Source organism: Haloarchaeobius amylolyticus (assembly GCF_026616195.1).
Classification (GTDB): domain Archaea; phylum Halobacteriota; class Halobacteria; order Halobacteriales; family Natrialbaceae; genus Haloarchaeobius; species Haloarchaeobius amylolyticus.
The window spans coordinates 1-112851 of sequence record NZ_JANHDH010000004.1; the positions used below are offsets into that span (position 1 = coordinate 1).

Consider the following 112851-nt stretch of genomic DNA (forward strand, 5'->3'; position numbering starts at 1 on the left):
CAGCGAAAGAACTGGAATTCGATGATGAAGACTCGGATGACGAGGAGTCGCGTGCGAAATGACAGGTGACGGGATTCCACCGAATCCGAGCGTCCTGAACACGACTGTCCTCTCGAATTTTGCGTATCTCGACCAGCTGTGGGTGGTTGCAGGACTCTCTGGAATCTGCGCAGTTCCAGTTGTCCGCGAGGAACTCGAAAATGGCGTTGCTGCTCATCCATATCTTCAGTCAGCGCTCGATACACTCGACGACGAAATCCCAGTCGCGACGATTTCGGATACGGTCGCAAACAGGGAGGCGGTTGTTAGTGGCCATCTCGACCCTGGTGAAGCACAGGCGTTCGCTCTCGCGGACGCACACGACGGCCGGTTGCTGACTGACGACGGAGATGCTCGGTCGTTTGCGAAAGACCAAGGCGTGACTGTCGTCGGGTCGGTTGGCGTTCTGTTGGCTGCAATCGATGCTGGGAAGATCGATGAAGCCACTGCTGACGAGTGGCTCTCGACGTGGATCGATGAGATCGGCTATTACGTTCCATACCGAACGATCTCAGAGTATCGATGACCATTTTTGTCGAAGTTCAAAACAACTGAAGAGCGGCAGCGCTGGGCTGATTCCTTTAAATAATCAGTTCGAGTTGGACGACTAACTGGAATAGGTGTCTCGACCCGAGTTTGAAGCGGGTCGAGTTCGTTGGTTCGGCTGAAATCGTGCATCCTGGCGGTCCTTTAGCCCGTGTAGTCTCAACTTCCCAGGCCCGAGATTTTGTATAGCGATATACAATATACATTCTACTGTAATGCGGAGTTCCGACGCTAAGAGACTCTAGACCCCCGAATTCTCCCGATGGCTCAAGTACAACAAGTGGTCCTGATTATGCCAATAATCACGACCACTTTGAAGTACCCCGACGCCGTCCGGTAAGCACGAATAATGCAATCGGCTCAGAACGGCGCTTCCCCCAGGGTAGAGCCGCCGAGACCGGTTTTCAAGTTTTTGTGGTTCCGCTCAGCTCCGTCGAAGAACAAGCGGAACCCAGCAGTTCGATATAGAACGAATGCCCTCAATCTATATGGAGATAGAGTGTGAACGGTACCATATGACCGAAGACGAATCGAACGCCAAGGGGCTGATGGAGCGCCAGACCACGGGTGAAGATCGAGTGCGGATGGCCGCCCGGCAGCTGTCGGAGCCGCGGACGGCAAACTGGATCGCCTCCGAAGCGGGCTGGTCACACGAGCCGACCAAGCGCGTCCTCGAACGACTCGTCGACGATGGTATCCTCCACCGTGACGAGAGCGGAACGCACACGACGTACTACCCTGATTACCGCCGCCAGGCGATGCAGGAAGCGATGCGCCTCCGGGATAGCGGGCACACTGTCGAGGAACTCACGGACCGGCTCGCCGATATGAAGGCGCAGATCCGCGACTGGGAGGACGAATTCGACGTCGAGTCACCGAACCAGCTTCGCGGAACGCTCGCCGAGGAGGGGCTCGACGCCGACGAAGAAGACCGCCGGCGTGAGATCGCCCGCGAGTGGGAACACCTCCAGCGTCGCATCGACATCGTCGGCTTCGCCATCCGCGAGTGGGACTTCCTCACTCCAACAAACGAGCCTGCCGAGGCCAGTAGCTGACGGATGTCGGTCCCGCATCCCGGTGGCGACCCGAACGCAAACCTCTACGCCCAGCTGAAGCGGGATGTTCTCGACCGCGTGCCACAGATCACGACGGTCGAGTTCGTTCCTGATGATATCGAGGCCAAGCAGTTGCGGGCCCGTTTTGATCCAGCCCGCCTTGCCCCTTCGACAGGGCCTGAGTCGCCGGAACTGTCCATCAAGTGGTATCGACAGGACCCACACGATTGGTTCCGTATCAACTACACCGACCCGAACACGGGATTTCACGCTGGCTGGCACCAGGACGAAGACCATCCAGATCTCGGACGAACGCATTTCCAGTACTCAGCCGACGATGAGGAAGATCGCTGGGGAATCACGTTCGAACACGAGACCCCTCGCTGGTCCTCTGGGAGATCATCGAAGCGCTCCTCGAGGATGTCCGTCCGACCTACCAGTACGGGAACGAGGACTCATGACACCACGAGAACGCACTGATCGGTCGCTTGCGAGCTCCTTTGAACGGTATCTCCAGGACAAGGGCAAGGGTCGTGGTGGCGACGGCGGGAACTATCGACGAAACGCTGCACGCGAGCTGGAGCGGTTTGCTGAGTGGGCCGCCGGCGAGCGCGGCGACGACGACTGGACCGGGATTGTTCCCGACGATGTCGACCGGGAGCCCGCTTTCGAGGACCTCGACGAACGCGTCTTCCGGGAGTACGCCCGGCATCTCAGTGGAGATCGCGGACTCAAGCAGAATACCGTACAAACCTATTATCGCTATATCTCCGCGTGGTGCGGCTGGTGCGTCAACGAGGGGTATCTCGAAGCGCACTACGCACAGCGGGCGAGTGCGATGGCGCCGCTCCCTGAAGACGACGGTCGCAAGCCCGGCGACCAGCAGGCCTGGACGTCCGAACAGCGCCACGCACTCACCCGTCACGTCGACGAGCGAGCCCGTGACGCTATCGAGACGTACACGACACTCCCGGAGGACACTGACCCCCTCGACAAGCAGCGAACGCACTACGCGGCGCTGAAGGTGACTCGCGACCGTGCTCTGGTGTTCGTCCTTGCGTACACCGCCGTTCGCGTCGGTGAGCTTCTCCGTGACCCGAACGACCCGCGCCGGCGCGGCGTCCGCTGGGAGGACCTCTCCCTTGACGACGGGAGTATGGACGTCTATCGGAAGAAACAGCAGTGGGACGCCGCTAGTCTCCCTGACCCGGTGATCTCGCCGCTGCGGAGCTATCGCAAGCTGATGGACCCACCGACGGAGCGCTGGCCGGTATTTCCGACTTTCGACCAACGGACGCTCGCAGGACTCGTCCAGGATGAACTCGCCGACCGAGGGAAACGTCCAGAGGAAATCACTGACCGTCGTGAGGCGTACGCTCGTGACCTCCTGCTGGCGCTCGATGAGGATATTCAGCCGCCGTCGATCACGACGGACGGCGCACGGTCGATTCTCCAGCGACTCTCTGAGGACGGAGAGATCGACATTGACCATCCGAAACACGACTATCTCGCGCCCCACGGTGGCCGGCGCGGGATGGGTGAGGTCCTTGTCAGAGCCTTTGGATATACCGTCGCTGCTCGATATCTGGATAACTCCGAAGAGATGGTTCGCGAGCGGTACTCTCACATTGAGGCCGGGGAACTCGGAGATGTGGCGACTGAGGCACTCGACGAAGTTGATTCAATTTCCAGAGAGGGCGACAATGTTTAGCAGGGTGTATACTACTTCAGGACATCCTTAGACAGAATCACAAAGGCGGTTTACGGCAGGACACTCCGTGTTTGGCAGGTAGCTTGAAGGTGACCCCCTCAGACATGTAGTGGTATGGCGCTTGATCACGAAAAACTATCTAATCTGAAATCAAACTTGGAAGAGATTGTAGATAAGGTGCCTGCAAGTGATAAAAACAGTGAGAAAATTGTAAATGAAGTCATGGACCGGCTCGGGTTCGTTGAGGAGATCGAAGAGTCTCGTCCGCCCCGACTCTATGTTTTCGGCAGATCTGGTGCTGGAAAATAGTCTCTGATCAATGCCTTAGCCAATCAGACTGTGACCGATGTTGGGGATATTAAGCCGACGACAGTGGAGTCTGAAATTTATGATATTTCATTCCCAGAACGATATGCTGACTGGCAGGTTGTCGACTCAAGAGGGCTATTTGAAAGCGTTAGTCCGGATGGAGACGTCCCCGCAGATACTGTGTCGATGATGGAACGAGATTTACGCGAATATCGACCTGATGTTCTGCTTCATGTTATTACTCCAGATCAGGCAAGAGCAGGAAAAGATGATTTCGAAGCTGTTGAGAAATTACGGAATCAATTGGGCCCACTTTTCCCGCCAGTTATCTATTGTGTGAATAAGGTGGACACGCACATGTCGCCGGGAGGTGACTGGCCGCCGGAGGATAATCTTTCGTTACAAGAGGATATCTACAGCACCCTGAATTTCGTGGCTGATGATCTTCTCGAAGAGCACGAGAAGGAGCCGTTTGATAGGGATAAGCCGTATCTGGGGTATCAGTTCAATTCGGAGACGCATATTGGAGCGGTTCCGGTCTGTCTCAAGGAGGGTTCGTATTGGAATGTCGATAACATCTCATGGCTGATCGGCGATTTTTTGCCAGCTGAAGCCAAGCTCCAGTTCTTTCAAGCACAACAGAGGGATGAACTGATGCGGCGGTGGGCACGCAGTAGAACCTGGGAGACGTCTGTTGGGGCAGCCGGAGTTGGTGCAGCGCCGATGCCCGTCGCCGACTTTGCGATTCTGACCGGGATTCAACTTCTTCTGGTCGCGTTCCTCGGTGCGGCATCGTGCCGTGACTTGGAGTGGTCAACGGTCTCCGACTATCTGAGTGCGATGGGAGCGTCAAGTGTAGCTGGCGTCGGTGCACGTGGATTGGCGAGAACCATGATTCAGGTAATTCCAGTTGGTGGAACCGCTATCTCTGCAGCTGTAGCATTCGGGACAACGTGGGCCATTGGCCGATCCGCCGAGGAGTATTTTTTCAATGACAACGTCGTCAAGCCTTCCGAATTTATGTCCGACGGAAAGGAACTCTTCCGGGAGCAATTCTCGAGAGAGAACTGAGTCAGAGTCCGTGTCTCTCCAGTTTCTTTCTGTATAGTCGGGATGTTTTTGAGAGGACGCTCAGCAAAGTCTCAGTACCTATAGCTCGAATCCCAGAGTATGCCCTACTGCCCGAATTGCGGGAGCCGGGTCAAAGCGGTTCATCATTACTGTGGCTCTTGTGGACAGGCATTATCGGAGATCGCTGAATCGGAGAGCGATCCACCGATGGCAGTCGATAGAGACGGATTCCTGTCAGTGCGTTCGCTTTCGTACGTCAATGAGCTACTGAACGGGGAACGAGAACTCGACCGTGATTCAGTCTCGTACACGCAGCTATCTCGAGAGGTGAGTGCTGCCTTTGCAGACTTCGCTCGACTCGCGATGGTCAACGACCTCGACCTTCTCCTTCTCTGGGCGGCGGGCTCAAACACAGGTGCATTGAGTATGTCCGTCGACGAAATGAACAGCAATCAGTTCCGAGACTGGCTCGCTGCGATTGGACTTGGGCGTACTCTTCGAATGTACGATGACGCGCTCCACACTGAGTTCGAGGACGAGTTCAACGACCGACTGCAGAAACTGATCGAGTTCGCCAACGAAGAACTGGACGACGAAGAGATCTCCAAGTAAGAGGCTTACAGTTGACTCGCTGGCCCGTATTCCTCGGACAACGCTGTTTTCAAATCGAAGTCATCCCCTTCTGAGATTTCCTCGATGACATCGTACACGAACTGGAGAGCCTGTCTCTCTGCATCCAGATGAGCGAGCTCCTTCTCTCGACACTGGATCTTCGAGAGAAGATGTGATTTGAATCGCACCCCGGAGTCCCTGAGTACGGGTTCAGATTGTCTACCGTCACTTCGCTGCGGAAGGCGTCCATCTGGACGCGGAATACGACCACCATCTAATTCTAACTCAACCCGCCTGACGTGCTTGCATGGGCTCGGAGTAGACGGGTTTTCCCCGTCGGGACAGTTGCACTGTCTGTCCAGGAGGTCGACTTCGTATCGCGCGCCTGATTCCGACTGGACTTCGTAGAGGCCACCCTGCCGGAGCAGCGCTACGTCCATATGTTCTTCACGAGCCCGCCGATCGCGGTCGTCGACTATCGGACTCTGTTCGCCTTCTTGGATTGAGGATGAGTCTGTGACTGCCATGTGGAGTGAGGTGGGAGAACGAATGCAACCGTTCGCTCCTCCACGCTCTTCAGAGCGATAAAATTCAGAGCCGGCGATATCGACAACAGCAGCAACGGTAGAACCATTAATAACGTTAGAAATCCCGAATAGAGAACATGGCCATCAATTCATGGAGAGGATTCCAAATATATCGAAACTTAGAAACTTTCTGGGTAACCGCTCACCAGTGCATCATCGAACGCACAGAGGTCGGCCTCATCTACGGCACAGTCGCCTAGTTTGTCAGGATCTGTCGAATAGTTTTGCTGTGACTTCACCCTCCATTCAGAGCCATCTGTGGTTGCGACGATGTTACCATGTACAGCAGTCCAAAACACTTCACAACCGTACCTCTTAGCATCATTCAAGAATTTCCTACTTGGGTGGTCATACCTCTTATCGTGGTACTCGTGTGCGCTAGAGACAAATATATAGTCGGGATCACAGTGTTCGAGCAGCGATGAATAATCCACTGTACCACTCCCATGATGAGGTGCGACCAGACAATCGATTCCTTTTGTTCTTGTATCGCTTGTGACCCAATCTACACCACGTTCTTCAATATCTCCAGGGAATAGGATCGTCTTCTCCTCATATGAAAATATGAGGCAGAGGCTGTTGTCATTTTTATTCACCGGTGAGGATGGGTTGGAAGGTGGAGAAACGGCGTACATCTTCGCATTGCTGTCTGGTAGTAAGTCCTCTGAATATGTGTTGGACAGCTTTCGAGGGCTGTAACCCGCAGCCATTACCTCGTCGAGCGTGTCAGCAATCCCTCGGCTAACTTGGTTCTTTGTTCTTATTTGGGTCGGAAAATATACGGACTGGATCGGTAGTTGCTCCAAAAGTTCGGTATGACCGAAATGGTCGATATCAGAGTGTGTCCCAAAGAGTTTCGGGATCTCAGTGCTAGCAGAGTTTATTTTGACAACTTCAGTTATATATTTCTTTAAATACTGCGTAGCTGATCTGGATATCCGTTTGCCTAGAGATCCTCCTTCAATATCAATTACTCCAACGTCGCCGTCAGGGCAAACAAATAGATTACTACTACCTAGTCCCACATTCAAAATATGCGCCTCAATTGTTTCACTCATTATTGACACCCCATTCTTGTGGTTCAAGAAAAATTTCCTCAAACTGAACCATCGTCTCATTTATCATTTGTTGAACTTCCTCTTTGCGTCCTGGATTAGTAATGAGGAGAACAGTTTCATCAGGCCCCAATACGAGATCAAACGTCTCGTTTAATCGAACGTTCCCCAATTCCTCTGCGGTAGTTCCACTCATTGATATTTCATCGACCGCCGATCCATCATCATACACGATCAGTCTGGGTGTTGGCTCATCAACTTCTTCGACTGTGGCCTCAAGATGGTAATTTGGTGTTCCCTCTTTTATTGTGGGGTATTCGTAGAATAGCGTAGCTCGGACAATAGAACGAGGGATGTTTGGGGATTGTTGAGAAATTACTTTTTCAGCTGCGACATCGGCCATTTGATACACTGAGGGGTCGCCTGAGATGGCGAAAATGTCTGACCCTACGGCTTCGTTGACTTGTGTTACAATCTCCCTTAGATTGGTGAAATCTATTTCCTCTACTAAAGAGAGTTGACGGTTATTCCTCTTCAAAGCATTTCGCGTCATTTCTCGAAGTCCGGAGAGATCTCCTGCAGGGACTGCAGTTGATTCATCGCCTCCGTAATCGATAATCAACACCCTTTGACCCCCTTGATGGATTTTCTCCAGATAGTTTTCTTCGACAAGTGCATTAAGAAGGTTGGTATATTGTAAAGAAGTATATAATTTTTCTGAATTACCTACGTACGCTCCGATATTGTGTGAATCTTGCGCCACTTCTTCTAATTTACTTCTCTTGAATTCGCTTGTCCCAATTAGGAACGCGATAGCTGCCGCGACTCGTTTCCTTCCTTCTGTGAGCTGTTCCCACTCTGTAGGCGTAGTATCTGAAGACATCTAATCAAATAACATTCATCAACCAGTGCTGTTGTTGAAGTACAAAGCTATTCAGATTAATACGGTATATTCTATAGACACTTTAGTGTATAGGTCACGTATATCATGATGAACTCCGTTTTAGGGACATAGGTGGCTTTCCAATGGGTAGGGATGTTCGGATTGATTCATCCGTGGTTAATATATCCCCTTCTTTTTTTGAGTTCTTGACTAATTCGAATAATCCTGTATGGGCCGGTATTCAATTTCAAAGCTCAGTCAGATCCCGCGAGCAACTTCTCACGGGAAGCGTTGATATTCGACCGGACTGCATCTCCGGTCACACCTCGGATTTCGGCCCACTGGGCGACAGTGAACCGCTCTGCTTCCTCGACGACGACGACCCAGTCGACAGCCTCGTGAAGCGAGAGTTCCCCGGCGATTAGTTCCGTGACTCGTTCGAGGAAGTCCTGGTCGTCCCAAGCGAGATTGACTTCTTCGAACAGGTGGTTCTCAGAGTCGTACGAGGCGACCATCTGGATGGCACCGTGCTGTTCGAGTTCTGCTCGAACGTGAGCAGGCAGGGAATCCAGTGCAGTCTCTGGTAACGGGTACGCTGGGACATCGTGGAGTGAGGCAACATCGAAGGGTGTGAGACTGCGGTGTGACTCGTCTCCGAATTTCATAGAGATTGCGAGGCGGATACCCCGACCCTTGAGGTCAGGGAGGAAGCCAACACTCGATGACACAACCCACGCACGATAGCATGGCCGACTCCCCACCATTCCTAATAAATACTTTCAAGTATATTCAACAGTACTAATGAAGCATGGAGGTCGTCCGCAACATCCAAGTAAAGCTCGACGTTCCCGAGGACGCCCATAGCGTTCTCGATGAGACGTTCGAGCAGTTCCGACAAGCGGCTCAGTACGTCGCAAACACTGGATGGAGCGACGACCCTACCCAGATCGAGGACACAAAGAACACGCTCCACGGCCAAACCTACGCTGACGTTCGGGAGCAAACCAGTCTGCAAGCCAGTCTCGTCCAATCCGCCCGCAACCTCGCCGCAGACGCACTCGGCAACTGCAAAGACCGTATTCTCGAGGACGGCAAGAAAGCCAGCAAGCCTGAGTTTCGTGGAAGCGTCGTCGTGTACAACGGGCGTACCATCACTTACCACGACGACCACGTCACCCTCGCCACCGTGGACGACCGCGTGACGGCCGAGTTCGTCATGCCCGAAGACGACGAGGGCACACCGTTCGCGGAGTATTGGACGCCAGAGTGGGAACGCAAGGAATCCACGCTCCACGAACGGGACGGCACGTACTACCTCCACGTCGCAGTCGAGAAAGAAGTCGAACCTTCGTCTGCTGATTCTGGCGACGAGCAGACCGAGAACGGAGTGGTTCTCGGCGTCGATTTAAACGTGGACGGCTACCTCGCTGTCACCAGTACGGGAGCATTCTATGGCAACGCAGACCACCTTAACCACAAGCGCGACGAGTACGAGCGTCGGCGCGGTAACCTGCAACAGACGGGCACTCGCTCCGCACACCTCACTATCAAGGGCATCGGCTCGCGGTTCGCACGGTGGAGCGCCGACTACCTCCACCGCGTGTCGAAGGCTATCGTCCGTGAAGCCGTAGAGAACGATTGCACTGCAATCGGGTTCGAGAACCTGAAACATATCCGCGAGCGTATCTCGAACGCCAGCAAGTTCCAGCAGTGGGCGTTCCGCGAACTCCAACAACACGTCGAATACAAAGCCGAAGAAGAAGGCATCGATGTGGATGACGTTTCGCCTGCCTATACGAGTCAGCGATGCAGTCACGGTAAGTGCGGATTCACGCACGAAGCCAACCGCGACGGTGATGAGTTCGAGTGTCTGAAGTGTGGGAAAGAACTGCACGCCGACTACAACGCCGCCCGGAATATCGGGTGGCGTCTTGTCCAGCACTGGCTCAAGTCTGGTGCTGGACGGGCCACCAGTCAACTGGCTCTGAAGTCAGGGACGCTGAACGCGAACGGTCGATTCCGACCTACTGCCCTTCGCAGTTAGAGCGAGAGTCCACTGACAAGCCTCAGGGCTTGACCCCGAGGCGGTTGACTAGGTAGCTCGTTTCCGTGGTAAGCTGATTCCGGCCATCGAGAAGTAGATCTGTGAGTTCGGGATACTCGCTTCGATCGACTGAGCCAGTTTTGAAGATTGTGACGAAGTCGCGACCACTGCCAGTTCCAGGTTGAGCTGCCATTGATATCCTCCGTTGTACGACTCAGATTCGTCGGGAACGAATATCAGTCTGCCTACAATCTCATCCCTTGGGCTCTATGTCCGTTTCCAACTCACGTAGCGTAGCTGCTCGCTCTGCGAGCATTCTGAGGACCCAGCGTCGTCTTTCATGCTGATTCTCGTAGGCCACGTACTGCTGGACGGTTGGGATATCGTGCATACAGGCGATTCCGCCTCGCATCAGTCGTTGCTGGTTGGTGCCCAGGAGCTTCTCCGGAGGCAGCGCATCTGTGATTCGCGTAGGTGCCAGTTGGCTCATTGGCCTCTCTCGCTGAGGTCGTGACAGTAACTGATGTCGAAAGGAACTCCCCCAAAGAAAGTTACCCCACGAATCGCATTCCGCCGACTTTGTGGGGTAACTATGACGTGCATCGAAGAGATGTGCGACGACCTCATGCAGACTATTCTCCGTCACCGCCTGTAGTGGACGAGCCGAAAAGCGGCTGAATTGCCGCTAGCCGTCCGTCCAGTGTACGCTGATCACGGCTTGTCGTTGCGAAGAGGGCCGTCTGATTACCCTCGGTGACGTTGCTACTGTTCTCTATTGGTCTCTCATCGACGAAGCCTCGGCAGCGAGGCATATCAATACGGCTTGACCGAGACGGTGCGAGTTCGATTCCGTGATCCGAGAGGGTTGATTCGACCGGGCTTTCGTCGACGGCGATTCCACTATTATCGAACACTGCCTGCCGAGAGACTGTTCGCTTCAGTGTCGATCGCCTGTCCGCTCGAACTGATTCGTTCTGAGTTTCTTTTTTGATTGCCATGACTTCGTGGAGAAGCCAGATTCTGTCCGACTCCTCCACTCTGTTTGGATCGATAAACCAGCGCGGATGCAAGCCTTGATCCAGTGATCTGATCTCCTGTTGAATCAGAATTCCTGGCGGGTATAGGCACCACCACGAGGTCCATCGCCTCGTATGAATTGTCCTTCGAGATGGACCTCCAGCGCGTCAGGACGTCCACCGTCGAAGCGGCCTGTGACCGAGAATGGTGCGAGCCACGGACCTCGTCCAGCTTTGTTCTCGTTCGTGTGGCAAGCATCGTTCGCGACGGGTTCGAGGTAGATCTCTCCCACCCGGCCGTTCATGAAGACGTGTTTAAGGCCGAATGTATCGCACTCCCACTCGAGATGGGCATTTCCTTCGACAGTGAATTGATCGCCAGCTACTGTCAGTGCTAATACGTCGTCCTCAACTTGGAGGTAATCACGAATCCATTCTGAGCCCATGTGTATAGTGACGTCGGCCAGCCGGAGAGCATCCTCGGGGTCCTCTATCCAGGGATGCTCATTCGTTGCCGGACTATCGATGGGTCCATCAACAATTTCATCCCCAAGAGTTGCGTCCGGTGACCCAGATGGACCACCGCTCCCTGACTCGGACTGAGGTCCTACCCCATCATCTCCTGAGATCGATGTCTCGTCTCTCCCTGGATCTCGATTCGAGGACGTACCCGTTTCTCGGTCAGTGGATGCATCCTGCCCAGATGGGTTGATGAAGTTGAGACAGCCGGAGAGAGCCGAAAGCACAGTGACTGTGCCAGCAGAGAGAACTCGACGCCGGCGCCAACTACCTATCTGATGAGATTCATCATCTTGAGACCAACTATCGAGGCCTGGCATAGCGATAATCGGAGGAAGGAACGTTAGCGGACAGGAAGTGACATCCTCCCCGCCGTGAACGGCGCGGCTTCCCGTACTGCAGTTGGGATATTTACCGGTCTACGACACGACTTGCTCTCTCGTGCAAAACGTCCCGCTCTCGCGGTCGAACAAGTGGGTCGATGGCTGTGCCACACAGCCGTTACTCCTATCCTCACCGTGAGGACTCGGAGTTATCTTCTGGCGCATATTCTCCGCCCCGTTACAATCCGCGTTCCCGACCAACCCGCATGACGAGCAGACGTACAGCCCACGTTCGACACGGTTCGACTTTGTGGCGTCACCACACCGCGAGCACGTTTTCGAGGTGTTCCACTCGTTTTCCTTCAGCACATCGACTCCTCGAATCTCGCCTTTGTATTCGAGGTACTGGTAGATGCGGTCGAACGCCCACGAGTGCAGTTTCTTGTTGCCGGTCTTGCCCCAATCGGATTCCCGTACGTCTTCAGGCCAACTCACCGCGAGCGTGCCGACACCACGTTCGATACACTCGGTGATGATGGTGTCCGTGAGAGTGTGGTAGAAGTGCGTCTCGCGGTCAGCGAGTTTCTGACGTGCCCACATCGACTTCTCTGATGGGCCGTTCTCACCTTCAGTGTCGTACTCGGCCTGCTTGAAGTAGTGCTTGTCTTGCTTGAGCGAGTTGCCCGGATACAGCACGTATTCATCAGGGAACGCGACCGTGGCGATGTTCTTGATGCCAAGGTCGATGCCTGCAACTTCGTCGCCTGCTGAAGCGTTCGTCTCGAGCTTGACTTTGCAGACGAAGTGCAGTTCCCACTCGTCACCGTTCCAGACGGCACGAACATTCTGTACGCTGTTGACTTCCGAAAGGTCAATATCAGGGCGGGTCTGGTACTCGCAGAGCAGAAAGTCTGACCAATACTCTTTGAGGTTCTTTCCCTTGCTGAGTCGGACGCGGTTGTTCTCAGGGTCGTGTTTGAATCCGTCTTCTTTGAACGTGACCGTACTACGTGGTCGTTGGTCACCGTGTTTGCGGTAGCCGGGCGGATTCGCCTCTGGGTCTCTCTGTCGCAGGTCGAACCACGACTGGAAAGCGTCAGAGAGTTCTTCAATGACTTTCTGACTAGATTGCGCGTTCAAGTCTTTCCAGCACGAATGGTTTTTCATATACGATTTCAGCACACCTTCGTTTGGGATTTCGCTGGTTGCATCCCAAATTCGGTCTGCTGTCCATCGTGCGACGTTCCAGATCTTCGAGGCGGAGTCTCCGAGCGAATCGAGGCCATCGCAGACCTGCCGGTGGTTCCGAATAGAACCAACATAAGTTCGAGTGACCTCAATCGCCATACATAGTCTGTGTAGACAAACCTACTTAATGATCAGGAGTAGCCTGAGATATCCAGCCTGTCATAGGCGGTGGTCTGTATAGGAGTTGTCGTATCCTCTCTCGAAGATTGATAGATTCAGTAGTTGCGGGATACGCAACTGTGCGGAGTCATTCACCGAATATCAAGACGCTGTCGCACTTTCGCTCGCACAGACTGCAGAAGTCGTCTGGTTCGTATGTCCAAGCGTTGGGGTTTAGGCGTTCGTGAATTCTGCGAGTGAGTGATTCAAGCTGCTACTGTTCCACTTGCCGATCTGAACGAGCTCGAACGTATCGAGGCGAGCGTCAAGTGCAGTGGCGAGCTGATCCCGAACTGCGGTAGGGAGACTGTCGACACGGATCGCAGTGAGGGCGTGCTGGGTGAGGAAGTAACTCGTTGCGAGGCTCGTCGGAGCGACGACGATGACGTGGGATCCATCGACATCGTCGAGCGCTAGTTGGGCATCTCGGTACTGGAGTACCGTCGCATCCAGTTCATCGACGGGGAAGAGACAGCCAGCAGCACCGTACTCGATACTCGCCCCTGCCGACTCAAAATGCCCTTTGAGCATAATCGAGTACAAATATATGTCTAATGGGCATTAACTTTGTGGTGCATGAGTGGCTAGATTCGCCACTATCGGGTCGTGCGCTCTCCCCCATTTTGACTATCTCTGCCTCCCCACCACCCAACATGCCCCGGGACCTCTACAACTGCACTGCGGCCGAACTCGCAACCCACTCTGTTGAACACCTTGATCAGGACACGCCACCAAGCGACGCCGCCGCGTGGCTTGATGAGAACGGCTACGACGCCGCTCCAGTCTACGCTGACGACGATCCAGTCGGATTCCTTCACGAAGACGACGTCACGACCGATGACGGCGGTGACAGCCTGGAGAATCAACTCACCCCGCTGACCATCGATTACATGATCAGCGGCGACACATCGTTCACAGACGTTCTTTCCGCACTCATCGAGCAACCCGTCTACTTCCTCGGCGGCCACAACCACGTCACCGGAATCCTCACCCGCGCCGATCTCAACACCGCCCCCGCACGCATCTACCTCTTCGACCGGATCACCTACCTCGAAGAACACCTCCGCGAACTCATCCTGGACAAGAAACCGGACTGGAAAAACACACCAGTCACTGCAGACGAACTCGACGACATCGAAGATCGGTACGAAGACGCACAAGCTGCCAACGTCGCCTTAGACGAACTCCACTACGCTCAATTCTCCACGATCGAAACGATCGCCACCAGCGTCGACACCTGCTGGCAAACCTGTGGCTTCTCCACGAAAGGCGGTGCAGACTCTCGACTCCACGAAGTCACTGAACTGCGCAACGACGTCGCACATGCTAATCTCCTAGTCGAGAACACGGACAGTAACGAGTTCCTTAGCAGTGGCCGTACCACAGAAAATCTCCACAATACTCTCGAGACCATCCACGACGTTCTCTCGAACCTCCAGGACGCAGGGTACGACCCAGGGAACGACAAAAGCAAGTAAACCAGACACTCTAACTACGATCACAATTTTGGCTGATCTATCAACCCTCTCAGCTAGTCTCTTGTCTCGACGAGGAAAATCTTGGACTCACGAACCGTCGAGCCCGATGCGGGACATCGAGTCCTCTATTTACTGGTAGAAAGATGGAGTCCTGGTCGCCGGCGACGACTGCTGCAAGCAATTCGTGCTTGCAGAGGACTCTCCAGGGTTGATCGTGCTTGTATGGACACGAACAGACAAGGCCATCTGACCAGGGGATGAACGGATACCGTCCCCCAGTCGTATACTCTCCCACGAGCAGTGGTGCCGGGAGTTCGATTCCGAACTCGCTTGGGCGTGCTGCCGCAGAGCTCTCACTGCAGGACAGGTCTGCTTCTCGAATGACGTCCTTCGCTGGGAGGTTGTGGGATCGGGCATACTTGGAAGGTGTTTGATCGTCATCTCCGAGGACAACCATCCCGACAAGTGTGTTCTGCCTGGTAAGGGCCTCAGCGTTTGGCTGTGCCCCGAGGACACCCTCTAAGAGCGTCCCGTACGACGATTCTTTCAGAACTTGGTACAGATTGAGCCAGGGAATCAGCTTCCTGTACCAGTTCGCACGGCGCTTGCGTTCAGAGTGAAGCGCTTTTCCCGGATCTGTCGCTGACCGACACTGCCGCAAGCGGTGAGTGAGAAACGCAGGTGCCTCACTGAGTGCTTGATCATCCTCGAAGAGATCGTAGTATCGCTCTTCTTCGTTGAACGTCCGACGGCACGTCTCTTCGGCGTATTTCAGACCGACTGGTTTCGTCTTCCCTGACTGTTTCCAGGGATCTGCGTTCTCAGGACTGCCCTTCCAAGAGTTGTAGTTCTCCAGTAATTGATCGCGGCGGATTGGACCGCCAGCCATGAAATCGAGCCGAATACGGTGTTCGACTGGTTCAACTGCCGGAGGATCAATTTCAACATCGTAGTCGTGTAGAGCGTCGGTTCCACTCATTGACCCTGGTGGTAGTCGAAGGGGCGGTAGCGTCGATGACGCGGCATGGATGTTTCTTCGTTGCATTCGTCTCACGGGCTGAACTGGACGCCGCCCTGTACCCCATTCGGGTGGATAAACCGAGGTGAGCGTGGAGTTCAGAAGCCGACGAGGAGGCTGGCGAACTGATCGAGTCGGTTGTCTAACTGGTCCCCATCGTAGATCGTCGCTTCCCGCTCGTAATATGCGGCGAGTTCTGAGGCATCAGCCGATAGCTTTCCTGTCTGAGTGTCAGTGGCGATCGTGAGAGCACAGATCGGTGCAGGAGAGGCGCGGATCTGTTCGATGACGTCGTCGACGCTACTGGGCTCTCCGTCGGTCACGGCCACAATAAGCGGTTCGTCGCGGTGGTCCTCGACGAGCTGACTTGCAAGTTTGAGTGCGTCTGCCAACGGCGTGCCCCCGCCACAGTCTGTGTCCAGTAGCGTCGCCTGGATGTGTCGCGTCTCGACTGAGAACGGCTTTACGAGCCGGGCTTGGCTGTCGATGAAATCGACGATCGCGACATCGATCCCCAGCCCTTCGGCGGCGACGGCGAACCGCGCTAGTGCCTTCGTTGCGACCTCGATCTTCGGGGGGTCGCCGTTCCGCATTGAGCCAGACCGGTCGAGAACCAACACTAGTGCATATCGTTTCTCACGCCCCGGCGTGTCGACCTTGCAGACCCGAGGGTCACCAATCAAAAGCCGATGTCCTGCAGTGGTATCGTAGCTGCCGGCGGTCAAGCCTCGCCGGACACCACGTTGACGGTCGAGACGGAGCTGTTTCTCGAGCGTGCCAGCAACCTGGGCAGCGCCGTCTTCGATGTCGGCCCATACCCCTGGAGATGCCGGGTCGTCATTGACTGGGACGATCTCCAATTCGTCGAGCTGGCCTGGGCCCCCAGCAGTGCCGCCGGCTGCTTGATCGTCTGAATTATCTCGGTCGAGTCGTCGGGCGAGGCCTTCCAGTTCGCGCTCTAGGGCGTCAGTGTCGATACCCTCTCGATCTGCTTCGTCGTGAGCCGCCCTCCGGTCCGCTTCGAGTGCCCCTTCGTAGGCGTCTTCCTCGTCAGCGGAATTCCGGTCGAGTGCCTCCGCGTGCGCTGGGACGGGATCGGCTGCCGAGTCTATCTCCTCGTGGGGTGAGGGACTCGTAACCGGTAGCTCTCTTCCGTTATGATCCTGTTCCAGACCTTCTCGAGAGTCGGTTGTCTCTCTCGTTTCGCGGTCGTTCTGAGAAGCGTCGGCAGCGTCGAAGTCTCCGATGGTCGACTGACGTGCAGCAATAGAATCGTCATCCCTCTTCTCCTCCGCTGGGGACTGTCCACGTTGCGGGGAATCGAGGTGTGATCCAGGTTGCTCAATGGTGCGAGCGAGTGCCCGCGCTCTCGTGTCTGTGGGGTTCGAGGTCTGCGACGGCTGGTCTTCATCGCCGTCGGTCGGGCTTGGTGTCTCGTCGGGGCCGGTAGCTGACGTATCGGTGCCATGAGAACCAGGGGCCTGAGGAGACGGTGGTGCTTGGAGCTCCTCGTCGAATGAATCCGGAGTAATCGAGGGCTGGCTGAGGACGTCCTGGAATGGATCGTCAGTTGCGCTCCTGTCGAGTTGCGGGTATTCGTCGGTTCCGGAAGATTCAGATTCTGAGGAGGGATTGGAGTCTACATCAGATTCCTCAGACTCGCCCTGATCTGGGGACTGTGTTGATCCTTCGGAGCGCTCCTCTAGGAGTGGGAAAATTGCTGACTGCCACGTCTCGACGACCAATTGGGCTCGCCGTACAGATGCCGTCTTGTCGTGGCTGTGGGTGATATCGTCTGGTTCTGCACTCCGGATTGCGAGGGCATCCCGCGCTAACGTTTGGAGTGACTCCTGAACAGTGTCGAATCCCGAGGCATCCGTCTCCGACGCGAAGAGTATACGCTCATCATCTTCGTCGAGAAGAACCTCTGTGATACCCGTCGGAAAGATTGCCCACTCGTAGAGGGCGCTCGTCACTGCATCCCAGAACGAGAAGAGGACTTGCTCGTCGGCAGGGATATCATCGGGAACCTGCGAGTGGATTCTACGGGTGAGTTCGAGGCGTATCTCGGCGTTGTCGCTGAAGTTTGCTCCCTCGATCGCTTCCTGTTCGATGGCACCGTCCTCGATGATATTGACGAGGTCGTGAACCTGCTGGCGATAGTCGGAATCAATCTCGGATTCGAGGAGTTCTGCGATGGGGGCGATGGCTGTTTTGAGAATATGGAGTAGTTCGTGAAAGGCGAGACCGAACTGGTGGGCGTGGTCGGCTGTCAGCTGATCGTTCACCGGAATTCGGTCTATCGGTGCTGGTTCCGTCGTCACTAGAATGAGGAATTCAGCGTCGACACTTTCGAGTAACTGTGCGGCCTGCTGCCGTTCAAAATCGGTCGCATCACTTCTTGCGAGCGCATCGGGTTCTGCAGGGAGGACCGCCGCGGTCTTGACGGCTGGCGTAAGAACGACTTCTACGTCGACACCTGAAGGCAGATGCCCGCAGATGAACGCCCGGAGCCTGTCGGCCCTACTAGCCGAGGTGCGAACGCGAGAGGCGGTATCGGGTGTGAGCCTCTCTAATTGAAGTATTGTATCGGCTGAATGAGTATCGGACATACGAATGCACGAGATGTTGTGCTCTCCTCAATCTCTTATGCGAGATAAACTGCTATAGAGAGTAGGTGCCTCAGAATTCACCGACCTGAAAGACTGAGAAATTAACGGGTCTGCTCTTCATCGAGTATCGGAGAGAGGGCTGTCAACCGTTTTAGATGAGGCACTTGTCGTGGGGTGAACCCGTGTTCTATCGTAGAAGGCAACAATCATCAATTCTGACTAAGCGAGTTCCTTTCGATTCTGTCCTGCCGGGAGGTCGAATTCGATGGTTTTGGCGGGCCTAGAAGACTGAATTCAAATTCACTTCCTCGCCACTTTTATACGGGTGGATACTCTATGACTCTCTGTTCCCCGATAGAAAACGACCCGGGAACCACGAGGTCGATCAATGAGTTCGTATTCGACGCCCCCGAGCACTTGTAGAGGCCAGCAAACACTGCACGATGTCGCTACTTCTCACCTGATCCGTCAGTTCCCTGCCGGTGTTATCCTACGTTACGAGGCCGACAATGACCGTCTGGAGGAGTTTATTCTCAGGAACACGCTCATCACCTACGTGATGTTCAACTTCTGTGACGCGATGGAACTTATCGGAGAGCATGGATCTCTGCACGCTTACCTTTCCGACTGGCAGATCCCCATAGTCACCGCGACCGAGAAGGACGAGATCCTCAAGAACCGAACGCGGGACGATATCCGCCATCTTCTAAAGCGAATCCAGCCTGCGGTCTACGTCCCGGACGCTGGGAAGGTCTACGGCAACGATCTGGAGTACAAGCAGCGTGGCGGCCTACAAGAATACCGAGTCCGAGTTGACTGGGTCGTCAACGAGATTGAACGGCAGGGGTGGGAAATCGAAGTTCTACCCCTCGCCAAGGCGATGGAGCCGTGGCAGTTCAAGGAGATGCTCCCATGGTATCGGGAGCATGATTTCCAGAACTTCGCCTTCTACGCACGACAGTACTACACTCACGGGAATCGATTCAACGCCCTTAGGAAGCACACGAACAATCTCGTGGACATCGTTGATCCCGAGAACGTCTTCATGATTGCTCTCCACGGCAAAACCCACTTGCGGAAGCTCCCGTCTCGGGTCAACGGTGCGAGTGGTCTCAAGCAGTTCATCGACAACTGCGACTACGACAACGAACAGTTCGAGCAGTGGCGGACTGACCTCGAAGCGAATTCCCTGAACGCAGGCGACGACCTCCTGGAGTATTAACAATGGGTAAGGGTCCTACTGGAACGAGCGAGAGCACCGACAACGAACCAGAAGAGGAAGAACCCAAGGTCCACCCGGACCAGACGGACTTCGACGAACACGACACTCTCGAGAACGACGATCCCGACCAAGAGGAAACCCCAACGCCGCCCGCTGGAGGCGGCGGTGGTAGAGGTGGTGCAGGTGGTGGAGGAGGGCCTGGTGCCGCTCCTGTTACCCCCGGCGGTGAGGAGGCTCCTGAAACAGACGAACCCGAAGATGAGCCAGAAAAGAAGTCGCCCGAAGCGGACGAGCCGCCAGAGCCACCCGAGGAGACGGAGCAGTCCGAGGAGACGGATGACACCGAAGACGAAGAAGAGGACGAGGAGCCAGAGGAAAAGGAGGCGGAGATAATCGTCTACACCGACCCCTGGGACATCACGGGCTGGGGCAACGAACCGGATCTCCGTCGCCTGCAGGAGACGTTCGGAGACAAACTCACGATCGAGTACGACGTCCTCCCAGCTCGTACGATTGAAGAGTGGAAGGGCGACACCGAGATGCCCACCGTCGACGGCCCGGACCTTCCCGAATCCACGGCGGATTCATACCGGGCGCTCACCGCTGCTCAGGAGCAGGGTCTCGCCCGCGAGTACCTCCGACGACTCCGGATCGCAGCGTTATCTGAGGGCCGTGACATCGAGAGCGAGGACATCCTTGTCGAGCTCGCCGCAGAGGTCGGACTCGACGCCGGCCAACTCCGAGAGGATATGGCGAACGTCGATATCGAGGTCCCAGAACCCGTCGAGGAGACGCCCCATATGGAGGTCACGATTGCCGACATCCCGCACTTCTGGACTGAGAACATCGAATTCGGTCGGATCTTCGGACGAATGGTTGGTGAGGGTGTTCAGCCACAGCCGACGGGACGGATGATTCCTCAGTTCGTTGCCGAGTACGAACCGGTCACTACCGCCGAGGTGGCGGAGACCTTTGAGCTGGACCAAGTCCAAGCAGCCGAGGAACTCCGGCAGCGGGAGAACGTCGTGTCCCGCGACTTCGGATCCGGAACATTCTGGTTCCCAATCTAAGGACACCTGCACAGTATATGGCGAAGACTGATAGGGACACTCCGAGCTGAGTACTTACCAATAATTAGCCGGTTAGCGCACTTGTCTGGAGGGGGTAATCGATCGGTCGGATAATCGGTTTACTGCTGGGGCTCATCGCGATCTCGAGTGAACTCCATCGTTCCATACGTCGTTTTCTGGCTGCCGTCCTGCTCGGAGGCACGGGCAGGTCCAGTGTAGTAGTAGCCTGCCAGTCGGTCTATCGACTCGCGGTATGTGAGCCGCGCCGTCCCGTCGTATGGTCCTTCATCTTCTGACTGCTCGTCCACGTCTGCACCCTCGTTCTCGTACAGATAGGAGACCTTCGTGTGCAGCGTTCCCTCGGTCTGGAAGCTGGCTCCCGTGCTCACCGAGGGCGACCGTTCAGTCTCAAAGTGCACGATAATCTTGCTCCACGTCTGCTCGATATCCAGTGTGGCCGGCATCGGTTGGTAGCCGCCATCAGCGAGGTAGTCGTCTGGAATCTCGCCTTCGTAGTTGGATTTTATTTCTCCTTCCCAGTGTCCGGTGAGGTCGGGGACGGCTACTATGAAATTGGGCATCCAGGGCTTGTTCCACAGTCGACGATCGAACACTCGATGGATCAGGCCGAACACGACCCCGAACGCCAGACCAGGAATCAACAGTGGTGGCATCTCGAACGGGATTTGCTGGTAGAGCCACGGGAAAACGTAGACGTTCAGCACAAACACGATGACGAACGCGATGACGCCCAAGATTGCCAGCAACGTCGATCGGAACTCGTTATCGCTGGAATAGACGTGCATTCATCTGGTTGGACTCGGCGTTCTCCCAGTACGTTTCCAGGGCATCGACAAACAGCTTGGCGTGCCAGGTGTCCCACTTCGTAGACCCACTGCCGAAAAGGTCCGTTACTTTATTCTGGCACTTCCAATCGGAGTAGTCAGTTTCCTGCAAATAGTCCACGATCTTGACGAACCGCTCCTGAAGGTCATCGGTGTACCGGCCCGGTGGGACATTGTAGAGGAGACACTCGATGAAATAGGACGCGACGATGTCGTCGGTGATGTAGTCGTCCTCGACGACCTCCTTGCGAGTGTTCTTGAACATCCGCACGGTCTCCTTGAACCGATCATCGGTCTCGTCCTGCTTGTCTGCGCCGTGATTTCGGTGGCGCGTTGGGTAATTCACAACTGAGGAGTTCGATCCCGTAGGCCAGAAGATAATCCCCTCGTAGTAGCCCTGCGGGAAGTTGTAGTAGTGCTTGTACTTGACGCACACCACAACGTCAGCGTCGAGCGGGAGACCTGGAGCCGAGATCTCGATAGCATTCCCAGATGGATCGAAGGTACCCTCCGGGTAGGTGTTCTGGAGGACGCTCAGGACGTCGTCGCGGAACTCGTCGTACCCGTAGTCGAAGTCCTCGTCGTCGATATCTTCCTGGTCTTCCGGATCGAGGTCGTGGAGATTGAAGTACTCGAACTCGTCGAGGCGAACGACGATATCAACGTCACTCGAGTCGCGGATGATTGTGTTGTTCGCGTACGACCCTTGCAGAAAATCGTGGAATTCGACATCATCGAGTGTGCCGCTATCGTTGAGTGCGTTCCGGATCTTCGTATGTGTGTCCTGCGCGGACTGGAGGGCAGCCCGTTTTGGGTCGGTCCAGCTTTCGAGCGTGTCCTCATCGATCGCCATAGCAGCCTCCAAAAGAAACTGACATCGTTTCGAGGTTAGGCGCGATAATCACGACTCAAGATGCCTTCTACTGCTCCTTAACCGTTCGCAGAGCAAGGTGAAAGTGGAACCGGGAAGATTTTGACGTTTGGTCAGGAAGGGTCTGTAACTCCCTCTCCATGGCGATAGACTCAGGGACATTGGAATCGTGGGCGCAGTACGATAGCGGCCCTATTGATTCCGCAAAGCGCACCCACAACCGAATCCAGAACGAGCTGCAGGCCAGCGACACGCTCGCCGACGCGAATTTCGAGACGTATCTGCAGGGGTCGTACGCGAACTACACCATCGTCCGGGCGAGCAGCGATGTCGACATTGTGGTCCAGCTCAAAGATGTGTACTACGTCGACCTCTCCGGTCTCACGTCAGATGAACGGGACAAATGGCGGCGGCACTCCGGCGACCCGGATTACAGCTGGCAAGCGTTCCGAACCGATGTCGCCGACTTTCTGGAGTCTCGCTTCGGATCCCCGGCTGTCGACCCGGTCGGGAAAGCCATCGAGGTCGATACAAGCAAACTACCGCTCAACGCCGACGTGCTCGTCTGTGCGGATCACCGAGACTACTACAACTACCCGAACGGCTACCACTCGGGTATCGCGTTCTTCGACCTCACCAACACAAAAATAGTCAATTATCCGAAACAGCACATCAGTAAGGGGAGCACCAAGCAGTCGAGCACGAACGACCGGTTCAAGGAGACCGTCCGCATCTTCAAACGAGCACGGAACTATCTCGTTGACAACAATGCGCTAAATAAGGAGAACGTACCGTCGTACTTCATCGAGAACCTGCTTTACAACGTCCCGGACGGTCGATATACTTACGACAAGCAGGACCGCGTCAAGAAAATCCTTCGCTATCTCAATACGACAGACTACAGCGATTGGACGTGCCAAAACGGCATCACCGACATGTTTGGGTCGGGAACCGCTGAGTGGAACACGCGGTACGCGGACCAGTACGTCAACGCGATGGTCAAACTCTGCGACAACTGGTAACCCATGCACACATACTCTACAGACAACGACCTCCGGCCGAAAGTCTACGGTGTTCTGGCACTGCTCGCCTACGGGATTACGGTCCTCGTCGAGTTGGTGACCACGGCGCTTTCGACGGTCCTCCCATTTGCGGCAGGGTTCGTTGTCTCGTGGGGACTTGCATTCGCCATCATCTGGAAAATCCACGATCGATGGTTCTGGAAGACCCGTATTGCACGAGCACTCGGGTTCACTCGCGTCCCGAACCTCAACGGCAAATGGGAGGGATGGATCGTCACCTCGTACGAGGGAGACATAGACGACCAGGCGCTCCATCCGGATAACGATCCTACTGAGGACGGCCAGAAAATGAAAGCGTGGCTCGATATCGACCAGACGTGGCGGAAGATCAACGTCCACTTCGAGACTATCCAGACGCCGTCGGACAGTAACGGTGCAACGATGCTAACTGAGGAAGGGAAGTGGCCCAGCCTCAGCTACCAATACGAAAACCCAGGCTCTCCACTTGTTGAGGGGTTGGATATGCACTTCGGGACTGCGTCTCTGGAGTACCGCGACGATGGCAACAGGGAGACGCTTGAAGGGCTCTACTACACTGGCCCAGGACGCGATAACAATGGTCTGATGTACTTCGAGCAGGTCGATTGACCGGAACATCTTTGCGTTCCTGACAGCTAACGTGAGCTATGACCGAGACGAAGAAGTGCCCTACCTGTGATGGAAGTGGTGCTACAGCTGATCCGCAGACGGGATTTGGAAACTGTCCGAAGTGCGACGGGACTGGAACGGTTTCCCGAGGAATGCACGAAAATCTCACTCAGGGTCAGCGACAGGCTCTCGGGACCGGTGGTGGGGCTATTGCTGGCTTCGCAGCTGGCGGACCGGTAGGCGCAATAATTGGCGGAGGCCTCGGACTGATTTTCTCGACGGACGACGACGATGACGGTATTGGCGGCGCATGATTGAGAATTGATCTATTAGCTAACTGCCTCCGAATCGAGACCAACTAACATAGGAGCTGACAAGGGGACAATCCACGGGGGTCCCACCGCTGTACATCTTGGATACTTTCGGCACGACATGCTTGAATTCTCGCCCGGTCACTCCTTACAGATAGTCATTCAGTGTCTCGTAGGTGTCCTCCGGATACTGATTCGGCTCGGCGACCGCCCACACCTCGTTCTTGACCGCCGCCTTCGGTGAAGCACCGTCCTCAATGTGCTCACAGAGAATCGTCAGATTCCGAGTCGAGAGAGTTGGCCAGCTCTCGTTCTGCCGGCTCTGATGAGCGAACTGGACGATCTTCCTGAGCGTCCCGCGATCCACAACTTCGTGACTGGTATTCACCTGTGCATCCAGCGTGACGACCTCTTCCTCGACGTCCTGAATGTAGGGCTGCTCCAGCGCTCGGAACCGGCCACGAGTGGCCGAGTTCATCGGCTCGGAATCACGGTACTCCCTGGTCGGTGGGTTCATCGTAATCACAATTCGCGCAGACGGATGAGGTTCGACCAACTCACCGTGGGCCTTCACGAGGAGTTTCCCCTCATTGAGCAGGCGGTGTAGAGACATCGCGGCGCCGGCTCGCATCACTGGAAACTCATTGAGCACCAGCACCGACCCGTTCAGAAGCGCTTGCTTTGCGGGACCGTTCCGCGGTGCAATTAGCCCGTCCTCGGTGGGGGTGAGCGGTCCGAAGAGATCCTCCGTGTGGGTTGCCTCGTCACAGTCTACCGAGACGTAGCCCCGATTCGTCCGGTGACACAGGTACTTGACCAGATAGTTCTTCCCGGAGCCTCGAGGGCCAACAACCCGAACTGGAACCAGCCCACGAGCGAGTTTCTTCGCGAGGAGTTCGTCCAGCGGAAGTTGAAGCCGTGGTTCGGTCGGAGCTGCTGGCGGGACGACGTCGCCCGCTTCGTCGACTGGGAGGGCGTCATCACCGGCGTCAGGATGTGTCGCTGCCTTCGGTACGTCAGGATGGTCAGGGTTATCGAGGATGTGGAGGCCTGTTGGGACAGGATCCTGTGCATTCCGCCCGATATCGGACACATACTGTGCGTCGACGGCATCAGGCGATAAGCCATCCGTGCGGTAGCGGGGTTCCCCCACGGCCTCGTTGGCAGTCGTAATGTCGAGGACCTGAGCGACACCATGCTGCCCAGTTTCATCGAGTCGTCGAGAGTATCGGGCGTCAGCAACTCGCGCAAGCCACACACCGACCGGAACGTGCCGGGGAGCGGCCTGAAGAATCGCCTCTGCTCGGCTCTCTGTTAGCGTGCCAGTCAGATTCGCGAGGTCAGCAACTTCCGCGTCGACTAGCTCGGTGAACGTCGTGTAGCCTGCGTTTCTGAGTGCAGTCGCAATGCTTTCGGTGACGACATCGAGAATTTCGAAATCGTCACCCGCAGACGCGCCAGCGGGACCACCGAACGCTTCCGTAATCACGGGCGGTTCTGGACCCTGTGGAGAGACGCCGACGATTGTCGTGCTCCCACCAGACCCCCGGTCGAGCGTGAACGTCCCATCCGCTGCTCCAGCATCGAGGAGATCGGCGGCCTCTTGCTCACCGATATCGACGTAATCACAGACTCGAAGCGTAACGCGTTCGACCGGGACCGTCCCGCCCTCGCGCTTGAGGAGGCGATGCACCAGGTGCGAAAGGACGACGAGCGGTTCTGGCGAGTCGATCGTCGAGTCGGGTTCTGATGAAGACATAGTGCGTATGCGAGACTCTGTTAGGAGCCCCGTCGCCCGCTTTCGGGCTGATAAATACCAGCCTCAAGACGAGCCTTCGATGTCGTCGAGGCGGTGCTGAACCCGGTCGTGGAGTCGTTGGGCGGCCCCGTCAGTGAGATTCGCTTCAGTATCTACCTCGATGCCAGGAATATCGATGACGTCTTCGAGCGCGTCGCTGAGCGTCTGCTGACTGGCTGGCAGAACACGCTCTTCGGGTTCGTCGGTTTGCCGGTCGTGTTCTTTCATCGCCAGTTGAATCATCATCGCTGGTTTTCGAAGCAGTTCGCCAGCGACCTCGAGATACTCTTGATGGGTATTCGATGCCCAGGACCCCTCGTACTCATCGAGGAGTGCGATCAACAGGGAGAGCTGGAGATTGTACACGGTTGGTCGCGACGATGGAGACGCCAGCGTCGTGGCTCGGTCCGCAGCGGCCTCGGCGTACCTGTTGGCGACGCCCCAGTAGCGGTAGCAGGTAGCCGCATCGAACGGAAGGTCGTCGAAGTCGTAGGCGATGGCCCGCGTTCTTCGGATCGCCAAATCGACTCTCACCAGGCGGTCGGCGATGTCGTCATAGATCGCCTTCCACCACTCGTTGATCGGAACTCTGTCGTTCGCCCGTTCGTGGTCGGCGTCGGTGGCCCGACCGTAGTGACGGCGAGTGTACCGCTTGCCCGTGTCGGGGACGATAGTCCCGGTCTCGGGGAAGTAGAGGATCGGTTTCGCCCACAGCGTCTGTGTCCCCCGGAAATCGTAGCCGGTCTCGAATCCCCCATAGACGACGAGATCTGGCTCGGTTGCCCCAGAGACGCTGGTGACACCGTCGATATCCTCCTCTACCTCAGGCTCTTCACTTGCCGTGACGGTGTGTTCGAGACTGGGACAGACGACGAACATCTTGAGGAGTCCACCCCAGTCGCGGTAGCTTGCCCAGCCGAATGCCTCAGTCTCACCGCGCTGCTGGAGTGCTCCCACGATTGGAAGGTACGCCTCTTGCGGATTGATGATAGAGTATCGATCCGAGGCGATCTGCCAGCGGAACTTGACATCGAAGCCCAGCGCACACAGCGCCTTGCGGCGTTCGTCGACGATATCCTTGTGATCTCGGACACGAACCAACGGGTCGGACGACGAGTCTGTGGCGATCTCCGAGAGGGACTGACCGGTCGCCGTCTCCAGCGTATCGATATCCAGACCCTCGACATTGCGGAGAGCTTCGATGTTGATGGTCCCGTCGACGCCGACGAACTCGTTTGTGGCCCAGAGTTCTCCCGAACTCGCTTGTGGGAGGACGTTGAGAACGTCTTTCAGGGAACGAGGGTTCGGATCGAGACACCCCGTTTCTGGTGAAACGCCGTCTGGATACTCCGCGTCGTCTGCCGGCGTCAACCCTGCAAACGCGTGCGTTGCTTCCTGTTCTAGGAGGTCGAGGACCGAAATGGATGCAGCAACTGATTGGTGGTTATCCTCGCCTGAACGGGAGTTCGACGTGGAGTTCTCTCGCTCACGGCTCGCTTCTGACTGTGTATGTGTCGACATGGCGAATCAGATGGGAAACAGTCGAGGCCAGCCGTAGTGGACACTCGACGAGTCTTCCCCTCAACCCATTGAGGAGGGTAAAATGGGGCGGCGCTGTCTCATACAGCACTACCCCGAAACGGATGCCGATGAGTCTCCTGTCGCGCCTGTTTGCTCTTCATCATCGCTGGCATGCGCGTCATTCGGCGTAACTCAGATTGAGCTGAGATAGCGCAGATTGGCAAGCTGGCGAAAGCTATATTCGTGTAGGTCCCAGATTTAGATATAGGTAGAATGGTGCTGGAAGACATCCCTTCGATTGAGGAGCTGGCTGAGATTACTGGCCAGACCGAAGAGCAGCTCCAGAAAGATCGGGAAGCATCTACCCGGATGGCCCGGTCGAGTTCTGAGGAGCCTCGGCACCACGCAGACGACTAAATCCTTCTTCAATGAGCGGCTCTGGGTCTACAAACACTATTGACCAACTACTGGGTCATACAGATGGACCCTCGTCAGAAATCACAGACAGAGACTTGGTCCGTGCGCGGTCCTCAGCGTACATCGTCCACGGGAATTTCCGTGACTTGGCCGAGATGTGTGATGACATCGCGACCACAGGGCTGGTGAAAACCTCGAAAGAAGCCGACAATACTGATGTGGAAAATGAGGTGTATCGGAGAGTCCATAATTATGTCTCATCTCTCTATTCGTACAATGAACACATTCGAGAGATTCTCAATAGGCGTCTTGGCCAACACATAGGGAAGCGATATTTTCTGCCGGGAAAAGACAACAGGGCAGCTCCAGACTATACCAAACGGGGTGCGTTTCTGTGGGGACTACGAAACGATTTCCAACACGGTGACTACTGGTGCCTGTCTGTAGAGAAGGCGAATCAGGACCAAGACTACGCGTTCTACCATTTGCGCTTCGAAAAGCAGGATTTCAATGCGACACCAAAGGGAGGGATCGAAGACGCAGGTGGATATGTCGCTCATGCCCCGGATGGTGAATACGAGTATCCACTTCCGTATATCGCTCATTTCCATCGCAATCTGTTTAATGACTTTGAGAGTGACTTCGAATCCTGGTGCGATCAATGAGTTCTGAGGCGGTCGTGGTTTTCTAGACTGGTATGCCCATCGCAACAGCTAACGAGGCAATTATGACCTCAACCACCCATCTCGGCAGTCATGACTCGCGATACGCTCTGGGAGCCCGATGCATCCACAGATAGGACATTGCATTAGTGGAGTCGGCGGGAGCCTTTCCCACTCACAAAGAGCTGCGCGGATGTGTTCACGAGTATCCGGAGAATCCGACCGAGTAAGCGCCTGCACAAGGTGCATCCGAAGTCGCTCACGGGCCGTCATTCAACATCCAGTCGACGCACTCCCCACAAGTGTGGTCGGCATTGTCGAAGGAATTGCAGATATCTTCTTGAGGCTGCCTTGCCTGAGAGGTAGCTTTTCGCTTCATCGCAGGGCCGTCTGAAGCGGTATTGTACTTAAAGTCGTAGAAGAATAGCTCGCTCTGCTGTTCAATGTATATTTTTCGTCTAACCGCTCACCAGCATCTCCTGCTCATCGTCGTAGCGTGGGATGTACTCCTCACCGCCGAACCAGCGAATGAGAGTTGACCGAAGACTTCGAATTCTCTCCTCGGTCGACTCGCCAACGTGATCGACGGTTCTGAGCGTCGTGGCGTAGCAGGCCCAAGCCGCGAACTCGCCCATCGTCTCGAACTCCTCAGCGATGGCCCGCTTGGCGGCAGCGGACGTCAGTCGGCCATGTGTCGAAAGCCACTGCTCCGGCAGTGATTCGGCAGCAGGATCACGGTTCCCCAGTCGGATTTCCTGAAGTCGATGCAGGTTTCCCCTGGTGTTTCCCTTCTTCCAGAGGACTGCGTCGTATCGACGGACCAGGGCAAGTTCATCAGCGTAAGTGATCGAATCCAAGTCGATCGTTTCGATGTCGACGTCGTCCGGTTGGGGTGCGGTGTTCTCGGGATAGTCCCTATGGAGGTACTGTTCACGGAAGCTCAAATCTCGGAAGTCTTGCAGCCGTATCGACCACTCAGTACCGCTCAGTTCGCGTTTGACGAAGTTCTCTGCGAACAGATGATAGTCATCGATTGCGACTTCAACCCCGAAAGCGGAAGCAAGCAGGGCAATAGCGAGTTGGCAAGCGCGTTCTGGTGACGCGTCCGGCCCCCAATCGAACCCGCCCGGCGACACAGTATGCACCATCAGGTGTTTGTCAAGGAGATCGTCGCCAGCGTAGACGAGACAGCCCCCAAGTGTGCGTTCTCCGCGATACCGCCGCGCTCGGTACTTTGACTGTGAGTAGCTCGTTTTCATAGATCCTCAATCAATTATTTCAGATAAATGGCTCTGTTGAAGAGCTACGCCGCTGATACCTTTTTCAGGCCGTGCTGGATACAGGGGGCGCGTATCTCGCACCAGTGGGACGGATTAGGCCACCTCTTCGAGTATAGACACGCCACTGCCATCTTCTAACTCCCATTCTCACTCGTCTTCGACACGAACGCGGATGTCCTCGAACAGTTCTACGGTGCCCACCGAAAGCCCGATGGCAGTTTCTGCCTTCGACTGTGAGTTCCAGCGCCAGTGATTTTATCGCTTGGACTCCCACGGAGAGTATATAAACAAGCCTTTCAGGGTGAGGCAGCGCTGATAGGGGACCTCCACCCGGACTATGACCGATGACCAGTACGACGAAGTCTACGGCAGATCTCGACCGCGGCCACGCACGGGCACTCGCTACCCGACTTCGAGCAGTTCCTACCCTCGCATGGATTGCCGCGGCAGTCGGCGGCTTCATCGGGAGCATCCCGCTCGGCCTGATGATGCAGTACGGGAACCCCGAACCCTTGATCGCGCTCGCTCTGCCGATGATGTACGGCCTCTCCGGACCAGACCTGCTCGCTGGATGGACGATTCACCAGTTTCACGGCGTCGCACTCGCAGTGATGTACGTTGCCGCCGTCCAGTGGGAACCACTCACCGAGCGCGCCAAGACGCTCCGGGGGGCCGCTGTCCTCGCCGTTATCGTCGGCGTCGTCTCGACGGCGCTACTGTCGGTGCTGTTGATGCCGCTCTGGCTCGGTGCGGTCGGCTACCCGTTCACGCCACCGTTCCCCGACCTCACGATGCCCGAGAAGCTATGGAGTGTCCTCGGTCACGTCATCTACGCGCTCCCGGTGACGATCGGGTACGCGCTCGTGATGAGGCGGTGACGCTACTGTGGTTGCTGAGGACATCACCCTTGGCCTCCACATCCTCACCGAATTTGCGGCGCTGTTCACTGGGAAAAGCCTCTAGTTAGCTCCTTGACTGATGTGTGGCTCTCGGGTGCCTGGATTGGTCAGTGGAACTTTCGAAAATACGGTCATCTGATAAGTGCAGAGAAAACACGTTGTTCGATTTTCCGGAGATGCTCGCTCACAGTCGTGGTTGCGACACCGATCTGAGTCGCAATCTTCTCGTGAGTGGTTCCTCTCGGTGTTTCGTAGTATCCATCCTCAACTGCCAGGGTGAGTACCTCCACCTGTCGCTCAGTCAGTAGTGAGATGATCTCACTCTCCCCTGGCTTGCGCTCTCCCTTTCTGAGGAGTGTGAGTTCAATATCTGACGGGATTTCCGAGATGACACGATGAAGCGTTTGTTCATCTCCGCTCATCGTGATTTTGAGTCCGTCATCGGTATGTGTTATGGGTGTCTCGAACACGACTCCGTGTGACCGGCCAAGAGAGAAAAATTCACGAATCGGCTCAATTGGGCGACCATGGATGTACACGAGCCCACTTTCGTTCTCTGGCACATCACAGGAGATGACCTCTTCGTGGTCCGTGAGGTACGTTCTTACCTGGGTGAGGTCGCCTCGAAGATGGTAGAGCAGAACAATCGTCCCATCTTCGAGAATAGTAACGTGGTGAAGCGATTCACGGATTATCGACGGATCCGCTGCGAGTAATTGATTCGCCGGATGGAACCCGCCTTCGACCGTAATTTCCAGCGTAATCGACTTCATGATACTACTCCTATTGCCTTAGATATATAAATGAGCCTGTCTGAGTGAGGCAGCGCCGATATGCAAATTCCAGTCTAACGATAATTTGCCTCATGAAAAGACAAATCCTTGTTTGGAATCAGTTGCATACCGGACAGTTACGGAGAGCAGTATCCGTTCCCTTTGTAAGTAACAGTACAAGCGGGGGGATTTGAGATGGGTGTTCGAATCAACGATTTCGGGGGTATTCCCGCCACGTTACGTAGCCGCGACGCAATTCTCCCGGGGGTGATGACGCTGATTTTGGTTGCGACCTTTACGTATCTCTCCCCAGGGTTATCACTGATTGTCACGTTCGTTCCCGCGATTATTCTTGCGTATGTGTGCTATCTACTGACGAGCTATCAACGAATGCCCGACCCAAGTCGGGTGCTCCCCGTCTATCTGGTCGCATTTGCTGTTCAGTTCCTGCACTTCGCCGAGGAATTCTCGACTGAGTTCTACACTCGCTGGCCGGTCGAGGTCTTCAACGCCGCTCCGTTCGAGCTCACGACGTTCGTTCAGATCAATATGGTCTCGTACGCTGCGTTCGCTCTCGGTGCGGTCGCCATCTACCGTGGTATCAAGGGTCCGATGCTCATCGTCTGGTTCTTCACGCTCATGGGAGTCATCGGAAACGGCGTTCTCCATCCCGTTTATCCGATCCTCGCGACCGGTGAGTTCGGCTACTTCTCCGGACTTTACACGTCCGTCCTCTATCTGATCCTCGGCCCAATCCTGTTTTCCCGTCTGTGGGAGGTTCGAAGCGATAGAGGCAGTGCTGTGAACCATGAGGTCGAGACGAACAGCAAAACGGGGAGCAGTCAATGAGGGTCAACAGATGGGTGGCGGCTGGCATCGCAGGAAGTATCGGTATCTTCGTTGCAAATCTCGTCAGTCAGGTCCTGTTCTTCCAGCTAGGCGAGGAAATACTATTCCATTCCGACCAGCAGAGTGACAAACTGATCGCCGTCATGACGCAGATGGAACCGCTGCCAGTGATGGAAACGAATCCGGCGGTGTACATGACCATCTCGTTGTTCATCGGTGCACTTCACGGCGGTATTTTCGCGTACATTCGCGATTCGCTTCCGGAGAACACCATCAAGAGCGGACTGGCTTATGGCGGGATCCTCTGGGCGCTGATGGCCCTCTACTTCGAGTTTCATGCACCCTTCAACATGTTCGGTGAACCTCTCCCACTTCTGGGACTGGAACTGTTCTTCTGGGTCATCGTCGTTAGCGTGGAGGGTGTGATTATCAGTACACTCCATAATCGCTTTGGCAATTCGGGGATGCTCGACCGATGAGAGTCGAACTGGACCTGGCGTACCGGATCGGAGGCGACAGTGAGTGTGAACATACGAAACTGTCATACCTCGGTCAGATGGGCCTGACAGAGATGTATAAGTGCAACCGTTGTAGTGGCGTCCTTACGACCCGTGGATAGCAACGGAAATCAGCTGAAGAAAGTGATGATACGCATGTCGAAACATCCGATGACTATCAGTGAGAGAGACACCGTAGCGACGGTAAAACGTGATACAATAAAACGCCAAGAGGGTTAATGTTAGATGTCGAATGAGATAGACAATATGAACTTCGTTGATCTGAGTCACACGTTCGAGGATGGGATGCCCGGGTTCCGTCACGAGAACGATGACGGGACGCACACGGAGTATACTGCGGAAGTGTCTCCGTTCTTCTCCCACGAGGAGTCACGAGAGAAGTACGACGGCAAAGCCGCGTTCGAGGTCACCGAAATGCAGTTCCAGACCTCTATCGGGACGTACCTCGATTCACCGTACCATCGGCATCCGGAAGGGCGCGACATCGGTGAACTGGAAATAGGCGAACTGATACACCCAGGAACGGTGGTCGATGCCCGAGAACTTGATAGCGACAAGGAACTAACCATCGACGCACTTCCCAGCGAAGCCGACCTCGCAGGGACCGCCGTCCTGTTCAATTTTGGATGGGACAAATACTGGGGCTCAGAGCAGTACCGATCCTACCCATACATCTCTGAGGCCGTCATTGAGAGACTGATTGACGCAGACGTTTCTCTGGTCGGAGTGGACACGTTGAACGCCGACGACCACCATAATCCCGCCCGCCCGGCTCACACCCGTCTCCTCAAAGAGGAAATCTTCATCGTCGAGAATCTCCGCAACCTTGATTCTCTTGTCGGTGAGTCATTCCGATTCTTCGCTGTGCCGATCAAAGCCAAAGACACTGCTGCAATGCCCATTCGTGCGTTTGCCGAAGTCGATCAGTGAGGCAAGAAGACGGTATTCGCAATGTGTGGCAGGATCTAAGGTCTGTATCTCGCACGACATCTCTATTAGTTTCTAAGGATTTCAACAGAGGCTCATAAATCAAAGTTAGTAGTCGAATACAGGACCGTGCTAGCTTATTTATTCTCAAAGATTTTGACGCAACCTTCACATTGCTAATTCCTAACAAAGCGTGCTAATGACTTTACGACCAGACGAGATATTAGGTGAAAATGACGACCTACATTCCTTCGTATCTTCGAGCGTTGAGCCAAATACGCACGGGTACTCACTCTGGGGTTGACCAGAAGACGGATGACGTGGAGGCCGTCAGTTGCCCCAATATCGAGGCGTTAGAGTTTGAACAGCAGGAGACGGTCAATCTCTGGGTCAATAAGCAGGCCTACCACGGGAAGCAAGTGGTTACAAGCGATAGACAAACTCGTGTCGACAAAACGGTTGATCATCCGGAACGTCACTGGTGGATCATCGCCCACGGTCTATTAGAAAACACCGACCCCCCTCTCCGGGACCACGCAGATATCTTTGATTTTCTGATTGCTCTCAACCTAAGCACAGAGGATCCAGTATTCTTCTCCCAGAACCCCGGTCAAGTGACTGGAGGCGCATATTCTTACAATAGAGGAGCACTAGACTACCGAGACGACCTCTCGCCAGGAAACATCGCTACGGCATTACTCGGGTTGAACGAGATACCAGATAAAATCAAGATTACGGGCGACGTGATATCGGTCTACGAAGACGTGAGAGAATACAGGTCAAAGCAAATTGAGACAGATGCCGAGATGGATCTTCGTGTTGCCCTCCACATGTACGACGACGCACTATCCTCTGATATTTGGACAGCTATGACAAATTTGTATTTCGTCTGTGAGAACCTACTCTCCTCTGGGAGACGTGGCGATAAAGATCAGCGCATCGCGGACAGCACAATCCTGAGCGTGGATGACGCTGAGGCTTGGCGTGAAATGGTGAACAGAATCAAGCATCCCGACAAGGGAGAGAAAATTGAGGGACTACTTAACCAAGACGATCTGGAGGTTCCCACTTTGAGAAGAATGAGAACCGCTACAAATACCGTTCTTAAGGAATCCATGAACGAGACTACTACATAGATGCTATTTTCGATGGAACAACAGGACGGACATTGTCATCACTCCGTATCTCAATGCTAAAGGCTTGGAGGTGGTTTGGATTTTCGTCTGTCATAAGCGGACGATCTTCTTCATTTGACATCCTCCCAGTCCAAGCGACTGGGATTCCCCAAAGGGGAGTTTGAAGTTGCACGTTTCCTCGGACCACAGGTACGCTTTCGCGTGGGCCGTCGTTGGTTGCCACCGAATTGTGACCGACGGTGTGCGTTCCAGTGCGTACAGCCGTGTCAATACGGCCTTCCTCTCTGCATCCAGCAGACAATTGAGGCGGGGTTTTCAGCCCGCGAGGTAGCACGAATTTCGTCAGCTGAACTGTTACGTCGTGCATGGTTCTCCCTTTCTGCTCGCAATGTTCTCTGCGGCGTTCAAATCGGCGTGCCGACCACGACCACAGTTTGGACAGGAGAAATGGTCAGCGGACCGATTCCCAGTAGCTCCACACGCCGAACATCGTTGGCTGGTATACGATGGATCAACTTTCTCGACAGGGATTCCCTCCACTGCGGCTTTGTAGATGATGAACCGCTGGAGTTGGCCGAAGGGCCACGAATGAACTCCGGGCCACGGACACCGTTCTTGGATTCCGTCTAGGTTCTCAATTCGGAGTACTGGATCTTCGAATTGAGCCGTGAACTCAACGAGGCGTCGAGAGAGCGTGTGGTTCAAAGTCGTCATCCGACGATGTTCTTTCTTACCTACACGGTTGAGTGCGCGAAGCGCACCCGCTTCCTGCAGCGACTCGCGTAGGGAACGATACTTACGTCGAAGATATTTCGCCTCGCGACCAGAGACAAGGAGAGATTCATCCTCTGTGGGGGCGACAGCAGCGAGAATATGCCGCTCGCCGATATCGACCCCAACAGGAGTTTTCCCCTCCAATGGCTTCTCCTGAGTGACAGTGAATGAACAGTACCACTCGCTACCCCGGCGGTAGACCTGAAGAAGTGATTTCTTTAGTTCACCGGCTAGTAGCTGCTGGAGGACATCTTCGATTTCGTCATAGACAGCGATCGGCGTGTACCACCACCGCGAGATACACGGGAAACCGATTACGACGGTCCCATTCTCAGTCTGGTCAACTTCCCAGTTTTGGTTGTTAATCCCAAATGGAATGCTATTGTTGTACTGGACAGCACCATCCTTCGAATACTCCGATTTCGCTTCGCGGATCGCCTGAGACTGGATTACTGCATACAGACCATTCTCGATGCCAGCCGAAGTGATCGACTGTACCAACTCACCGCTTTCCCAGCCATCAATCAGCCACTGCTTGGTTTCTGCATAGAGGTGACTGGCTCGCTGCCATCCCCGGCGGCGGGCCCACGAAGGATTGTGAAATTTCGTCGTGATAGTCGATGTCGTCATCAAATCACTTCCTCCAGATGCGGTAGACCACTGATGTTTGACTCTTTCAGATGTGACCTCTGGTGGTACGGGGCCGCATAGAGCGAAATCATATATAAACCTGTGTTCAGGAAGGTCAGTAGAGGATTGGGGCCCCTGAAAGCTCCAACTACTCCGTCACGTTTCGATACGTGGAGCAAACATCCGGGTCATCAACCCTGCACCATCATTGAGGTCGTACGAGAGAACGATGGGGAACTCACTCCCAAACTCCATCGTCACACAGGCTCCCCTCGGAATAGTTCGCACAATCCGTTTCATGTAGTCGAGGCTGAACAGCGACGACGCATCGGCGAACCTGACCTGGTCGAGTTCCTCTTCATCAAGCTGGAAGTCGACAGCGTCAGTATCGCCTTCTGCTTCGATTGTGAGGACCTCATTGTCGGCATCCATCCGGAATCCGACGTGGTCGGCAACGAGGTCAGCGGCTTTGACCCCTTGCTGAAGGACGTCGCGGTCGAGCGTAGCGCTCGCTGGGAGTTTCAGCTCAGGGAGCTTCGGCTCTGCTCTGATGGTCGCTGGATCGAGGCAAGCCATTCGGAACTCGATGCCGTCGACGAAAACAACCAGCTTGCGTGTCTCTCTATCGAGACTGAACTGGACCAGATCGTCTTTCTTTGCGAGGTTCACGGGATCAGCGAAGCGGTCCAAGTCAAGACCAAGGACACCCGGACTAGCATCGTACGACTCGAATGCTGAGGCATTCAGAGTGAGATCGTCCATCGCGACGTTGGCGGGATCGACTGCACGGACGCGAATTCCGGATTCGTCGATCTTGAATCGGGCTTCGTCGACGTTCGCCCGAAGTGCTTTGAGGATAGCCTTTAGAGGACTTGCCTGGATGGTTGCTCGGAACGTCGACGGTGGCTCTGAAGCAATCTCATCCGTTGCTTCCTCCCCATCAGTATCGACATCTGCTTTTGATTCTGCCTCTGTCTTGGGTTCGAGCTCTCGGGCTTGCTCCAGCCAGTCTACAGCCTGTTCCACGCTGACGTTTGCAAACTCCGCGATTGTCTCGGAGTCAGCGGCTTCGAGAGCCTCGATCGTTTTGATTCCCTGTTCGCGCAGACGGGTCGCTTGTTCCGTGTCGAGACCAGAGATGTCGACGAAATCTGCTAGTTGTTCGGAGGGTTCCGCGACAGTCTCTGGCTGTGCGGACGCATCTGAACGGCTGTTTTCAGTCTGTTCTTCGTCAGAACGGTCTGTGGATGTTTCTATACTCATAGCGTTCTATGGTGCGATAGAGCGAAAGCACGAGTCCGACGGGCAATCGTTGAGTCAACTCGCCTTCCCCTCAGTCTCTTGAGGGAAGATAAATCTCGACTCGGGAATGCTAGCCGAGATATGGCACAGGACGCAGCAAAACCAGCAATCTGGTATTACTGGCTTCAGACAGTAGTCGCGTTGAGCTACAGAATCCTTGGTTCACTTACGAGACACCGTACTGCTCTTTGAGGGCAGTAAATTCTGATTCACTCGGGAGGACCACTGGGAGGTCGTCAGCAACCCCGAACTCTCCGTGAAGGGGTCGGTACATCGCGGCCACTGCGGTCTCCAAGTCGTACCACGTTGCCGTGTCTGTGAGGGTATCTTGGTCGATGTCCAGCTTCTCGATCAACAGCATCGAGTAACTGACGCGGCGAGAGCCACTATCGAGGACGAGGGTGTGACACACCACCTCCGATGGTGTGAGATCCTCGTCGGGGGCGTACCAGAATGCGGGTTCGCCAGCGAGGAAGAACTGCAGGCCGTACTCCTGGAATCGTGCGAGTCCAGTCACCCGCCAGTCAGCGGCCGACTCTAGTGCGGACGTATCCTCCGACGTTTGGACGCGAATGAGCGTCCGCTTCGGGTCGCACCATTCGACAGTCGCACTCGGAGCGAGTTCTCGAGCCCGGGAGCGATGTTCATGGGTAACGACTTCTCGTGCGAACGTTAGCAGTGGTGAGAGGTCTTCAACCAACGCATATTCGGGCCCAAATGGCGACAGCATCGCTCGGTGCTTGAGCGGTGACAACGCGTTGTAGACGCCCTGCCGGGTGATGTCAAGTCGATCTGCGATCTCAGTCACCCGGCGTGGTTCATCCAGAAACCAGCACACCTGTAGCGTAGCTGGCGAAAGGATCTCAATCCAGTCGACGTGGCCGAGCTTCGAACGGAGGTTTCGATACGACTCAACGACTGGATGGTTAGTCACTCGGACGAGACGTCGGTTCTTCGAACCACGGGTTTCGGTGAGCAAGCCGTCCTCGAGCAACTCATCGAGGACGTGGTAGATATGACCCTGAGAATATTCGGTTTCAGTCGCGAGTTCATCTGGCGTTGACTCACGGCCAGCGCTAAGCTCGTCTAGCAGTGCAAGGCCGGCCTTCGTCAGCATTTCTGTAAATAATAGAATCAGTTCGTATAAATGTGTTTTTGGGTTTCTGTTTACAGACTGCCTGTGTAACGTCTGCCCACCTGCGGACGAAGTCCTGCTACATCGAAACCGGTGGAAGCCAGTCACAGGACGGACAGAACGCTTCGTATACAGCCAGTGTTTCGTCGAACTCCCAACTCCCATCGTCACGGAAGAGTACGCCTGCTCGAACGATGGCGTGAACCGCCCCGTGACCACAGTTAGGGCATTCGTCACCAGGAGCCCATCCCGCCCGCTCGAAATCAATCGTCCACTCCGCGTCAGTGACCGGCGGCGACGACCGTTCACCGCAAGAAGTCATCCGTGTACCTCCATTCCTGAGTCCGCTGGGTGTTCGAGCATCGATTGGAGTTTCTTCCATTGCTCACGGAGCGTCATAGCGGAGACACTCGCGAGCTCGGCGAGACTCGTTTGGGTGACGTTCTCGTCAGCCTCACGAGCAGCCTCGTAGATGCAGGCAGCGGCAACGCCGGTTGGTCGACAGCCGTTCCCGAGACCGACTTCGGACGCTTCTCGGGCCAACTCCAGGGCGCGTTGGCGCACTTCTCGTGAGAGATCGAGGTCCGATGCGAATCGTGGGACATACTGAACGGGAGCCATCGGAACTGCCGGGAGATTCAGTTCGTGATTCAACACGCTGTACGCGTTGCTGACCCGCTCTCTGGAGACAGTCGACACCTCTCCGACCTCGTCGATTGTCCGAGGGAGTCCCGAACATCGACAGGCTGCATACACGCCGGCAGCCGCCATTGCTTCGATCGAGCGACCACGGATGAGGTCCTCGTTCGCAGCAGTCCGATAGAGGGCGCATGCCTGCGTACAGATGCTCTCGGGGAGATCAAGTGCACCGACGATCCGCCGGATTTCCGAGAGTCCATGCGCGAGGTTCTGCTCAGCTTTCCCTTCGAACCGAGCTTGGCGGTCCCATCGCCGAAGCCGGTGCAGTTTCCGACGTTTCGCGGCCGGAAGCTGTTGCCCTCGTGCATCCCGATATCGGCCGATCTCTGCAGAGATGCCCCAGTCGTGCCGGGCGTTCGTCACTGGCCCACCAACGCGACGTCGATCTTCGGCGTCGTATGGCGTCCATTCAGGTCCGTAGTCGATACAGTCCTCGTCGACGACGAGCCCACACTCAGGACAGTACCTCTCAGTACCGTCTCGTCTGAGCTTGACCGCAGAGCACTCAGGGGCACTGGTCGGTCGTAGAGAGTCGTTCGTGAGTCTCAACACCGTTCCTCTCGGGCTGTTCAGTGTGCTTCGTCGCGACGCTGGTTGAGTCTGTAGACATGGTTGATCGAAGGAAGGGCTCTGGGAGCGGATTACTCGGAGTCTGGGCCAGTCAGGTTGGGCGGAAGTTCCGGATTGAATTCGCGGTGGAATGCGCGGAGAACTTGATTCTGCCACGCTGCGTATTCGCCAGGAGTTGAGGCTTCGAACCGTGTCACACCGAGGTCGTATTTTCGCGCAAACGCTTCGAGATCGACTGCTTCGATACTCGTAATCGCGTCTGTCGTGGGATCTGGAGCAGCGGCTGCAGGAAGTGGTCGTTCCACCCACGCATCGAAGCACCCATCCACGGAGCTGATCACGAGGACGCCGTCGGTTGCTCCGACGAACAGGCTGGTCGAAATCCGAGCGAGATTTCGGTACAGATCCGACGGAACAACCAGGAGCAGGTTCTCGGCATCCACTGAGGATAGGTGGCTGTGTCCTCCAGACCGACCGTCGGTTCTCCACCGGTTCTCCGTGTCGAGCCAGCCTCCATGTCGTAACTTGTCGAGTGCGGCATCGAGGAACGTCTGGCTTCGGTACTGAATGTACCCGACTACGGTCGCATAGAAGCTCATCGATCCTCCACGGAGAACTCCGGAGTCAGTGGGGCCAAAGTACACGACCAACACCGATTCATCGAAGATAAAATCCGGATAGAAGGCTCAGTAGTGGACATCAGCAGGAACCACCCAGAACTCGTCATCACTGTTGTGTTCGAGATGCTGTTCGACCGCTGACCGAGAGCGAAGACCGGCGCCGTGTTGGTCGTAGATCCAGACGGACGGCCCGGCAAACTGGCCGAGTCGATAACAATCGAACCGAGTAAGATCGACGTCGTCCATCACGGACTTACAATCGAGAGACTCGAGTTTCATTCGCAGCTTGTCGAGTGTCTCACGGAACCACGCTTCTTGTGCCTCGACGGCGTCTTCGAGGAGTTGTCTCCCCGTCTCTGACTGCAGGGGTAGCGCTGGATCGAGGCCATCGTAGCGGGGATGGTCTCGATACCGAGCCGTCGATTCATCTAGGGTTTTGTAGTAGTCGAACGCCGTCGACGCTCCGTCACCGATTCCAATCAATCGGTCGAGTGCGTACCGAGCCGTACTAACTGCCTCTGAGCTATCGACCGCCGGAACGAGAACTCTGATAAGCATGTGCATTTCCTATTCCTCACCCCTTTCGGGGTCGATAAACTCGGGTGTCGAAGACGAAATCAATGTACGACAGGGAAAATTGCGAAACAAGGAGGGATATCGAGGATGAACTCCTTCCTGAGTGATCCGCCTTCGAGGAATTGACGGAGGAACGACGACGTACCTCTCTGGTAAGATCCACAATGCCGATAACTCAATCCGACATCCGAGATCTCTGTACCGACGCGGTGTTCGACCGCGGGCAGAACTACTACGCCGAGGGGCACATTCACGAGCAACGACGTGTCGACGACATCATCACCGCGACAGTCGAAGGATCGAAGCTGTACGACGTGACGCTCTCACTCGCCGAGCCCGATTTCGAGCCATCCTGTACGTGTCCATACGATGGGCCCGGGGAGTGCAAACACGTCGTTGCCGTACTCTTGTCGCTGAGCGACGATCTACCGGAAGATGAGGGAGAGCGTCTCGACGCCGTCTTCGAAGATATCGACACCACCGAGTTACAGGCATTTGTACGCGAGGAACTCGCTCGTGACGATGCGATGCTGGATCGGTTCTTCGCAACGTTCGATGCAACGTCAGGAAAATCTCACGAAGCGTATCGGGACGACGTCACCCAACTGTTCGAAGAACACACCAGAGAGTACCCTGTCGTCATCGATGCAATCGATTTCAGCCAACTCACGGATCTCGGGGAACGATACCAATATCGAGGCCGTTATCGCCAGGCAGCAGCGGTCTATCGTGGACTCGTGGCTGGAATCGACGACAACATCGAAATCGTCGATGGAGCCTACGACCACTATGCAAGGGTTTTCCGTGAGAGCTTAGACGCCTACGTCGACTGCGTCACAGCAGCTGACCTCTCCTCGACTGAGTACGACGCGTACGAACAGTTCATAGTCGAGAGAATCGAGTCTGGGTCACATATCCATCGCGAACAGTTCGAGCGAACGCTATCGACTCTGCAAGCCGCAATCGAAGAGTGAGGCACGGTTGGTGTTTCAGCCAACACGGGCGTAGGGGGAAGGCATAAGAGGAGCGATTAGAGTTCCTTCACCCACCCAATTTCCCCTGAACGCTTTTCGAATCCTTCTGTCTCTAAGATATGCTCCATAGCTGGGTGCGTAGCATTGTTCGTCGACACTTCACTACACCCCTCTGTCCGACTCAACTCAAGGAATTCATTGAGGGCTGCCCGGCCCACACCCTTGTCCTCCCAGTGTAGCTCCACAGTGAGATACTCTAACTCACCGGGGACACCTTCGATTGCACCCGCGTACTCACCGTCGACAAGAATATCGTATCCCAGCATCGCCTCGGTGAGCGAGAGAGCTTCTGGGTCAACGGTATTGACATCGTCCGCGGCAGTCATCGTATTCGATTAGTGAATAATCACTCTTCAATCTTGGAGCTTCGCAGCCATTCGGCCAGCCTCTTCGGCTTCCTCGCTCCGGGACAAATCGTATCTGGCGAGCGCTTCTTCGACCGCCTCATCGAGCTTCATTCGTACTCCTACGGCGCTGCAGCCGCTGTGTCTCCAGTTCCGGTTTGGAACGAGAGGGTGATGACGAGTTTATCGAACCAGACGACAGGACGCTTGCTCTGGCCGACTTCCTCGAAGAAGATGATTCCCAGCTGTGCAAGTCGCCTGAGTTCCTCGTGGACATTTGTGACGTCACGGTCCACAACTCGGGCAGTTTCGTTGATGCTGGAGGGGGCCTCCTGACGAACAGCCTCGAGGAGTTCGAGCGTACGCGGCGGCAGCGTCTCCATGAGATCGTCGTAGCTTGTGAACGAGAGCGTCGGTGTCGTATCCACTGAATCGCCGTGTTCCAGTGACTCGATGTCGTCAGTGACGTCGTCGTGGAACTCGTCGGACGATTTGACCGTCACAACGAGGGTCGACGCAGCCCGAAGCTGTTCGCGTTCCATCGGATGCAGCGGTGGCGTTAATTCAGCCATTGCGCTCACTCGGGTCTCCGATAGGGGAGCGTCGTCACGTCGAAAGCGTCGTAATGTCGGTCGTACGTGAGGATGTGGTCGATCTCTAACTCGGCCATGTGTGACGCGACGATGAAATCAGTCAGGGATGCATCGAGGTCGGTCCACTCAATAAACGTGTCCGTTGCATCACTGAAGACCTCCGGAGTAACTGATTCGAGTTGATAGAGATCACTCTTATCGAGCGTCGTCAGAAACGTCGCGGCGTTTCGCATCGACGCCTGTTTTTTGAGGCGGGTCGCAGCCTCGTCGACGATATGGTCGTTCACGACCAGTCGTCGATAGGGGAGATCGCCGTCGCGGACAAAATCCATGAATGCACGTGAGACGGGATGCATCTGATCCTGCGGATTAAACAGCGCATAGAGGAACTTCGGGCCACAGACGACTTGGTGACGAATCGAACCCGGTCGAAAGTGTTCAGCGGTCACCGTGCCAATCGGTGTCTCAACTGATTCTGCCATCAGAGTTAGGAGTTCGAGGAGGGGTCCTCAGCGAGAACGAACGATTCATCGTTGCCGTGCCACTCCTCAACGAGATCGTCTTCTTCTCTGGCGTCTGTCTGTGCTGTCCGTGGAAGCGACGAATCATCGAGTTCATCGAGAACTGTAAAGGCTGCATCGTTCGGATCGGCCTGTTGCTGGCGTTCGACCCACTCGATCAACGCCTCGTGACTGGCTTCTTTAAGCGATAGTCCGTGTTCCTCAGCGAACTCTCGAAATCGCTCGTACTCCTCCTCGTTCAACTCAGTTTGGACGTGTTTGGTATCGTGGCTACTCATGTTGACCCTCCTGAGGTTGTGTGGATGTAGCGTCTCATGAAGCATAAGATGTTCGCATGTAGTAGTTCATGAAATAGGGCTCGACCAGGGCCCTTCACACCTTGAAAACGGTATCGAGAGCAGTCGAAAACCGAGCGTCGAAGTTAGAGGCGGCGTAGCCGTCGATCAACACATACTGGAGAGCGATCTCGGGGGGCTCATCCAAGAATTCGATTAATGCGATACGTCGGCGATTGGAACCATCTGGCTCTGTTGGGATCCTTAGCCGCTGACAGCTTATTGAGGCCGTGCTAAATACAGAGACTGTATGCAGGACAGTATCCTCGTTTCTTGCAGACATACCCTTCTGAATCAGGTGCTCATGAGATGTGCAACTCCTCATCAGCAACCACAACCGGCACTACCCCCAAGAGAACCTTTATCCATCAGCCAACCACAAGGAAGGACAATAGCCGACCGTGACACATCACAAGAGAGGGATACGGATATGGAGATAGAGCAGGGTAGTTACACGCTTGAGCAACTCTGTCAGGAGGTCATAGACCACACTGAAAGCGCGTTTGAGCAGTACCACGTCAAGCATCTCAAGTTCTACTTCTACATCGCAGACGAGGACTGGAATTCGAACTTCCCAGACAGGTACGAAACACAGGATTACGGGGAGATGACGAAGGTTTCTGCCGAGTATACGAATCGGTTCGGAGCGGAAGATCGCGCGGACTTCTTCATCGGCCCATACGGCGACGAGAGCGAGATCATCACAATCCTGACTGCAGAGACGCAGGAGGCTATCGATCAAGCTCTCCTCCCCATGCTAGGCCGGAGGGACGACATCTCTCTCATGCCAATCATGCTGGAAGACTTCCAGCGCATGAACGAACTCGTTCTGGAGCACAACGATGTCCGAATTACCGAATTCAAGTCCAAGCGAGTTCCCGACCTGGCGGAGGCCGAGATCCGACCTAGCGTACAGCGCTCTATTGAGTACAAAGGTCGGGATGGGAAGGAAGCAATTGAGGAACTCCGAAGCGGGTACGGTGTCGTACCCGTCCGAATCCAGTACGAGCATCAGAACCTCTCCCTGAAAATCGACTCCCGTGGGAAGTTCACGCTGAAGAAAATAAACTCGAAAAACTTTGATCTCCTCTTTGAGCTTGTCGAAGAAGTCATCGAGAACGTTCTGGAACTGAAGGACATCACTCAAGAGATCCGATTTACCGAGGAGGAGGTGGAATCGGGAAATTTGTCGATTACGGTGCCCAAAGTTGAAGCGGGTGAAGTCACCTTCGACCGTGAATTCACTCGCGTACTAGCGGAGGATTTTGTCGAGGGCACCAGAAATCGCGACCGGGTCGACTTCAGTTTCACAGATGTGACAATGCAGGCCGGTTCACTCGACTTCTCCGCTCAGGTAGTCGACGAGAATCGGAACTCGTTCTTCAACATCAGCGCCACTGCGGACGAGATGCGGATCGTCCCCGAGACGAACTGCTCGTTTCCTTCCCTGATCGAGTTCTACTTCTGTGTGTTGCAGCTCGTCGACGGGAACGCCGAGCTGGACCTGCACAATTCTCAGACTGCTTCATAGATGGTCAATATCGAGCCTCCCTCCGACCTACCGGACCATCACACGAGTGAATTCAGAAGTGCATATCGAGAGTGCATAATACCCAAGAACAGGGATTTCGACCGCGAAGGCTACAAGGATGACCTTGAGAACTTCATCGACCAGGAGCGAGAGCACAGGAGACTGATTAATTTCTGTGTCTTCCCGTTCGTGCAGTCTGCACCGGAGGGGTACCAATTCGTCCGTGCCGATCCACTAGAGGAGTGTGGAGTCAAGAATTTCGACTTCCTCCTGCACGACTTAGAGGGGAAGGTCATCTTTGGAGAAGCAAAGGCCAGCCTCCCAACAAATGTTGGCAGTGAGATTAACGATCTCCTTGAGCAGCGAGAGACGGTCGAGGCGTGGCAAGACTATATCGAGGAGAACTACCTCGGACAAGAGATGGTGTTCGCAGAGTATGTGCTAGCGACGTACGATAACTACGCAACTACCGCATCTCGGAAAATGTTGGCGAGAGGCGAGGATGTGAAGGTCTGGGGCGTGAACAGAACGGAGAAAGAACTCAATCTCAAGAAGAGTCTGCCAGACGAAACCCCTGATAATCTCCCGGGTGACGACCCCATCGCCGAACTCTCTAAGCTAGCCAAACACTCCATTGGTCCACTCAACTCGGTACTAGAGAATTGTAGGACTGCGACGGGAGCAGTTAGCGTTCTACCCGAATCGGCAGACATTGACCAGCTCCGGGTGATCACTCGCGCCTATTCCTCAAGAGGGAGAGACACGTTCATCGATCGCACAGACATCAGACGTGAGATCAAGGCGGGTGCGCGGAATTATGGATCTGAGCGGATTGATGAGATCACCAACCAATTGATCGAATTGGGACAGGAGGTCGGCCTACTCAAGGACTGGAGAGACGGTCCTGCGGATTACCGAGTTGTCTCTCAGTACACTTCCAGAAAGGGTATCGAGAAGACGCTGAAGAAGAAGTGGAAAGAACACAAAGTCAAAGAGAGGTACAGCAAGATGCAGGAGGCATGCCGAGAGTACGCTCGGGAAGAGGTAGGTAAGCAGACGCAGCTGAGTGAGTTCTGAGACTCTTCAACTACTCTACCCTCCTGCTCTCCCTCGCTTGTGCCTTCACAATCAACTCGCCGCGGTAGTGGTTTAGGAACGTATCGACTCTTGGGCTTCGTCGACGCGCTCAACCACGGAGAAATGAGCACCGCGGGATTTGTACTGACCGATCTGATTCGGTGAGGCCGTGTGCCGAGTGACTGACCGATACGTGCTCTGGCTCTCGTACGACAATCATGTCAGAATCACATTCCTTTAACAGGACTATTAATCCAGTCTATGTTATCTACCTACTCGTCGCTAGACTTGAATTCGACACGGTCGCGTGAAAGCAGCGGATCTTCACCATTCCGAAGCGGCGGCTCACCGAGCGTTTCTGGGTCGATACCAGACCCATCCAGGAACGCTTCAAGCGAACTCATAGAAGTATCTTCGTCGCCAGTCATCGAATATACCTCGTGCCATCTCGTAGTGGCTGGTTCCATATTAATGAATTTGTTCTGGGGACTCGGTTCTAATCTCGGAGAGTGTTACCCCACATATTACGACAACAAGTGGTTTGTGGGGTAACATCAGTATCAATTCGAGGACACAGATCCGCTGTGGAAACGAGAACGAGAGTGTGGGGAAACTGTGGGGGTTTCCTGGAAAAACACCGATACTGGCCGCTCAGTCGGCGATATACCTATGCTCCGCTACGCAGTGTAGAGTGTGAGGCTGACTAGAGCCTCACGAACGGAATTGGTGTATTCCAATGAACAGTAGCAACACTGAGGATAAGAACCTATCGGCGACGATAGAGGCGACGAAGCAGACGAACGAACGACATGGGACCGCAACGACGCGGACTGAAGACGGTCGCTCGCCCTACTTCCGGACCTACCGGGAGGACCAGGAGCAGCGCCGCTCCACCACTGAGCCAACGACGAGAACTCGGCTGGTCGCAAGACTGGCAGGACTCCTCTGGACGCTCATGGACGCCCCATCCGACGCTGACTCCCGAAACGACCCCGAGGTCACGACGGACCAGCACGAAGACGGTGACGCCTACACGGAGCGGACCGCAGCGAAGACCGACTTCGGGACGCGTGCAGAACCCGTCGATGGACTGTACGGGTACACGTCTGATGGCTACCCCATCGTCCCAGAACGAGGACAGCTCATGAGAGCCCGAACGAACGCGAACGGCCAGCCCGCTGACGCGCTCATCGAGCCCGATTCAGCAGGCGATCTCGCATCGTGGCACCCTGGTAACGCCAGCTCAAAATTCGTCGATCCGACCGGCGAACAAGTCGTTGGTGTCGCCAGTGGCCTCGACGAATCCGCCGGCCGCACGACTGCACACACGCCGTCGACGCCCACTTCGAAGGCTGTCGACCACCGAGTGACGACCACTAGCCGCCACTCGAGCTCGGCTCCACTCGGCTCAGCCGAAAGCCGACTGCAAGCGTACGACCGACCGGACGACGCAGAGACCCACGACCACGCTGAGCGGACGGAGACAACCACGGGACTCGAGACCGCCGACCTGGAGGTCTTGCTCCCCGATGGCGAATACGTCCGTCTCGGTGACCTGGTCACCGAGCCCGAGCAGTTCGCAGGCAGCTCTCTGGAGTCCATCGAGCGATCACTCGCATTGGAGGCCGAGAAACGGAAAGTCACGGATGGCATCTGCCACCCTGGCGAGCTGAGCGACGACGTCGAGCTAGTCGGTCACGCGAAGTGGCTGAACAACCGATTCGACGAACTCGCAGCGACCCGGCCCACTGCGGCTGAACTCGCCGAGGCCCGAGAGAAACGAGCGAAGCAGGCCCACAAGGACCGCCTTCGTCCGTTGCTCGAGCTGGACCCTGACGAACACGAGGAAGTCTGTGCGATGGCGCACCGACTCCTGAGTGACGACTTCGAGAAGGTCTACGAGGTGCGCAAGAGTCCGCTGACGCTCGCACTCGCGCTCGCGAAGCGTGTCAACCGCGACGTCGAGCCGACGAATGCGCTGCTCAGACAGGCCGAAGACGAAGCGAACGATCCCCAGAACGTCCAGAAGATCGGCAACGTCCGATATATGTCGACTGCACAGACGAAGGGGAGGTTCTCCACGCAGGGTCGTGTTTCGATCCTCTTCGAGAACACTCACCCCGGAATCAAGCAGGCCGGCGTGCTTCAGGACGAGACCGGGACGATCCGTTTTGCAATTTGGGCGAAAAGCGAGTGGGATGAGACGCGACCAACGCCGGATCCAACGGATTTCGGCGGTCGAACGCTCATCCGATCACACCGCTTCCCTGAACTGCAGGTCGGAGACGTTGTCCGTGTTGATAATGTCGTGAAAGGATGGTACGGCAACGAAGCCACCTTCGAGACTCGTCGGGACAGCGAACTCACAATTCTGGAACGTACCAGTGACGAATCAAAGCGTGACGTACCTACGTCCGATGCTGTGACGACTCAGAAGTCGAGACAGCACAGACATCGTCAGCGAACTGGCCCTAAGACGATTGGCAAACCAGTGCCGAAGAATCCCATTGCGTACTGGCGGGGTTCTGAGAGCTGGGTGTTCCCGGTGACGGACTGGACACCTGACTGGTGGCTCGCACAGGAAAACGTTGAGAGCGTTGGAACGTCTGATGCGGAGACGATGACTGGCAGGAAGGTAACCACTGAACCGTAACGAACTGTAGCAACCAGAGTCCCCTACGGACTCAGAAATCTAACCCCTCTTTCCGAACACCTGAACGGGAGCAATTGTAGACAAGCAGTTACCCCACCTAAACAGATACACTGCAATTTGTGGGGTAACGGTTGAGTTGGTAGCACGCTTTCCTGTCTTATCTAGATGGACTCCTCAGGGACGAGCGTGACATCCTCCTCGCCGTAAACGGAGAGGCTTCCCGTACGCAGTTGGGATATTTGCTGGTCTACGACATGAATTGCTCTCTCGTACGAAACGTCCCGCTCTCGCGGTCGAACAACTGTGTCGATGGCTGTGCCACACAGCCGTTACTCCTATCCTCGCCGTGAGGACTCGGAGTTATCTTCTGGCGCATATTCTCCGCCCCGTTACAATCCGCGTTCCCGACCAATTCGCACGACGAGCAGACGTACAAGCCACGTTCTACACGGTTTGATTTCGTATCGTCACCGCATCGTGAGCACGTCTTACTGGTATCCCACTCGTTCTCCTTCAGCACCGCAACACCACGAATCTCCCCCTTGTACGCGAGGTACTGGTAGATGCGGTCGAACGCCCACGAGTGCAGTTTCTTGTTGCCGGTCTTACCCCAATCCGACTCTCGCACATCTTCTGGCCAACTCACCGCGAGCGTGCCTACACCGCGTTCGACACACTCCGTGATGATGGTGTCTGTGAGAACGTGGTAGAAGTGCCTCTCACGCTCTGTGAGTTTCTTGCGTGCCCACATCGACTTCTCTGACGGGCCATTCTCACCCTCTGTATCGTACTCGGCTCGCTTGAAGTAGTGCTTGTCTTGCTTGAGCGAGTTGCCGGGATACAGGACGTATTCGTCGGGAAATGCGACTGTAGCGATGTTCTTGATGCCAAGGTCGATGCCTGCAACTTCGTCGCCTGGTGAGTCGTTCGTTTCGAGTTCGACTTTACAGACGAAGTGCAGCTCCCATTCGTCGCCGTTCCAGACTGCTCGGACGTTCTGCACCGAGTTGACTTCTGAGAGGTCAACATCCGGGCGAGTCTGGTACTCACAGAGCAGGAAGTCCGAGAAGTGATCTTTCAGATTCGAGCCTTTCGAGAGGCGAACGCGGTTGTTCTCGGTATCGTGTTTGAATCCGTCTTCTTTGAATGTGACCGTGCTCCGTGGTCGTTTGTCACCGTGTTTGCGGTAACCGGGCGGATTCGCCGCGTCGTCTTTCTGTCGCAGGCCGAACCATGACTGAAAAGCGTCGGAAAGTTCTTCGATGACTTTCTGACTGGATTGTGCGTTCAAATCTTTCCAGCACGCCTGGTTCTTCATATACGATTTCAGCACGCCCTCATCTGGTATTTCGCCAGTTGCATTCCAAATTTGGTCGGCTGTCCATCGTGCGACGTTCCAAATTTTGGAGGCGGAATCTCCGAGCGAATCGAGGCCGCCACAGACCTGCCGGTGGTTCTGGATAGAACCAACATAGGTTCGAGTGGCCTCAATCGCCATACATAGCCTATGTCGGTAATATTACTTAATGACTCGCATTACCGGTGAATATCCGGGCTGATATCAACGGTAGTTGGCGTCAAGGTTGTCGGATTCACTCCCGTGGTAAACGTCGGATTTTTCTGCTCGAAAAAAGATAGACTGAGTTTGTAAAGAGCATCATATAGCTGAGGGGGAGGAGAAGTAACAGATTCTGAACGACTGCGACTATTCTTCGCTGTCGTGAGAGTTGCCTTCCGCAATAGCGACGACAGCCTCTCGGAGATCATCGAGGCTTGCACCGTATTCGTCCTGTGCCTGAGCACCGAACGGGGCCTCCTCAGCCTCGAATGCCTCGATTCGGTCACTGGTCTGAGCCGCCGCTTCAGCAACCCACGCTTCTCGAGTCGACTCATCGACCTCGGTGATCGACTCTGACACGAATTGAAACCCAACGGCCAAACCTATACGGGGATAGCAAAGAGAATGATTGTCAATGATCCCTGACCCGGTTCTTTTCTCCATCGTATACGACTCAGGAACGGAGATTTTCAGCAGGTTCCGAAAAGGAAGAACATTTCGCAAGGCCGTTGCTGACGCAGCGGAGGCGACTGCGGCTGATACCCCCGGAATCTCTTCAGACGATCTTCTCGATATTTTTCAGGCTGAACTTGACGAAGAAGCGACGGCTTCTGCAGATACTGATGAGATACTCTCAGACCTTGCTTATGCGCTAAAGGTGCGAGCGAATACGACCGAAGATGTCGATTTCGAGGCGACAATCGAACGGTTCCTTGTTCATCTCGAAGAAAACCTCGTTGCTGGGGGACAGACCCACGAGATCTACCAAATCCTCTACGAATACGTCCGCCACACAAACACCCTCACAGAAACGCTGGTCGAAGAGATTGAGCAACGCCATGAGCGATACTACGATGATCTCGACGCGTTGTCACGGTGGAGCAATCGAATGGCCCCGTCCGAGACGGCGTACCAAATTCCAGAAATCGACCAACACGTCGCGGTTTCAGGCGTTTCGACAGTTGAGTCTGAACTATCTGCTGGAGAAAACGTTATTCTTACCGGGCCTGCAGGTGTCGGGAAAACGGGTGTGCTGGCAGAGCAATACGCCACACTGGCGGACGAGCATCCGGTCTACTTCATTGATGCACGTGAATTCGGTCAGTTCGAGGCAATCTCCGATGTCGAAGCGGAGTTCGGCATCACGAACAGCCTCCGAGATCTGTTTCAGGAGGTCGCTGACCGGAACGGTCGTTGTACGGTGGTGGTTGATCAGCTCGATAACATCCGAATAGAAACTGCAGCCACCGTATTCCAACATCTACTCCTCGACTTGAGCGAGATGGACCAGGTTGGCGTCCTCTGTGCATGCCGGACATGGGATCTGGAACAACCGGAATATCAGCGTTTGAATGAGGCGTCTCAGTTCACCCAGATTGAGCTTGAACCCCTGGACGAGGCCAAGGTGTCATCGCTACTGTCAGAACTCGGTGTGGACTCTGAGGAGCAACCACCGGCACTACTTGACCTGTGTCAGCGACTACTGAACCTGACGCTACTCGCTGACGTGATAGCAGCCGACGCTGCCATCGATCCTAGTTCGCTTACTACGGAAACCGCACTGTGGGACGCATACCGGGAGTCGCTTGACACTGAGGGGAGCGGCCCGTCGGGTACCATCCCAACGAGCTGGGAGGACAGCCCGGTCGACCGCTGTGTATACCACGCACGGTCTTCCCTCCGTGATCGGACGACCACGTTCGAAATCGAAGAACGAAATCCCGGTGACGGACGGCTGCGAAGCAGGGGGACGATCGTCAATGACTGGCGCCGCCGATATCGGTTCAAACACGACCAATTACAATCGTATTTCTACGCGTGGGACGCGGTTTGTGGGGATTTCTCCGTTGAAAACGTTCTTGAGGACGGCATCGATGAACGCGTCGCAGCGGATGTCTTCGACTGGATGTTTCGTATGTATCTAGCGGACGCCAGCAGGAGTACCTCATTCATTAGGGATGGGCTCGGTTCAGATTCCGATCTCGGGTTCTACGCAAAGTCGATCCTCGCGGAATCAGCACGGGACCTCGGTCCGAAACAGTTGCCAGACGAAACTTCCCGGGCACTCCTAGACTCCTTGAACACAGACCAGAACCTCACACGAGAGTTCTATCGAAATCTCTCGTCGCCTGCATGGGCGAGATACTTGGTCGACAATGAACGAGTCTCGGAATTTGGTAGCCATTCCGCAGCGTATGTCTCCGAACTCGCCGGGACACACCCAGAACTCGTGATTGATGCACTAGCGACGTATGACACGCCCGATCGTTCTCAGTTACACCCCTACCTCTCCGTCGTCGATTCCTTGCCACCCACCCAACTTACCGGACTGACGTCTCTGATAGTGAAATACCTCGCCGATTTGGATCGAGAGACATCGAAGCGAATGCATTCGAATCTTTCGACACTGGTAGGTGCGTTAATCCGCGAGAGCCAAGCAGACGCCACGCTGGAGTTGCTTTCCGCTCTCCTTGAATCGGCAGTAAGCGAGACAACCGAGGTTGAACGAGGGGAATATTCAGGAACGAGGACAGAGGTTCACTGTCGGCTCCGGCCGAGGTCGGTCCAATCGTTGTTCGACGAGTACGGTGACGAGTTAGTCGCAACCTGTGGGATGGACCTTCTCGACGTCCTTGACGAACAATTCCGGAGCTGTCTGGACCGGGTTGTCTCGCAGTCAGCAGATGAGCTTCCGCCGGAACGCCTCCTCCGTCGTCGGTTAGTTGCCAACCGACTCAATCCCACGAAGATAGAGGTAGTCTTCGTCCAAGTGATCGAAGACGTTCTGGGATCGCTGCTCGTTCACGACGCGTCAGCTGGGTCTGCATGGGTGCGTCGCTACTTAGAGGACGACGGAATCTTCAAGCAAATGGCGATAAGCGTCCTCGCGCGGCATCCCGAACGAGCGCCGGAACTCGTTAGCGAGGTTCTGACAACCGCTAAAAACGTTGTCGACCACGAGATCTCAACGGAATACATCTCCCTGCTGGATAGCGGGTTCGGTGTCATTTCAGAGGTGGATCAAAAGACCGTCCTCAAGCACATCGACGAGGCACCCGACGAAGAGGACATTCGCGAGCGGTTGTCCGATCGGCGCGAGTTCGATTCCACGGACGAACTCGACCGGATGGTCGACGCTCAGATCGATCGTTGGAAACTGAAACGGCTATATCACGTTCGTGATGCAGTGTCGAACTCACGGCAGACAGACATTCAGTCGTTAATTGATGAGTATGGTGAGATCGAATACCAAGCCGGGACCGGCTACCACTTTCCATTCCAATGGGGAGACGACGATGACGGCACCCCATTCGATCCTTCCGAATTAGACGCTGATGCGTTCATCTCTGCTTGTAGGGAGCACGCGGTCCCGCATCATTTTGAAGAAGAGTCAAAAGAGGACACGGATGAACTCCGCGCACTACTCAACGAGGAGCTCCATGACCGTCTCCGCAATGACCCGGCGACGTATCTTCCACACCTTCCCGAAATAGTCCGTGCGGGTGACGACGAGTTCGTCAATACAGCCTTCGAGGCAGTAAAGTCTCTGATCACGAATACCGACTACCGTGACACCACGATCGAAGCGTGGGGTTCGATCCTCGAAGCACTTGCTATGGTCACTGACATCGGGACCGACGAGCGACTGTGGCCCCGGGATACGCGACGGACCGCTGCAGAACTTGTTCAGACGATCATCTCACATACACGGAGCTCGCTCCCGGTCGCCGAATACGAGGAGGTTCTGTCGGAAGTCCTCATGCGGCAGCTCCAAGATCCAGACCCTGAGCGAACAGACGCGGGGTGGAATCAGTCGATTGCGCCACAGAATCCCATCTTCGTCAAAGGGGTTCGGCCGACTGGCGTCGTTGCAACGACATACTTCTTCGCCTCGCTAAACACTGATACCTCGGGAACTCACCAAGACTTGTGGGACCGGATAATAGCGCTGTTTGAAGACTCTGCACGACCAGTCCGTTTTGCCCTCGGAATGCGACTACCGCTACTATTCTACCTCAACGACTCGTTAGTTCGAGCACATATGGATGCGCTCTTTCCCGAAGACAGCTCTCCCGAGGCAATTCGACGCTTTACTTCGGCTTGGGAGGGATATCTCACAATTACTCGTCTATCACAAGACCTGTTCGCCGATCTGCGTTCAAAGTATGAACGAGCGATTGATTTCTATACAGCTGACAGGCCGGACGCTGTCAAGGAAGATGAAAACGGCATTAGCGCATATTTGGTCGACAACACTGCCGATACCTACGATGAGCGGACGTACGAACGAGTGTGCTCGCACCTCGCAAGTGCATATGCACAAGAATTCATTGAGGCTTCTGACCCACTCATTGAGAGGGCATTTGCTTTACGCGTCGCTGAATTAGATGGTGAAAACATCAAGTCAGCCGATCTCGCATTCGCCCGGACGTTCACTGACCTACTGAACAATACAGATAACCGTGAGTTTGAGACGATGTGTTGGGAGCGGGCAATCGAGTTCTGGGAGATACGGCTTGAATACCACGATACACCAGCGTGCGAAGGATTTCGGGGGTACGCCGAACTGTTAGAGCATGCCCCGCCATCGGCGAGCGTAACAGAAATCACAGACCACCTCGTTCGGAGCGCCCCTTGTCTATCCTCATCGTTCCCGTTCCAGCAGGTAATCGAATTCTTGGCAAACGAGGTGAATTCCAGTCCGACCTCCGCAGCTATAGACGATGCAACCAGTGTACTCGTCGCGCTCGTTGACCAATGGGATACTTCGTTCACCTATCCAGCGAGCGACGACCGTTGGACTATCGTGAAAGTAGCAGCGGCAAACGGCAATGATCAAGCAATAAAGCTCGCCGAGCGTTTCTATGAATCTGGCGAGTCAGAGTATCGCCGAATAATCGACCAGCACAAGACAGCCGACTCAGAAACTTCGTGATCTTAGGGTCTGACGCAAGCCCCAGAATATACACATCTGGTACTGGCCAGCGTAGACGTGACATCTATCCCACCTAATCGTGGGATCCCCTCGCGCGAGGATTGACCGTATTCGATCCTCCGGAGGTGGCGTTCCCCTCACAGGTACTCCAGTTCGTGCGCTCCTCGTTGGGGTTTGTCTGCCGTAGCGGCGGGGCGGGTGTGATAGGCCGCCATTCGTGATTGTCCCACGTAAGTCGCACGGGCCGTGCCATCGGCCGTGTGATGTCGGTTTGTTGTTTCAGAAACGATTCAGAGGCGCTCAGATCCGCGTGGCCCTCAAATCCACACGTGCAGGTGATTGTATCCTCGTGACGCATGGTACGTTCGGTAGACCCACAGGCCGGACAGATCTGACTCGTCCACGCCTCCGAGCGTTCCTCGATCTCGATACCGTATTCCTCTGCAGCGCAACTGAGCCGATCGGTAAACGTCCGAAACGCCCAGAAGCTGTGTGTCTTCGTGTTCACCTCCACCGACCAGTGGGCTTCGAGGATATCAGTGAGGTCACCCACATAGATTTTAGCAACACCTTGTTCGTAGAGACGTTCCACGAGATCCCTAATGAGGGTCCGCTGAGCGTGATCGCGTTGGCGTGTCCGTCGGCGATATAGCCGACGAATCCGTTTACTACTGTGCTGGTCGTCAGCTAACAGTGATTGTAATCGGCCGATTTCTTCCGTGGTCGCCCGGTACCGTTCGAAGAGCGCCCGTCCCCCGTACAGATATCGCTGCCCGGTGGTCGTCGTACAGGCGACAAGCGTGTTCGCACCGATGTCCAGTGCCGCTGATTCGTCTCCCATCGGTGTGTCCAAGTACGTCTCGTCGACAGTGACTGACTGATAGGCTCTAAAGCGGGCCTTCACTTCATCGTACTCAAGAACCAATCGGCCCTGCTTATTGTAGTCGGTCCACCGCGGAGCGCCACGGATTTCGAGTCGGAACCGGTCACGGCGATCAAGTCCGTACTCCGATTTCAGCTCCTGGCCGACCAGTACGTCTAGCCGGGATCGGTCACCCCACTCAATGGTGTACGAATCGGTACGAATGGTCGTCCGAAGTTCTCGGCCGTCCTCCCGGTTTCCCCAGAACCCAGGCTTGCTAGGGGCTTCGCCCTTCTTTCTGAGCGCGAAGTACGACCGCCACGCCATCGCGTTCTGTCGCTCTATTTGTTGGACGGTCGCTGCACCAAGAACACCGGCGTAGCGCTCGCCGTAGTTACTAAGATCCCAGATGTCGCGATCGGGGTCGGCGTAGCGGTGGCGGCGTTCGTAGTTGATTTCGTTCCAGAGTGCAGCAGAGGCGTCCAACAGCCGGAACAAGAGTTCCTCGTCGGCATCGGACATTGGGACGACATCGAACGTGTTGGTCCGCCTCATCGGAGGTTACTCTCCTCGTTTTCTGTTATAAAGGTGTGTATGAGACCACAGAGAAACCGAATTTGTGGTACGGTCCGGACAACCGTGTAAGCGACGTTCATCGCTCATGCAACCTGGGTGAACAGAGATGGTCACAAATCCGTTCAGGAAGGCCAACGCGTCCACAATTCGGACACTCCATCAGCGGAGTTCCCGGAAGCTTTCTACACTCTTCTAGAGCCGCTTCGAGATGGCGTCGTACATCGGTTGACTCCGCGCGAGTCAAGGCTTGTGCGAGATGCATTGCGAGACGTTCTCGGGCGGTCGTACCGTCAGTGGGGCCTCTATTCTCAGTCATCTCTCCACCCAATTAGCTTCGATAAACTTCACACGGTCCCAGACACCGACGAGGAGGAGAATCGTGGGTCGCTACTTGTCTCCATGGTCGTCAAGCGAACTGACGACCTCGACGAGTTCGTCTACGTTATCATCGTATGCCTCCTCTGCCTCATCGGTGAACGGCGACTCACCCACCTCATAAGCGTCGAGTCGGGCGCGAGTGTGTGCGACCGCCTCATCGAGCCACGCGTCTCGCGTCTCCGCATCGACGGAAATGATGTGTTCAGGTTCAACTGCGACATTCGTTCGGTCACCGGACTCGTACGCCCGGTGCTTGCCAATGACGGCGACGTACGATGGCGTCTCTGCGTTCCGTAGCGTGTCCATCGCGTCTGGTTGATATTGCCCCGCGTAGACGAATACAGGCTCGGAGCCAGCGTAGACACGTCCTTGCCAGTACTCACTGTCCGACCCGACATCCCGAACTTCAGTGAGCGTCCCAACAATCAACACACGGTTGAGCGCCGCACCCATCGGAGAGAGTCCGAAGACTGGCGCTCGCTCGTCATCCGACTCCTGAAACGTCTGTGTCGAAGCGTTCAATTCCTGTGCGAGGACTCGGCGAGCAGGCTGTCGAGCAGTCAGGGCAGGCTCAAGTACGTCGTCACTGAGGTCGCTCTCGTCGGAACATCGCTCCGCGTTGTCCACGAGGAAGTACGTCCCGAAGACGCTGCCAGTAAGGCGGAACCGGCGACCCAGAAGCTGGTCGCTGATCTCGTCGGCGACGACATCGGTCGAGAGTGCGTCCATCGCCATCGTCGTCGCATCATCCAACGAGATGCCGGTGACCGCTTCCGTCGCTTCCTCGTTGAACAGCACGCTGACCGACCGCTCACCGTCGTCGAGGATCGCCTTGATTCGGAGGTCGAAGTCGCCGTCTCGCTGCCCGTGTTCGGCACACCGGCCGTTCCGGAGAACGCGAGTGCAGTCGTCCTGTCCACAGCGCTTGATGAGGCCCGATCCTTCCTGAACGTCGACGATGCTCCCGACGACTTCGATCGTGCCGTCGCTGACCTCGACGGACTGGTCTGTCTCGCTGATCGAGGTAGCGGAGTTGCAACTCACCGAGAACCGGCCCTGGTACTCGTCGGTGACGACGCTCTCGAATTCGTAGGTGCCACCCTCTTCGAGTTCGGGCAGGTCGGCGCTGGCCCATACGACGAACTTGAGTCGGCCGGACTCGTCGCCCAGCAGTCCGACTTGGGCTATCTTCTCGCTCCGGGGCTCCCACAGTTCGACGACTTCGGCGACGACGTCGACCCACTTGTCGGCTTCATCGATGCTGTTGAGCATCGTTCGAGTGGCTTTCTGGGGACGTCCGCCGTAGCCCGCCAGTTTGGCGAGGTCATCAGTGAGATCGTCTCGGTCGAGGTCGGCATCGGTGCAGGCCTTCCGAACGATGGTTCGAACAGCCTCGTCCATCGGAACTCGGTAGGCGCACATCCGCTCCAGTTGGTCCTCTATATCGAGCTGGTCGAGGGCGAACGTCGGGTCGCTTCCGCCGGCAACTCGGGATTCGTCGAACGCCGCGAATGCGTCGCTGATGGTCTGGATACGATCCTGCAGGTCTGGGGCAACAGTGCTGGACATCGTTGTTCTCCGAGGAGGCATTGGAGAGAGCATTCGAGACACACCGATTCGCTATCAGGGTGTGTTTTCGTCGCTCACTCTCTGATTCTCCTCATCCCCTTGGGTATGATAAATCCCAGAATCAGTCGCCAGCAGGCCATGAAGTCTGAGAGCAGCCAGAGAGAAGTAGTCCTGCGGAAGCACGCGGAAAGTGACAATACAGTCGTGCGAGATACAGAGGATGAGTTCAGCACGATAGCAGCGAGATACGAGTTGATTTTACCTCTTAGCTGCCAGCAGTTTCAACAGCAACAGCACAAGGATAATTTCTGCAACTGCCGCTCCAATTCCAGCCAGGTCAATATTGAGTTGTGCAGACCCGGTGATGGCGGGAAGGCTCACAATCCTAGTAGTGATCCAAACTGTAACGATCAGGGCATTGAGTAAGATACCGATACCTAGAGTCCATTTACCTGGTCTAAACAGTAGGCTCACTCCGAGCAGTCCCTGGCTCATCCCTACAAAGAGGAAGAACAAGCCGGGCAAGAGTGTCACTACAAATGCTTCTGGGAGTATCCACAAGTGTATTGCTTGGGACGTGAACGCGAGCCCTGCTGCGAGGTAGCGAACAGTTGTGATTTTAGCCGATGCTGATTGATCATGGCGGTTCCGATTTACGATGCCCATTCAGACCACCTCGAAATTTGCCATCATCATCATGTCCTCGTGTTCCAGGTTGTGGCAGTGGAAGACGTACTTGCCGCGATAGGGGGTGAACTTGGCGACCACCCGTACGTTGCCGCCGTCCAGGAAGACAGTATCTTTCCACCCGGCATCGTAGGGACCGGGTGGGCCGCCATCACGGGATATGACCTTGAAGTGAACGAGATGCATGTGGATTGGGTGAGCTGGGTCGGCGTCAAACTCCCAGATTTCAGTGGAACCGAGGCGAGGGTTTGCATCAATTCTCTCTGGGTCGTACCCGTTGCCGTTGATTGTTGACATCCCGCCAAGCACACCTGCGAGGAAAAAGAATCGTCGGGTCACTTCCGCATCCTCGGGACTTGGGAACTCGAGTTCTGGCGCGAGTTGAGCTGGAATTTCGCTCTCCTCCTTCTCTTCACGGACGACTTCAAACCGCATTACATCGGACACCCGCCCAGTTCCACGTCGGTTAACGAGAGTCACCTCCGATCCCACCGAGTATTGTGAGAAGTCGACGACGACATCGAACCGTTCTGCGGGGGAGATGAGGAGTTTGTCATGGCGGATCGGTTCCGAGAGCAGGCCGCCGTCACTGCCTACTTGGACGAAGGAGTTCCCTTCCGACGGTGAGGGTTCAATGGCGAGTTCGTACGTTCGCGCGTTCGACGCGTTCAGAATGCGGAAGCGGTACTTCGTGTTAGAAACCTCCATCCGCGGCCACGGCGCACCGTTGACGAGAATCGTATCCCCGAAGACTCCGGTGTGGGGCCCGAAACTCGTTGAGGCGAGTACGCCATGCTCGCCCATGAGTGACGGATCAACCGATGGATAGTACATCTCTCCGTCGTCGGTGAACGTCCGATCTGCGATCATAAGCGGTACCTCCTTCTCCCCGTCGGGAAGCGGAAGCTCATCCTCGATGCCGTCGCGGATGATATAGAAGCCTGCCAACCCTTTGTAGACCTGTGGCCCGGTGAAATCCATCCGGTGGTCGTGATACCACAGCGTCGCTGCCCGTTGCTGGTTCGGATATGTGTACTCCTTGGAACCGTGTGAAATGCCGGCGACGGTGCCGGAGATATGCCCTGGGAGGTCTTCCACTGAGAGATCGGGCGGGAGGATGAGATCCGTAGGGAACCCGTCACTTTCTGGGGGTGTTACCCCACCATGCAAGTGCGTAGAAACAGGGACGGGGAGTTCGTTCCGGTGCTCGATTACTACTTCCCGGCCGCTTCTCGCCTCGATGGTCGGGCCCGGGAAGAGACCATTGTATCCCCAAACCGTGGTTTCGTATCCTGGGAGGATTTCGACTGTCCCCTCTTGTTGTGTGATTTCGTAGTAGTCCGTCGTCTCGTCGGTTCGACTCGGTTCAAGAACTGGAGGCACAGGAAGTGGGGCCTCGAACTGTTCTACACGAGGACTCGTCACAGTGGCGGATTCAACGAGACGGCCAACAGGTCCTGCAGTCCTTCCAAGAGGGATTCCAAGTCCCACACCGGCCATCAGACCTAGTTTCGAGAACTTTCTTCGGCTGAACTTCATTTCTCAGCCCAAGGAAAGGCCCGATCAGCGGTCAAGCTTCACGTAAACATGTTGCCCTCGATGCCTCCACCTCTACCCATACACGGTGGGGAACACCAGGTGAAGACTGAGTTTTCGATAATGAGAAGGTGAACATGTGTACGTCAAGCCTGATTCATCGACACGGACTCTTCCTATGTGATGACGTCAGTAACTGACCTACAGTGGAAACAGATCGTCGTTGGTGGCATCGCACCCTACGTTATCTCGACAGGGTTGCTCATTGCAGGAATCGTCGTATACACGTTCGTCGTTGCGTTCGGAACGGGAGGAGAGCCCGCCCCTAATGCATTACAGCAGTTCAACACAGTTTCGGGTACGATACTCTTCCCCATCGCGACGATCTTACTGACTGTCGTCGCATCGGGCTGGGTTGCTCGTCAAGCAGACCCTGATGCAGTAACGTCCCACGGCATTGCAGTAGGTATCCTTGCGGGGATCGTGGGCCTAGCCTTTGGAGCCCTCGATCCGATGATGTTCTTGCGCTTCGTCGTCATCGTTGGTGCGGGATTACTCGGGGCGAGGCTATTTTCTGCCTCTTAGGATTGGTAACTCAGCTATGAATAATTCGATCGACTCCCTTAATGAGGACATCGGATTCGTCCTGGTTCATGGGGCAGGGTTTGATGTGTGGATCTGGGAGAACGTAGCTCCGCTTATCGAGGCCCCAACGCTATCGGCTTCGTTCCCTGCCCGGAAGGCAGACCAATCTGCGCGAGACAGTCTTCGATTGGTCGGTTACACGGGTGCGATCCTTGAACAAGTAGATGAGTGGGACGTTCGACGCGTTGTTCTCGTCGGACATTCTGTTGGTGGGACGGTTTGCGTTGAGCTCGCCGACTGCCTCTCTGAACGAGTTGTAGGTCTTGTCGGTGTGTGTGCGGGAATCCCAGCTCCCGGCCAGTCTTTCCTCTCCAGTTTCCCGTTGCATCAACGAATCGTTCAGAAGTTCATACTACGCTTTAGCGGAACGAGGCCTCCGGAAAGTGTCATCCGACTCTCACTCTGTGCAGAATTGAGCGACACACAAACAGACTACATCGTCTCTGAATTCATCCCGGAATCACGTCATCTCTTTACCGATGCGGTGAAAGGAGAAATCCCAGAGATACCAACCAGATACATTCGAACGCGCTCCGATAAGTCGATCTCCGCTAACCAGCAGGACAAGATAGTTGATGCTATGGGTGCTGACGATGTTGTCACGCTTGACACGGGCCACCTGCCGATGCTGAGCAGTCCTGCCGAGTTGGCGTCTGCGCTTACTGACTTCGCAGATCAAATTCGGTGACAATAAAATCTGCTACGAGGGTTCGCTAAACGAGCCTCCACAGGCTTCGCCTAGCGGCTCAGGATACTCTTCTATTGTTACCTGGGAAAGAAATAATTTCACATTGACGTTTACAGATGCTCGTAAGACGAGACAGTTACTCTTGGACCCACACCGGATCATCTTCGTAAACATGTTCATCTGAATACTGATGCAAAAACGCGTACAGATATCTGCTGATGAGCTGCTTAACGAAACTCAAGAGAGACGCTGTGAGACACGGTTCCAGATCGGGAACCCAACTACCCAAGCTTGTCATCAGCGGGGGACTACAATGAGCCAATCTGGACCGAATCAAAAGGCTTTGATCATCGGCTGCGGGGTCGCCGGACCGGTCCTCGCGCTGTACCTCCAGCGAATCGGGATCACGCCAGTGATATACGAAGGACGACCAGAGCCACAAGACGACGCGGGATTCTTCCTCAACCTCGCTGAGAACGGAACGGATGTTCTGGAGACGCTCGGAATCAGGGAGGAAGTCCTCAGCGAGGGCCACGAATCGAACCGACTAGTCTTCCAGAACCACAAGCAAAACGAGCTCGGTGAAAATCACTCTGAGACGGTGCTGATCAAGCGAGGACTCCTGACCAAAGGTCTCCGCGAAGCGGCGACAGATCAGGGTATCACTGTGAAGTTTGGCAAGCGTCTCACGGACGTCCAGATTCCACACAATGACATGGTTATCGCGTATTTCGACGATGGCACAGAAGTCCACGGAGATCTCCTCATCGGCTGTGATGGAATTCATTCACAAACTCGGCGCTCCATTCTCCCCAACGCACCCGATCCCGAATATACGGGAATCATAGACTCCGGGGCGTTCACCAGAAATGACTCGATTCCACCGTCGGATGGAGTGATGAAGATGACGTTTGGTGTGGACGGGTTCTTCGGCTATCAGAAGGTTCCGACGGGCGAAATCTACTGGTTCGAGAATCACGAACGCGAGAAGGCTCCAGATCGGGCGGAACTGGACGCGATTTCGCAATCGGAGTGGAGAGAGAAGCTACTCCGACTCCACGAGGACGACCACGACGAAGTAACTGAAATCATTCGCTCAACTGACAGTGAAATCGGCAAGTGGCCAGTGTACGATCTGCCGTCGCTCCCGACCTGGCACAAAAAGACGGTTTGTCTGATCGGCGACGCCGCTCACGCGACTTCTCCGCACGTCGGTCAGGGAGCTTCACTTGCTATGGAGGACGCCGTCGTCTTGGCAAAGTGCCTGCGAGACGTTGAAGAGGTCCCGCAAGCATTCGAGACGTTCGAGTCCCTGCGACGGGACCGCGTCGAGGAGATCGTTGAGATATCTCGGGAGACTGGGAACCAGAAGGCACCATCCAATCTTGTCACTCGAAAAATTCGAGACCTCGTGCTCCCGTTCTTCCTGAAGCGAGGAGTAGAGAAGTTCGAAAAAATCTACTCGTACAGAGTAGACTGGAGCGAACCAGTATGAGAGACATCATTGAGGATGAATGTGTACAGACGGGTCACCAATTCAATACTCAATATGGTAGTCGGACGAAATCGAAACAGTATCCGACGAACCTCTCGGTCGCCCTTGGCGGAGCGAGTCTCGTATGTTTGGGAGTTGCCTCTCTCGCCAGTACATTGGTCGCATACACGAACCCCGTGAATCCGCTCGGCCTACTGCTACTTGCTACCGCTTTCTTCGTCTCTGCAGGCCTTCTTGGCGCACTCAGTCTCGTGTGGTATCTCGCACGAAGGGTGGCGTCGCGTGTGACAACGGTAATCAGAAAAGGCCGGTGTCAGCTCGCCACGTGGCTTGAGCGACGCGAAGCGAGATATGTGGTGCTTCGGGTCATATGCCTCTCATCGTTGATCGCCCCGGCCGATAAGAGAACTCCGGAGGAGCGGCTGACCGAGTCGCTCACAGAGGTCCGAACCCGATACGTGGACGGACGACTAACCGAGCGTGAGTTTGAAGAAGAACTGTCGAGGCTGCTCGAAGTGGAACAGAAGATGTAGTCGTAGATGATCGATATAGCGTCGTTCTGTGGAAACGCCGTAAGCTGGAATTCTGAGGATCTGAACTACCGACGGACAGATGTGGGCTATTCCGGAACGAGGAAGCGTTTGATGTCGTCGATTTCTGCCCGTAGCGCACCTTCGAATGCAGTGGGGATGTTATCGAATGGAGTAACGTCGACGTGAGCGTGCGTTCTCGTGGTGTCGAGTTTCCATGTTCCGATTACTGTGCCGTCAGCAACTACGGTTGGTCGGATGATTCCCCCACCAGGCCATACGTGCGCTTCGTTCACGGCTGAGATGGCGAATTCACGGGTTTCGTATCCAAGTAAGTACGACTCGAACGCGGGCAGTAAACGGAGATAGTGATCGATCTCACTGGGGCAGTCCTCTTCGAAGACGCGTAACGGTTTTTGACTCTCGCTGACGGCCGTCGTTTCGTCTTCGATTGCCGCCCAGCCAGCGCACATCAATCATCGGCAACTTAGACCACGAGGCGAAGTCATCAATCGTAGCGGGTTGGTATGCGGAGAGATATCGTCGATCAAGGATTTCAAGGCTGGGCCCTCGATCCGGGAAGTCGTCGATACCTACCCACTCTTCGAGTAGTCCGTACGCCTCTCGACCATCTTTTGGGGAAACTTCACAGAAGACACCTCTCAAGGCGCCCTGGCGGATGAGGTGATGCGGTGCCTGTCCGTCTGGATCGAACTCGAGGTCCGCATTCTGGAGAACATCAACGATCTCGAAGCGAGTTAGGTGACCGTATTCGTGTATGGCATTTTTGATGACCTCGATTGCCTCCTCACATGTTGCGGCGTTGAATCCAAGATCATCGAGCCGAGACCGACTCCGAGCGGAGAATACTGGACCGAAGGCAGATAGCATCCACGGCACATCATTGGTGGAAACGAGATGCATTGTACCCCGCACACACCATGTTCGTAGGACGGTTCGTTCCTCAATACGTGCTCTCTCGACCGCAGTTAGTGTCAGTCCCGAACTTCGCGCTCTCACACCCAGAGCGGCGGACAATGGCTGTTGTGCCTGGAGACCACAAACGTTCTCGGTAACTTGTTCCACGCGCTGTGCAGCAGCCTCTGGAACGAGCGACTGTGAGCGAAGACGCGCACGTCTGACTTCGGCAGGCGAATAGTTGTATTGCATAGTGTTTGTTGACGACCCGACTTCACTTCGTGCAAATACCTACCGTAGGATACTGACCGATGCTACCAGTCGACTTTGACGTATGGATTCGTATCAGGGCGACCACTAGAGAGAAACAACTCAAAACTATCTAATTCAACTGTCCACGACCAAATCGTCTCGATGTCTGTCAATCCACCAGTATCCGAACAGACACAGACACCTGTGTCAGGGTCTGATAGCATTTCCTGCAGTTCGTCGAGTGAGAACTGAGGCAAGACTGCGTCTATCCGGTTGTGAATGGCTGCCAGCCGCGACTGGCTTTCTGTATGGCCGTCGTCTTCGGGTTGGTGTCGGGCCATGCACGACGATTGGAAGTGATTCGTCGCCACCCCGACTGTCTCAGGATACCAGCTAGTCACTTCTTCGGGACTCGCCTCAACGACGGCTATCGACCCAGTGCGATCGGCCAGTAAGAAATTCGTGTTCCGTGAATGCGGGACTCCCTCTAAGAATTGTACCCCCTCGAAGACGGTCTTACATGTTTCCAACACGGCTCGTGTTGCGAGCGTGAACATCAATCCTGGCCTGAGCCCACGGTGAGGGACGAAGCTGTGGCCCACCGCGAGCCCGACTTCGTTGATACCGTCGTGACGACCAGTCCAGTGGTCCGAACATCCCACATGGGAAAGTCCTTCAGAAGGCCGTGTTCGGTACAACGTAGCAAAGTCGGCGAATTCCGTCGAAAAATCGTAATTCCTCCCGAATAGGGGGCTGCCGCCGTTGACATCACCTGCGAATGCGACGACTGAACATCCGGCATCCAACCCGAGTGCAATCGGAATTGCTGCAATGCTGTCGAAATCCCATTCTCCTATCTCGGCGATACTGCGAAGTTCGTCAATAACCGCAGGGAAGGCTTCCTCAATTATAGGGAGACTATTGTTTACGAATTGTCGCTGGGCAGGAGAGGCTGACGGGGGCGTGAATCCGGCCTTTTCAAGCATCTGTCCGTACTGTCGGCCCATCTCGGTGGGCGTTCCTGAAAGCGTGACTACCTCCATTACAGGTCTACCAGAAGAGGACGTCTAAGAGTAGAATGAATATGCGGGTGAAGATGTTCACTACGTTCTCATGTTTATTTACTCAGCGGCTGCCTCTTCGAACAGAAGAATTTCGTTTCCTTCCGAATCGACGAAAATGGCTTCGATTCCACGATCTGATTCCTCTGGTTCGGTCGTGAAATGGACACCACGGTCCAAGAGCGTTTGGTAGATCCCCTTACAATCACTGACCTCAAGGCCGAGCATGGGGTTGTGACCGATCAGCTCCGAATACCGTTCCTGATCGATGCCACCGAACCAATCTGGTGATCGAAGAATCAGTTGCGTCTGGTATTCTCCGGGTGGGGCGACCGTCAACCACCGATCTTCTCCCATCGGGACATCTTCAGTTTTCACGAAACCCAGAGTCTCTGTGTAGAATCGGAGAGCCTCCTCTTGATCCGCTACAATCAACGAGCAGTGACTTATCATAGAGATACAACTCTCATCTGTTGGGTCCATTGGCTGTGTTCACCGACTCATATGACTCAGGGGGAAGAGAAAGCAGTTCAGGTGAACATGTTTCTATGCCAATTTACTGTAGAAGAGACGGGCTCTGGATTAGTGACGGGGAGACAGAGACTGCTTCCTACGAAGTGACGAACAGAGTACATCAGAAGCAGAGAAACAGATGACCAAAAAAAAAACTGCAAGGGGATCACCAAACCAACTCGTGCGTTACTCGCTCACAGCGATTGCTCCTTTCATTCCCGCCGACCGGTGGGGCTCACAGACGTATGTGTAGACACCGCCGTCGTCGAAGGTGTGTTCAAACGTATAACCGCTTGAAGACGAGAATTCTGACTGAAACTCGCCGCTCTGTGCGACGACGTTGTGGGTACCTCCACTTCCGGTCCATTCCCAAACGATGGTTGTGCCAGACGAAACCATTATCGCAGGGGGGTCGAAGGCCAGTCCCTGGCTCCCCGCACCGACACGTATAGTTACGCTCTCCTGGCCTCGCCTGTCCACGGTTCCGCTGTAGTTGCTTACATCGTTGAACCAACCATCGTAGTCAGGACCTGGTTCAACGTACGTCTCGTCAGGATTCCTTGCTGCATCAGCATCCTCATCTGAATCACCCAAACATCCCGCAAAGGCTGCAGAGAAGCCTGTCACACCGAGTATTCGAATGACGTTACGACGGGAGTATATGTTGAATTTTTCACTCATAATTTTCGTTGGGACTGCTGTCGATCCGAGGTCTGGTCGATACATCAGATTCGAACAGGCGATACCAGGGATTGGCTTTCCACCGTTCAAGCTCTGGTTTTTGTTGATTTGACATCTTTTTGTGCATGGTATGTAGTCTCCTCAAGAGTGGCTCCTAGACGTGACTTCTTCCCACGCGTGTCGGATAGTGACCGTCGAGAGCCAGAATATCACAACCGCATTGACGGGATGAACAGCTCCTACGAGCGACCCAAAGCGATGGGCAGTGCTGAACTGTACGAAGTACAAGAGAAAGATGACGACTGGAAGTACTTTGTGAATACGAGACAGTCGTCCGATGAACGCGAGTACAACCAACAACAGGAGGAAGACCGGTAGGACGTTACCGAACGAGACGTGGGTACTCCATCGGGCCGAGTCGACGAACACTGCCATACCGGCAATGTAGACCTGAATGAGGATGCTTGCTGTGAGGAGTACGGCTGCTCCGAGGTAACTGTATGTAGCCCATCGGATACGCGGCGAAGCGTCGGTTTTCTTGTCGAAGTTCTCAATCAGTGCTGAGTATGTCACAGTAAGGGACTTCGCGCTAAATTGGATGAAAATTCTCGTGAACATGTTGTCCTGAGAGTGGTGTCAGACCTTTCGTGACTCATTGAATGAAAGCCCAGAACCCAGCACAGAGAAGAAAAGTAAACATGTTCACCTCCATCTCCATTACCTCACGAAGCCAAGCAAGACCATGCCACGTGTACGTCTTAAAGTCGGGCCGATGCCGGATATGAGAGCTGTTGCCCGAGAATTTCCAGACACAGTCATTCGATTTCTGGCGAATTACCCGACTAAGATAGGCGTCTGTAGTGTCTTGGAAATCCGAACTGGCGATCCAGACCGTTTTATTCGAGAAGCACTGGAACATTGGGAGGCGGATACCATCGAAATACTACACCAGGATGAGGACACAATCGTTCTAACCTTTGAAGGCCAACCACCTGAGGGATACTTTGTTTCCAAAGATATCGGGTACCATCCGACGACTCCCGTTGTCGCCCGTGACGGCTACCTCTTCATCGAATTCGTGATGCCAGAGTCAAAGATGGCAGATTTGTGGGAGGCGCTTGACGAGCGCGACATCGAATATGAGGTTCTTTCAATCACCGATGGATACAACGTCCTCGATTCGCTTACTGCTCGGCAACGAGAGATCCTCACAGTCGCCATCAAACGTGGCTACTATGATAACCCTCGTGAGTGTTCGTTGACTGATCTTGCTGAAGAACTTGGGGTGAACAAATCGGCTGTTAGTGGTATTCTACATAGAGCTGAAGGTGTAATCATTAAAGATGCTATCGGAGATTTGCATGATGAACAGTGAAGTAAAGCGTTGGGTGATGTGAAAAAATAATTCACTGTGAAATACGCGCGCTCTACTCACCACGGCCGCAGGAAGTTACCAACAGTAAAACTGCTTTTTGAGAAGCCCAATGAATCACCTCTCACCCAAGCGTGAAAGCAGTTCGTCGGTCCTGTCTTTGGCCTCGTCACGAGAGACGCCTTCGTCGGCGTAGCGCTCAATGACGCGAGCACGGATCTGACCCTGGTCCAGCGTATCACGAGGTTCGATGTACCCGTTCTCTTCGAGGTACGTTTCCAGCTTGTCCGCTTTCCCGCTACGGAAACGGTTTACCTCGCCATTGTGCAGAGCTCCGACGATCTGTCTTCCATCCCCATTGACCGATTTGGCAAGGGCAGAGACCTCGTCGATGAAGTTACCGCTCACAGCGCCAGAGGCTTCGAGAACCTCTCGATCAACGGGCTCGCCACGACCAACCTTCCAAGCGTCGACGAACTCGCTCAGCGCCGCAGCATTCTCCTCTACTATCGTTATCTGGTCGGAACCAACGGAGGAGAGGTCTCCGTTGCCCCACTGGAGCAGGTTGTTCAGCTGTCCCCAGTGCCCGATTCCGAGCTCCAGGAGTTGATGGAGGGTTTCGACATCGTCGACCACGTACCACAGGTGCGCTGTCCCGACGCCTCGGTGCGGATTGAACGAGTCCACCGCGAGTTCGTCCCCATACGAGGCGTGGTCGTGACTGTCGGGACTGGGTGCCTTCGGAGTGAACGATTCAACAGATTCCAGTTCGGGAATGTGGACCGAATCGTCGACATCGCGAACCGTTGCAAGGTCGATGATTTCGTGGGTGACGCCGTTCGTGCGCTCCAGTGCAGCAGTCCACTTCGCCACTTCGTCGCCCTGTGCGGTGAAATAGAAGACCTGCCGACCGTTCCGAGCGAGTTCGATCGTCGACTCGATGATGGTCTTCGCCCTGCGGTCGTCGGTGTTTGCGAGTGTCTCGTCGAGGAGGAGCGGAATCCGAACGCCCTGTTCCTGCTGTTCGACGAAAGCTATTCGGACGGCGAGCAAGACCTGGACCCGCGTCCCGCTTGAAAGCTCGTCGAGCGCGAGTCCCTTCTGTTTGGATTCGTCGAACGCACGGAACTCGGCTTCGTTCTCGTCGAAGTCCAATCGATATCGGCCGCGAGTGATCGTCGTCAGGATTTCACGAGCACGCTCGAAGACGTCAGGGCGGCTCGTCTCCATCGTCGCCTCCTGAACGTGATCCACCAGGACGTCGCCAACCATCGCAGCACAGTCGTCCTCGAGTTGGTCTTTCAGTTCATCGAGCGCCCGGTCACGCTCCGCGAGCGCCGTTTCAACTTGGTCGTCTGACTTCGCCTGCCTGATCTCTGCCTTGATATCGGCAATCCGTGACTGCAGGTCGTCGAAATCCTCGGCAGTTCGTTCCGCCTCACGGACCTCTTCTCTGAGGTCAGCAATCTCCTGCTCCTTGAGGTCCGGTTCGAATTCTGGGTAGCTTTCGAGTTCTTCGGCCTCCGTGTTCGCCCTGATTTCGGCCTCTCGTACAGCCTCCGCAGCCGAGTCGTATGCTTCGACCTGCTCACAGAGTTCCTCCAACTGATCGTGGTCATCGGAGTTGAGCTCCAGATCTGCAAAGATTTCGTCGCGTTCGTCCTCCAGCCCATCTATCTTCTCGGTCGCTTCCTGAATCGTCTCAGTAGCCTGGTCGAGGTCCCGCTGTGCGGTTTCGCGTTGCTGTTCGCGGTTCTCGAGGTTCCGGATTGCCTCGGTCGCCTCGCCGGAACTCTGGACGTCGTCGTAGCCGTAGGGGTCGAGCTTCGCTTGGAAGTCTTCACGGGCGGTCTCGATCTGCTCGTCGACGGTTCCGATGCGCTCTTGAATTCCTTCAACTTCGTCGTGGGGGCACTGTCTAGATAAGCCAGTTTGAGAAGCGAGCAAGTCCTAGAGTTAGTGATTCATGCTACTCTCAGACTTGCTCAAACAGAGTTTAGACACGGCTACGCTTGAATGTTGGCAGCGAGAGAGGACGGCAACGCCCGTCAGGGCGTTCGCCGTCCGACTCCACTCAGCAGGACTTTCACTCAGAGAAACACAAGCAGTTCTTCGATTAATCGGTGTAGAACGGTCGTTTCAGGCTATATTTCAGTGGGTGCATCGACTTTCTGATAGCCTTTCAGACCCGCCGAAGGCGAAGCCGAGGCGGGTCGCAGTCGACGAGACCGCTATCAAAATCAATGGTGAATGGTCTTGGCTGTATGCTGCAATAGACCTCGACACAAAATTGATTCTTGACGCTACGTTGTTCAAGCGTCACGGCACGAATCCAGCAGCTGCATTCCTGTTTGGGCTCGCTGAGAAACACGATCTCTCAGACGCTGTGTTTCTAGTCGACCAGTTCGGCTATCGGACTGCCCTTGCTCGGTTAGGACTGAACGGTCGGGTCGACTACACCGACCGAAACCTCATCGAAAAGTGGTTTCAGACACTGAAGATACGAGTTGACCGTTTCCACAACTCATGGGTGGGCAGTCGGCTGAGCGTTCGCCGATGGATTGCGATGTTCGTACATTACTATAACGTTCAGCGACCGCATCAGTCGCTCGATGGACGAACGCCAGCTCAGGAAATTAACTAGACGGTGCCCCATAGAGAAATATATCTTAATTTTGATAATTGGTCGGGCCACTTGCAAAATCGATGTTGAGTGTTCCACCGAGAGATGGAACTAATTCTGGGTCAGTTCTGGAGATTCGGAACAATATGAGATGTTATATCAAATCCACTTTTGTGGTTCTCTTGTCAGATTCTTCGTTTTGGTGCCTTCTGCTTGCGGGCGCGCTCTGGAGAAGCCGCCTGGGATCGAGTGTCGTATCCTGCCACTGCCGAGTTGCAGAGTCACGGGCAAGATCCGCATTCTGATTAGGAGTAGATGAGAGTACTCTCATCTCACGAACCGACAGCGGAACGCTGGGAAACTTCCTGCCAACGATTCCGGAAGTGTACTCTGTTTGTTCGTCTGGACGTAACACACAGCCTCAGGGTGAGACGAGACGCCCCCCGATGACCCCGGCATATATGTCAGCCCGCCCGCTTGACGTACTCGACTATGGACATCGAGGAGGGAGATATCCTGACGTACGAGCGAACCTTCACCGAGGAGGACATCAGACAGTTCGCCGATGTGTCCGGGGATATGGGTGCACACCACGTCGAACGTGACGACGAGGGTCGATTGATGGCCCAGGGTTTGCTCACCGCGACGCTCCCGACAAAAATCGGTGGCGAGCTGAACTACGTCGCGCGGACGCTCGACTTCGAGTTCGTCAAGCCAGTCTATGCAGGCGACACCGTGACCTGCGACGTGGAGATCACTCGCCTGGAGCCCGGAGAGAAGCGGACGAGGCTCGCGTCGAAGTACGTCTGCCGGAACGGAGATGGCGACGCTGTGCTCAGGGGTGAATCGGATGGGATGATACCGGGGAAAGCTGCCGACTGACGGGCTGGCGCAGACTGCTCAGCTGTCCTCGGCTCCGAGTGTCGACGACACGGCCGCGCGTTCGGCCCGCCGGAGCACGTCGCTGACCGTCGACGGCGTCACGTCGAAATCCGCTGCGAGATCCGCCAGCGAGCACTCTCGGGGAGAGTTGTAGTAGCCACGGTCGTAGGCAGCAGCCAACAGCTCGCGCTGACGGTCGGTCAGCCCGGGTCGACCTTTGCTCTCTGTCCGCAGGGTCAAAATCTCGACGCTTCCACCCGCCTTCTCAAGCTCAGCACAGAGCGCACCAAGTGATTCCTTCGCTGTAGTGAGTTCGATGTGTGCCAGCCCATCCCGAATCTCGATGGGGTACAGCGGTGGGACGCCGGCACGTTCCGCGGCACTGTATAGACGCGACCGGATTCTGTAGGAGACGAGCAGCCGCGTCGGCGTCTCGACAACCTCATCGAAGGCTGTGACCTCGGGGTCGGTTCGGCCTGCCTCACGGACATCGTCTGCAGCGATACCTTCGATTTCGAGTAGTGTGACGACGTCCGATTTGGCCGCGACCATCGACAGCACCGTGACCGTTGCGTCCCCATACCGGCGAGAAAGCCGGGCGACCCATAGCGTGTTGGGAAGGTCGACCCGGAGCCGTGCATAGGCCATACCGTCGGATGAGCGGGAGGAGTGAAGATCGTTTCGGGGTCACGGCTCCGGCAATGACGCGACGAACGCGGTGAACGCTTCGCCATCGTACAGCGGTGAACCATGCCCGAACAGCACGGTATCCGGTTCGAGAGCGGCAACCTTGCGGGCTGAATCGCGATTCATCACGGGATCGCTGGTGAAGAGTCCCGGTGGTTCGTGAAGCCCCTGACGAGTCGTCAGAAGGTGCATGTTCACGAGCACATCCCCGAGGACCAACGTGCCGTCGCGCTCACGCCAGAAGGAGACGTGGCCATCGCTATGGCCCGGAGTCTCGACTACCTCGAAGCCAGCAACAATGTCACCCTCGACGAGGGCACGGTCGACAGAGTGGCCAGGGCCGACCCAGAGATGCTGTTGGAGCCAGCCAATCGGACTGGCCGGCATTCGAGAGTAGACCGCGCCGCTCTCTGCGGTCTCGACCTCGGGCTCAGGAACCAAGAATGGGATGTCGAAGGCACGGCATACAGCTGCTGACGCCCCCTGATGATCAGGGTGGACATGGGTGAGTGCATGGGCAGTCACTTCATGATTGGAAAGTGCCCGAATGAGTGTGCGTTCCGCCCACTTCGTCCGGGCATCTACGAGGACATCGTCGACGAGATATGCGTTGATGCCGTCTCTCACACCTCCGAGAGAGTAGACACCCTCAGCGACTTCTTTCATCGAAGACTCACTGGGAAGCGAGCGTGATGGGTTCTCATGGCTATAGCGTCGGAACTGTTCATATTCCCGCAGACGTCCGTCGTGTATCTCAACGTTCTGCGCTACACGTTCGATTGCTTAAGTACTGGTCGCGAGAGAACGGTATCGGTCTCACTGCAGAAGTGCGCTTGGACGCGCTCGTGCGACCAACATGGTGGTGAAACACCTACATCCATCTCAGACGAACGAAGGTCGAACGCTGCTGCAGCCAATGTCAGCCGGTCCGGGAATTGCCGGTTCGGGACATCATTCGAAGTAGACTACATGAACAGCAACCACGTATCTGATGACCGAGAATGACAGGACGACGGAGGATTATCGGTAACCGGTTTACTCTGGTGGCAGCCCTGGCAGTTTGCTGTACCACCATTTCCGCAGTCCTACTCACACCGACGCTCCCAAATCAAGTAGCAATCCACCTGTCGGCGGACGGAACACCCGGGAACACGGTACCTCGTTCCGTCGCCGTGGCGTTAATCCCGGTTACAATGCTCGGCACCTGGGGCGTCCTCCGCGGCGTCGAACGACTCGACCCACCTGACAACCCACGTACCATGGACGTCATCATCTGTAGCACGATGCTCCTCTTTAGCGGTATTCACATCGTGATATTAGCGGTCAACCTGGGCTACGCCGTCCCGATGGCGCTGGTATTCCTCGGGATCGGTTTCTGGGCCAGTTTCGTGGTCGGCTACACGATCATCCACGAGGAGGGAGATTGATTATCGTCGACACTGATTCGGGCGAGAAGCATAGGGAAAGACCCAGAAAAGGTCTCCTTGAGCCCAGTTTCCAACGTCTCCGAAACAGCTATAATGTGTAAAGCTACTTTTACAGTAAAGCACGCTTTACATCTGGCGTGCCAGATACCGATGCAACACCACCAACCCAGCTACAAATTGAACCCGCGCATGACTCATCCGTCACCTCAAATCCACCCTGTCCACACTTTGGCTCACAGCAGTCAACGCACATCTTTCAGATCCGAACTCACCGAAAGGATTCGACTACAGCAATCACCGACTGGGGAATGTGCCCAATGACGGGTCGGATGTCGGTGACCACTGTCTATCTGGAAGCCATGCACAGGCACGCTGAAACAGCGACCGGCAAGAGGGAGGGAGCATGAGCAACGAATCCACCCCGGGGGCGAATGCAACGAAGACTGACTCTAGTCACTCTCATGGCCGACCAGCACCGGTCAATTCGCTGCCTCGAAGCACCCCCTGGACCCGGCAAGCGCGTGCGTTCGCGACGCGAACACTACGGGAACTGTTCCGAAACCGGGCCGCCCTCGTCTGGGGGTTGGCTGCACCGGTGTTCTTTTTCCTTGTCTTCGGTGTCGCACTGGGTGACCCAGGGATCCAGCGCGGTACGAACGCAGTCGTCTTCGGTGTATTCGGGTCGTTCAGTGTCTCGCTCGTTATCTTTGCCACTGCTCTTACAGCCGACCTGAAGGCAAAACGGTACCGTAAGCTCCGTTCGCTGCCAATCTCCCCATCCGCAGATGTGGTTGGCCGATTCCTCGGTGGGCTTTCTCTTTCAATCGTCTCATTCGTTGTCGTCCTTCTCGTTGGAGTCGCCACTGGTGGCACGCTCTCAATCCAATCTGCGATCTCTGTCCCAGTCGTACTACTGAGCCTGCTCCTGTTCTGTTTACTTGCGATGGGAGCAGCTGTCGTGGTGGCGTCGTTCCTCGACGACGGCGAATACGTCGTCGGCGTCACGAACATGTTGACGCTGGCGCTGTTCTTCTTGACCGGGTACAACGGTCTACTGCCAGGAATGGCACCGGGACCGATAGGCGATTTCGTCAACGTACTCCCCAATTCCCTGGCTTCACGGCTCGCTGTGTACCATCTCGTTCCAGTCGGTAGTGGCATGGAAACGCCGCTTGTCCCACCTGCACTGCCAACTGGATGGGTTCCAGTCCTCATTCTCGTTGGCTATGCAGTGCTTGGGGTAGCCGCTGGCTCTCTCGCGATGCGTCGTCGAATCTACGAAGGAGAGGGAGGTGAGTGATATGCCAGAAGAATCTGTTCAACGAGCGGGGAAAAAAGCTGAGACACCTATTGTTACTGCCAGTGACCTCGGGAAACGGTTCGAAAGCAGTGATTGGATATTCGAGAATCTGGATATCGAAATCCACCCTGGCGAGACAACAATTCTCATGGGGACGAACGGTGTCGGGAAGAGTATACTGCTCTCATGCCTTGCTGGCGGACTTCTCCCGACAACAGGTTCAGTCACTGTCTTTGGCAAACAGCCAGCTGAGGCACAATCGCAGCTGACTCTGCTCCTCCAGGATGGCCTCGCTGTCGAAGAACTCTCGGGGCGAGAGAACGCTGAGTTTTACTCGAAGCTGCATCCCGCGGCGACGGACGCATGGAGAGAGATCGCTGACCAACTGGAGTTAGAGGGGATGGACCGGCGAGTCAGGGAGTATTCTGGTGGAATGGCACAGAAGCTTGAGTTGGCCCTTACCCTCTCTGTCGACGTGCCACTGTACTTCCTCGACGAGCCGACGTCTGAACTGGACCCCACGGCTGTCGAGCGGTTCCACGGACTGCTCGAAGAGCTAGTTACGGAGGGAAAGACCGTTGTTCTATCCAGCCACTCACCTCGTGACCTCAGGGCCGCCGACAGGGTTATTTTCGTCTCAAGCACCGGTATTGTTGCCGATGGAGACCCATCATGGCTTCACGAAGCTGTCCCTCCCGTCGTGGTTGTCGAGGGACATACTGAGCAACTAGAGGAGGTCCTCCGTGGTGGTCGATTGTTCGACACCGATGCAGGTCGTCGAGGATTCCTTGCCGATGATGTCGACCCTGAAGAAGTCACGGACAGGGAATCGGTTGTTGGAGTTGAATCACCGAAATCGCCGGACATGTTCAACTATTACGCACACATCCACTGAGAACGGCCAACCGACTTTCGCCTCCTAGTGAGAGAGGCACCCGTCGACGAATCTGGTTCGTGTTGTCGGCTCTGGTCCTGGTTTTGAAATTTCGAGCGTTTCAGATGGTCAGGAGGGGTGACGAGGTAAGAATTAAGTAGCCGTGAAATTACGTAACCATATGGTTACGAATACGCCAGACCAACTCTTCACACACATCGACCTCATCAGTATCATCGTTCCGGACCAGGACGAAGCTCTGGAATGGTTCACTGAAACGCTCGATTTCGAACTCCGGCAGGACAATCCGATGCCTGAGGGGGGACGGTGGGTAATGATCGGAGTGCCAGGGCAAGAGAACCTAAACGTCGTGCTCCAGCCACCCGAATGGGGACCAGGTGGAGATGACCCCGAAGACCGTGCGGCACTAATCGGGACTGATATGCTCACGATGCACACCAATGACATCGAAAGCACTGTGGCCACCCTCCGAGAACGTGGGGTCAACATTACGAGCGAACCAGCGGAGGTCCCTTGGGGGACCTATGCGCTCTTCGAAGACCCGTTCGGAAACACCCATCAGGTCATCGAGCCTCCTGCGTAACCGATGGCTATCGACCTCGACATCTTCGAGTCACAAATCGAACACGAGACGGTGTACGAGCACCCGCCCGAAAGAGTCTGGCAAGCGCTGACTGAGAGCGATCTTCTCGCAGCGTGGCTTATGGAGAATGATCTGGACGAGATGGTCGAAGGCGAAACCTTCCAGTTCGAAGACGACCCCGTACCGCTCCTCTGGGACGGTACTGTCGAATGCGAGGTACTGGAGGTGACTCCACCTGAGCGATTGAAAATTTCGTGGGATGGGGGTGGCATGAACCCGGAGACCACTGTTACGTGGGAGCTGGAATCGGTCGATGGGGGAACGCGTCTCAGGCTAGCACATGAAGGACTCGATGGACTCCGGGGGCTCATCATGAAGACGGGACTCCGCGGTGGCTGGCAATCGATGCACGAGAAGCATCTGCCTGAATTGTTAGATAGAGTCGCTGCAGGCGAGACGCCCGGAAAAACGAACGATTGTAGTAGCCACCGCACCTCTCGTGACTGATGACGGCGGATTCGACGAGTCCGGAAGCGATCAGAGACGACGTATTCCACGCGCTTGCCGCAGAGCCACGCCGCCGACTCCTGCTCCTGCTCGCCACCGACGAGGCCGCCGTGGGCGAACTCGCCGCGGAATTCGATATTAGCCGCCCTGCAATCTCGGAACATCTGGCAGTGCTGAAGCGGGCGGGTCTCGTCTCCGCCAGGAAGGAAGGCAGACGACGAATCTACAGCCTCGAGGCAGACTCGTTGGCAGCAGCACTCTCCTGGTTTGTCGAACTGGATGAGTTCTGGGCAGGGCATCTTGAAGAGGTCGGTTCCAACCTCAACGGCGAACAGTGAGTACCGACGATGGTTACATAGCCATCACTTTCGAGGGCAGAGATGGTACTCTACATGCAATTCCAATCAAATGTGTAGAATTTCAACAGAGCCACTGTAACCGATTACAGGAACGACTTTTCATCCTCCTCCACCTCCTCTCGGTATGAACACTCACACCCTCCGGAGGGCAGATATCGCCTCTCTTGGTGTTATTATGCTTTCGCTCATTGGCGGGTCCCTCGCACTTCCTGCACTCCCAGGTGAGGTTACTGTCCAGTGGTCGGTCAACGGGTCCCCGAACACCGTCCTCCCCGCACTACCGGCAGTTCTATTACTACCCACCATCGCTCTACTCGCATTCGCATATCTCCGCGGTGGTGTACTCCTATCGGGCCGACGTACCGAGATTGGACCCAGAACCGGCTTCGCGGTTTTCATCGGTCTGGCCTACCTGCAGGGGGCACTCATCGCGCTCAACCTCGGTGTGTCGGTGAATCCGGTAGCTGCCGTTGCTCCAGCAGTGCTTGTCATCCTCGTAGCGACGTACGCTGAACGTGCGGGCTTCGTCCAGGGAGCATGACGGACGAATCCATCAGAGGTGCCAGTGATGAGTGAAGATCCTGAACCCGGCCAGTCACTCAATGCCGGCGTCACCGAGGCGGCGGTCGAACTACTCGCGAACCCGACCAGACTCCGTATCGTGGACGCTCTCGGGAAGCAACAGACGACCCGTCGTGAGTCGCAAGCAGTCGGGTTCGCCGAACTTCAACGATTGGCCGGTGCAGAGGATTCTGGAAACTTTGCGTACCACTTGAACAGACTCAGTGGGGCCCTCGTCGTCCAGACGGATGCGGGCTATCGACTCAGTGATGCCGGGTCACAGGTTTCGAGCATTCTCCACTCGCCACTCCTGCAGTCGGAAGATTCCGTGGAGGTAGAGACTGATTACGAGTGTGGGGTCTGCGGTGCCACAATCGTTGCGCGGACCACCGACGGTTGTATCGAGTTCCACTGCGGATCCGGCCATGGCTTCCGAACAGAGAGTGTCCCCGGCCCTGTGCTAGAAGAGAGCGTGGAGAGGGCCCTCAAACTGGCGCTCGGGCAAATATACACCGACCTCGAAACCATGACTCGAGGGCACTGTCCACGCTGTAATAACCAGATGAGATGGGGGACCGAGGCGATCAGTACCGAACTCGGTTCTCACCTTATCTCGGCAGAATGTAGCGCCTGTGCGATGGTCTGTGGGAGCCCCGTTACCACGTGGGCACTCGTCGACTGGGACATCCGGTCACGGCTCCATCTCGCAGGAATCGATCTCCTCGAGACACCTCTCTGGGACATCCGGGACCTGCCAGTCGAGGGACCGACCCGAGTCGGTGGTGACGAGGACACACCACCAGAGGAGACTCGCTTCAGACTCCGTTTCGAGGTCGGGGACGCAACGTTTACAGTCGAGATAGACGGGACCGCAACCGTTCTGTCTCTCAGAGACGAATAGGTCAAGGAGCGAGGCTCATCTGGTGACGACCCATGCGTTCAGATTGTCGATGACTCGCTCGTCGGCATGCTCCTTGCTCGGATATTCAGCGGACGGGCACTGTCTCTCACTGGGGCAGAAGAGAGGGTTCAGTGACGGACCCTGGAGGAGTTCCGCGAGGCTGTACGCTATCCGGGGAGCGGTTCATCCGACACAGCACCGACCCGTTCGTCGAGGGTAGTCAGAACCACGGAGTCGAGTCGGAATTCTTCGCCGGGGCTGAGGTCACCATACCGTTTCTTACCCTTCATCTGGAAATCATCGGGATCAGCCGAGACGCGGCTGGTAACGCCTCCATCATCGAAACCTCCTCACGCGGCTCGTTGCCGATCGAGACGACAACAGGAATCTGCTCTCCGTGAAATCGTACTCGCAATCTAGGGGCACCAACTGAAAATACAAAACAGAAATATTTTTGCTGTTTGGAAATGCACCTACTGGCAGGAGAGACGACCGAAAATGAACGTAGAGAAGACACTCGCGAAGCTGTTTGGCCTCGAGGGCGACAACTGGCTCCATCACGCAAACCCGAAGAGCGTATACTCTCGGTTTCCGGTCCTCGCTATGATCGCTGCGTCCGTCTGGAGTCGCATCTGGATAGGCGAGTACTTCCTCGTCCCACTGGCTCTGACGTTCGTCTGGACATTTCTCAACCCACACCTGTTCGACCGCCCTGCGTCGCTGGAAAGTTGGGCTGCACGTGGAGTGTTAGGTGAACGGATCTGGAAAGACCGGGCTGAATACGAAATTCCCGACGGGTTCCCGGTGAAGATACAGACCCTGAACGCCCTCAATTTTGTCGGCATGGTACCGTACCTCTACGGACTGTACGTGCTAGATTTCTGGATGATGGTTGCGGGCTTTTCGGTGGCGTTTCTGAGCAAGCTCTGGTTCTTCGACCGGATGGTGTGGCTTTACGAGGAGCTGCGCCACCTCGAAGAGGTCCGTGAATGGACCGCATAGCGTGAAGTAAGAACCGGGATACTCCTGTCTGGGTTAGCGAACCCGTCAACGTTGGCTCCACGAAAGTTGCTGGACCTGCTCGACCTCAGCCCAGAGTCATTCGGTGAGCTAATGCGCGGGGTCAGTTCGACCAGATAGATGTGGCCCAGTCGTCGAGATCCGCGACTACCTCTTCGGCGACGTGACCGAGGGTCTGGTACTCCGCTGGTGATCCTGGTCCTTCACCGGGCATGAACAGGTGGTTCAACCCGTCGTATCGTTCGAATTGGACGTTTTCTTGTCCCGATAACTCCTGCTCCCACCGGTCGATATCAGCCGCAGTTACCTGATAGTCGCGAGTCCCCCAAGCGACCAGGATGGGGACCGAGAGCGACCGGGCGGTTTCAAACGCGTCGTAGGCAGCGAGACTCTCCCAGTAGGCACGGCCTCCACCGAGAACTATCTCGTCGTCGCCGATATCGAGCTTGCGGATGCGGTTTACGGCTGCCGCGACGGCGTCCAACTGCGCCTGTTCATCCTCGGTGACCGTGCCGTCAAGTTCGACGAGATAGCGGGTCTGTTCGAGGACGAGCTCGGCGAGCGGGCGCCCCGGCGGGGCCAACATGATGACTCCTGCGGCACCTTCGATACGGTCGGCCACACGGGGGGCGAGTTTTGCGCCCAGGCTGTGCCCGACGATGATAGTGCGCTCGTTATCGAACCCTGGCATCGAACGAGTACGTTCGACTGCCGCGAGTGCGTCCGTAGTGTACTCGTCGTCGATTGTGAACGCTGTCGGGTCGACCTCACAGACGGCGGTTCGTTTGGTGAACCGAAGCGAGGACGTAGATTTGGTCGCAAGCCCGTATGCAAGGTCACGGTATGGTCGGTTCGGGCCAATCGAGCCGTCGAGGTCTGTCGGTCCGGACCCACCAAGGAACACCGCACTCGGCGGGGGCGTTGCACCCGGCTCTTCGAGCGCTTTCTCGGGGACAGTTGTTTCGGCAGGAAGGGTACAGCTGGCACCATTGTCGACGCTCAACTCAGAGGTCACGATAGCTTGGGCATCGACGTAGGTAGGCGGGCTCCAGGTCGCGTCACCGACAGGGACGAGCCGGAAGCCGAGGACGCGTGCCTGTTCGTCGAATATAACGAGCAGGCCCTGCTGGCCCTGTGCGAACCTTGAGGTGATGAGCACCGCAGTTCGTGACTGGACTGTCGTCCGGTTGCTCCCTTCGATACCAACGAATGCACCCTGCTGACGGATGAGTTCGGCCCAGATGGATTCGAGTTGGGCGGCGTCCACCTGGCTCGCCACATCCGGTGCGAACAGCTCGACCGCTCCTTCGTACTCGCCTGATGCGAGTCGGCTCACGAGTGTGCGAGCGACCTCGGCGAATGGCGGTTCTGTAGTGGTCGTCTTCGTCGTTGGCTCGGTTGTTGGCTGGGTCGTAGCGGCACCCGTCGTCGCAGTCTGATTCGGTGTCGAATCGTCGTTGCCGTCGGTACAACCTGCGAGGCCGATGACGGCACCCATTGCGATGCCACCGAGGAACTGTCGTCGCGTTCGAGCCCGGGTTGACGATCGGGAGGACTCAGTTCGAGGCATCTCCCTCGTAATAGATTGTCGCTGTCGGTCGGGAGTTGCTGTCGATTGCAAGGGACCAGTGTTTCAGTCCGGGTGAGCGGGACACCATACGCCAGCGTGGTCGTGACGACCCTAAGCCGTTTCCTGTAATCGGGGACACCTACGTTTGTTGCCAATTTTTCGAAAACGAGTCGTCTGTGATTACCGCAACGAGTTACAGTAATGCAGTCGACTGAAGTATATTTCTCCTGATATTTATCGTCTCGAGACTGCAACCGTGTTCTATGCGACAGTTACTCTCCAATCGAACCTTCGTCCGGCTGTTCGCTGGACGACTCGTCACGAACGCCGGCGACAGCCTTGCGGCGGTCGCAACGATGTGGCTCATCCACGAACTCGGCGGCTCGCCAGCGCTGACAGGGATCGCTGGTGCCTTGACCCTCGCTCCGAGCACCATCCAATTCGTCTTCGGGCCGCTGGTCGACCGGCTCCCCCTCCGTCGCGTCCTGTTATCGACACAGATCGCCCAATTAGTCGTGGTGCTCACGGTCCCAGTCGCATGGTCCCTGGGCGTCCTCTCGGTCTGGCTGGTTATGGCTATCGGCCCGCTCACAGCGCTGCTCAACCAGCCGGTGTACCCGGCGCAGAGCGCGGCACTTCCCCGCATCGTCGAGGCGGAGGACCTCACCGATGCGAACTCGGCGTTCGCATTCGCGCTCCAGGGATCAGATTCCGTACTGAATGCTATTGCGGGTGTTATTATCGCCGCTGTCGGTGGTATCGCAATCTTCGTCGTCGACGCAGTAACCTTCGCAATCGCCGCATTACTTTTCGCCAGACTCACGCTAGACGGAACAGTAGCCGATGCCGACCCGGACGGTACAGCAGCCACGGCTGTCAGCACCGACGGCGGGGCGGATGAGCAAACCGACGACTCGGCTCTCGACACTGATGGAGCCGAAGGGACCGATGAGGGGTCCCTAACCGCGTCAGTGTCTTCCTACTGGTCAGATCTTATCGAGGGGTTTTCGTTCGTACGGGGTACTGTCCTTCTCCACCTCGCATTCATCCCGACAATCGTCAACTTCCACGGAGGAATGAGCCTCGCGCTCATGCCCGCCTTCGCTGACACGCTCGGCGGTGCCACCGCCTATGGGACGTTGCTCGCTGTGATGGCCGGCGGCGGGCTGGTCGGGTCGCTCATCGCGAGCCCCGTTGATGGGGTTCGGTACGGGCTACTTGCCCCGACAGCACTTGCTATCAGTGGACTCGCGCTGCTTTGTGCGATACTCGTCCCGGGGCTGGTGCCGACTGCGGTGCTATTCTGTGTTGGAGTTCTGCCCATCGGCGTGCTGAATGTCCTGTCAAGTGCACTCATCCAGTCCGCGGTTCCCGAGGGGATGGTCGGCCGTGTTACCGCGCTCATGGTCTCCACCTCATCGATGGCAGCCCCGCTTGGTGCCGTCATCGGCGGGTCTCTCGCTGGGGTCTTCGGCGTAATCCCAGTCTTTGCCGCCGGGTCGCTCACGTTCTTCTTGGCCGCGCTGCACCACCTGATCGTTCCGTCCGTCCGAAAACTCCCCCCGGTTGCTGAGACACCGCGCATCACGAAGGAGTGACAGTTCGCTTACTGCAATGGGTTTCGGCGAGCGCTTTTCCCCTGCCACGCCGTTCGAACGGTATGGCTGTAGAAGACGACGGCACCGCTCGGGACGACCACACCACAGAAACGACACCTGAGATGGCCCCCGAGGAGGCGTTTGCCCTCGTGGGGCACGAGATGCGCTTTGCCATCCTTCGGGCGCTCTGGGACGCAGGCGAGGAGAGCCTCTCCTTCTCTGAACTCCGAACTGCCGTCGGGAACCCTGACGCTGGGAATTTCAACTATCACCTCCGCAAGCTACTTGGCCCGTTCGTGCAGAAACTTGAGAGCGAGGATGGCGGCTACGAACTCACCGTCGCCGCTGGATACGTCATGGGCGCCATCGAATCCGGAGGCTACCATCGGAGCGAGTCCGTCGGGCCCGTCCGGGTGGACGCTACATGCCCCGAGTGCGAAGGTGTCGTTGAGGCCCAGTACGAGGATGACAAGGGCCGTGTGGCGTGTGTCGACTGTGACCACCGGATGTTCAACGCGCCGATGCCACCAGGTGCGGTCGCACCCACCGACGCTGACGGCCTTGCGGAACTGTTCAACCGCTGGATCAGGGCCGTCGTCAGGCGCGTCAGTGCCCACATCTGCCCGGTGTGTGCGGGGCGGGTTAACGGCAGACTCGTCCTCGACGACGAGAACCCAGTCGGAGAGTTCCGCTGTGAGCAGTGTGATCGAACGGTGACCGCCGGTATCGCGGCGTGGCTCATCGAACACCCTGCACTCGTCCAGTTCTCGATGAACCACGAGGTTGATCCACGCAAAGCCCCGCTCTGGTCGACCCACTGGCAGCAAGCCGTCGAGACGGTCGTCGTGGAAACCGAGCCTCCCCTGGCCGTCGTCAGCATTACCATCGACGGGGACACCCTCGAGATCGTCGTGGATGACACAATGACAGTCGTCGAGACTCGCCGGCACTGGCAGTGATTCTCGGTGGCGAAGGGCAGTTCGACCGGGCTGTGCAGAAATTTCGGTTGCGCGTGACTTATCCAGATGCGACACCAGACGTCATTCACGATCGCACGTCAGCGTCGCCGGTAGACAGTAAGAACCAGTCGACAATCCGGTTTGTCGCCCGTCGGAGCGTGACGCTTGCAGTCGACTTGTCGACCTCAAGGGTCGCAGCGACATCAGCGAGCGTCGACTCGCGCGGAACCTCGTAGTACCCGTGGTGCAGCGCGGTCTCGAGAAACTCCCGTTGCCGAGGTGTGAGGACGTCTCCTGATGAGTCGCTGTGCACGACAGAGAGAAGGTCGTATTTGAGCGGACTCTCCTCGAGTCTGTCCCCGAGCGCATCGAACTGGTCTCTCGTTGCAGTGATATTGAACTCCATCACGCCGTTCTGGACGGTCAGCGGGAATTCGGGAGGAAGCGAGGTTTCTCCAAGGAACGTGAATAAGCCCTGTTCGGTGGTCTCATATTTCGTCAGCCCGCGTCCACCGTCGATGTATAGGCTTTCGAAGGAGACGATACTGTCGTGCGCTTCAAGATCATCCATTGCAGCATCGGGGTTCGGGCCGATTATTTCCCCAAGTTCGAGCGTTCGCTCTTCCAGTGGCGCGCCGGCAAGGAGTCTGAACGTAGTCTCAGGATGCATCTGCGAGAGGTCAGCAATCCAGATCTCGGCCGGGACCTCCATCCCGAATCGTGCCCTAATCATCTCTTGCCTCCAGAGAACTCGGGTCTGCTATCGATGTCAGCATTGCTACGATGTTTCATCGTCACCAAGGTTAACTATTGGTTCGAAATCGACGGGAAGCCGGCATATACTCCGAGGCCAGTACTCAAAGATTGAATCCGTTGTCGTCCGCCTTGCAGCTCCGTGACCGGGGTTTCAGTATTCAATGGTCGTCGTACCTCGGTACCAGATGGCAAGCGAGTACGCTGCACCCACGAAGACGACGAGGATGAGTGCGAGGAGGACTGCGAACGCGAGGTAGCCAAACAGCGGGTTCGCATAGGGTAGAATCACGTCTCCCGGCGGTTCCACTGCCCACGGGCTGAGGTGGAAGAACACGAGCATCCCACCACCAACTAGCATCACAAGCGACCAGTAGCGTTCGCCAGTCAGACCAGTGAGCGACCCGACGAATCCCGTAATCACGAGCGGATATATGAGAAGGCTGTACGTGAACGGGTTCACCGACGAGGTGATCGGCCACCCGACGTGGTTCCCCCGGATCACGTGGTCAATGTGGTGTGCAAGTCCCAGTAGGGTCGCGGCTGCAAAGATGACGTACGCGAGCGGCGGGAGGTTTCCGCTGAATCGTGACTCACCTGACGACTGTGATTCTGACATACCAGGTAGCAACACGTGGAGTACCCTCCCGGTTTATCCAACATGTTGGATTCGATTCTGAGCGGACTGCCAGTGCGTTCAACTGATTGCTCCGAGACCTCCGAAGGACCTCCACCCAAGCAACACGAGCCTCGGCAGTAAGGGGAAGAGCAGTCATCTCGCCCCGAGCCCAAGTCCGGATAGACGGTCGCAGACTGTAGCCGACTGCGTCCTAGCACTCAGCGATGACTAAGACTCTTGCCTGAACGACATCGGTTCTATCCCGATATCGTCGCGCTCACCGATAAACGAGGGTTAGGAACATCGCCACTTCACCGGCAAGCGTCGAGAGACTCAGGACCCAGAGGACAATCGCGTCGGAGATGCTGCCAGTGGACAGGAGGATTGCACTCAAGGGCGTCGGCAGGACGGCAAGCAGGAAGATACCGACAGCGAGCGACGCCATCGTGGGCGACCGATACCGTACCGCGGCTCTCAGTGCCTGGCCGGTGACGAACATCCCTATCGTAACGACGATGCTCACTCCGGCGAGAGCGATCGGTGACGGGCCGAACAGATTCCCGACTAGAGACGTGAGGAGGCCAATTGCGAGGGCTGCACTGACGACGGCAAGATCTGATCGAGTGATGTCGCGAACTAGTCGACCCGCCCTTGGGCGTGGATTGCCGTACATCGCGTAGAGGATGGCGAGTAGACCAGCCAACTGGAAGATCGACGGCGCAAGTTCACGGATGGCCGGAGAGATCGTGCCAGAAACGTAGAAACGGAATGGGAGCGGTGCCACCGCCACGAGGACGAGACCGACGACGAGTGCTCGCAGCGCTGAATCAGCCTGCCGACGGTATCGGTAGACAGCCAGACCCGCGGTGACGAGTGCGAGCAGGAACGAAATACCGAGAACAGCGATTATCACCATTGCTTGCCACTCGGCAATCGAGATGTTAGGGTCTGACTGCATCGTGGCAACGTTCTCGGTGAGGTGCAGGGGTGTCATGATCTCTTCAGGCGCTCGGTCAGGCGGTTCAGACGAGCGACCGCGTCGTCCTCGAACTCTTTTCGAACGAGTTCGATATGGAACCCATCCTCGTCCAGTTCGATAGAAACACGGTCCAGGCGTGCACGGTACATGTTGAAGTGGTGCCCATTCGGGTCGAGTTCCTGCGTCTCCGCGAGGAGGTCTAATTCGACCAGCTCCCTGATTCGCCGGTAGACGGTCGATCGAGACGAATCTGAGAAGGCAACGATGTCATCAGCGGACTGTGCTCTGCCGGCAGTCAATACGAGGACCTCTCTGGAGCACTGGTCCTCGAGGGCACCCACGACGGATACCATCTCTTCTGGCACGCTTTCGTCGGCATCCGCAGTGCGTTCTCCCCGTCCGCGAGAACCATCGGCCGTGCCGTCGTCACCGTCTCTCCCCATCGATCGTCGTCTCCGTCGTACAGGAGGACTCGTTGCCCGAGATAGATAACAATCCCGGGAGTCGACGGTGACAGATACTCCGTAAACGCAGTCCGCCATGCTCGGCGCAACTCCGTCGTCGAAAAGCTAGCTGGACATACTCACTCATCTGTGTCCTCTTTCCGTCGAGCGGAGAATGAACCCTCGTACCAGTGGCTGGCGTGGAGACTGAGGGAAAGTTTCAAGGGGTCGTTCCAGCGTGGCTGTGCCATCGATGTGAACCGCGAACAGTTCGGGAGAAACTTGGGTCACACGTGGTTGAATGGTTGTATTCGTTCTACGTCGAATTCATCCGTTAGGAATCAAAGAACTAATCGTTCTTGAATTCTTTTTGTGCATATGCAATCAGGAGCGTGTCAGTCAGGGCCCCGCTCATCGCAGGATATCCTCGAGAGGGCCTCCGACGATGGGTGACCAACAACACCAGATCGAAGGACGTGTCGAACCAGGGTTCGAACCAGTCAAAGAAGCCTTCGAGAAGAATTTCGAGGACCGTGACGAACTCGGAGCCGCCTGCGCCGTCAGCTATCAGGGAGAACTCGTCGTCGACATCTGGGGTGGATATAAAGACGTTGAACGGACCGATCCATGGACTGAGGACACGCTCGTACTCGTCTTCTCGACCACTAAAGGCATTGCCGCAGCGACAATCGCACACGCCCGGGCCGCTGGCCACATCTCTTACGATGCCCGTGTGGCTGAGCTCTGGCCTGCATTTGGCACCAACGGGAAGGAGGACATCACTGTCCGGCAGTTACTCGGCCATCAGGCAGGGCTCGCAGCGGTCAATCAGACCCTCACTGCGGATCGCCTGGAAGACAGAGAATGGCTCATGGAAACTCTCGCGCGCAAGCGCCCTGACTGGACGCCGGGCGCTCGGCACGGCTACCACGCCTGGACCTTGGGCTGGTACGAGAGCGAACTCCTCCGGCGATGTGACCCCCAGAGCCGGGCACTTCCGGAGTACTTCAGCGCCGAACTCGCCGACCCGCTGGATCTCGAATTCTACATCGGGATTCCAGACGAAATCGACGAGGGCCGAATCGCCGCTATCCAGGGGTTCGGAGCACGTGACCTGGTCGGTAATCTTACCGGGTTCCCCTGGAAGATGCTCCTTGCACTGGCGAACCCCCGCTCGATGGTGTCGAAGTCGATGAGTCCGTTCGACGTGTCGTCGCCCGCTGAACTGAACGACCCGCCGTACCGGTATCTCCAGATACCCGCTGGGAACGGTATCGGTGCTGTCCGCGACATCGCCCGCCTCTACGGCGCCCTCGCCACCGAGGCTGGCCCACCAGGATTCGACACGTCGACGATTGATGCGCTTGCGCAACCGGGTAATCCGCCGGCAGAGGGACCGCAAGACGTGATATTGAAGACTGAGACAGCGTACTCACTTGGCTTCTGGAAGCCATTCGAGGGATTCGACTTCGGGACTCCCGCAGCATTTGGTGCGCCCGGTGCCGGCGGATCGTTCGCATTTGCCGATCCAGCCAGAGAACTCGGGTTCGCATACGCGCCAAACCGGATGGGAGTCAGAGTCTGGGACGACCCCCGTGAGGTGGCACTCCGTGACGCCGTCAGTCTCTGTCTCGACGAACTTTGAAGGGGCAGTCGCATCTGGTTCAAAGGTCGCTGGGGGGTGCCCTACTTCACTTCAGTTGCAGTGACCCCTCTTGCGAACGCCTCGATTATGTAATCGCGGACCGCTGAATACCGCTCTTCGCCGATGTCGTCTCTGTGGAGGGCGACGTACGGTATCGCAGCGATAGCGGCGGCGACGGTTTCGGAATCGGGCCCCCAGATTCGCCCGGTTTCGAAAAACGGCTCGACGAACGTCTCGATGTACCCGATGTCGGCTTGCCGTTCCGCCTCACGTTCTGCAGGGGATTGGGACGACCTGAGCCGTCCGAGCTCGTCGTCAACGATGAGTTGGCGGATGAGCGGGTTCGACTCGATCTCGTCGACAATGTAGTTCAGAAGTTCAATCGTCATCCTGTATGGGTCGTCGATTTCGGGGATTCCCGCGGCACGCATCTCGTGGTAGACGTCTTCAGCAACCCGCTGAAGTACTGCGAGATAGAGTTCTTCCTTCGATTCAAAGAACTGATAAAACGTACTTGTGCCTATCCCGACCTCGTCGGTGAGTTCCGTGACCGTCGTCTTCGCGAGCCCGAAGCGCGCAAACAGCGTTTCACCAGCGTCCATGAGATCAGCCCTGATCTGTTCGCGTTCCTCGTCGGAGAAGCCTCTCATCTATGACCCTACGAATGGATATCTCCTATATTTTTGTGTTTCGGACCAACTGAAACGAGGGGGTCTGAGAGTTTCGGTCACCTGCAACCATGTGGCTTTCACAGCCCTCGGTGAGAGGGCCGTGTTAGCGTGAAGTTGAGAGCTGGCCGGGTCTGCAGGAAGACATTGGATCCACGTTATCCGGCGCTAAGTGCCACGATTGCGAGAATCGCGACGTTGTAGAAACCGTGTGCTACAATCGGTACGAACAGCGTCCCCGTGTATTCGTAGAGCGCTCCGAGTGCGAGAGAGATCCCGAATACGATACCAATCGACACGACGGCACCAGGGCCGGTATAGGCAGCGACGAGATGTGGGACAGCGAAGACGACGCCACCGAGGACGACTGCCGCGATGGGCCCGAACACTTCACGAAGCCGACCTTGAACAACACCGCGGAAGAGGATCTCCTCGCCAGGGGCGACAAACAGGATGCTGGTCACGGCCGCGACAACGTAGAGGCGAGGGTCGGATTCAGCGGCTGCGGTGAGAGTGTTCTCCCCAGTAGAAATATCGAGTGCAGCAACTGTCTGATGGAGGACTGCGCCGACACCAAGTACGACAAAGAACCCCATGATGGCGAACCGAGCGTCCGTCCACGTCGGTCGTCGAAATCGTACGAGTGGCCCTGCACCACGGGACCGGCGGTACTGCAAGTAGCCGAGCGAGACGCCGGTGAAGACACCGAAATTCACAAGCATCTTGTCGAGGACGTGGTCTACGAGAATCGGCTCAGACAGCGGGTCGAACGCGGCAACTGCCGTATCCACAGCCTCGGCCACACCCATCGCGAGGGTGACCGCGAGCGAAGCAATCGCGAGGGTGGTAGCTAGGACGGTGACGTTGTTTCGCACGGATGTCGTCGATTTTTTGTTACTTTTCCCAATCATAGTCCTCCTCGATTGCCGACCCAGTCGACCAGCGTGCGCTGTCCCATCCAGTATTCTTCCACGAGAAGAGGCGAGTGGTCCCGATACGGGGGACGTTTGGCAAGCATCTTCTGTACCTGTACGAGGGTATCGAGGAGTCCATCTGTGAAACTATTTCTCTGTCCGGTATAGATATATTTCACCAACATGTTGGAGCAATCTCAGGGGGATGGGTACCCAGTTCAGAGGTCACTTCGCTGGAAGCGCAGATACCCCAGGATCGATGGGACAAATACCCACACCGAGATGATTGCACCAGCAATCCAGTCGTTCAGATAGAACGGGACCGTGCTGGTTCCGAGCTGATCGGCGATAGACATCGATGCTGCTTCAACCGGGCGGATACGGAACAGTCCGCTTCCAACATTCACGTCGAGGGCGGCGCTGACGAGAATCAGATAGGAATCAGTCGGTGAGACGCGTTCGAGGAACAGGTACCATGCGGGCACCTCGATGCCGGGAATCGTCCCGGTGATCATGTAGTGGACACCCGCGAGAAGTGGGTGCCAGAACATAACGAGGATGAAGTACGCGCTGACGGCCGCTGCAAGGGCACGGCCACGAGACCGAAAGCTCGCGGAGATACCTACTGCAAGGCCGGTGAACGCGATTCCGAGTCCGACCGTTGCCAGCGCGAATGCCACGTATGCTACCAGTGGCACGTCACCGTAGAGGCCGAACGCCACGACCCCGGAGACGGTAAAGGCGATGACCACTGCGAGACTCACAACCGCCACTCTGCCGATGAGCTTCCCCAAGACGAACGCTTGACGGGTCACAGGGAACCCTAGCAGAAGTTTTAGACTCCCAGATTCGCGTTCTCCAACGATGGACATGTATCCCACAACAATCGCGGCGAGGGGCACGAGGAGAATCGATGGTAACGTAAGTGTGCTGAGAGCATCAGCTGTCGTCGCTTGCTCGACGTCGAGAAGCGCAAACAGGGAGACACCCAACACGGAAAGGAGAGTGAACACGGTCGTCAGAACCCACATCATTCTCGACCGTGTCGCGTCGCGGAAATCCTTCCCGGCGACTCCTAACATGCTCACGCGTGCTCACCTCCGGAGGTGGATGGACTGGCCGACAGCAGCGGGTCACTATGCATGGTAGCCCCCGAACCATCGATGGTCGCCGCGTAGAGGTCCTCAAGCGAGGCCGACGTAGTCTCGAAATCTTCAATCTGGGACCCAGCATCTCTGATGGCATCGAGAACGCGAATTTTCGTCGCGCCATCGGAACAACCGCAGATGACACGGTCGTCTTCAATGTTCACGGACGTGACTCCATCGACTGTCGATACGGTTTCGGCTTCGGGAACCGGTGTGACAGATACGGAGAGGGTAGCTGTCGACCCGATCCGGTCGCGTAACCCGTCCACTGTGTCGACAGCAAGTAATTTCCCCTGATCGATTATTGCGACGCGGTCACAGACAGCCTCCACCTGTGAGAGGTCGTGGCTCGAGAAGAACACAGTCGCGCCACGGTCGGCTTCTTCGCGGGCAATCTCACGGAGTGCCGTGATGCCCGTTGGGTCGAGACCACTCGATGGCTCGTCGAAAACCAGAACAGACGGCGAGCCCACGAGTGCCATGCCGAGGACAAGTCGCTGCGTCATCCCTTTCGAGAAGCCACCAGCATCTCGGTCTGCCGCGTCAGCTATGCCGACCCGCTTGAGGACCGTCATGGGGTCGTCTTCGGCGCCCTTGAACCGGATTGCCAGTTCGATGTGTTCGCGGGCCGTGAGTCGGTCATAGATGTCATATCCGTCCGGGAGTACACCGACGTGTTGCCTGACCGCACGTGATTCAGCGGTGGCGTCGTAGCCGAGGACTCGCACGGAACCAGCCGTCGGTTTTGCATAGTTCAGGAGCACATCGATTGTCGTGGACTTCCCGGCGCCATTGGGCCCAAGGAAGCCAAAGATCTCTCCCTCCGAAACCTCCAGCGAGAGGTCGTCGACGGCAACGGTGTCGCCGTACTCTTTCCGAAGGGAATTTATCTGGATTGCAGTCATCGACTTCCAGTAGCACTGGAGCAAAGGTGAATAGAGAACCACAGTCGCGGGGGCTGCCACCATGCAAAAAATATAAATATGTGCTTCTGCCGAAATCCTCGGCTGCTGATGTGTTGTTGAAGACCTGCTGGACACAGAGCGCGAATCTGCCAAGAAACCCATCACGGATTCGCTTGTCTGGAGTGTGAGACCCAGACGAAGTAGCTATCCTGAGGCGTTGCTCCCCGTCGAGAGGCGATCGATGACCATCCCGGTGGCGTATTCCACCAGACTGAACACGATGGCAAACAGGAGACCGAATTCGATGCCATATTCGATTCCACCGACTAACTCGGCGTGGGCACTCTCATACGCGTATCCTATAATTCTCGGGGGATTGTACCGGGTCCAGACTGGTGGCCACTACACTGGGCTGTAGCGGCTACAGTGCGCTGGACTCGACCGTTCAAGCCGTCACTCCGTCTCTCAGGGGTATGGACGAACCGTCCACCACGGCAACTGAACTGCAAGCGAAGACGAACGTAAGCGAACCCAGAGACCCCGATGTGACGGTGACCGTCGAGGTGCTCCGGACCGGGAGCGTCTCAATCGACCGGGCGTTGGCCTACGAGGAGGCGACCCGACACCCGATGCCGGAGACTGGCTGGTTCCGGCCGGCAGACGCCCGGCGCTGGGTGCCCGTCTCTGCCTACCTGTTGACACACCCGGAAGGGACGGTGCTCGTCGATACCGGCGGCACCGAGACCTCCGGACCGACGGCCGTGGCCATCTCGGGCTCATCCTCTCGTCGCTCCACGAAGCCCACCTCCCGCCTGGAGAGGCTGTTGACGAACAACTCACGGCCCATGGCATCGAGCCGGCCGATCTGGCCATCGTCGTCCTCACGCACCTCAACCCGGACCACGTCAGCGGGCTCGCCCACGTTGCCGACGCCCCGCGGATCCTGGTGAGCGAAGAGGTAATCGGTACCACCGCGCTCGCCGTGCGAACCACACACAGCCCGGATTCAGCAGCTACAACCGGAAATGACCTGCTGAAGTATACCGTGAAGCGCGCGCACCCTATTCAGGACGATACACCTGTCAACATCAGGGCATTCGAACAGGGCAACAAATGGGGTTCTGTTCTCTGTCGTCTTACGGGGCATTTCGATCGGTGCATTCGTTTTTGATATGGGTCGGTGGAGTTTTCAGACGAGTAATACATCATCAAGGGCACCGCGGATTGATTCCGTCGCACCGAGGCCGGTGAGGTGACCAACGAGCCACACGGTGGGGTCGACCGTTAGATAGGAACGCGACTGGACCTCGTAACGATTGAGGCAGTCGTAGAGTCCGAGCACAGGATGGACATGAGCGTGACTCCGATTGCGCCAATCGTCGGTGAAATTGAGACGCTCGCGGAGGTGATCAGGTCTCTCAACTGCGGCTGAGGCCGCGGGGACAGTCGTGAGGAAGATCTCTGCGTGTGCGGTCCCTGCCATCATCGGAACGTACGCATCGGCAGTATCGTACACTGTGTGATGACGGCCAGTCACGAACCCGCCGAGACTGTAGCCGGCAACGACAGTTCGGCCAGCGATCGCCTGACACAGCCGTTCGGTGAGCGTGACAGAGACGGCGATCATCGCGAGGTATCCCTGGAGCGTTCGACCGACACTCTGGACGCCGCCGAGTCGGTCGTGTCCAGGGGCACGAACGAGTATTAGATTCGCTGGGACGTTCGTTGGCTCGGGATATACATCGTCGAAGGTACTGGTATAGGGATACTCACCACCGCCGTGGTGCCAGATGAGGGTCGGTGCATCGAGCCCTCTCCAGTTCCGAATCGAGACCGCTGCTTGTTGGGGTCCAGATAACGTTTCGAGGGTCAGTTCTGTTGTGCCAGCCGTATCGAACACTGGCCAATCCGCCTCGATTGCACCGAGATGCTCGCCGAAGCTACTCGCATCGACGCCATCGCGAAAGTACTTGCGGTGCCACGTGAGTCCTCGGAGCACCCGAAGGAACACAGAGTCGAGGAACACGTGACGATTCAGGATCCTCCGCGGTGGTCGAGCACGAATCATCGGTCAACCCATGGGCTACCGTGGCGACAGGGAGCAGTGTACTCACGGTTTGACCCTGGATGCAAACGATGGTGGACGCTTGCGGTGGTTGGATGTCCTGCGGAAGTCGGCGGGCCTGTTTCTGGAGTGGCTATGCCCATACCCAGTTGAAAACACGAAAAACGATATTGTTTTCTATTCGGTCTTCATTGGTTGGTCTACAATGCTCGATGCGACCACTCGCTCAGCAAGTGACCCGGCAGATGGCGGGGCAGCGCCCGCCGTCACTGTGGAAAACCTCCGATTCACCTATCCCGGGAACGACGAACCGACGCTTCGCGGGCTGGATTTTCAGATTGGTACCGGCGAGGTTTTCGGCTTTCTCGGCCCCAGTGGAGCGGGAAAGAGTACCGCGCAAAAGGTTCTGATCGCACTCCTCGAAGACTACCAAGGGACTGCATCGGTACTCGGTCGCGAGGTCAGTGGCTGGGGTGGCGACTACTACCAGCGAATCGGTGTCTCGTCGGAAGCCCCTAACCAGTATCTCAAACTCACCGGTCGTGAGAACCTCGAGTTGTTCTCCTCGCTCTACGACAGGGAGACCAAGGACCCCGACGAGTTGCTCGCCATGGTCGGCCTCGATGATGCTGCGGACCAGCGTGTAGACGCGTACTCGAAGGGCATGCGGATGCGCCTCAACTTCATCCGCGGCATCATCCACAATCCCGATCTCCTGTTCCTCGACGAACCGACGTCCGGGCTCGACCCGACGAACGCTCGGAAGATCAAGGACATCGTCCGAGACCTCCAGGCGCGGGGTACGACAGTGTTCCTCACTACGCACGACATGACCGTGGCGGACGAACTCTGCGACCGTGTCGCGTTCATCGTCGACGGCGAAATTCCCGTCCTCGATTCTCCTGCTGCACTCAAAAAGGAACACGGCGCACCACTCGTACGCGTGGAGTACCGCGACGATGGTCTGATCGAATCTGCCCAGTTCGAGCTCGATGGAATCGGACAGAATGACGCGTTCGAAGCGCTCCTGGACGAGAAGCCTGTCGAGCGCATTCACTCCAGTGAAGCAACGCTCGAAGACGTCTTCATCGAGGTCACCGGACGGGAGCTGGTGTAGATGTCCGTTACCTCGATGTTACGATGGGATAGCCGACTCCAGTATCGGTACGGGTTCTATGCCGTCTACGCAGTCGTCACGGTTCTCTTTGCAGCCGGACTCAGTCTCCTCCCTGCGAACGTGCGGACCGAGACCCTCGTCATGGTGTTGTTCGCAGATCCCGGTTTTCTCGGGTTCTACTTCGTGGGTGCGCTAGTTCTCTTCGAGAAGAACGAAGGTGTTGTCCATGCCCTCGTAACCGCACCGCTGTCCGCTCGCGACTACCTCATCTCCAAAACGCTCTCATTATCGTTGATCGCCATCCTCGGTGCCACAACGATAACCGTCCTCGTCCATGGTCCCGGATTCAATCTGGTCTGGTTTCTCCTTGGACTCGGGCTCACGGCCGGGATGTTCGTCCTGATTGGATTCGTCGCAGTCGCTCGTTTCGACTCGCTCAATGCGTACTTCCTCACCGCTATTGTCTACCTGGTGCCGCTCTCGCTTCCCCTGCTTGACCACTTCGCCATCGTGGAATCCCCGGTCTTCTATGCGTTCCCAACACAGGCGTCGCTCGTCCTCATCGGTGCAGCCTTTGCTCCAACACCTGCCTGGGAACTCGCGTATGCCATTGGCTACCTGTCAGTCGGCACTGGAGTAGCCTACGCACTCGCACACAGGGCGTTCGTCGTTCACATCGTCCGGGGCACCAAGCAATCGTCGCGGAGTCGTGCCGAGCGGTCCTCCATCCTCTCCGGGAGAGAGTTCGGACCGATTACCAGTCTTGCGATCACTGACCTGCGAAACTGGATTCGGGACCCGCTCCTCCTGTATATCGGCCTGTCGCCGTTTATCATCGGCGCACTCGCACGCTTTGGCTTTGGCCCCCTCGACGCAGCTGTCGACTTCGTCGAGCTGGCCGCGTATGCTCCCGAGATCCTCGCAGCACTCGCATTCACACCCGCAGGCACGCTTGGGTTCGCTGCAGGCTTCTTCATGCTGGAAGACCGCGAGCAGGGCACATTGCGGGCACTCCGCACCACTCCCCTCACGGGCCGTGGGTACCTCGCGTACCGGGGCATCGTCTTCCTCGGGCTCTCGTTCCTCTCGACGCTGGTAATGATTCCCCTCGTCGACCTCGGTAGAGTACCAGTCGTCTGGTTCCTCGGAATCTCGCTCGTCATGGCGTTACAGACTGCGATTGCAGGACTTCTGATGTCGAGCCTTGCTTCCAATACGGTCGAAGGTGTCGGAGTGAGCAAACTACTTGGGTTTCTCATCATCGCACCCGTCGCTGCAATCGCACTCGTCGCGGAGCCAGCACAGTACGTCGCTGGCCTCTTCCCACCGTTCTGGGCGTCGAAAGCGTTGGTCGTCGTGATGAACGATGGTGCGAACGCGCTCGGATACCTCCTCGTCGGAGTCGTCTATCAGGTCGCCCTCGTCGGAATGCTCCTTCGAGTATTCCTCAGTCGAGCAGACTGACTTTGCATCGTTTCTGGACTGTATGTGAGAACGTATAAGCCGTGGATTTCGAAACGGTGTACACATGAGAGGGTTTTCGGACGAGGAACGCGACCGCATTCGAGCGAACCTTCGGTCTGTCGGTCGACGGCAGTTCACGAAATTCGGGCTCGAAAAGACCACGGTTAGCGACCTGACCGAGGACCTCTCCATCGGTCGGAGTACATTCTACCGGTTCTACGATTCGAAAGAAGAGCTCTATCTCGAACTCCTGGAGGCCGAGGGAGAGGCCGTCGCGGAGCGGATGGCTGCCGAAGGCATCGGGCAGGGTGAGGATCCTGAGGCCGTCGTCAAGGATTTCCTCGAATTCATCTTCCAGGAGATCGAGTCGAACAATCTACTCAGGGCAGTGCTCATCGAGGATGAACTTGACCGGCTCCGTGAATCACGAACCGAGGCAGAGCGGAAAGCAGACCGCCAGGAGGACATCGCTGTGATTCGTAGCTTCATCGACCCCTTCATCGAAGCGGGTCGTCTCCACGGAACCGACCCGACACTCGTGGCTCGGTCCATCGCGGCAATCCCGTATCTCTCGCTCCACGAAGCCGATATCGGTGAAGACCACTATCCTGAAGTTCGGGATTTTGTGATAGAGACTTTCGCGAGGGGGCTGGCAGTCGAAGACGGATCTACAGGCACTGAGGGCAGTCGATAACCACTCGTGGGGTGGCTCTATTTTTGAATACAGTGCCGATATCTGTGTGTTGTCCGTCTCCACATTCTAGTTACAGGTGGTCGGGGGTTTATCTCACCCCAGCTACCGCCATGGGATTTACAGGACATCCACCATATTCGACACGACAGGTTTTAAGCACTAAGGAACGACCGGATTTCGTCCCTGAGACGGGCTTGTGCGGCTGTTGAGAGGAAGTGTCGTTCGTTCTGGAATGTCAACGCCTTCGTATCCGCAGGCAGGTAGGGCGCCGCAGCCGCATGCAACCAGCTCGCCCTGAAGAAAGGATCGTGCTCCGCACCGACGAGCAGCGTCGGCGCGTCGAATGTTGCGAGTTCGGAAGGCGAGTCGGGGCCTGGGAATCCTGTTTTTGTGTCAGCGGTACGGAGAGCAGTTCCGACCGTCTCGCGGACGACTGGGGGTAGCGAACCGACTGCGTCAGTGAACAGTGGAGCGAGTGCTGCGGCCAACAGCCGTTCACTCGGCGCCACGCGGTATGCCAGCGACAGTGTGACGATTCGCAGAAGGTCGACGGTGAACGAGACGCCGAAGCCTGCCGGCACGACGAGCGCTGCGGCGTCGATTCGGCCGGGCACGTTGGCGGCGGCTTCGAGCAACACACCAGCCCCGTGGGATAGACCGACCATCGAAGCGGAATCGATGCCCATCTCGTCGAGCACGTCGGCCACCCACGGGCCAAACGCGGGAGGATGGGCCGTCTCCACGAGGCCAGGCTCACCGGGCGTGTCCGGTGCGACGAGGTGGTACTCGTCGGCTAGCGCCTCGACCCAGGCGAGCGTCACAGGATTCGTGACGTTCCCACCCTGAAACACTACGAGGGGAGGCGCACCGGCGTCTCCAACCGTGAGGACGTGCGTTGGGCCTGCCCGTGTTTCGACAGTTGTCTCGTTGACGGACTCTGTGAGTAGGTCGTCTCGCGCCCGCTGATACAGTGACGCGAAGGGATTCGTTCCCCCATCTCGACCGCTGAGTTCATTGTCTGTCATTCGATATCATTTGATTGGGGGCTATTCAACACGAGGTCTTCTTCAATAGCTGGCGATTAGAATGTTTACCCACCATGTTGGGTGACGGGCAGGGATACGACCGCCACTTCGACGGTACTTCAAGCATCGAATAGTCCTGTTAGCTGGACAGTCTTCTCCCACCCACCTCTCAGCAAGTCACTGGCCAGCTCCCGTACCATTGACGCGGAATCCTGTCTCACGTGGGTCCTCGGGGACCGTTTGCAACGAATTCCCGACCGGCGCTCAGCCATCGAAGATTCATGTTCCATCGGTTCGTTAATTACGATGAGCGTTCCATCCGAGTCGCGAACATGTGCGACGCGGATTCCTCCATTCGGGCCGGTTCTCGGAGGTATTCACCCGCTCACAGTCCGCGTCTACCAACGCAGTGTAATCGGGTCAGTCTCCCAGGCCTGTACACGTTCCCGTCCGGGTTCCAGTCCACTGGTCACCTGGCGCGAGCGACCGCCGACCGTATCGAAGGACGAGCGCGAGCACGATCACCCAGACGACGAGTAGCTTCGCCGTAGGTGCGGTGTCGCGGACGAGTGACGCAACCGCCAGTGCTTCCTCGCCGAGCGGCAGGAACGCATTGGCGGCGTTGTTCGCGGCGTGATAGAGCATCGCGACGATGACGTTCCCGCGGGTGGCGTTGAACAGCCCCGTCAATATGAGGCTCGCGCCGATGATGGCACCAACGTATCCCACGAACGAACGCCCAGTCGGCGCGAACGCACCGTCGCCGAGGATGAACAGCGGGGCGTGCCAGAGCGCCCAGTGGAGGCCAACGAGGGTGCCCGCGAACCACGCGCCGTTGCGTTGCTGAAGATGAGGCATGAGGAATCCTCGCCAGCCAATCTCCTCCTGCGCGCCGCCGATAGTCAGAGCGAGCAGGAAGTGGACAACGACCCCGCCGAGGGCCGGTGAGGGGATTCCGACTGGTACTCCCACGAGTGCGAACACAGGCGCACCTGCGACGATGATGGCGACGGGTAACATGAGTGCTAGTACGTACCACCACAGCCTGGTTCGCGGGACCAGTGATCGCGCCCACCCACGGACACTCTCACCAGCCCCCTTCACGCAGATAACGGCGGCTACCGCCGGACCGAACGCACCGAGTAGAACGAGCGGGCCGGGCGGCATCCCGTCGTACAGTACGAACAGTAGCGTCCACAGTCCCCAGGTGAGCGCGAAGTCGAGAACACTGAACGTGACTATCGGATGGTATGCGAATGCGAGCCGACGCCAATCAGTCGAATGCATACACCACGTGAGGAGCCCGGTGATATCGTTCCCGACGCACGGTTTCTGGCTCGGAAACTTGGTCGGGTTTCCATCTGGGATGAGCCGAACCAGCATGTTTCCTGGCTCAATCCACCATCCTCCAAGCGGCCGTACTCCTCCCCGATACGCTCCGCGGCAGGGATGACAGTCGGTACAGCCCAGACGCTACACGCGTGTCTCGAAGGTTCTGTGAGCTCCTGTGGTACTGCACAGCGAACGGGTACTTCCGGTCGCGAGATTGGACGGTGACCGCTGTTCAGACGTCGAACGTGCAATCGTGGCGAAGGGGTCTAGCTGTCATGAACCCCAGCGATCCGGGACCAAGAACGCGAGCGAGTAAGTCTCAGCGTCGAAGACGAACTCCTCCGAGGCGCTGCTGAGACCGTCGTCACGATGGGAACCGATTCGCCCTGCCGTGATGTCGTCACGGTAGCGGACCCGCTGGACGACCGGATGCTACGGGGCGACGGAACGAGGAATCCTTCGCCGGGGTGTCGGTCATGATTCGACCCGCTGGCGGTACCCCAACATGATGGGCGAACGCTCAGACAGCAGCCGTCTCAATCGCGTCGTATGAGACGAACCCAACAGCATTCGGTAATCGACTTCAATATTCATCTCGGCGTTCCTGCCAGCCCCGCCATCGTCGGGCGGCGACTACCGACCCTCGGTATCCGTAGCGCGACCACGGACAGGTCACAATGAGAGGAGCTCGGGCTATGTGGCAATCGCTCCGACCGCAGCGGTTCTTCGACGTCGGCCCTGGGTGGCACTCAGGAGTTCCCCTTCACGGTCAAGCGGAGGGGTTATCCGTGTCAACAGGACTCGTGAACGTCTTCATCCTCTCCAGTTTCGTTTGCGGCGGACTGTTCCTGTGGTTCGTTGCGATACATCATCGAGAGGGGTTCACACGTCAGGACGGAAGTGATTCTCGATGACGACCCGGCGGACATGGGATACGGTGGTCGTTGGTGCAGGACTCGGCGGCCTCACCGCCGGTGCGACCCTCGCACAGCGTGGGCGTGACGTCCTTGTCCTCGAACGACACTCGATTCCGGGCGGTTGTGCGACCACGTTCGACCGCGGCGACTTCGAGTTCGAGGTCAGCCTCCACGAGATCGAAGGCCTCGACGAGCACGATCCAAAACGTGCCATTCTCGAAGACCTCGGGGTGTTCGACGCGCTCTCCTTCGAACCCGTCGACGACCTCTACCGCTATACTCACGGAGAGACTGATCTGGTCGTCCCACACGGCGTCGACGCAGCCATCGATGCACTCACCACCGCGTTCCCTCACGAGGAACGCGGGATCCAGCGGTTCTTCCGCGTTCTCACCGACCTCCGGTCGTCGCTCGCTTCGCTCTCGCGAACGGGCGACTTCTCGCTACCACAGTTCCTCAAGATTCCATTTGAACACCGGACGTTCTTTCGTTACCGCAATGCCACCCTCGGTGAGTTCCTCGACGAAATCATCGAGGATGACGAACTAAAACTCGTCCTCACCGGTAACCTTGGGTACTACCACGACGACCCGTACTCCCTGTCGCTTCCCTACTACGCAGCAGGACAGGGTGGATACTTCATCGGCGGCGGCCACTACATCACTGGCGGCTCTATCGAACTCTCCGAATATCTGGTGGAGTGCATTGAGGACCACGGCGGCCGGGTCGCGTTGGAGCGGCGCGTCACCGACCTCCACGTGGAAGACGGCAGCATCACCGAGGTCGTCCATCACCCGTCGCGACCAGGGTCACGGCAGACAGCAACCGGCCCCGTCGCCACGCCATCGGACCCCGGCGAGGTTCGAACCGAACGTGCGGAGTACGTCATCGCGAACGCCGCCATCCCACTTGTCGCGAGCCAATTGCTCCCCGACCCCTATGGCCAGCAGCTCGCCGCCCAATTCGACGGCTGGGAATACGCGCCTTCCATCACCACGCTGTACCTCGGCTTCGATCGCCCACCGGGGAACCTGGGGACAGATCACTACACGACAGTGCTGACGAATCCGGGTGTCGAGGACCTCGGAGATGCGATACGGGGTCGACAGGGATCCTTCGGGACCAGATCCCTGAACTTCGTCGACTACAGTCAACTGGAGGCAGACCTTGGACCGTCAGGTGCAGCCGTCGGTGCGCTCTCGACGCTCGACTACGAGTCCGAGTGGACTGGGCTCACCGACACTGAGTACCGCGAGAAGAAGGCGCGCGTGACGGACGTCCTCTTGCGGCGCCTTGGCGATGCCTATCCCCGGCTTCCTGACGCTGTCTCGCACGCCGAACTCGCGACCCCGCAGACGATACGCCGCTTTACACTGAACCCCGGTGGGACCGCGTACGGATTCGCACAGACGCCAGAGCAGTCGATGCTGAGTCGTCGAATCGAAGCACCCGTCCCCAATCTGGGGTTCGCCTCCGCGTGGACGTTCCCGGGCGGCGGCTTCACCGGCGCCATTATGGCTGGATCTCGTGCCGCCCACCAGCGACTCGACCGAACAGCGTGAACAATCCAGGCCAACACTACCTATCGACGGCGAGTCCATTTGAGCCACATATCGGCTACAGGAAGGTGCAGCCGCGAGCCCCCACCAGGACATCATATCCTCAGGCACCTCCTTGTGGTGAAATGAGACGATGACCTCTCCTTGCCGTCGCTACGACGGCGCTATTAGCCTCATTTCAGACCGCAAGCCGTACCCCTTACTCGGAGGGAGACCAGAGTTTGGCTGTAGCCGGTACAGTCCGCCGATGACGTACCATGCCACGCCAGCAGGTGGGGTCGGTTTGATTCGCACTCATGTTCCCCACAGTTTTTGACCTATTGATACGCAATGGGATGCGCAGATGCCAGTCTGGGCGAAGACCGACCGAATCTTCTCGGAACCAGCGCCAAGGACACAACTTGGTAACTGCACGAGGTTTCGTTCTCTCCTTGGACTGCTAGTGTCACCGACTCCCTTGACAATAGCCCGCTATGGCCCGAGTTCGTGCTGTCACTACGATGGTAGCTGGACACCGGGCGACTCTTCGAAAGCCGACAATAAACTCTGTATCTGCGATATTGGACACCGAGTGTCTAAAATAAGACCTCTATCGAATACATATGTTTTATTATATCTGGAAACGTTCGAATATCATGAATACTGAGACCATCCTGCAGTTGTTCGCAGGCGGATTGTTCGTTGTCGGCCTCGTCGCTCTTGGACTCAGTAATATCCCGCTCGACGGGGTAGCAATCAATACCGACGATGCGTTTGCGGCAGGCGTCATCTTCACCAGTGTCGGGTTCATCATGTTCGCTGACGTCCGCCGCCGCATGCGCCGTACTCCGAAGTCGCCGTAACCCGGCCAGCACTGTCGGCAGACCGCCTGGCTATCATTCCAATTCCGGAGTGTGACCAAGCTAGAGCCGTAGAACCCGATGAAAGAGTGTTTCCGGGCAAAGACGCTCGGGCGACGTTGGGGGGAGATGGGGGATACCACCCGAGCGTTCTTCGACCTGTCCGCACTAGTAACAGGGCTGTCTAATCACAAAAGTCCACCGTCAGACATATTTTTGATTTGGAACACTTCGACGGGGTGCAGCTCACCTGAACACCCGAGCGATACAGTCGCTATTTGAGCCTGAGCGAGGGTTAATACACGGCTGCTCTTCTCTGTAGCATGCAAAGGAGAATGGTCCTCACAACACTCGGGAGCCTACTGACAGCCGGTTGTCTCGCAACTCAAACAGACGGCAGTAACCGGCTCGCCGATAGCACCCAACCTACCGCCGGTCCCTACATCGAGGGTGACCCTCTTACGACTCGAGATGAGACACACAACGCCAATAATCACACACCGGACGACAGTTCGACACCTGGAGACAATCTGATGACATCCAACCCCACTCCGGGACAGTTTCACAGAAACCTCGAGGTGGCGCAGATAGGGACGAACCCCGCGAACCTGCCCCTCACTGTCGATCTGACTGTTTCGCAGGAGCGAATCACCCGTGAGGTCCCTGGTCAAGTGGTACTCACGGTGACCAACGACGGCAATTCACCTCGGCAAATCGGGCGTCCGTTCTACAAAGGAGCAAGCGTCGAGCATGGACCCCAGGGAATTCTCCTCATCTCTGTCGATGCACCCGAAGCCAGATCCATCGACCTGGCCTGTACCGGAGATGGAAAGACCAGAGAAAATCTGGCCCGGACAGAAGAGTACCCGATTCCTTCGACGATCGATTCGGGCGAAGCAGTCGTCTACGAATTCCTCGTCATCGACGACCCGACCCATCCCGGCTGTCTCCCGCCGAACCGTTATCGGTTTACAAACACCTTCACAGTAGAGGGTGGCCCGGATGGCGGCACGGACTTGACGTTCGAACTCCGGATAACGGATCCGAATTGCTCAGCGGATACTCTGTAGTCCACCTTTGGCTCAGACCCTGTATCCATACAGCACCGAACTCCGGGGCAGGCTTGCCAAAGGTATCCTAGAGACGTGCCGGTGTGAATCAGTGAGGATGGGTCCCTACCCAGACGAGGCCCTCATCCTCGCTCAACTCCCGTTCTGAATCGGCCGTACAGTGAGTAGGCAATCGCGATTAGCCCGAGTAGTTCAGAGCTGTTAGTCGCAATCAAGACGAGATAGTTCGGGAGAGCCGTGAATGTCGGAAGGGCCAGCGCGAGCAATGCCGGTACCGCGGTCAGGAGGACGATGCCAGCCGCAAGGTATAGCATCGGTGGAGAACCGTTACGCCTGTAGCCCTGGTAGGCCTTCAGCGCGATGACGAGGCCGAAGAGCGCCGAGAGCAGGACGGTTACCAGCACCACGAGTACCTGGAACGTACCCCCGGTCTGAGTCACCTGAAGTGGCAAGGTCATCGTAATCCCTCGTAGAGTCGGGTGAAACGGTCAGCGGTCGTCTCTTCGGTTGTATCGATACGGACATCGTACTCTCCGTCCGCGAAACTGATACTGACCCGGTCCACGACGGCCCGATAGATTCGATAATGGTGGCCACTGGACTCGTACTGGAGTTCCTCTGCCAACAGGCCCGCAGCCTGCAAATCCTCTACCCGGCGGTAGACAGTTGGCGGTGACGCATCGATGGCGGTGGCGAGTTCTTTGGCTGACATAGGCTCCCGACTGGTTACCGTGAGGATGGCGCGTGCGTACTCGTCATCGAGCAAGCGAAGCACCTCCGCCCGCTCCACACCCTCACTCACAGTCGAGACACGAGACCAGCGGTGGTAAACGATACAGCACAGTTTCTACGCTAGAAAACCTGCGTCCTGACTTAAGCCCTCGTCCAACAGAGTGGATGTCATAATGCAACTGAGTGCACGTAATCCGCGCGCTCTCATCGGTTTTCTGAGAGCACCAGTTCGCCTCCAGACCTACAAGAATCTCGCGTACCTCGCAGTCCAGTTTCCGCTCGGCATCGCGTACTTCACGACGCTCGTTGCATCGTTAGCACTCGGCATCAGCCTCTCCCTTGTTCTCGTGGGTATCCCCCTCCTCCTCGGGACACTTGTACTCGTCACAGGCATCGTCCGGGCCGAGGGCGAGCTCGCTAACCAGCTTCTCACTGTCGACGTGGAAACCAGAGACGTCGGTATCGAACTGGAGGAGGGACTGCTCCCGTACACGAAAGGCCTTCTTCTGGATGCCGGGACCTACATTGGCCTCGTATACTCCCTGTCCAAACTCTTCGTCGGCGTCGTCACTTTCTCCCTGTTGAGTTTCTGCCTGTCACTGACCGGCGGGCTACTCGCTGCTCCAGTCCTATACAATCATCCGGATTCGTATCACTTCCTCTACGACACGACTTTGACTCTCGCCCCAGAGGTCCGGTTAGTCGACGATTTCTGGTCGATTACCTTCGCGCCCATCATCACGCTTTCCGAGTGGAACGTCGATACACTCGGTGAAGCACTCATCGTCGCGATCCTCGGGCTCGTCGTGCTCATCATCTCGCTGAACATACTGAACGCGTTTGCCCATGGACTGGGTCTCCTGACCGCCCGCGTGCTTCAGCATGCTCGGTCACTCGAAGTGTGATTCATGCGAGTCCAGGGCACCTCTTCGTCGCATTGAGCGATTCCCTAACCGCCCGTATAGCCCCTGTCATTCCTAATTCTACTCCCAGGGAATTACCGCCGTCATCAAACGGATCTCAAGTTGGTGCCTTCAGCAACGGTATAGGGGCTCGTTGGTTGTGCCGGCCTGCTGGGCGGTCGCTGAATGCTACGCATGGGGGCCAGATGGAGATCTCAATGCAGAAGGACCTCCGCTGTACTTCTGCACGATTGCCTGTCTAGCGGAGGTATAACTACCAGCGATTCCAAACCTCGTTCGATGACAGAAATCCCGGACTCGCTCCAGGCACTATTCTCCGCTCGAATCCAGTCCTGTGACGATTCCTACGTTCTCGAGATTCCGTCGAATGAAATCGATGCAGGGTCACTAGACCCCGGTGAGACATACCGGGTTGCCCTGCTCGAGTCGGATACGCCTTCGACCACGACCACGGAGGCTACGCAAACAGATACTTCTCCGGCGTCGGCGAGGGACGAACCAACTCGCCCACCCGTCGACGAAGGGGAAGTTCGCGACCTGACAATCGAGACAATTGGTCAGAAAGGTGATGGAATCGCGAAGGTCGAGCGAGGCTACGTCATCATCGTCCCGAACACCAAGCCCGGAGACGAGCCCAGAGTGCGAATCAAGAAGGTCCGAGAGAACGTTGCATTCGCGAAGGTTCTGGACTGACCATCGATGGCTTCGCGCAGTACCGCGGGCCAAGTTCTGAGTAATCGGCCTTCATCGGCGAGTGACACATATTTTGGTGAAAGTCCCGATGCATGGTTTCCTCTGTAAACTGGCATCTGACCCGCCACGGAGAAAGCCTCAGCCAAATTCTCAAAGTTGCCTCTTTTGTTGTTGTCCTCTGTGCTGTTTTATTTTCCCTTGGAGGATTCGCATCTAGCGAACGGAACCAAATACATAAATACTCTATCAATATGAAAAGCCAATCCCGAACACTCTCTGAATTCATCGACAGCATCTTGTTAACTAGCGATACTCTTCTCCAGAGCTGGTATTTCTCAGTTATCACCTTCACTACCATCGGATACGGGGACCTCTATCCTCTAGGAACCATATCACAAATTCTCGTCTGTGTCGAATCTCTAGCAGGATCTATTCTAGTGGCGTTGTTCATCTTCGTATTGGGGCGTCGCGTCGCCCGCTAAAGTACCAACACTCACCTTCTTTTCCCTAAGGAAGCAAGGAATTAAGGTCCGTTTCGCGGGGCTCAGCATGCTCACTCCAATCGACCAAAAAGCTGCATCGCAATACTCTTCGAGAATCAGCACGCTTGAAGGTCCTCGGCCCCCAGAATGCCGACGAGATAAACGGACTGTCACACCGGAGTTCAGGGGAGATCGGTTTGACAGACTCAGAGAGCTGGGTCTGTCCTTTCACCTGGTGTTCTGAATCAATCTTGTCAGGAGTGTTGTGCTGAATAGAGAGAACGACCACACCAGGGTACCCTCGGGTATTTCACCGGGAAGCCGATGACCCATCCGAGCCATTATCCTGCGTATTCAACAAAAAGTAGAGGACCGTTCTGCGAGGTCGAGACAACTCAAGCTTATCCGACACCCGTGACGTAATGCAGCCATGGACCTCCCCGATGCCTTCCGAGCTCTAGCAGACTGGGCCGCTGACAGCTCCCCACTGTACGAGACCATCTGTCGGGGCATTGCTGAGGATCAGACGTTGCTCGATCTTGCAGAAGAAGTCCCTCCAGACAGATGGGCGCCCCACATCATGTTGAGCGCAGTCCATTATTTACTGCTAAATGGTGCTGATCACACACTCGCACGGTTCTATCCAAGTCTCACAGATTCACCTGAAGATCCGGGTGCGGCGTATCCGAATTTCCGGAACTTCTGTGTGACACACGCCGACGACTTGATTCCATTATTACGACACCGTCGTACGCAGACGAACGCTGTCAGTCGCTGTGCGGGCCTCTACCCTGCATTCTGTTATATCGACCACCAAACATCGATGCCGCTTGGACTTCTCGAACTCGGCACGAGTGCAGGGCTAAATCTGAACTGGAATCGCTACGCGTACGGATACGATTCTGAATGGTTCGGAACGACGGACTCAAACGTAACTGTCCAAAGCTCCGTCCGATCCGGATCGCCCCCGCTTCAACAATCCCCACCAGCTGTTAACACACGTCTCGGAATCGATCTTAATCCGCTTGACCCGACAGACTCGAGCGACGCCGCGTGGCTTCGAGCGTTAGTCTGGCCGGAGCACACGGAGCGACTCGACTTACTCGATGCCGCACTCGAACAAACTCAGACCGATCCGCCCCGGGTCGTCGCTGACGATGCAGTCGAGACACTCGTGAATCACGCTACCTCGATGCCTGACGATGAGACTCTCGTGATATATCACACGGCATTCCTATACCAGTTGTCAGAAGACCAGCGGAACACCCTCCACCAAGCGCTCGCGACAATTGGCGAACGCCGCCCCGTCTGGTGGCTTTCTGGCGATGGCGAGACCGATAGTTCTGGCACGTTCGGCCTTGAACTCACACGGTTCCCCGATGGGGACTCCGTTCAGCTAGGTCAGTATGAACAACACGGTCGTTGGATTGACTGGTGTGATACATAATTCGGATGAGTGCGTTTGGTTCTGCCAGTAGTGGTTGGAAGCCTGCCTACCGATCGAGTAGGAGACTAGTGCACTACACTGACCACAACCCTTCACTCACCTTTTGGCACATTCGCGCAGTGAGTCCAGCACGGGTCGGTTAAACTACTCAGTGGCAGTCAGTACCGGTGCGACCGATGCAGTCAGTAACTGCCATTCAGATATTTCATTCGGTCGCTAGTGAGTCGATTCGCTACAGTTATCGGGCGAAAGTACCGTTACGAGAGCGTATTTCGTTTTGATGACTCACGAATCAACAAGTATGTAGAGGAACACACCGCCAAGAACAACCGAAATCAACCCGGTAATCAGCAACCGTTGGCGGCCATATCCTGGTGAAATAGTCGAGAGTTGCGTAAAAAGAAAGCCGCCAGCGATGATGAAGATGAATCCAAACCCCACCAACAGGAGCGACTGCACGGAGGGGAGACGCATACTCTGTAAACTGGATTCTGACTTGATAACTCATACCCTGCCAGTACCGCTCGGTGCGGGCAGTTCGCTCGTGACCGACTCGCGCTATGTATGCAGCACGGTCGTAGGAACCTCACCAGTCACTGTCAGAAGGCTCGTGCAAGATACAGAGCGCGTACCTTTCACCCTACTCTATAAGACGATTTTGACTGAGCCACCGAACGGAACCGAAGAGTAATACCCAATAATCGGTCGGATGAGAGTCAGTTTTATACCGGTCACCATACAGACTTACGATAGTCTTTCATGAAGGTATATCAGACGGTAGATGGCGACAAAATAACCGTAGAGGCGAATCAGCAGGGGATTAAGCTAACTTCTGATCTCAAATTAACCGTACACGATAATTCTCCAGACCCAATAGCGGCCCACGGTGAGTTGCAATCACAGTCTGCTGGCTCCACGCTGGAAGATTTGTTCCACGAGAATGTACAATTCGATATCGAAGTCGAACTTGCTTCAGGCAAGAAAGAATTCAATGGATGTATGGCAGTTAGCGGCAGCCCAAACAGCATTGAGTGGCAATGCGCGCCAGTGAATCGGTAATTGGACAGAGACCCACTCATTGACGTCGGGTGATAAATACCTCAACCTCTATGCAGCACGCTGCTTCTGGCAGATTCTGAGTGGTTTTCAGTGTGCTGAATTGAGCGCGCGAATGTCGCACCAATTGTTGGGTGGATATCGCGAAATCCCGGATTATCTGGTCATTGCTAAGGAGTTTACCCAGATTCGGGGCTAAAGATGCGTTCACTCTCAGCGGCTCTGGTGAATCACTAGATGGCGTCGACTTCGACCGTTAGAACTAGGAAGTTGAAGCGGGAAACCGTCGATGATTCATGTCTAAGATCTCCCGCTTCACGAGCAAAGCGGTTCGGTTGGCTAAAAATGCTGTCGGTGGGCGAGGCGAAGTCGCCGCCCCCGAAGGGGGTGGCGGCTTCGCCGATTACGCGGTTGTGTCGCTGCACTGTCTGCGGGTTTACCTCGATAAATCCTACCGAGACAGCCTCGATTTGCTGAGCGAGATGCCACATATTCTTGGCGAGATTGGCCTCAGTGAGGCCAATCTCCCTGACCACTCGACGTTAGTAAAGGCGTTTGATAGATTGAAGATGGAGGTGTGGCGAGTGCTGCTGCGCCTGTCGGCGCAGCTGCACGACCCGTCCGGTCACGCCGCTATCGACGCCACATTCTTCGACCGCGAAAACGCTAGCAAGCACTACTGTCGACGGACGAATTACCGCGTTCAAACACTGAAAGCGACGGCGCTCGTCGACACAGAAACACAAGCTGTGCTCGACGTTCACTGTACGACCGGGAAACCGCACGATACCCAACTCGGCTGGCAGGTCGCCCGCCGCAACGCGGGCGACCTGACTAGCCTCGCCGCCGACAAAGGATACGACTGGATGCAATTACGCGAGAAACTCAGAGAAGAAGGCGTGAGACCGCTGATTAAGCATCGCACCTTCCGGCCCATCGACCACGCGCACAACGCGCGGGTCGATGGGCCTCGCTATCGCCAGAGATCGATGTGTGAGACCGTCTTCTCGGCGATTAAACGCACGCACGGCGACGCCGTGCGTGCTCGAATCTGGTTCCGAGAATTCCGTGAACTCGTTCTGAAGTGTGTCGTTCACAACATCAAGCGAGCTGTGACACAGTGAAATCAAGCGCTGTATGGCGATTCACCAGAGCCATGCCAGCTATTACCCCGACCAGGTCTCACGCGTATACGTCGATATAGAACTCCTACAGAACGGAGATTTCCACATCCACTACGTCGAGGAATGGGACGGAGAGAACATGGAGTGTCGGTGGGACCGACACGAGAACCCACACAACGCACGAGACCACTACCATCCGTTTCCAGCAGCATCCACTGATGAGGCTACCGACCGATCGTACCCAGCCGATTTTCTCGATGTTATTGGTGAGGTTCTATCAGACGTCGAAGCGAGGTGGGCCGAGACGTTCGAGGAAACGTAGTTTATTGCTCAACGCTGCAGGCCCAGACGCTCATGACAGGGCAGCTGCAGCACGGTAAGCTGGCGTATTCAATCGACGTTGCAAGGCGGGATTTTTCGGGGTGGGGAAAAAGTGGAGTGCGCGATGTCCTTCGCGTGATGTTGGCTCAGGTATTCAAGCGTCAGGACCCCCTTTAACCAACAGAACTGACGAATATCCGATTCTGTTGGTTAGGCCATCGATTTTGAACGTGCATTCCTCCAAATCGACGGTCTATCTCAGCTAGCTTCAGTGAGACATCGGTTTGACAGACTCAGAGGGCTGGGTCTGTCGTTGTTTGCCGCGGTAGAACCTGAACGA

General features: G+C 56.2%; 115 protein-coding genes and 2 pseudogenes. 60 read left to right on the forward strand and 57 right to left on the reverse strand.

From position 1 onward, the window contains the following. The first annotated feature begins 58 nt into the window (after positions 1–58). From NOV86_RS21335 to NOV86_RS21365, 7 genes and pseudogenes are all read left to right on the forward strand, one after another. Positions 59–565 carry a PIN domain-containing protein gene (locus tag NOV86_RS21335; protein WP_267643855.1) on the forward strand — a complete coding sequence of 169 codons (507 nt, stop codon included), beginning with the start codon at positions 59–61 and terminating at the stop codon, positions 563–565. Positions 566–1100: 535 nt separating this feature from the next. After that, positions 1101–1640 (forward strand): DUF7342 family protein, encoded by a 540-nt coding sequence (locus tag NOV86_RS21340; RefSeq protein ID WP_267643856.1) that lies wholly within the window; start codon positions 1101–1103, stop codon positions 1638–1640. Between the two features lie 3 nt (positions 1641–1643). Next, positions 1644–2101: pseudogene (locus NOV86_RS21345) on the forward strand (hypothetical protein). Continuing rightward, the gene (locus tag NOV86_RS21350; protein WP_267643858.1) at positions 2098–3351 is read left to right on the forward strand and encodes a tyrosine-type recombinase/integrase; all 1254 of its coding nucleotides are present in this window, start codon (positions 2098–2100) and stop codon (positions 3349–3351) included. The pseudogene NOV86_RS21345 and the gene NOV86_RS21350 overlap by 4 nt, the downstream one beginning before the upstream one ends. Positions 3352–3465: 114 nt before the next feature. Beyond that, complete coding sequence (locus tag NOV86_RS21355; protein ID WP_267643859.1) at positions 3466–3660, forward strand: hypothetical protein; 195 nt, start codon at positions 3466–3468, stop codon at positions 3658–3660. Between the two features lie 30 nt (positions 3661–3690). After that, a complete protein-coding gene (locus tag NOV86_RS21360; RefSeq protein ID WP_368408804.1) occupies positions 3691–4731 on the forward strand; it encodes a YcjF family protein in 1041 nt (346 codons plus the stop codon). Positions 4732–4938: 207 nt separating this feature from the next. Beyond that, positions 4939–5343 (forward strand): hypothetical protein, encoded by a 405-nt coding sequence (locus NOV86_RS21365; RefSeq protein WP_267643860.1) that lies wholly within the window; start codon positions 4939–4941, stop codon positions 5341–5343. A gap of 5 nt (positions 5344–5348) precedes the next feature. Here NOV86_RS21365 and NOV86_RS21370 read toward each other — a convergent pair whose 3' ends face one another. From NOV86_RS21370 to NOV86_RS21385, 4 genes are all read right to left on the reverse strand, one after another. Continuing rightward, positions 5349–5870: a hypothetical protein gene (locus tag NOV86_RS21370; protein WP_267643861.1), complete on the reverse strand. Its 522-nt coding sequence runs from the start codon at positions 5868–5870 to the stop codon at positions 5349–5351. 179 nt (positions 5871–6049) lie between these two features. After that, complete coding sequence (locus tag NOV86_RS21375) at positions 6050–6988, reverse strand: ComEC/Rec2 family competence protein (RefSeq protein ID WP_267643862.1); 939 nt, start codon at positions 6986–6988, stop codon at positions 6050–6052. Further along, positions 6981–7868: a hypothetical protein gene (locus tag NOV86_RS21380; protein WP_267643863.1), complete on the reverse strand. Its 888-nt coding sequence runs from the start codon at positions 7866–7868 to the stop codon at positions 6981–6983. The genes NOV86_RS21375 and NOV86_RS21380 overlap by 8 nt, the downstream gene beginning before the upstream one ends. A gap of 254 nt (positions 7869–8122) precedes the next feature. Beyond that, positions 8123–8383 (reverse strand): hypothetical protein, encoded by a 261-nt coding sequence (locus NOV86_RS21385; RefSeq protein WP_267643864.1) that lies wholly within the window; start codon positions 8381–8383, stop codon positions 8123–8125. Between the two features lie 293 nt (positions 8384–8676). Between NOV86_RS21385 and NOV86_RS21390 the strand changes: the two genes are divergently transcribed. Beyond that, positions 8677–9912, forward strand: coding sequence for an RNA-guided endonuclease InsQ/TnpB family protein (locus tag NOV86_RS21390; RefSeq protein WP_267643865.1), 1236 nt, complete (start codon positions 8677–8679; stop codon positions 9910–9912). A gap of 253 nt (positions 9913–10165) precedes the next feature. Here the strand turns inward: NOV86_RS21390 and NOV86_RS23430 are convergent, their stop codons facing one another. From NOV86_RS23430 to NOV86_RS21405, 4 genes are all read right to left on the reverse strand, one after another. Next, on the reverse strand, positions 10166–10402 hold the full coding sequence (locus NOV86_RS23430) for a DUF8129 domain-containing protein (RefSeq protein ID WP_497007457.1): 237 nt from the start codon (positions 10400–10402) through the stop codon (positions 10166–10168). 612 nt (positions 10403–11014) lie between these two features. Next, positions 11015–11767 (reverse strand): hypothetical protein, encoded by a 753-nt coding sequence (locus NOV86_RS21395; protein WP_267643866.1) that lies wholly within the window; start codon positions 11765–11767, stop codon positions 11015–11017. A gap of 99 nt (positions 11768–11866) precedes the next feature. Further along, positions 11867–13117: an RNA-guided endonuclease InsQ/TnpB family protein gene (locus tag NOV86_RS21400; protein ID WP_267643867.1), complete on the reverse strand. Its 1251-nt coding sequence runs from the start codon at positions 13115–13117 to the stop codon at positions 11867–11869. Positions 13118–13351: 234 nt separating this feature from the next. Then, positions 13352–13708 (reverse strand): DUF8165 family protein, encoded by a 357-nt coding sequence (locus NOV86_RS21405; RefSeq protein ID WP_267643868.1) that lies wholly within the window; start codon positions 13706–13708, stop codon positions 13352–13354. A 122-nt stretch (positions 13709–13830) separates the two neighbouring features. Between NOV86_RS21405 and NOV86_RS21410 the strand changes: the two genes are divergently transcribed. After that, positions 13831–14655 (forward strand): CBS domain-containing protein, encoded by an 825-nt coding sequence (locus NOV86_RS21410; protein WP_267643869.1) that lies wholly within the window; start codon positions 13831–13833, stop codon positions 14653–14655. A 49-nt stretch (positions 14656–14704) separates the two neighbouring features. Here NOV86_RS21410 and NOV86_RS21415 read toward each other — a convergent pair whose 3' ends face one another. Together NOV86_RS21415 and NOV86_RS21420 are read right to left on the reverse strand one after the other, a co-directional pair. Further along, positions 14705–15634, reverse strand: a complete 930-nt coding sequence (locus tag NOV86_RS21415; RefSeq protein WP_267643870.1) for a hypothetical protein — start codon at positions 15632–15634, stop codon at positions 14705–14707. Positions 15635–15771: 137 nt separating this feature from the next. Beyond that, positions 15772–18285 (reverse strand): VWA domain-containing protein, encoded by a 2514-nt coding sequence (locus tag NOV86_RS21420; RefSeq protein ID WP_267643871.1) that lies wholly within the window; start codon positions 18283–18285, stop codon positions 15772–15774. A 388-nt stretch (positions 18286–18673) separates the two neighbouring features. On the opposite strand from NOV86_RS21420, the gene NOV86_RS21425 reads away from it, so the two are divergent. Then, positions 18674–19507 (forward strand): hypothetical protein, encoded by an 834-nt coding sequence (locus tag NOV86_RS21425; protein ID WP_267643872.1) that lies wholly within the window; start codon positions 18674–18676, stop codon positions 19505–19507. A 2-nt stretch (positions 19508–19509) separates the two neighbouring features. Further along, positions 19510–20577 (forward strand): DsbA family oxidoreductase, encoded by a 1068-nt coding sequence (locus tag NOV86_RS21430; RefSeq protein WP_267643873.1) that lies wholly within the window; start codon positions 19510–19512, stop codon positions 20575–20577. A 119-nt stretch (positions 20578–20696) separates the two neighbouring features. Here NOV86_RS21430 and NOV86_RS21435 read toward each other — a convergent pair whose 3' ends face one another. Next, positions 20697–21383: a Cap15 family cyclic dinucleotide receptor domain-containing protein gene (locus tag NOV86_RS21435; RefSeq protein ID WP_267643874.1), complete on the reverse strand. Its 687-nt coding sequence runs from the start codon at positions 21381–21383 to the stop codon at positions 20697–20699. Then, positions 21361–22275 carry a nucleotidyltransferase domain-containing protein gene (locus NOV86_RS21440; RefSeq protein ID WP_267643875.1) on the reverse strand — a complete coding sequence of 305 codons (915 nt, stop codon included), beginning with the start codon at positions 22273–22275 and terminating at the stop codon, positions 21361–21363. Before NOV86_RS21440 ends, NOV86_RS21435 begins: the two co-directional genes overlap by 23 nt. A 158-nt stretch (positions 22276–22433) precedes the next feature. Here NOV86_RS21440 and NOV86_RS21445 point away from each other — a divergent pair, with 158 nt between their 5' ends. From NOV86_RS21445 to NOV86_RS21455, 3 genes are read left to right on the forward strand one after another with little or no spacing between them, the layout of a single operon-like run. Then, positions 22434–23315, forward strand: a complete 882-nt coding sequence (locus NOV86_RS21445) for a nucleotidyltransferase domain-containing protein (RefSeq protein WP_267643876.1) — start codon at positions 22434–22436, stop codon at positions 23313–23315. A gap of 3 nt (positions 23316–23318) precedes the next feature. Next, entirely contained in the window at positions 23319–23963 is a 645-nt protein-coding gene (locus NOV86_RS21450; RefSeq protein ID WP_267643877.1) for a Cap15 family cyclic dinucleotide receptor domain-containing protein, read from the forward strand. A 38-nt stretch (positions 23964–24001) separates the two neighbouring features. After that, positions 24002–24277: a hypothetical protein gene (locus NOV86_RS21455; protein ID WP_267643878.1), complete on the forward strand. Its 276-nt coding sequence runs from the start codon at positions 24002–24004 to the stop codon at positions 24275–24277. A 145-nt stretch (positions 24278–24422) separates the two neighbouring features. Here NOV86_RS21455 and NOV86_RS21460 read toward each other — a convergent pair whose 3' ends face one another. Both NOV86_RS21460 and NOV86_RS21465 read right to left on the reverse strand, forming a co-directional pair. Next, a complete protein-coding gene (locus tag NOV86_RS21460) occupies positions 24423–26033 on the reverse strand; it encodes an AAA family ATPase (protein WP_267643879.1) in 1611 nt (536 codons plus the stop codon). 63 nt (positions 26034–26096) lie between these two features. Next, positions 26097–27593 carry a hypothetical protein gene (locus NOV86_RS21465; RefSeq protein ID WP_267643880.1) on the reverse strand — a complete coding sequence of 499 codons (1497 nt, stop codon included), beginning with the start codon at positions 27591–27593 and terminating at the stop codon, positions 26097–26099. 572 nt (positions 27594–28165) lie between these two features. On the opposite strand from NOV86_RS21465, the gene NOV86_RS21470 reads away from it, so the two are divergent. After that, positions 28166–28675, forward strand: a complete 510-nt coding sequence (locus NOV86_RS21470; protein WP_267643881.1) for a hypothetical protein — start codon at positions 28166–28168, stop codon at positions 28673–28675. 455 nt (positions 28676–29130) lie between these two features. On the opposite strand, the gene NOV86_RS21475 is transcribed toward NOV86_RS21470, so the two are convergent. Then, positions 29131–29931 carry a DUF6166 domain-containing protein gene (locus tag NOV86_RS21475; RefSeq protein WP_267643882.1) on the reverse strand — a complete coding sequence of 267 codons (801 nt, stop codon included), beginning with the start codon at positions 29929–29931 and terminating at the stop codon, positions 29131–29133. Positions 29932–30296: 365 nt separating this feature from the next. On the opposite strand from NOV86_RS21475, the gene NOV86_RS21480 reads away from it, so the two are divergent. Then, positions 30297–30830: a hypothetical protein gene (locus tag NOV86_RS21480; RefSeq protein WP_267643883.1), complete on the forward strand. Its 534-nt coding sequence runs from the start codon at positions 30297–30299 to the stop codon at positions 30828–30830. Positions 30831–30982: 152 nt separating this feature from the next. On the opposite strand, the gene NOV86_RS21485 is transcribed toward NOV86_RS21480, so the two are convergent. Next, positions 30983–31624 (reverse strand): helix-turn-helix domain-containing protein, encoded by a 642-nt coding sequence (locus NOV86_RS21485; protein ID WP_267643884.1) that lies wholly within the window; start codon positions 31622–31624, stop codon positions 30983–30985. Positions 31625–32014: 390 nt separating this feature from the next. Between NOV86_RS21485 and NOV86_RS21490 the strand changes: the two genes are divergently transcribed. The 4 genes from NOV86_RS21490 to NOV86_RS21505 all read left to right on the forward strand — a co-directional run bounded on the left by NOV86_RS21490 (position 32015) and on the right by NOV86_RS21505 (position 35054). Beyond that, the gene (locus NOV86_RS21490) at positions 32015–32473 is read left to right on the forward strand and encodes a hypothetical protein (protein WP_267643885.1); all 459 of its coding nucleotides are present in this window, start codon (positions 32015–32017) and stop codon (positions 32471–32473) included. Then, the gene (locus NOV86_RS21495) at positions 32470–32952 is read left to right on the forward strand and encodes a hypothetical protein (RefSeq protein WP_267643886.1); all 483 of its coding nucleotides are present in this window, start codon (positions 32470–32472) and stop codon (positions 32950–32952) included. Before NOV86_RS21490 ends, NOV86_RS21495 begins: the two co-directional genes overlap by 4 nt. A gap of 264 nt (positions 32953–33216) precedes the next feature. Further along, the gene (locus NOV86_RS21500; protein WP_267643887.1) at positions 33217–33921 is read left to right on the forward strand and encodes a cyclase family protein; all 705 of its coding nucleotides are present in this window, start codon (positions 33217–33219) and stop codon (positions 33919–33921) included. Between the two features lie 230 nt (positions 33922–34151). Then, positions 34152–35054 carry a hypothetical protein gene (locus NOV86_RS21505; protein WP_267643888.1) on the forward strand — a complete coding sequence of 301 codons (903 nt, stop codon included), beginning with the start codon at positions 34152–34154 and terminating at the stop codon, positions 35052–35054. A 354-nt stretch (positions 35055–35408) separates the two neighbouring features. Here the strand turns inward: NOV86_RS21505 and NOV86_RS21510 are convergent, their stop codons facing one another. From NOV86_RS21510 to NOV86_RS21535, 6 genes are all read right to left on the reverse strand, one after another. Then, positions 35409–36458 carry an RNA-guided endonuclease TnpB family protein gene (locus NOV86_RS21510; RefSeq protein ID WP_267643889.1) on the reverse strand — a complete coding sequence of 350 codons (1050 nt, stop codon included), beginning with the start codon at positions 36456–36458 and terminating at the stop codon, positions 35409–35411. Between the two features lie 156 nt (positions 36459–36614). After that, complete coding sequence (locus NOV86_RS21515) at positions 36615–37721, reverse strand: DNA polymerase sliding clamp (protein WP_267643890.1); 1107 nt, start codon at positions 37719–37721, stop codon at positions 36615–36617. 205 nt (positions 37722–37926) lie between these two features. Beyond that, positions 37927–38877 (reverse strand): MarR family transcriptional regulator, encoded by a 951-nt coding sequence (locus NOV86_RS21520; RefSeq protein ID WP_267643891.1) that lies wholly within the window; start codon positions 38875–38877, stop codon positions 37927–37929. A 336-nt stretch (positions 38878–39213) separates the two neighbouring features. Next, positions 39214–40146, reverse strand: a complete 933-nt coding sequence (locus tag NOV86_RS21525) for a transcription initiation factor IIB (protein WP_267643892.1) — start codon at positions 40144–40146, stop codon at positions 39214–39216. 89 nt (positions 40147–40235) lie between these two features. Further along, positions 40236–40763, reverse strand: coding sequence for a hypothetical protein (locus NOV86_RS21530; protein ID WP_267643893.1), 528 nt, complete (start codon positions 40761–40763; stop codon positions 40236–40238). A gap of 87 nt (positions 40764–40850) precedes the next feature. Further along, on the reverse strand, positions 40851–41348 hold the full coding sequence (locus NOV86_RS21535) for a DUF7995 family protein (RefSeq protein WP_267643894.1): 498 nt from the start codon (positions 41346–41348) through the stop codon (positions 40851–40853). Positions 41349–41524: 176 nt separating this feature from the next. On the opposite strand from NOV86_RS21535, the gene NOV86_RS21540 reads away from it, so the two are divergent. After that, the gene (locus NOV86_RS21540) at positions 41525–42334 is read left to right on the forward strand and encodes an SWIM zinc finger family protein (RefSeq protein WP_267643895.1); all 810 of its coding nucleotides are present in this window, start codon (positions 41525–41527) and stop codon (positions 42332–42334) included. Between the two features lie 56 nt (positions 42335–42390). Here NOV86_RS21540 and NOV86_RS21545 read toward each other — a convergent pair whose 3' ends face one another. From NOV86_RS21545 to NOV86_RS21560, 4 genes are all read right to left on the reverse strand, one after another. Then, positions 42391–42720 (reverse strand): hypothetical protein, encoded by a 330-nt coding sequence (locus NOV86_RS21545; RefSeq protein WP_267643896.1) that lies wholly within the window; start codon positions 42718–42720, stop codon positions 42391–42393. Between the two features lie 140 nt (positions 42721–42860). After that, positions 42861–43310: an HVO_A0114 family putative DNA-binding protein gene (locus tag NOV86_RS21550; protein WP_267643897.1), complete on the reverse strand. Its 450-nt coding sequence runs from the start codon at positions 43308–43310 to the stop codon at positions 42861–42863. A 5-nt stretch (positions 43311–43315) separates the two neighbouring features. Further along, the gene (locus tag NOV86_RS21555) at positions 43316–43813 is read right to left on the reverse strand and encodes a type II toxin-antitoxin system VapC family toxin (protein WP_267643898.1); all 498 of its coding nucleotides are present in this window, start codon (positions 43811–43813) and stop codon (positions 43316–43318) included. A 5-nt stretch (positions 43814–43818) separates the two neighbouring features. Further along, a complete protein-coding gene (locus NOV86_RS21560; protein ID WP_267643899.1) occupies positions 43819–44130 on the reverse strand; it encodes a hypothetical protein in 312 nt (103 codons plus the stop codon). Positions 44131–44617: 487 nt separating this feature from the next. Here NOV86_RS21560 and NOV86_RS21565 point away from each other — a divergent pair, with 487 nt between their 5' ends. Then, positions 44618–45718, forward strand: coding sequence for a hypothetical protein (locus NOV86_RS21565; protein ID WP_267643900.1), 1101 nt, complete (start codon positions 44618–44620; stop codon positions 45716–45718). After that, positions 45719–46795 (forward strand): hypothetical protein, encoded by a 1077-nt coding sequence (locus NOV86_RS21570; RefSeq protein WP_267643901.1) that lies wholly within the window; start codon positions 45719–45721, stop codon positions 46793–46795. Between the two features lie 272 nt (positions 46796–47067). On the opposite strand, the gene NOV86_RS21575 is transcribed toward NOV86_RS21570, so the two are convergent. Continuing rightward, positions 47068–47223, reverse strand: coding sequence for a hypothetical protein (locus NOV86_RS21575; RefSeq protein ID WP_267643902.1), 156 nt, complete (start codon positions 47221–47223; stop codon positions 47068–47070). A gap of 308 nt (positions 47224–47531) precedes the next feature. Between NOV86_RS21575 and NOV86_RS21580 the strand changes: the two genes are divergently transcribed. After that, positions 47532–49448: a hypothetical protein gene (locus tag NOV86_RS21580; RefSeq protein WP_267643903.1), complete on the forward strand. Its 1917-nt coding sequence runs from the start codon at positions 47532–47534 to the stop codon at positions 49446–49448. A 247-nt stretch (positions 49449–49695) separates the two neighbouring features. Here NOV86_RS21580 and NOV86_RS21585 read toward each other — a convergent pair whose 3' ends face one another. Together NOV86_RS21585 and NOV86_RS21590 are read right to left on the reverse strand one after the other, a co-directional pair. After that, positions 49696–50946, reverse strand: a complete 1251-nt coding sequence (locus tag NOV86_RS21585; protein WP_267643904.1) for an RNA-guided endonuclease InsQ/TnpB family protein — start codon at positions 50944–50946, stop codon at positions 49696–49698. A 207-nt stretch (positions 50947–51153) separates the two neighbouring features. Further along, on the reverse strand, positions 51154–51366 hold the full coding sequence (locus tag NOV86_RS21590) for a hypothetical protein (RefSeq protein ID WP_267643905.1): 213 nt from the start codon (positions 51364–51366) through the stop codon (positions 51154–51156). Between the two features lie 55 nt (positions 51367–51421). Here NOV86_RS21590 and NOV86_RS21595 point away from each other — a divergent pair, with 55 nt between their 5' ends. Further along, complete coding sequence (locus tag NOV86_RS21595) at positions 51422–55942, forward strand: NACHT domain-containing protein (protein WP_267643906.1); 4521 nt, start codon at positions 51422–51424, stop codon at positions 55940–55942. Positions 55943–56015: 73 nt separating this feature from the next. Here NOV86_RS21595 and NOV86_RS21600 read toward each other — a convergent pair whose 3' ends face one another. The 4 genes from NOV86_RS21600 to NOV86_RS21615 all read right to left on the reverse strand — a co-directional run bounded on the left by NOV86_RS21600 (position 56016) and on the right by NOV86_RS21615 (position 61553). Further along, entirely contained in the window at positions 56016–57359 is a 1344-nt protein-coding gene (locus NOV86_RS21600; protein WP_267643907.1) for an RNA-guided endonuclease InsQ/TnpB family protein, read from the reverse strand. A 408-nt stretch (positions 57360–57767) separates the two neighbouring features. Further along, entirely contained in the window at positions 57768–59327 is a 1560-nt protein-coding gene (locus NOV86_RS21605) for a hypothetical protein (protein ID WP_267643908.1), read from the reverse strand. Positions 59328–59585: 258 nt separating this feature from the next. After that, complete coding sequence (locus tag NOV86_RS21610) at positions 59586–59993, reverse strand: hypothetical protein (protein WP_267643909.1); 408 nt, start codon at positions 59991–59993, stop codon at positions 59586–59588. Continuing rightward, the gene (locus NOV86_RS21615; RefSeq protein WP_267643910.1) at positions 59994–61553 is read right to left on the reverse strand and encodes a multicopper oxidase family protein; all 1560 of its coding nucleotides are present in this window, start codon (positions 61551–61553) and stop codon (positions 59994–59996) included. It lies immediately after the preceding gene. Positions 61554–61733: 180 nt separating this feature from the next. On the opposite strand from NOV86_RS21615, the gene NOV86_RS21620 reads away from it, so the two are divergent. From NOV86_RS21620 to NOV86_RS21635, 4 genes are all read left to right on the forward strand, one after another. Beyond that, positions 61734–62135: a hypothetical protein gene (locus NOV86_RS21620; protein WP_267643911.1), complete on the forward strand. Its 402-nt coding sequence runs from the start codon at positions 61734–61736 to the stop codon at positions 62133–62135. 16 nt (positions 62136–62151) lie between these two features. Beyond that, the gene (locus NOV86_RS21625) at positions 62152–62883 is read left to right on the forward strand and encodes an alpha/beta fold hydrolase (protein WP_267643912.1); all 732 of its coding nucleotides are present in this window, start codon (positions 62152–62154) and stop codon (positions 62881–62883) included. 313 nt (positions 62884–63196) lie between these two features. Continuing rightward, positions 63197–64378 (forward strand): FAD-dependent oxidoreductase, encoded by a 1182-nt coding sequence (locus NOV86_RS21630; RefSeq protein WP_267643913.1) that lies wholly within the window; start codon positions 63197–63199, stop codon positions 64376–64378. Positions 64379–64662: 284 nt separating this feature from the next. After that, positions 64663–64911: a hypothetical protein gene (locus NOV86_RS21635; protein ID WP_267643914.1), complete on the forward strand. Its 249-nt coding sequence runs from the start codon at positions 64663–64665 to the stop codon at positions 64909–64911. An 86-nt stretch (positions 64912–64997) separates the two neighbouring features. Here NOV86_RS21635 and NOV86_RS23300 read toward each other — a convergent pair whose 3' ends face one another. The 6 genes from NOV86_RS23300 to NOV86_RS21660 form a co-directional block, all read right to left on the reverse strand. Then, entirely contained in the window at positions 64998–65381 is a 384-nt protein-coding gene (locus NOV86_RS23300) for a DNA glycosylase AlkZ-like family protein (RefSeq protein ID WP_368408805.1), read from the reverse strand. After that, entirely contained in the window at positions 65287–66078 is a 792-nt protein-coding gene (locus tag NOV86_RS21640; protein ID WP_267643915.1) for a DNA glycosylase AlkZ-like family protein, read from the reverse strand. Before NOV86_RS21640 ends, NOV86_RS23300 begins: the two co-directional genes overlap by 95 nt. Positions 66079–66140: 62 nt before the next feature. Then, a complete protein-coding gene (locus NOV86_RS21645) occupies positions 66141–67121 on the reverse strand; it encodes a C45 family autoproteolytic acyltransferase/hydrolase (protein WP_267643916.1) in 981 nt (326 codons plus the stop codon). A gap of 78 nt (positions 67122–67199) precedes the next feature. Then, positions 67200–67622 (reverse strand): VOC family protein, encoded by a 423-nt coding sequence (locus tag NOV86_RS21650; RefSeq protein WP_267643918.1) that lies wholly within the window; start codon positions 67620–67622, stop codon positions 67200–67202. Positions 67623–67838: 216 nt separating this feature from the next. Beyond that, positions 67839–68378 carry a halocyanin domain-containing protein gene (locus NOV86_RS21655; RefSeq protein WP_267643919.1) on the reverse strand — a complete coding sequence of 180 codons (540 nt, stop codon included), beginning with the start codon at positions 68376–68378 and terminating at the stop codon, positions 67839–67841. A 96-nt stretch (positions 68379–68474) separates the two neighbouring features. Continuing rightward, positions 68475–68906, reverse strand: a complete 432-nt coding sequence (locus NOV86_RS21660; protein ID WP_267643920.1) for a DUF6220 domain-containing protein — start codon at positions 68904–68906, stop codon at positions 68475–68477. Between the two features lie 169 nt (positions 68907–69075). On the opposite strand from NOV86_RS21660, the gene NOV86_RS21665 reads away from it, so the two are divergent. Continuing rightward, positions 69076–69708: a helix-turn-helix domain-containing protein gene (locus NOV86_RS21665; protein ID WP_267643921.1), complete on the forward strand. Its 633-nt coding sequence runs from the start codon at positions 69076–69078 to the stop codon at positions 69706–69708. Positions 69709–69822: 114 nt separating this feature from the next. On the opposite strand, the gene NOV86_RS21670 is transcribed toward NOV86_RS21665, so the two are convergent. Next, a complete protein-coding gene (locus NOV86_RS21670) occupies positions 69823–71652 on the reverse strand; it encodes an ATP-binding protein (protein ID WP_267643922.1) in 1830 nt (609 codons plus the stop codon). Positions 71653–71671: 19 nt separating this feature from the next. Here NOV86_RS21670 and NOV86_RS21675 point away from each other — a divergent pair, with 19 nt between their 5' ends. Next, the gene (locus NOV86_RS21675) at positions 71672–72349 is read left to right on the forward strand and encodes an IS6 family transposase (RefSeq protein ID WP_267643923.1); all 678 of its coding nucleotides are present in this window, start codon (positions 71672–71674) and stop codon (positions 72347–72349) included. Positions 72350–72820: 471 nt separating this feature from the next. Continuing rightward, positions 72821–73210: a MaoC/PaaZ C-terminal domain-containing protein gene (locus NOV86_RS21680; RefSeq protein WP_267643924.1), complete on the forward strand. Its 390-nt coding sequence runs from the start codon at positions 72821–72823 to the stop codon at positions 73208–73210. 18 nt (positions 73211–73228) lie between these two features. On the opposite strand, the gene NOV86_RS21685 is transcribed toward NOV86_RS21680, so the two are convergent. Together NOV86_RS21685 and NOV86_RS21690 are read right to left on the reverse strand one after the other, a co-directional pair. Then, positions 73229–73858, reverse strand: a complete 630-nt coding sequence (locus tag NOV86_RS21685; protein WP_267643925.1) for a helix-turn-helix domain-containing protein — start codon at positions 73856–73858, stop codon at positions 73229–73231. A gap of 39 nt (positions 73859–73897) precedes the next feature. Beyond that, complete coding sequence (locus NOV86_RS21690) at positions 73898–74524, reverse strand: MBL fold metallo-hydrolase (RefSeq protein ID WP_267643926.1); 627 nt, start codon at positions 74522–74524, stop codon at positions 73898–73900. Positions 74525–74898: 374 nt separating this feature from the next. Between NOV86_RS21690 and NOV86_RS23305 the strand changes: the two are divergent. The 10 genes and pseudogenes from NOV86_RS23305 to NOV86_RS21735 form a co-directional block, all read left to right on the forward strand. After that, positions 74899–75084 (forward strand): annotated as a pseudogene (locus tag NOV86_RS23305) (DUF1648 domain-containing protein); the annotation flags it as partial. A gap of 6 nt (positions 75085–75090) precedes the next feature. Then, positions 75091–75324, forward strand: coding sequence for a hypothetical protein (locus NOV86_RS21695; protein WP_267643927.1), 234 nt, complete (start codon positions 75091–75093; stop codon positions 75322–75324). A 403-nt stretch (positions 75325–75727) separates the two neighbouring features. Then, on the forward strand, positions 75728–76624 hold the full coding sequence (locus NOV86_RS21700) for an ABC transporter permease (RefSeq protein ID WP_267643928.1): 897 nt from the start codon (positions 75728–75730) through the stop codon (positions 76622–76624). Position 76625: 1 nt separating this feature from the next. Then, positions 76626–77519 (forward strand): ATP-binding cassette domain-containing protein, encoded by an 894-nt coding sequence (locus tag NOV86_RS21705; RefSeq protein ID WP_267643929.1) that lies wholly within the window; start codon positions 76626–76628, stop codon positions 77517–77519. Positions 77520–77679: 160 nt separating this feature from the next. Then, a complete protein-coding gene (locus NOV86_RS21710; protein ID WP_267643931.1) occupies positions 77680–78102 on the forward strand; it encodes a VOC family protein in 423 nt (140 codons plus the stop codon). Between the two features lie 3 nt (positions 78103–78105). Further along, a complete protein-coding gene (locus NOV86_RS21715; RefSeq protein ID WP_267643932.1) occupies positions 78106–78609 on the forward strand; it encodes an SRPBCC family protein in 504 nt (167 codons plus the stop codon). Then, positions 78609–78947, forward strand: a complete 339-nt coding sequence (locus tag NOV86_RS21720) for an ArsR/SmtB family transcription factor (RefSeq protein WP_267643933.1) — start codon at positions 78609–78611, stop codon at positions 78945–78947. The genes NOV86_RS21715 and NOV86_RS21720 overlap by 1 nt, the downstream gene beginning before the upstream one ends. Positions 78948–79092: 145 nt before the next feature. Beyond that, complete coding sequence (locus tag NOV86_RS21725; RefSeq protein ID WP_267643934.1) at positions 79093–79509, forward strand: hypothetical protein; 417 nt, start codon at positions 79093–79095, stop codon at positions 79507–79509. Between the two features lie 27 nt (positions 79510–79536). Then, positions 79537–80430 (forward strand): DUF7351 domain-containing protein, encoded by an 894-nt coding sequence (locus NOV86_RS21730; protein ID WP_267643935.1) that lies wholly within the window; start codon positions 79537–79539, stop codon positions 80428–80430. Positions 80431–80928: 498 nt separating this feature from the next. Continuing rightward, positions 80929–81432, forward strand: coding sequence for a DUF6653 family protein (locus NOV86_RS21735; RefSeq protein ID WP_267643936.1), 504 nt, complete (start codon positions 80929–80931; stop codon positions 81430–81432). Positions 81433–81553: 121 nt separating this feature from the next. Here the strand turns inward: NOV86_RS21735 and NOV86_RS21740 are convergent, their stop codons facing one another. After that, positions 81554–82948: an alpha/beta fold hydrolase gene (locus NOV86_RS21740; RefSeq protein WP_267643937.1), complete on the reverse strand. Its 1395-nt coding sequence runs from the start codon at positions 82946–82948 to the stop codon at positions 81554–81556. Between the two features lie 335 nt (positions 82949–83283). Between NOV86_RS21740 and NOV86_RS21745 the strand changes: the two genes are divergently transcribed. Together NOV86_RS21745 and NOV86_RS21750 are read left to right on the forward strand one after the other, a co-directional pair. Beyond that, entirely contained in the window at positions 83284–84618 is a 1335-nt protein-coding gene (locus NOV86_RS21745) for an MFS transporter (protein WP_267643938.1), read from the forward strand. Between the two features lie 62 nt (positions 84619–84680). Next, complete coding sequence (locus NOV86_RS21750; protein ID WP_267643939.1) at positions 84681–85577, forward strand: winged helix-turn-helix domain-containing protein; 897 nt, start codon at positions 84681–84683, stop codon at positions 85575–85577. Between the two features lie 85 nt (positions 85578–85662). Here NOV86_RS21750 and NOV86_RS21755 read toward each other — a convergent pair whose 3' ends face one another. The 4 genes from NOV86_RS21755 to NOV86_RS21770 form a co-directional block, all read right to left on the reverse strand. Then, positions 85663–86310 (reverse strand): helix-turn-helix domain-containing protein, encoded by a 648-nt coding sequence (locus tag NOV86_RS21755; protein ID WP_267643940.1) that lies wholly within the window; start codon positions 86308–86310, stop codon positions 85663–85665. Positions 86311–86484: 174 nt separating this feature from the next. Continuing rightward, on the reverse strand, positions 86485–86949 hold the full coding sequence (locus NOV86_RS21760) for a hypothetical protein (protein WP_267643941.1): 465 nt from the start codon (positions 86947–86949) through the stop codon (positions 86485–86487). A gap of 277 nt (positions 86950–87226) precedes the next feature. Then, complete coding sequence (locus NOV86_RS21765; RefSeq protein WP_267643942.1) at positions 87227–87943, reverse strand: hypothetical protein; 717 nt, start codon at positions 87941–87943, stop codon at positions 87227–87229. After that, entirely contained in the window at positions 87940–88371 is a 432-nt protein-coding gene (locus tag NOV86_RS21770; RefSeq protein ID WP_267643943.1) for an ArsR family transcriptional regulator, read from the reverse strand. Before NOV86_RS21770 ends, NOV86_RS21765 begins: the two co-directional genes overlap by 4 nt. Positions 88372–88816: 445 nt before the next feature. Between NOV86_RS21770 and NOV86_RS21775 the strand changes: the two genes are divergently transcribed. Next, on the forward strand, positions 88817–90016 hold the full coding sequence (locus NOV86_RS21775; protein ID WP_267643944.1) for a serine hydrolase domain-containing protein: 1200 nt from the start codon (positions 88817–88819) through the stop codon (positions 90014–90016). Positions 90017–90057: 41 nt separating this feature from the next. Here NOV86_RS21775 and NOV86_RS21780 read toward each other — a convergent pair whose 3' ends face one another. The 4 genes from NOV86_RS21780 to NOV86_RS21795 all read right to left on the reverse strand — a co-directional run bounded on the left by NOV86_RS21780 (position 90058) and on the right by NOV86_RS21795 (position 93651). Next, positions 90058–90666, reverse strand: coding sequence for a TetR/AcrR family transcriptional regulator (locus NOV86_RS21780; RefSeq protein ID WP_267643945.1), 609 nt, complete (start codon positions 90664–90666; stop codon positions 90058–90060). Between the two features lie 176 nt (positions 90667–90842). Beyond that, entirely contained in the window at positions 90843–91559 is a 717-nt protein-coding gene (locus NOV86_RS23310) for a CPBP family intramembrane glutamic endopeptidase (protein ID WP_267643946.1), read from the reverse strand. A 257-nt stretch (positions 91560–91816) separates the two neighbouring features. Further along, the gene (locus NOV86_RS21790; protein ID WP_267644089.1) at positions 91817–92680 is read right to left on the reverse strand and encodes an ABC transporter permease; all 864 of its coding nucleotides are present in this window, start codon (positions 92678–92680) and stop codon (positions 91817–91819) included. A 2-nt stretch (positions 92681–92682) separates the two neighbouring features. Further along, entirely contained in the window at positions 92683–93651 is a 969-nt protein-coding gene (locus tag NOV86_RS21795; protein ID WP_267643947.1) for an ABC transporter ATP-binding protein, read from the reverse strand. 473 nt (positions 93652–94124) lie between these two features. Between NOV86_RS21795 and NOV86_RS21800 the strand changes: the two genes are divergently transcribed. Together NOV86_RS21800 and NOV86_RS23315 are read left to right on the forward strand one after the other, a co-directional pair. Then, positions 94125–94601, forward strand: coding sequence for an MBL fold metallo-hydrolase (locus NOV86_RS21800; RefSeq protein WP_267643948.1), 477 nt, complete (start codon positions 94125–94127; stop codon positions 94599–94601). After that, positions 94523–94822 carry a hypothetical protein gene (locus NOV86_RS23315; protein WP_368408811.1) on the forward strand — a complete coding sequence of 100 codons (300 nt, stop codon included), beginning with the start codon at positions 94523–94525 and terminating at the stop codon, positions 94820–94822. The genes NOV86_RS21800 and NOV86_RS23315 overlap by 79 nt, the downstream gene beginning before the upstream one ends. Before the next feature lie 18 nt (positions 94823–94840). Here the strand turns inward: NOV86_RS23315 and NOV86_RS21805 are convergent, their stop codons facing one another. After that, positions 94841–95677 carry a hypothetical protein gene (locus NOV86_RS21805; protein WP_267643949.1) on the reverse strand — a complete coding sequence of 279 codons (837 nt, stop codon included), beginning with the start codon at positions 95675–95677 and terminating at the stop codon, positions 94841–94843. A gap of 244 nt (positions 95678–95921) precedes the next feature. On the opposite strand from NOV86_RS21805, the gene NOV86_RS21810 reads away from it, so the two are divergent. The 3 genes from NOV86_RS21810 to NOV86_RS21820 all read left to right on the forward strand — a co-directional run bounded on the left by NOV86_RS21810 (position 95922) and on the right by NOV86_RS21820 (position 98991). Continuing rightward, positions 95922–96833, forward strand: coding sequence for an ABC transporter ATP-binding protein (locus NOV86_RS21810; protein ID WP_267643950.1), 912 nt, complete (start codon positions 95922–95924; stop codon positions 96831–96833). Beyond that, complete coding sequence (locus tag NOV86_RS21815) at positions 96834–98297, forward strand: fluoroquinolone export ABC transporter permease subunit (RefSeq protein WP_267643951.1); 1464 nt, start codon at positions 96834–96836, stop codon at positions 98295–98297. Between the two features lie 64 nt (positions 98298–98361). Next, positions 98362–98991 carry a TetR/AcrR family transcriptional regulator gene (locus NOV86_RS21820; RefSeq protein ID WP_267643952.1) on the forward strand — a complete coding sequence of 210 codons (630 nt, stop codon included), beginning with the start codon at positions 98362–98364 and terminating at the stop codon, positions 98989–98991. 152 nt (positions 98992–99143) lie between these two features. Here the strand turns inward: NOV86_RS21820 and NOV86_RS21825 are convergent, their stop codons facing one another. Both NOV86_RS21825 and NOV86_RS21830 read right to left on the reverse strand, forming a co-directional pair. Then, a complete protein-coding gene (locus tag NOV86_RS21825; protein WP_267643953.1) occupies positions 99144–100016 on the reverse strand; it encodes an alpha/beta fold hydrolase in 873 nt (290 codons plus the stop codon). 420 nt (positions 100017–100436) lie between these two features. Next, on the reverse strand, positions 100437–101399 hold the full coding sequence (locus NOV86_RS21830) for a CPBP family intramembrane glutamic endopeptidase (RefSeq protein ID WP_267643954.1): 963 nt from the start codon (positions 101397–101399) through the stop codon (positions 100437–100439). Between the two features lie 859 nt (positions 101400–102258). Between NOV86_RS21830 and NOV86_RS21835 the strand changes: the two genes are divergently transcribed. The 3 genes from NOV86_RS21835 to NOV86_RS21845 all read left to right on the forward strand — a co-directional run bounded on the left by NOV86_RS21835 (position 102259) and on the right by NOV86_RS21845 (position 105733). Continuing rightward, positions 102259–103827: a phytoene desaturase family protein gene (locus tag NOV86_RS21835; protein ID WP_267643955.1), complete on the forward strand. Its 1569-nt coding sequence runs from the start codon at positions 102259–102261 to the stop codon at positions 103825–103827. 632 nt (positions 103828–104459) lie between these two features. Then, positions 104460–104666, forward strand: a complete 207-nt coding sequence (locus NOV86_RS21840) for a hypothetical protein (RefSeq protein WP_267643956.1) — start codon at positions 104460–104462, stop codon at positions 104664–104666. Between the two features lie 530 nt (positions 104667–105196). After that, positions 105197–105733 carry a hypothetical protein gene (locus tag NOV86_RS21845; RefSeq protein WP_267643957.1) on the forward strand — a complete coding sequence of 179 codons (537 nt, stop codon included), beginning with the start codon at positions 105197–105199 and terminating at the stop codon, positions 105731–105733. Between the two features lie 122 nt (positions 105734–105855). On the opposite strand, the gene NOV86_RS21850 is transcribed toward NOV86_RS21845, so the two are convergent. Together NOV86_RS21850 and NOV86_RS21855 are read right to left on the reverse strand one after the other, a co-directional pair. Continuing rightward, a complete protein-coding gene (locus NOV86_RS21850) occupies positions 105856–106191 on the reverse strand; it encodes a DUF7521 family protein (protein ID WP_267643959.1) in 336 nt (111 codons plus the stop codon). Beyond that, the gene (locus NOV86_RS21855) at positions 106188–106535 is read right to left on the reverse strand and encodes an ArsR/SmtB family transcription factor (RefSeq protein ID WP_267643960.1); all 348 of its coding nucleotides are present in this window, start codon (positions 106533–106535) and stop codon (positions 106188–106190) included. Before NOV86_RS21855 ends, NOV86_RS21850 begins: the two co-directional genes overlap by 4 nt. A gap of 103 nt (positions 106536–106638) precedes the next feature. On the opposite strand from NOV86_RS21855, the gene NOV86_RS21860 reads away from it, so the two are divergent. The 4 genes from NOV86_RS21860 (at position 106639) to NOV86_RS23325 (ending at position 110010) form a co-directional block, all read left to right on the forward strand. Then, a complete protein-coding gene (locus tag NOV86_RS21860) occupies positions 106639–107370 on the forward strand; it encodes a sensor domain-containing protein (RefSeq protein ID WP_267643961.1) in 732 nt (243 codons plus the stop codon). A 297-nt stretch (positions 107371–107667) separates the two neighbouring features. Then, positions 107668–108081 (forward strand): TRAM domain-containing protein, encoded by a 414-nt coding sequence (locus NOV86_RS21865; RefSeq protein WP_267643962.1) that lies wholly within the window; start codon positions 107668–107670, stop codon positions 108079–108081. A 92-nt stretch (positions 108082–108173) separates the two neighbouring features. Then, positions 108174–108563, forward strand: a complete 390-nt coding sequence (locus NOV86_RS23320; protein ID WP_368408806.1) for a potassium channel family protein — start codon at positions 108174–108176, stop codon at positions 108561–108563. A gap of 430 nt (positions 108564–108993) precedes the next feature. Next, on the forward strand, positions 108994–110010 hold the full coding sequence (locus tag NOV86_RS23325; protein WP_368408807.1) for a DUF2332 domain-containing protein: 1017 nt from the start codon (positions 108994–108996) through the stop codon (positions 110008–110010). Between the two features lie 285 nt (positions 110011–110295). Here the strand turns inward: NOV86_RS23325 and NOV86_RS21870 are convergent, their stop codons facing one another. Then, positions 110296–110484 (reverse strand): hypothetical protein, encoded by a 189-nt coding sequence (locus NOV86_RS21870; protein WP_267643963.1) that lies wholly within the window; start codon positions 110482–110484, stop codon positions 110296–110298. Positions 110485–110769: 285 nt separating this feature from the next. On the opposite strand from NOV86_RS21870, the gene NOV86_RS21875 reads away from it, so the two are divergent. The 3 genes from NOV86_RS21875 (at position 110770) to NOV86_RS21885 (ending at position 112512) form a co-directional block, all read left to right on the forward strand. Then, on the forward strand, positions 110770–111069 hold the full coding sequence (locus NOV86_RS21875; RefSeq protein ID WP_267643964.1) for a hypothetical protein: 300 nt from the start codon (positions 110770–110772) through the stop codon (positions 111067–111069). A 293-nt stretch (positions 111070–111362) separates the two neighbouring features. Next, complete coding sequence (locus tag NOV86_RS21880) at positions 111363–112190, forward strand: IS5 family transposase (RefSeq protein ID WP_267643966.1); 828 nt, start codon at positions 111363–111365, stop codon at positions 112188–112190. Positions 112191–112203: 13 nt separating this feature from the next. Then, positions 112204–112512 carry a toxin-antitoxin system TumE family protein gene (locus NOV86_RS21885; RefSeq protein ID WP_267643967.1) on the forward strand — a complete coding sequence of 103 codons (309 nt, stop codon included), beginning with the start codon at positions 112204–112206 and terminating at the stop codon, positions 112510–112512. Positions 112513–112851: the final 339 nt, after the last annotated feature.

Coding starts and splice junctions, on each gene's coding strand:
- NOV86_RS21335 (WP_267643855.1), top strand. CDS start 59: ATGACAGGTGACGGGATTCCACCGAATCCGAGCGTCCTGAACACGACT.
- NOV86_RS21340 (WP_267643856.1), top strand. CDS start 1,101: ATGACCGAAGACGAATCGAACGCCAAGGGGCTGATGGAGCGCCAGACC.
- NOV86_RS21350 (WP_267643858.1), top strand. CDS start 2,098: ATGACACCACGAGAACGCACTGATCGGTCGCTTGCGAGCTCCTTTGAA.
- NOV86_RS21355 (WP_267643859.1), top strand. CDS start 3,466: ATGGCGCTTGATCACGAAAAACTATCTAATCTGAAATCAAACTTGGAA.
- NOV86_RS21365 (WP_267643860.1), top strand. CDS start 4,939: ATGGCAGTCGATAGAGACGGATTCCTGTCAGTGCGTTCGCTTTCGTAC.
- NOV86_RS21370 (WP_267643861.1), bottom strand. CDS start 5,870: ATGGCAGTCACAGACTCATCCTCAATCCAAGAAGGCGAACAGAGTCCG.
- NOV86_RS21375 (WP_267643862.1), bottom strand. CDS start 6,988: ATGAGTGAAACAATTGAGGCGCATATTTTGAATGTGGGACTAGGTAGT.
- NOV86_RS21380 (WP_267643863.1), bottom strand. CDS start 7,868: ATGTCTTCAGATACTACGCCTACAGAGTGGGAACAGCTCACAGAAGGA.
- NOV86_RS21385 (WP_267643864.1), bottom strand. CDS start 8,383: ATGGTCGCCTCGTACGACTCTGAGAACCACCTGTTCGAAGAAGTCAAT.
- NOV86_RS21390 (WP_267643865.1), top strand. CDS start 8,677: ATGGAGGTCGTCCGCAACATCCAAGTAAAGCTCGACGTTCCCGAGGAC.
- NOV86_RS23430 (WP_497007457.1), bottom strand. CDS start 10,402: ATGAGCCAACTGGCACCTACGCGAATCACAGATGCGCTGCCTCCGGAG.
- NOV86_RS21395 (WP_267643866.1), bottom strand. CDS start 11,767: ATGCCAGGCCTCGATAGTTGGTCTCAAGATGATGAATCTCATCAGATA.
- NOV86_RS21400 (WP_267643867.1), bottom strand. CDS start 13,117: ATGGCGATTGAGGTCACTCGAACTTATGTTGGTTCTATTCGGAACCAC.
- NOV86_RS21405 (WP_267643868.1), bottom strand. CDS start 13,708: ATGCTCAAAGGGCATTTTGAGTCGGCAGGGGCGAGTATCGAGTACGGT.
- NOV86_RS21410 (WP_267643869.1), top strand. CDS start 13,831: ATGCCCCGGGACCTCTACAACTGCACTGCGGCCGAACTCGCAACCCAC.
- NOV86_RS21415 (WP_267643870.1), bottom strand. CDS start 15,634: ATGAGTGGAACCGACGCTCTACACGACTACGATGTTGAAATTGATCCT.
- NOV86_RS21420 (WP_267643871.1), bottom strand. CDS start 18,285: ATGTCCGATACTCATTCAGCCGATACAATACTTCAATTAGAGAGGCTC.
- NOV86_RS21425 (WP_267643872.1), top strand. CDS start 18,674: ATGAGTTCGTATTCGACGCCCCCGAGCACTTGTAGAGGCCAGCAAACA.
- NOV86_RS21430 (WP_267643873.1), top strand. CDS start 19,510: ATGGGTAAGGGTCCTACTGGAACGAGCGAGAGCACCGACAACGAACCA.
- NOV86_RS21435 (WP_267643874.1), bottom strand. CDS start 21,383: ATGCACGTCTATTCCAGCGATAACGAGTTCCGATCGACGTTGCTGGCA.
- NOV86_RS21440 (WP_267643875.1), bottom strand. CDS start 22,275: ATGGCGATCGATGAGGACACGCTCGAAAGCTGGACCGACCCAAAACGG.
- NOV86_RS21445 (WP_267643876.1), top strand. CDS start 22,434: ATGGCGATAGACTCAGGGACATTGGAATCGTGGGCGCAGTACGATAGC.
- NOV86_RS21450 (WP_267643877.1), top strand. CDS start 23,319: ATGCACACATACTCTACAGACAACGACCTCCGGCCGAAAGTCTACGGT.
- NOV86_RS21455 (WP_267643878.1), top strand. CDS start 24,002: ATGACCGAGACGAAGAAGTGCCCTACCTGTGATGGAAGTGGTGCTACA.
- NOV86_RS21460 (WP_267643879.1), bottom strand. CDS start 26,033: ATGTCTTCATCAGAACCCGACTCGACGATCGACTCGCCAGAACCGCTC.
- NOV86_RS21465 (WP_267643880.1), bottom strand. CDS start 27,593: ATGTCGACACATACACAGTCAGAAGCGAGCCGTGAGCGAGAGAACTCC.
- NOV86_RS21470 (WP_267643881.1), top strand. CDS start 28,166: ATGTGTGATGACATCGCGACCACAGGGCTGGTGAAAACCTCGAAAGAA.
- NOV86_RS21475 (WP_267643882.1), bottom strand. CDS start 29,931: ATGAAAACGAGCTACTCACAGTCAAAGTACCGAGCGCGGCGGTATCGC.
- NOV86_RS21480 (WP_267643883.1), top strand. CDS start 30,297: ATGACCAGTACGACGAAGTCTACGGCAGATCTCGACCGCGGCCACGCA.
- NOV86_RS21485 (WP_267643884.1), bottom strand. CDS start 31,624: ATGAAGTCGATTACGCTGGAAATTACGGTCGAAGGCGGGTTCCATCCG.
- NOV86_RS21490 (WP_267643885.1), top strand. CDS start 32,015: ATGCCCGACCCAAGTCGGGTGCTCCCCGTCTATCTGGTCGCATTTGCT.
- NOV86_RS21495 (WP_267643886.1), top strand. CDS start 32,470: ATGAGGGTCAACAGATGGGTGGCGGCTGGCATCGCAGGAAGTATCGGT.
- NOV86_RS21500 (WP_267643887.1), top strand. CDS start 33,217: ATGTCGAATGAGATAGACAATATGAACTTCGTTGATCTGAGTCACACG.
- NOV86_RS21505 (WP_267643888.1), top strand. CDS start 34,152: ATGACGACCTACATTCCTTCGTATCTTCGAGCGTTGAGCCAAATACGC.
- NOV86_RS21510 (WP_267643889.1), bottom strand. CDS start 36,458: ATGACGACATCGACTATCACGACGAAATTTCACAATCCTTCGTGGGCC.
- NOV86_RS21515 (WP_267643890.1), bottom strand. CDS start 37,721: ATGAGTATAGAAACATCCACAGACCGTTCTGACGAAGAACAGACTGAA.
- NOV86_RS21520 (WP_267643891.1), bottom strand. CDS start 38,877: ATGCTGACGAAGGCCGGCCTTGCACTGCTAGACGAGCTTAGCGCTGGC.
- NOV86_RS21530 (WP_267643893.1), bottom strand. CDS start 40,763: ATGAGCTTCTATGCGACCGTAGTCGGGTACATTCAGTACCGAAGCCAG.
- NOV86_RS21535 (WP_267643894.1), bottom strand. CDS start 41,348: ATGCACATGCTTATCAGAGTTCTCGTTCCGGCGGTCGATAGCTCAGAG.
- NOV86_RS21540 (WP_267643895.1), top strand. CDS start 41,525: ATGCCGATAACTCAATCCGACATCCGAGATCTCTGTACCGACGCGGTG.
- NOV86_RS21545 (WP_267643896.1), bottom strand. CDS start 42,720: ATGACTGCCGCGGACGATGTCAATACCGTTGACCCAGAAGCTCTCTCG.
- NOV86_RS21550 (WP_267643897.1), bottom strand. CDS start 43,310: ATGGCTGAATTAACGCCACCGCTGCATCCGATGGAACGCGAACAGCTT.
- NOV86_RS21555 (WP_267643898.1), bottom strand. CDS start 43,813: ATGGCAGAATCAGTTGAGACACCGATTGGCACGGTGACCGCTGAACAC.
- NOV86_RS21560 (WP_267643899.1), bottom strand. CDS start 44,130: ATGAGTAGCCACGATACCAAACACGTCCAAACTGAGTTGAACGAGGAG.
- NOV86_RS21565 (WP_267643900.1), top strand. CDS start 44,618: ATGGAGATAGAGCAGGGTAGTTACACGCTTGAGCAACTCTGTCAGGAG.
- NOV86_RS21570 (WP_267643901.1), top strand. CDS start 45,719: ATGGTCAATATCGAGCCTCCCTCCGACCTACCGGACCATCACACGAGT.
- NOV86_RS21575 (WP_267643902.1), bottom strand. CDS start 47,223: ATGACTGGCGACGAAGATACTTCTATGAGTTCGCTTGAAGCGTTCCTG.
- NOV86_RS21580 (WP_267643903.1), top strand. CDS start 47,532: ATGAACAGTAGCAACACTGAGGATAAGAACCTATCGGCGACGATAGAG.
- NOV86_RS21585 (WP_267643904.1), bottom strand. CDS start 50,946: ATGGCGATTGAGGCCACTCGAACCTATGTTGGTTCTATCCAGAACCAC.
- NOV86_RS21595 (WP_267643906.1), top strand. CDS start 51,422: ATGATCCCTGACCCGGTTCTTTTCTCCATCGTATACGACTCAGGAACG.
- NOV86_RS21600 (WP_267643907.1), bottom strand. CDS start 57,359: ATGAGGCGGACCAACACGTTCGATGTCGTCCCAATGTCCGATGCCGAC.
- NOV86_RS21605 (WP_267643908.1), bottom strand. CDS start 59,327: ATGTCCAGCACTGTTGCCCCAGACCTGCAGGATCGTATCCAGACCATC.
- NOV86_RS21610 (WP_267643909.1), bottom strand. CDS start 59,993: ATGGGCATCGTAAATCGGAACCGCCATGATCAATCAGCATCGGCTAAA.
- NOV86_RS21615 (WP_267643910.1), bottom strand. CDS start 61,553: ATGAAGTTCAGCCGAAGAAAGTTCTCGAAACTAGGTCTGATGGCCGGT.
- NOV86_RS21620 (WP_267643911.1), top strand. CDS start 61,734: ATGACGTCAGTAACTGACCTACAGTGGAAACAGATCGTCGTTGGTGGC.
- NOV86_RS21625 (WP_267643912.1), top strand. CDS start 62,152: ATGAATAATTCGATCGACTCCCTTAATGAGGACATCGGATTCGTCCTG.
- NOV86_RS21630 (WP_267643913.1), top strand. CDS start 63,197: ATGAGCCAATCTGGACCGAATCAAAAGGCTTTGATCATCGGCTGCGGG.
- NOV86_RS23300 (WP_368408805.1), bottom strand. CDS start 65,381: ATGTGCGCTGGCTGGGCGGCAATCGAAGACGAAACGACGGCCGTCAGC.
- NOV86_RS21640 (WP_267643915.1), bottom strand. CDS start 66,078: ATGCAATACAACTATTCGCCTGCCGAAGTCAGACGTGCGCGTCTTCGC.
- NOV86_RS21645 (WP_267643916.1), bottom strand. CDS start 67,121: ATGGAGGTAGTCACGCTTTCAGGAACGCCCACCGAGATGGGCCGACAG.
- NOV86_RS21650 (WP_267643918.1), bottom strand. CDS start 67,622: ATGGACCCAACAGATGAGAGTTGTATCTCTATGATAAGTCACTGCTCG.
- NOV86_RS21655 (WP_267643919.1), bottom strand. CDS start 68,378: ATGTATCGACCAGACCTCGGATCGACAGCAGTCCCAACGAAAATTATG.
- NOV86_RS21665 (WP_267643921.1), top strand. CDS start 69,076: ATGCCACGTGTACGTCTTAAAGTCGGGCCGATGCCGGATATGAGAGCT.
- NOV86_RS21675 (WP_267643923.1), top strand. CDS start 71,672: ATGCTACTCTCAGACTTGCTCAAACAGAGTTTAGACACGGCTACGCTT.
- NOV86_RS21680 (WP_267643924.1), top strand. CDS start 72,821: ATGGACATCGAGGAGGGAGATATCCTGACGTACGAGCGAACCTTCACC.
- NOV86_RS21685 (WP_267643925.1), bottom strand. CDS start 73,858: ATGGCCTATGCACGGCTCCGGGTCGACCTTCCCAACACGCTATGGGTC.
- NOV86_RS21695 (WP_267643927.1), top strand. CDS start 75,091: ATGCTCGGCACCTGGGGCGTCCTCCGCGGCGTCGAACGACTCGACCCA.
- NOV86_RS21700 (WP_267643928.1), top strand. CDS start 75,728: ATGAGCAACGAATCCACCCCGGGGGCGAATGCAACGAAGACTGACTCT.
- NOV86_RS21705 (WP_267643929.1), top strand. CDS start 76,626: ATGCCAGAAGAATCTGTTCAACGAGCGGGGAAAAAAGCTGAGACACCT.
- NOV86_RS21710 (WP_267643931.1), top strand. CDS start 77,680: ATGGTTACGAATACGCCAGACCAACTCTTCACACACATCGACCTCATC.
- NOV86_RS21715 (WP_267643932.1), top strand. CDS start 78,106: ATGGCTATCGACCTCGACATCTTCGAGTCACAAATCGAACACGAGACG.
- NOV86_RS21720 (WP_267643933.1), top strand. CDS start 78,609: ATGACGGCGGATTCGACGAGTCCGGAAGCGATCAGAGACGACGTATTC.
- NOV86_RS21725 (WP_267643934.1), top strand. CDS start 79,093: ATGAACACTCACACCCTCCGGAGGGCAGATATCGCCTCTCTTGGTGTT.
- NOV86_RS21730 (WP_267643935.1), top strand. CDS start 79,537: ATGAGTGAAGATCCTGAACCCGGCCAGTCACTCAATGCCGGCGTCACC.
- NOV86_RS21735 (WP_267643936.1), top strand. CDS start 80,929: ATGAACGTAGAGAAGACACTCGCGAAGCTGTTTGGCCTCGAGGGCGAC.
- NOV86_RS21740 (WP_267643937.1), bottom strand. CDS start 82,948: ATGGGTGCCGTCATCGGCCTCGCAGGTTGTACCGACGGCAACGACGAT.
- NOV86_RS21745 (WP_267643938.1), top strand. CDS start 83,284: ATGCGACAGTTACTCTCCAATCGAACCTTCGTCCGGCTGTTCGCTGGA.
- NOV86_RS21750 (WP_267643939.1), top strand. CDS start 84,681: ATGGCTGTAGAAGACGACGGCACCGCTCGGGACGACCACACCACAGAA.
- NOV86_RS21755 (WP_267643940.1), bottom strand. CDS start 86,310: ATGATTAGGGCACGATTCGGGATGGAGGTCCCGGCCGAGATCTGGATT.
- NOV86_RS21760 (WP_267643941.1), bottom strand. CDS start 86,949: ATGTCAGAATCACAGTCGTCAGGTGAGTCACGATTCAGCGGAAACCTC.
- NOV86_RS21765 (WP_267643942.1), bottom strand. CDS start 87,943: ATGACACCCCTGCACCTCACCGAGAACGTTGCCACGATGCAGTCAGAC.
- NOV86_RS21770 (WP_267643943.1), bottom strand. CDS start 88,371: ATGGGGAGAGACGGTGACGACGGCACGGCCGATGGTTCTCGCGGACGG.
- NOV86_RS21775 (WP_267643944.1), top strand. CDS start 88,817: ATGGGTGACCAACAACACCAGATCGAAGGACGTGTCGAACCAGGGTTC.
- NOV86_RS21780 (WP_267643945.1), bottom strand. CDS start 90,666: ATGAGAGGCTTCTCCGACGAGGAACGCGAACAGATCAGGGCTGATCTC.
- NOV86_RS21790 (WP_267644089.1), bottom strand. CDS start 92,680: ATGTTAGGAGTCGCCGGGAAGGATTTCCGCGACGCGACACGGTCGAGA.
- NOV86_RS21795 (WP_267643947.1), bottom strand. CDS start 93,651: ATGACTGCAATCCAGATAAATTCCCTTCGGAAAGAGTACGGCGACACC.
- NOV86_RS21800 (WP_267643948.1), top strand. CDS start 94,125: ATGGACGAACCGTCCACCACGGCAACTGAACTGCAAGCGAAGACGAAC.
- NOV86_RS21810 (WP_267643950.1), top strand. CDS start 95,922: ATGCTCGATGCGACCACTCGCTCAGCAAGTGACCCGGCAGATGGCGGG.
- NOV86_RS21815 (WP_267643951.1), top strand. CDS start 96,834: ATGTCCGTTACCTCGATGTTACGATGGGATAGCCGACTCCAGTATCGG.
- NOV86_RS21820 (WP_267643952.1), top strand. CDS start 98,362: ATGAGAGGGTTTTCGGACGAGGAACGCGACCGCATTCGAGCGAACCTT.
- NOV86_RS21825 (WP_267643953.1), bottom strand. CDS start 100,016: ATGACAGACAATGAACTCAGCGGTCGAGATGGGGGAACGAATCCCTTC.
- NOV86_RS21830 (WP_267643954.1), bottom strand. CDS start 101,399: ATGCTGGTTCGGCTCATCCCAGATGGAAACCCGACCAAGTTTCCGAGC.
- NOV86_RS21835 (WP_267643955.1), top strand. CDS start 102,259: ATGACGACCCGGCGGACATGGGATACGGTGGTCGTTGGTGCAGGACTC.
- NOV86_RS21840 (WP_267643956.1), top strand. CDS start 104,460: ATGAATACTGAGACCATCCTGCAGTTGTTCGCAGGCGGATTGTTCGTT.
- NOV86_RS21845 (WP_267643957.1), top strand. CDS start 105,197: ATGACATCCAACCCCACTCCGGGACAGTTTCACAGAAACCTCGAGGTG.
- NOV86_RS21850 (WP_267643959.1), bottom strand. CDS start 106,191: ATGACCTTGCCACTTCAGGTGACTCAGACCGGGGGTACGTTCCAGGTA.
- NOV86_RS21860 (WP_267643961.1), top strand. CDS start 106,639: ATGCAACTGAGTGCACGTAATCCGCGCGCTCTCATCGGTTTTCTGAGA.
- NOV86_RS21865 (WP_267643962.1), top strand. CDS start 107,668: ATGACAGAAATCCCGGACTCGCTCCAGGCACTATTCTCCGCTCGAATC.
- NOV86_RS23320 (WP_368408806.1), top strand. CDS start 108,174: ATGGTTTCCTCTGTAAACTGGCATCTGACCCGCCACGGAGAAAGCCTC.
- NOV86_RS23325 (WP_368408807.1), top strand. CDS start 108,994: ATGGACCTCCCCGATGCCTTCCGAGCTCTAGCAGACTGGGCCGCTGAC.
- NOV86_RS21870 (WP_267643963.1), bottom strand. CDS start 110,484: ATGCGTCTCCCCTCCGTGCAGTCGCTCCTGTTGGTGGGGTTTGGATTC.
- NOV86_RS21875 (WP_267643964.1), top strand. CDS start 110,770: ATGAAGGTATATCAGACGGTAGATGGCGACAAAATAACCGTAGAGGCG.
- NOV86_RS21880 (WP_267643966.1), top strand. CDS start 111,363: ATGTCTAAGATCTCCCGCTTCACGAGCAAAGCGGTTCGGTTGGCTAAA.
- NOV86_RS21885 (WP_267643967.1), top strand. CDS start 112,204: ATGGCGATTCACCAGAGCCATGCCAGCTATTACCCCGACCAGGTCTCA.